The sequence below is a fragment of the Burkholderia sp. WSM2232 genome (assembly GCF_000472545.1).
Classification (GTDB): Bacteria; Pseudomonadota; Gammaproteobacteria; order Burkholderiales; family Burkholderiaceae; genus Paraburkholderia.
This window is the reverse complement of record NZ_AWZV01000003.1, coordinates 1-115,343: the sequence shown is the minus strand read 5'-3', so window position 1 is coordinate 115,343 and position 115,343 is coordinate 1. Positions and strand designations below refer to the sequence as shown.

General features: G+C 62.7%; 97 protein-coding genes and 2 pseudogenes (1 of these 99 running past the window's edge). 42 read left to right on the top strand and 57 right to left on the bottom strand.

What is annotated here, in order from left to right; all coding sequences use genetic code 11:
• Positions 1-1,494 carry the 5' portion of a M81 family metallopeptidase gene (locus F757_RS0100505; protein ID WP_027209645.1) on the bottom strand. The gene continues 18 nt to the left of window position 1, outside the view, so only the first 1,494 of its 1,512 coding nucleotides appear in the window; the start codon lies at positions 1,492-1,494; the stop codon falls past the left edge of the window.
• A 766-nt stretch (positions 1,495-2,260) separates the two neighbouring features.
• Between F757_RS0100505 and F757_RS0100495 the strand changes: the two genes are divergently transcribed.
• From F757_RS0100495 to F757_RS0100485, 3 genes are all read left to right on the top strand, one after another.
• Positions 2,261-2,848, top strand: coding sequence for a TetR/AcrR family transcriptional regulator (locus F757_RS0100495; RefSeq protein WP_027209644.1), 588 nt, complete (start codon positions 2,261-2,263; stop codon positions 2,846-2,848).
• A 403-nt stretch (positions 2,849-3,251) separates the two neighbouring features.
• A complete protein-coding gene (locus F757_RS0100490; protein WP_027209643.1) occupies positions 3,252-3,797 on the top strand; it encodes an RNA polymerase sigma factor in 546 nt (181 codons plus the stop codon).
• Positions 3,798-3,799: 2 nt separating this feature from the next.
• Positions 3,800-4,792 (top strand): anti-sigma factor family protein, encoded by a 993-nt coding sequence (locus F757_RS0100485; protein ID WP_027209642.1) that lies wholly within the window; start codon positions 3,800-3,802, stop codon positions 4,790-4,792.
• A 94-nt stretch (positions 4,793-4,886) separates the two neighbouring features.
• Here F757_RS0100485 and F757_RS36390 read toward each other — a convergent pair whose 3' ends face one another.
• Positions 4,887-5,561 (bottom strand): sensor histidine kinase, encoded by a 675-nt coding sequence (locus F757_RS36390; protein ID WP_232221313.1) that lies wholly within the window; start codon positions 5,559-5,561, stop codon positions 4,887-4,889.
• Between F757_RS36390 and F757_RS36385 the strand changes: the two genes are divergently transcribed.
• Complete coding sequence (locus F757_RS36385; RefSeq protein ID WP_232221312.1) at positions 5,529-6,017, top strand: hypothetical protein; 489 nt, start codon at positions 5,529-5,531, stop codon at positions 6,015-6,017. The two genes, F757_RS36390 and F757_RS36385, sit on opposite strands and share 33 nt — an antisense overlap.
• Positions 6,018-6,555: 538 nt before the next feature.
• Here F757_RS36385 and F757_RS34805 read toward each other — a convergent pair.
• From F757_RS34805 to F757_RS0100450, 6 genes are all read right to left on the bottom strand, one after another.
• Positions 6,556-7,014, bottom strand: coding sequence for a DUF3331 domain-containing protein (locus F757_RS34805; RefSeq protein WP_084530661.1), 459 nt, complete (start codon positions 7,012-7,014; stop codon positions 6,556-6,558).
• A 100-nt stretch (positions 7,015-7,114) separates the two neighbouring features.
• Positions 7,115-7,501, bottom strand: coding sequence for a BON domain-containing protein (locus F757_RS0100470; RefSeq protein WP_027209640.1), 387 nt, complete (start codon positions 7,499-7,501; stop codon positions 7,115-7,117).
• A 163-nt stretch (positions 7,502-7,664) separates the two neighbouring features.
• On the bottom strand, positions 7,665-8,705 hold the full coding sequence (locus F757_RS0100465; RefSeq protein ID WP_027209639.1) for a sensor histidine kinase: 1,041 nt from the start codon (positions 8,703-8,705) through the stop codon (positions 7,665-7,667).
• A gap of 219 nt (positions 8,706-8,924) precedes the next feature.
• Positions 8,925-10,304 carry a tripartite tricarboxylate transporter permease gene (locus F757_RS0100460; RefSeq protein WP_027209638.1) on the bottom strand — a complete coding sequence of 460 codons (1,380 nt, stop codon included), beginning with the start codon at positions 10,302-10,304 and terminating at the stop codon, positions 8,925-8,927.
• Position 10,305: 1 nt separating this feature from the next.
• Positions 10,306-10,800, bottom strand: coding sequence for a hypothetical protein (locus F757_RS0100455; protein ID WP_027209637.1), 495 nt, complete (start codon positions 10,798-10,800; stop codon positions 10,306-10,308).
• A gap of 375 nt (positions 10,801-11,175) precedes the next feature.
• On the bottom strand, positions 11,176-12,462 hold the full coding sequence (locus tag F757_RS0100450) for a hydroxymethylglutaryl-CoA reductase, degradative (protein ID WP_027209636.1): 1,287 nt from the start codon (positions 12,460-12,462) through the stop codon (positions 11,176-11,178).
• Between the two features lie 163 nt (positions 12,463-12,625).
• On the opposite strand from F757_RS0100450, the gene F757_RS0100445 reads away from it, so the two are divergent.
• Positions 12,626-14,014 carry an aminotransferase-like domain-containing protein gene (locus F757_RS0100445; protein ID WP_027209635.1) on the top strand — a complete coding sequence of 463 codons (1,389 nt, stop codon included), beginning with the start codon at positions 12,626-12,628 and terminating at the stop codon, positions 14,012-14,014.
• Between the two features lie 15 nt (positions 14,015-14,029).
• Here the strand turns inward: F757_RS0100445 and F757_RS0100440 are convergent, their stop codons facing one another.
• Together F757_RS0100440 and F757_RS0100435 are read right to left on the bottom strand one after the other, a co-directional pair.
• Entirely contained in the window at positions 14,030-15,199 is a 1,170-nt protein-coding gene (locus F757_RS0100440; protein ID WP_027209634.1) for an MFS transporter, read from the bottom strand.
• A 60-nt stretch (positions 15,200-15,259) separates the two neighbouring features.
• The gene (locus tag F757_RS0100435) at positions 15,260-16,144 is read right to left on the bottom strand and encodes an oxidoreductase (protein ID WP_027209633.1); all 885 of its coding nucleotides are present in this window, start codon (positions 16,142-16,144) and stop codon (positions 15,260-15,262) included.
• Between the two features lie 301 nt (positions 16,145-16,445).
• Between F757_RS0100435 and F757_RS36380 the strand changes: the two genes are divergently transcribed.
• The 7 genes from F757_RS36380 (at position 16,446) to F757_RS0100405 (ending at position 25,382) form a co-directional block, all read left to right on the top strand.
• On the top strand, positions 16,446-16,808 hold the full coding sequence (locus F757_RS36380; RefSeq protein WP_084530682.1) for a hypothetical protein: 363 nt from the start codon (positions 16,446-16,448) through the stop codon (positions 16,806-16,808).
• A 92-nt stretch (positions 16,809-16,900) separates the two neighbouring features.
• Entirely contained in the window at positions 16,901-18,226 is a 1,326-nt protein-coding gene (locus F757_RS0100430) for a TolC family protein (RefSeq protein ID WP_027209632.1), read from the top strand.
• 11 nt (positions 18,227-18,237) lie between these two features.
• Positions 18,238-19,797 carry an efflux RND transporter periplasmic adaptor subunit gene (locus F757_RS0100425; RefSeq protein WP_027209631.1) on the top strand — a complete coding sequence of 520 codons (1,560 nt, stop codon included), beginning with the start codon at positions 18,238-18,240 and terminating at the stop codon, positions 19,795-19,797.
• The gene (locus F757_RS0100420; RefSeq protein ID WP_027209630.1) at positions 19,794-23,000 is read left to right on the top strand and encodes an efflux RND transporter permease subunit; all 3,207 of its coding nucleotides are present in this window, start codon (positions 19,794-19,796) and stop codon (positions 22,998-23,000) included. The genes F757_RS0100425 and F757_RS0100420 overlap by 4 nt, the downstream gene beginning before the upstream one ends.
• Complete coding sequence (locus F757_RS0100415; protein ID WP_027209629.1) at positions 22,997-23,347, top strand: copper-binding protein; 351 nt, start codon at positions 22,997-22,999, stop codon at positions 23,345-23,347. Before F757_RS0100420 ends, F757_RS0100415 begins: the two co-directional genes overlap by 4 nt.
• Positions 23,348-23,599: 252 nt before the next feature.
• Positions 23,600-23,989: a DUF6232 family protein gene (locus tag F757_RS0100410; RefSeq protein ID WP_013341719.1), complete on the top strand. Its 390-nt coding sequence runs from the start codon at positions 23,600-23,602 to the stop codon at positions 23,987-23,989.
• 274 nt (positions 23,990-24,263) lie between these two features.
• On the top strand, positions 24,264-25,382 hold the full coding sequence (locus F757_RS0100405; RefSeq protein ID WP_027209628.1) for a hypothetical protein: 1,119 nt from the start codon (positions 24,264-24,266) through the stop codon (positions 25,380-25,382).
• Between the two features lie 115 nt (positions 25,383-25,497).
• On the opposite strand, the gene F757_RS0100400 is transcribed toward F757_RS0100405, so the two are convergent.
• A complete protein-coding gene (locus F757_RS0100400; protein ID WP_027209627.1) occupies positions 25,498-27,951 on the bottom strand; it encodes a glycogen/starch/alpha-glucan phosphorylase in 2,454 nt (817 codons plus the stop codon).
• A 774-nt stretch (positions 27,952-28,725) separates the two neighbouring features.
• Here F757_RS0100400 and F757_RS0100395 point away from each other — a divergent pair.
• A complete protein-coding gene (locus F757_RS0100395) occupies positions 28,726-30,093 on the top strand; it encodes an MFS transporter (protein WP_027209626.1) in 1,368 nt (455 codons plus the stop codon).
• 35 nt (positions 30,094-30,128) lie between these two features.
• Here F757_RS0100395 and ltaE read toward each other — a convergent pair whose 3' ends face one another.
• The 3 genes from ltaE to F757_RS0100380 form a co-directional block, all read right to left on the bottom strand.
• The gene (gene ltaE / locus F757_RS0100390) at positions 30,129-31,136 is read right to left on the bottom strand and encodes a low-specificity L-threonine aldolase (protein WP_027209625.1); all 1,008 of its coding nucleotides are present in this window, start codon (positions 31,134-31,136) and stop codon (positions 30,129-30,131) included.
• 371 nt (positions 31,137-31,507) lie between these two features.
• A complete protein-coding gene (locus F757_RS0100385) occupies positions 31,508-32,308 on the bottom strand; it encodes a peptidoglycan DD-metalloendopeptidase family protein (protein WP_027209624.1) in 801 nt (266 codons plus the stop codon).
• Between the two features lie 106 nt (positions 32,309-32,414).
• Complete coding sequence (locus tag F757_RS0100380; protein ID WP_027209623.1) at positions 32,415-32,726, bottom strand: cupin domain-containing protein; 312 nt, start codon at positions 32,724-32,726, stop codon at positions 32,415-32,417.
• Between the two features lie 255 nt (positions 32,727-32,981).
• On the opposite strand from F757_RS0100380, the gene F757_RS0100375 reads away from it, so the two are divergent.
• Together F757_RS0100375 and F757_RS0100370 are read left to right on the top strand one after the other, a co-directional pair.
• The gene (locus F757_RS0100375) at positions 32,982-33,299 is read left to right on the top strand and encodes a hypothetical protein (protein WP_027209622.1); all 318 of its coding nucleotides are present in this window, start codon (positions 32,982-32,984) and stop codon (positions 33,297-33,299) included.
• Between the two features lie 184 nt (positions 33,300-33,483).
• Positions 33,484-34,521, top strand: coding sequence for a DUF2968 domain-containing protein (locus tag F757_RS0100370; RefSeq protein WP_027209621.1), 1,038 nt, complete (start codon positions 33,484-33,486; stop codon positions 34,519-34,521).
• 329 nt (positions 34,522-34,850) lie between these two features.
• On the opposite strand, the gene F757_RS0100365 is transcribed toward F757_RS0100370, so the two are convergent.
• The 4 genes from F757_RS0100365 to F757_RS0100350 all read right to left on the bottom strand — a co-directional run bounded on the left by F757_RS0100365 (position 34,851) and on the right by F757_RS0100350 (position 38,579).
• Complete coding sequence (locus tag F757_RS0100365) at positions 34,851-35,177, bottom strand: DUF4148 domain-containing protein (RefSeq protein WP_027209620.1); 327 nt, start codon at positions 35,175-35,177, stop codon at positions 34,851-34,853.
• 268 nt (positions 35,178-35,445) lie between these two features.
• Entirely contained in the window at positions 35,446-36,855 is a 1,410-nt protein-coding gene (gndA, locus tag F757_RS0100360; protein WP_027209619.1) for an NADP-dependent phosphogluconate dehydrogenase, read from the bottom strand.
• A gap of 143 nt (positions 36,856-36,998) precedes the next feature.
• Positions 36,999-37,634, bottom strand: coding sequence for a DUF938 domain-containing protein (locus tag F757_RS0100355; RefSeq protein WP_027209618.1), 636 nt, complete (start codon positions 37,632-37,634; stop codon positions 36,999-37,001).
• Positions 37,635-37,700: 66 nt separating this feature from the next.
• Complete coding sequence (locus F757_RS0100350; RefSeq protein WP_027209617.1) at positions 37,701-38,579, bottom strand: NAD-dependent protein deacetylase; 879 nt, start codon at positions 38,577-38,579, stop codon at positions 37,701-37,703.
• Between F757_RS0100350 and F757_RS36960 the strand changes: the two are divergent.
• A pseudogene (locus F757_RS36960) lies at positions 38,558-38,797 on the top strand (hypothetical protein); the annotation flags it as partial. The gene F757_RS0100350 and the pseudogene F757_RS36960 sit on opposite strands and share 22 nt — an antisense overlap.
• A gap of 189 nt (positions 38,798-38,986) precedes the next feature.
• On the opposite strand, the pseudogene F757_RS36955 reads toward F757_RS36960, so the two are convergent.
• Both F757_RS36955 and F757_RS0100340 read right to left on the bottom strand, forming a co-directional pair.
• Positions 38,987-39,040 (bottom strand): annotated as a pseudogene (locus tag F757_RS36955) (oxidoreductase-like domain-containing protein); the annotation flags it as partial.
• Between the two features lie 162 nt (positions 39,041-39,202).
• The gene (locus tag F757_RS0100340) at positions 39,203-39,967 is read right to left on the bottom strand and encodes an SDR family oxidoreductase (RefSeq protein ID WP_027209616.1); all 765 of its coding nucleotides are present in this window, start codon (positions 39,965-39,967) and stop codon (positions 39,203-39,205) included.
• Between the two features lie 431 nt (positions 39,968-40,398).
• Between F757_RS0100340 and F757_RS0100335 the strand changes: the two genes are divergently transcribed.
• Positions 40,399-41,253 carry a polysaccharide deacetylase family protein gene (locus tag F757_RS0100335; protein ID WP_027209615.1) on the top strand — a complete coding sequence of 285 codons (855 nt, stop codon included), beginning with the start codon at positions 40,399-40,401 and terminating at the stop codon, positions 41,251-41,253.
• A 20-nt stretch (positions 41,254-41,273) separates the two neighbouring features.
• Here F757_RS0100335 and F757_RS0100330 read toward each other — a convergent pair whose 3' ends face one another.
• Positions 41,274-42,686, bottom strand: a complete 1,413-nt coding sequence (locus F757_RS0100330; RefSeq protein ID WP_027209614.1) for a DUF2252 domain-containing protein — start codon at positions 42,684-42,686, stop codon at positions 41,274-41,276.
• A gap of 302 nt (positions 42,687-42,988) precedes the next feature.
• Here F757_RS0100330 and motA point away from each other — a divergent pair, with 302 nt between their 5' ends.
• Together motA and motB are read left to right on the top strand one after the other, a co-directional pair.
• Complete coding sequence (motA, locus tag F757_RS0100325; protein WP_027209613.1) at positions 42,989-43,873, top strand: flagellar motor stator protein MotA; 885 nt, start codon at positions 42,989-42,991, stop codon at positions 43,871-43,873.
• Entirely contained in the window at positions 43,873-44,865 is a 993-nt protein-coding gene (gene motB, locus F757_RS0100320) for a flagellar motor protein MotB (protein WP_027209612.1), read from the top strand. Before motA ends, motB begins: the two co-directional genes overlap by 1 nt.
• A 4-nt stretch (positions 44,866-44,869) precedes the next feature.
• Here motB and F757_RS0100315 read toward each other — a convergent pair whose 3' ends face one another.
• The 3 genes from F757_RS0100315 to F757_RS0100305 form a co-directional block, all read right to left on the bottom strand.
• Positions 44,870-45,679, bottom strand: coding sequence for an exodeoxyribonuclease III (locus tag F757_RS0100315; RefSeq protein WP_027209611.1), 810 nt, complete (start codon positions 45,677-45,679; stop codon positions 44,870-44,872).
• A gap of 23 nt (positions 45,680-45,702) precedes the next feature.
• Positions 45,703-45,948 (bottom strand): hypothetical protein, encoded by a 246-nt coding sequence (locus tag F757_RS0100310; protein ID WP_027209610.1) that lies wholly within the window; start codon positions 45,946-45,948, stop codon positions 45,703-45,705.
• Positions 45,949-46,082: 134 nt separating this feature from the next.
• Positions 46,083-48,182, bottom strand: coding sequence for a D-(-)-3-hydroxybutyrate oligomer hydrolase (locus F757_RS0100305; protein WP_027209609.1), 2,100 nt, complete (start codon positions 48,180-48,182; stop codon positions 46,083-46,085).
• Between the two features lie 154 nt (positions 48,183-48,336).
• Between F757_RS0100305 and F757_RS0100300 the strand changes: the two genes are divergently transcribed.
• The 6 genes from F757_RS0100300 (at position 48,337) to F757_RS36015 (ending at position 54,281) form a co-directional block, all read left to right on the top strand.
• Positions 48,337-49,119: a 2Fe-2S iron-sulfur cluster-binding protein gene (locus F757_RS0100300; protein ID WP_027209608.1), complete on the top strand. Its 783-nt coding sequence runs from the start codon at positions 48,337-48,339 to the stop codon at positions 49,117-49,119.
• A gap of 10 nt (positions 49,120-49,129) precedes the next feature.
• Positions 49,130-50,131, top strand: coding sequence for an FAD binding domain-containing protein (locus F757_RS0100295; RefSeq protein ID WP_027209607.1), 1,002 nt, complete (start codon positions 49,130-49,132; stop codon positions 50,129-50,131).
• The gene (locus F757_RS0100290) at positions 50,128-52,350 is read left to right on the top strand and encodes a xanthine dehydrogenase family protein molybdopterin-binding subunit (RefSeq protein ID WP_027209606.1); all 2,223 of its coding nucleotides are present in this window, start codon (positions 50,128-50,130) and stop codon (positions 52,348-52,350) included. Before F757_RS0100295 ends, F757_RS0100290 begins: the two co-directional genes overlap by 4 nt.
• A gap of 87 nt (positions 52,351-52,437) precedes the next feature.
• A complete protein-coding gene (locus F757_RS0100285; RefSeq protein ID WP_027209605.1) occupies positions 52,438-53,025 on the top strand; it encodes a nucleotidyltransferase family protein in 588 nt (195 codons plus the stop codon).
• Positions 53,026-53,261: 236 nt separating this feature from the next.
• Positions 53,262-53,966, top strand: coding sequence for a PIG-L family deacetylase (locus tag F757_RS0100280; RefSeq protein WP_027209604.1), 705 nt, complete (start codon positions 53,262-53,264; stop codon positions 53,964-53,966).
• A 162-nt stretch (positions 53,967-54,128) separates the two neighbouring features.
• Positions 54,129-54,281 carry a hypothetical protein gene (locus F757_RS36015; protein ID WP_013341745.1) on the top strand — a complete coding sequence of 51 codons (153 nt, stop codon included), beginning with the start codon at positions 54,129-54,131 and terminating at the stop codon, positions 54,279-54,281.
• A 236-nt stretch (positions 54,282-54,517) separates the two neighbouring features.
• Here the strand turns inward: F757_RS36015 and F757_RS0100265 are convergent, their stop codons facing one another.
• The 3 genes from F757_RS0100265 to aepX are packed head-to-tail and all read right to left on the bottom strand — an operon-like array spanning position 54,518 to position 58,492.
• On the bottom strand, positions 54,518-55,585 hold the full coding sequence (locus F757_RS0100265) for a 2-aminoethylphosphonate aminotransferase (protein ID WP_027209603.1): 1,068 nt from the start codon (positions 55,583-55,585) through the stop codon (positions 54,518-54,520).
• A 22-nt stretch (positions 55,586-55,607) separates the two neighbouring features.
• Complete coding sequence (gene aepY, locus F757_RS0100260; RefSeq protein ID WP_027209602.1) at positions 55,608-56,771, bottom strand: phosphonopyruvate decarboxylase; 1,164 nt, start codon at positions 56,769-56,771, stop codon at positions 55,608-55,610.
• Positions 56,768-58,492 (bottom strand): phosphoenolpyruvate mutase, encoded by a 1,725-nt coding sequence (gene aepX / locus F757_RS0100255; protein WP_027209601.1) that lies wholly within the window; start codon positions 58,490-58,492, stop codon positions 56,768-56,770. Before aepX ends, aepY begins: the two co-directional genes overlap by 4 nt.
• A gap of 592 nt (positions 58,493-59,084) precedes the next feature.
• On the opposite strand from aepX, the gene F757_RS0100245 reads away from it, so the two are divergent.
• Together F757_RS0100245 and F757_RS0100240 are read left to right on the top strand one after the other, a co-directional pair.
• Positions 59,085-60,626, top strand: coding sequence for a methyl-accepting chemotaxis protein (locus F757_RS0100245; protein WP_027209599.1), 1,542 nt, complete (start codon positions 59,085-59,087; stop codon positions 60,624-60,626).
• 275 nt (positions 60,627-60,901) lie between these two features.
• A complete protein-coding gene (locus tag F757_RS0100240; RefSeq protein ID WP_027209598.1) occupies positions 60,902-62,623 on the top strand; it encodes a peptidoglycan D,D-transpeptidase FtsI family protein in 1,722 nt (573 codons plus the stop codon).
• A gap of 145 nt (positions 62,624-62,768) precedes the next feature.
• Here F757_RS0100240 and F757_RS0100235 read toward each other — a convergent pair whose 3' ends face one another.
• Positions 62,769-63,875, bottom strand: a complete 1,107-nt coding sequence (locus tag F757_RS0100235; RefSeq protein WP_027209597.1) for a GGDEF domain-containing protein — start codon at positions 63,873-63,875, stop codon at positions 62,769-62,771.
• Between the two features lie 279 nt (positions 63,876-64,154).
• Here F757_RS0100235 and F757_RS0100230 point away from each other — a divergent pair, with 279 nt between their 5' ends.
• Positions 64,155-64,412, top strand: coding sequence for a DUF2866 domain-containing protein (locus F757_RS0100230; RefSeq protein WP_027209596.1), 258 nt, complete (start codon positions 64,155-64,157; stop codon positions 64,410-64,412).
• On the opposite strand, the gene F757_RS0100225 is transcribed toward F757_RS0100230, so the two are convergent.
• Both F757_RS0100225 and F757_RS0100215 read right to left on the bottom strand, forming a co-directional pair.
• Entirely contained in the window at positions 64,394-65,026 is a 633-nt protein-coding gene (locus F757_RS0100225) for a 2-hydroxychromene-2-carboxylate isomerase (RefSeq protein WP_027209595.1), read from the bottom strand. The genes F757_RS0100230 and F757_RS0100225 overlap by 19 nt on opposite strands.
• Before the next feature lie 196 nt (positions 65,027-65,222).
• On the bottom strand, positions 65,223-65,849 hold the full coding sequence (locus F757_RS0100215) for a LysE family translocator (RefSeq protein WP_027209594.1): 627 nt from the start codon (positions 65,847-65,849) through the stop codon (positions 65,223-65,225).
• 161 nt (positions 65,850-66,010) lie between these two features.
• Here F757_RS0100215 and F757_RS0100210 point away from each other — a divergent pair, with 161 nt between their 5' ends.
• The 4 genes from F757_RS0100210 (at position 66,011) to F757_RS0100195 (ending at position 69,315) form a co-directional block, all read left to right on the top strand.
• On the top strand, positions 66,011-66,592 hold the full coding sequence (locus F757_RS0100210; RefSeq protein WP_027209593.1) for an IMPACT family protein: 582 nt from the start codon (positions 66,011-66,013) through the stop codon (positions 66,590-66,592).
• A gap of 222 nt (positions 66,593-66,814) precedes the next feature.
• Entirely contained in the window at positions 66,815-67,360 is a 546-nt protein-coding gene (locus F757_RS0100205; RefSeq protein WP_027209592.1) for a hypothetical protein, read from the top strand.
• 177 nt (positions 67,361-67,537) lie between these two features.
• Complete coding sequence (locus F757_RS0100200) at positions 67,538-68,158, top strand: LysE family translocator (protein WP_027209591.1); 621 nt, start codon at positions 67,538-67,540, stop codon at positions 68,156-68,158.
• 179 nt (positions 68,159-68,337) lie between these two features.
• The gene (locus F757_RS0100195) at positions 68,338-69,315 is read left to right on the top strand and encodes a 2-dehydropantoate 2-reductase (RefSeq protein WP_027209590.1); all 978 of its coding nucleotides are present in this window, start codon (positions 68,338-68,340) and stop codon (positions 69,313-69,315) included.
• Between the two features lie 106 nt (positions 69,316-69,421).
• On the opposite strand, the gene F757_RS0100190 is transcribed toward F757_RS0100195, so the two are convergent.
• From F757_RS0100190 to oxlT, 3 genes are all read right to left on the bottom strand, one after another.
• Positions 69,422-70,864 (bottom strand): aldehyde dehydrogenase family protein, encoded by a 1,443-nt coding sequence (locus tag F757_RS0100190; protein WP_156923480.1) that lies wholly within the window; start codon positions 70,862-70,864, stop codon positions 69,422-69,424.
• A gap of 87 nt (positions 70,865-70,951) precedes the next feature.
• Positions 70,952-71,983, bottom strand: a complete 1,032-nt coding sequence (locus F757_RS0100185; protein ID WP_027209588.1) for a LysR family transcriptional regulator — start codon at positions 71,981-71,983, stop codon at positions 70,952-70,954.
• A 34-nt stretch (positions 71,984-72,017) separates the two neighbouring features.
• On the bottom strand, positions 72,018-73,364 hold the full coding sequence (oxlT, locus tag F757_RS0100180) for an oxalate/formate MFS antiporter (RefSeq protein WP_027209587.1): 1,347 nt from the start codon (positions 73,362-73,364) through the stop codon (positions 72,018-72,020).
• Between the two features lie 358 nt (positions 73,365-73,722).
• On the opposite strand from oxlT, the gene F757_RS0100175 reads away from it, so the two are divergent.
• Positions 73,723-74,670: a LysR family transcriptional regulator gene (locus F757_RS0100175; protein WP_027209586.1), complete on the top strand. Its 948-nt coding sequence runs from the start codon at positions 73,723-73,725 to the stop codon at positions 74,668-74,670.
• A gap of 96 nt (positions 74,671-74,766) precedes the next feature.
• Positions 74,767-75,072 (top strand): hypothetical protein, encoded by a 306-nt coding sequence (locus F757_RS0100170; RefSeq protein ID WP_027209585.1) that lies wholly within the window; start codon positions 74,767-74,769, stop codon positions 75,070-75,072.
• A 122-nt stretch (positions 75,073-75,194) separates the two neighbouring features.
• On the opposite strand, the gene F757_RS0100165 is transcribed toward F757_RS0100170, so the two are convergent.
• From F757_RS0100165 to F757_RS34790, 7 genes are all read right to left on the bottom strand, one after another.
• Positions 75,195-76,115, bottom strand: a complete 921-nt coding sequence (locus tag F757_RS0100165; RefSeq protein WP_027209584.1) for an NAD(P)(+) transhydrogenase (Re/Si-specific) subunit beta — start codon at positions 76,113-76,115, stop codon at positions 75,195-75,197.
• A gap of 61 nt (positions 76,116-76,176) precedes the next feature.
• Positions 76,177-76,980 carry a fumarylacetoacetate hydrolase family protein gene (locus F757_RS0100160; RefSeq protein WP_027209583.1) on the bottom strand — a complete coding sequence of 268 codons (804 nt, stop codon included), beginning with the start codon at positions 76,978-76,980 and terminating at the stop codon, positions 76,177-76,179.
• Between the two features lie 131 nt (positions 76,981-77,111).
• On the bottom strand, positions 77,112-79,307 hold the full coding sequence (locus F757_RS0100150) for an acetate--CoA ligase family protein (protein WP_027209582.1): 2,196 nt from the start codon (positions 79,305-79,307) through the stop codon (positions 77,112-77,114).
• A gap of 110 nt (positions 79,308-79,417) precedes the next feature.
• The gene (gene frc / locus F757_RS0100145) at positions 79,418-80,665 is read right to left on the bottom strand and encodes a formyl-CoA transferase (RefSeq protein ID WP_027209581.1); all 1,248 of its coding nucleotides are present in this window, start codon (positions 80,663-80,665) and stop codon (positions 79,418-79,420) included.
• Positions 80,666-80,689: 24 nt separating this feature from the next.
• On the bottom strand, positions 80,690-82,453 hold the full coding sequence (locus F757_RS0100140; RefSeq protein ID WP_027209580.1) for a thiamine pyrophosphate-binding protein: 1,764 nt from the start codon (positions 82,451-82,453) through the stop codon (positions 80,690-80,692).
• Between the two features lie 500 nt (positions 82,454-82,953).
• Positions 82,954-83,673 (bottom strand): GntR family transcriptional regulator, encoded by a 720-nt coding sequence (locus F757_RS0100135; protein ID WP_027209579.1) that lies wholly within the window; start codon positions 83,671-83,673, stop codon positions 82,954-82,956.
• Positions 83,651-83,869, bottom strand: coding sequence for a hypothetical protein (locus F757_RS34790; RefSeq protein WP_084530659.1), 219 nt, complete (start codon positions 83,867-83,869; stop codon positions 83,651-83,653). Before F757_RS34790 ends, F757_RS0100135 begins: the two co-directional genes overlap by 23 nt.
• 390 nt (positions 83,870-84,259) lie before the next feature.
• Here F757_RS34790 and shiA point away from each other — a divergent pair, with 390 nt between their 5' ends.
• The 3 genes from shiA (at position 84,260) to F757_RS0100115 (ending at position 87,510) form a co-directional block, all read left to right on the top strand.
• Entirely contained in the window at positions 84,260-85,576 is a 1,317-nt protein-coding gene (shiA, locus tag F757_RS0100125) for a shikimate transporter (RefSeq protein WP_027209577.1), read from the top strand.
• 391 nt (positions 85,577-85,967) lie between these two features.
• Positions 85,968-87,371, top strand: coding sequence for an L-lactate MFS transporter (locus F757_RS0100120; RefSeq protein ID WP_027209576.1), 1,404 nt, complete (start codon positions 85,968-85,970; stop codon positions 87,369-87,371).
• Between the two features lie 10 nt (positions 87,372-87,381).
• A complete protein-coding gene (locus F757_RS0100115; protein ID WP_027209575.1) occupies positions 87,382-87,510 on the top strand; it encodes an MFS transporter small subunit in 129 nt (42 codons plus the stop codon).
• 70 nt (positions 87,511-87,580) lie between these two features.
• Here the strand turns inward: F757_RS0100115 and F757_RS0100110 are convergent, their stop codons facing one another.
• The 3 genes from F757_RS0100110 to F757_RS0100100 form a co-directional block, all read right to left on the bottom strand.
• Entirely contained in the window at positions 87,581-90,439 is a 2,859-nt protein-coding gene (locus tag F757_RS0100110; protein WP_027209574.1) for a YadA-like family protein, read from the bottom strand.
• Positions 90,440-90,809: 370 nt separating this feature from the next.
• Positions 90,810-91,235 (bottom strand): DUF3830 family protein, encoded by a 426-nt coding sequence (locus F757_RS0100105; protein WP_027209573.1) that lies wholly within the window; start codon positions 91,233-91,235, stop codon positions 90,810-90,812.
• Positions 91,236-91,890: 655 nt separating this feature from the next.
• A complete protein-coding gene (locus tag F757_RS0100100) occupies positions 91,891-92,814 on the bottom strand; it encodes an AraC family transcriptional regulator (protein ID WP_027209572.1) in 924 nt (307 codons plus the stop codon).
• Positions 92,815-92,989: 175 nt separating this feature from the next.
• Between F757_RS0100100 and F757_RS0100095 the strand changes: the two genes are divergently transcribed.
• The gene (locus tag F757_RS0100095; protein WP_027209571.1) at positions 92,990-93,988 is read left to right on the top strand and encodes a helix-turn-helix transcriptional regulator; all 999 of its coding nucleotides are present in this window, start codon (positions 92,990-92,992) and stop codon (positions 93,986-93,988) included.
• 82 nt (positions 93,989-94,070) lie between these two features.
• Here the strand turns inward: F757_RS0100095 and F757_RS0100090 are convergent, their stop codons facing one another.
• Positions 94,071-94,832, bottom strand: a complete 762-nt coding sequence (locus F757_RS0100090) for an ABC transporter permease (RefSeq protein ID WP_027209570.1) — start codon at positions 94,830-94,832, stop codon at positions 94,071-94,073.
• Complete coding sequence (locus F757_RS0100085; RefSeq protein ID WP_027209569.1) at positions 94,829-95,755, bottom strand: ABC transporter ATP-binding protein; 927 nt, start codon at positions 95,753-95,755, stop codon at positions 94,829-94,831. Before F757_RS0100085 ends, F757_RS0100090 begins: the two co-directional genes overlap by 4 nt.
• A 400-nt stretch (positions 95,756-96,155) precedes the next feature.
• Between F757_RS0100085 and F757_RS0100080 the strand changes: the two genes are divergently transcribed.
• Complete coding sequence (locus tag F757_RS0100080; protein WP_027209568.1) at positions 96,156-96,551, top strand: hypothetical protein; 396 nt, start codon at positions 96,156-96,158, stop codon at positions 96,549-96,551.
• A 247-nt stretch (positions 96,552-96,798) separates the two neighbouring features.
• On the opposite strand, the gene F757_RS0100075 is transcribed toward F757_RS0100080, so the two are convergent.
• Positions 96,799-98,427 (bottom strand): tannase/feruloyl esterase family alpha/beta hydrolase, encoded by a 1,629-nt coding sequence (locus F757_RS0100075; protein WP_051376637.1) that lies wholly within the window; start codon positions 98,425-98,427, stop codon positions 96,799-96,801.
• Between the two features lie 113 nt (positions 98,428-98,540).
• Positions 98,541-99,647, bottom strand: a complete 1,107-nt coding sequence (locus tag F757_RS0100070) for an OpgC domain-containing protein (protein WP_027209566.1) — start codon at positions 99,645-99,647, stop codon at positions 98,541-98,543.
• 548 nt (positions 99,648-100,195) lie between these two features.
• Here F757_RS0100070 and F757_RS0100065 point away from each other — a divergent pair.
• Entirely contained in the window at positions 100,196-101,401 is a 1,206-nt protein-coding gene (locus F757_RS0100065) for an acyltransferase family protein (protein WP_035466069.1), read from the top strand.
• A 93-nt stretch (positions 101,402-101,494) separates the two neighbouring features.
• Complete coding sequence (locus tag F757_RS34785) at positions 101,495-101,758, top strand: hypothetical protein (RefSeq protein WP_027209564.1); 264 nt, start codon at positions 101,495-101,497, stop codon at positions 101,756-101,758.
• A 50-nt stretch (positions 101,759-101,808) separates the two neighbouring features.
• Here the strand turns inward: F757_RS34785 and F757_RS0100055 are convergent, their stop codons facing one another.
• Positions 101,809-103,725, bottom strand: coding sequence for an AAA family ATPase (locus F757_RS0100055; RefSeq protein ID WP_027209563.1), 1,917 nt, complete (start codon positions 103,723-103,725; stop codon positions 101,809-101,811).
• Between the two features lie 555 nt (positions 103,726-104,280).
• Here F757_RS0100055 and F757_RS0100050 point away from each other — a divergent pair.
• A complete protein-coding gene (locus F757_RS0100050) occupies positions 104,281-104,904 on the top strand; it encodes an ABC transporter ATP-binding protein (RefSeq protein WP_027209562.1) in 624 nt (207 codons plus the stop codon).
• A gap of 43 nt (positions 104,905-104,947) precedes the next feature.
• On the opposite strand, the gene F757_RS0100045 is transcribed toward F757_RS0100050, so the two are convergent.
• The 9 genes from F757_RS0100045 to F757_RS36375 all read right to left on the bottom strand — a co-directional run.
• Entirely contained in the window at positions 104,948-105,955 is a 1,008-nt protein-coding gene (locus tag F757_RS0100045; protein ID WP_027209561.1) for a zinc-dependent alcohol dehydrogenase family protein, read from the bottom strand.
• A 232-nt stretch (positions 105,956-106,187) separates the two neighbouring features.
• On the bottom strand, positions 106,188-107,231 hold the full coding sequence (locus tag F757_RS0100040; RefSeq protein ID WP_027209560.1) for a T6SS immunity protein Tli4 family protein: 1,044 nt from the start codon (positions 107,229-107,231) through the stop codon (positions 106,188-106,190).
• A gap of 161 nt (positions 107,232-107,392) precedes the next feature.
• Positions 107,393-108,019, bottom strand: coding sequence for a hypothetical protein (locus F757_RS0100035; protein ID WP_027209559.1), 627 nt, complete (start codon positions 108,017-108,019; stop codon positions 107,393-107,395).
• A gap of 60 nt (positions 108,020-108,079) precedes the next feature.
• Positions 108,080-108,361 carry a hypothetical protein gene (locus F757_RS32825; RefSeq protein ID WP_027209558.1) on the bottom strand — a complete coding sequence of 94 codons (282 nt, stop codon included), beginning with the start codon at positions 108,359-108,361 and terminating at the stop codon, positions 108,080-108,082.
• Positions 108,362-108,571: 210 nt separating this feature from the next.
• Positions 108,572-109,108, bottom strand: coding sequence for a T6SS immunity protein Tli4 family protein (locus F757_RS36950; protein ID WP_442856615.1), 537 nt, complete (start codon positions 109,106-109,108; stop codon positions 108,572-108,574).
• Between the two features lie 847 nt (positions 109,109-109,955).
• Positions 109,956-111,020, bottom strand: coding sequence for a T6SS immunity protein Tli4 family protein (locus F757_RS0100020; protein ID WP_156923474.1), 1,065 nt, complete (start codon positions 111,018-111,020; stop codon positions 109,956-109,958).
• Between the two features lie 96 nt (positions 111,021-111,116).
• Positions 111,117-111,602 carry a T6SS immunity protein Tli4 family protein gene (locus tag F757_RS36945; protein ID WP_442856614.1) on the bottom strand — a complete coding sequence of 162 codons (486 nt, stop codon included), beginning with the start codon at positions 111,600-111,602 and terminating at the stop codon, positions 111,117-111,119.
• A 500-nt stretch (positions 111,603-112,102) separates the two neighbouring features.
• Positions 112,103-114,505: a phospholipase D-like domain-containing protein gene (locus F757_RS0100010; RefSeq protein ID WP_051376636.1), complete on the bottom strand. Its 2,403-nt coding sequence runs from the start codon at positions 114,503-114,505 to the stop codon at positions 112,103-112,105.
• On the bottom strand, positions 114,505-115,343 hold an 839-nt coding region (locus F757_RS36375; protein ID WP_035465984.1), incomplete at its 5' end, for a DUF2345 domain-containing protein. The genes F757_RS36375 and F757_RS0100010, both read right to left, overlap by 1 nt.

Sequence of the window (115,343 nt, the reverse complement as noted above, 5' to 3'; positions counted from 1 at the left end):
CCTCAATTCGCCAAACGGCATACCGAGGGGACGCACGCGCATCTCGGGGGCAAGCCGCTGCCATGGCAGATCGGCGGGATCGGCCGCCATCGGGCCGGGCGACTTTGCAACCAGAATGGCGTGAGCAATGGGCTGAAAATCCGCGCGAAAATGGACCGAACTTTTGTTGACGAGTATCTTCATTCGTTCCGGTTCGATGCCGGCCACACGGAACAGGTTGCGATCGAAGACCTGCATCTTGACGGTACTCACGGCAATCCGCACCCCTTCTATCCGCAGGCACGCAGTCGGCCCTAGCTCGCCGCGCATACCGTTGAGCATCGGGCCGTCGAAGCGGAACACGCCGTCCGACAACTGCTCCACCTCGAACTCGGCCGCGAGCGGCGAGTCGCCGGGCACGCCGGAGCGCCCGCCGAGCTCGATCGCGATGCGCGCTCCCACGCCCGCGCGATGCGCGGCGGCTGCGGCTTGTGCGTCCCAGATCACGCCTACCGCGGCTTCGCTCGCGCCATTGCGCAGCAGCGCGCGCACGAGGCCCATCGTGTTCGAGTCGCCGCCTACGCCTGGATTGTCTTGCGTGTCGGCGATAATGACAGGCTTGTCGGCTGCGGCGCTTAGACGGATTGCCTCCTGCGTGGCCTCGTCCGGCGTCAGGAAGGGCACGTCCCAGCGCGATTCGTCGCCGACGATCTTCGTCAACAATGCGTCGGCAGCTCGCTCGGCTGCGTCTTCGTCGAACGAGTACGCCCACACGGTGGGACCGCATTCCGGGAAATCCGCCGCTGGAAAACCCGGTGCGAATGAGGCGGACACAACCGGACGTGTCTCGATGTCCGCAAGCAAGCCGTAGGTTTCGCTCGCCGGCTCCACCAGCGTACACATGCCGTTGACCGGGATGAGGAAGGGCACGCGGCGTAGCGCGCCGTGCAACGGGCGCCGCTCCCACATGAGATCTTCGAGAATGCGCGCGGCCCGTTCGCCGGTTTCCGCCATATCGACGTGCGGGTACGTTCGGTAAGCGACCAGCGCGCTGGCATGCGCGAACATCCGCGCGGTGACGTTGGCATGAAGATCGAGTGAAACGACGACCGGCATGCTGTCTCCGACGATCCGGCGCACGCGCTCGAGCAGTTCTCCCTCGCCGTCGTCATACTGCTCTGTCACCATCGCGCCGTGAAGGTCCAGATAAATTGCGTCGAAGCCGCCGCGCTCGACGGCCGCGATGATCTCGCCGCCGATACGCTCGAACGCGTCGTTCGTGACATGGGCGGACGCGCTCGCACCCGCCCAGATTACCGGTTGCAGCTCGCGGCCGTTCGCCTCCATTGTCTTGATGAATCCGCCAATCGGCACGTTGACGTCACGCAGCCCAAGCACGTCGGCCCCGCGAACGAGCGGCGGAAACCCCTCACCCTGAACGAAACTCGAATATGACGCCCGCGTCGGCGCAAATGTGTTGGTTTCATGCTGGAAACCGGCAATCAGGATTTTCATGCGTTTCACCTTTTCTGGACCACACCGCAATGCGGCGCCTGAATGTTTCGGATACCTACTCTTTATGTCGACCCGCTCGGTGACGAATGCGCGCAGTTGCGCAGCCAGTTTGGGATGTGGATGCTTCGTCGTTGCGCGCTGGAACTGCCTTGTGCGTTGATCCGATAGTGGCAGGGCATAGCGCTACTAGCAAGAGCAACTAAGTTCACATGATGTTGCCCTGTGAGCAACGCTAGCGGGCGGGGCACTACGTGAATGCGAGCGAGCCTCCGGTGCGCGGCGTTCGGCGACACGGGCCGCCGCTTCGTCGGCGTTTGGAAATCGGTCACGCGGTCTCTGTGCTGATGACTGGGAGTTTGACGATCGGGCCCCTGAGTGTTCCGCAGGCGGCGGGAGATTTCATGACGTCGACCGGCAAGTTTGCCGCGCACCCTAAACTACGGTTCCGGTTGCGTATGCACTCCTCGAGAACGCCTGGGCTAGAGTGCCGGTCAAAGCTGATCGGCTGCTTACCGTGCGCCCGCTTAAGCTTCCCAGATGCGCTGCACAGACGAGCTGCACAAACGGATTGCCCAAACGGCTTCAGAAACGCATCCCCATGTTTGCCGCGCCTCAGCCACAGCAAGGTGCGCGGCGCAAGGCTTCGGAGCACAATGCTCATGACCGCAAGACGGGCGGCTAATAGATCGCTTCCTGGAACATTACGCCGGGCTGACAATATGGATAGAACAGTCCACAATCATCGGAATGCAATCAGGGTGGAAATATGGTGAGACCTCGTGAGTTCGATAGGGACGAGGCGTTGGATCGCGCAATGCGGGTGTTCTGGTCGAAAGGCTATGCCGGGACATCCACGGAAGATCTGCTCGCTGCCATGGAAATTGGCCGGCAGAGCCTTTACAACGCATTTGGCGACAAACGCAAGCTGTATCTGGAAGCGCTCGAGCGCTACCAGGAGCAGAGTATTGCGGGCCACATTGCGCGCCTCACTCGAGGTTCGTCCGCTGTGGCGGGTATAAAGGCCCTGTTGCTCGGCACGATTGCCGCAAGCGCCGACGAACGCGAGCGCGGCTGCATGGGTGTGAACAGCGCGGCGGAATTCGGCACTACCGATGTCGATGTCAACGCTATCCGCGTTGCAGGCGCCAGGCGGCTCAAGGAATCGCTCCTCGCCCGCGTCCGCGAGGCGCAGCGCAACGGCGAAATCGATGCAAACATGGACGCCGACGAAGTCGCGCTCTTTGTCGGAGCCACCATGCAAAGCCTGCAGTTGAATGCTCGCGCGGGCATGGCGCCGGCCGTGCTGCGGCGCCTCGTGCGGTTCGCTATCGAGCGGCTGGCGGTGTGCGCCTGATGCGCGGTCGTGCTGCTTCGTGTTTGCTGCACATAGGCGTTTTCTGCCAGTGCCCGGTGGTCAGCGCAAGTTCATGAATGGCACGTGGGAAATGATCCGGGGGGCGGTCGCGCGCGGTGACTACCAACGTGTTCGGCCTTTATTATCTGGCACCGCTTGCCGCGATGGAATAGATCACTCGCTGCGGGTGTTTAGCTTGATGTTGCATAGCCTGCGCCCTCCCGCATCGTTCCATGGAAACACACCAGCCATCGCAGCCGGCCACATGCGGCATGCATGAATCGAAATGCAGTGCGGCGCAGCCGCAACCGGCTGTGCGAAACAACGTCGCGTGCATGCCTGAGCCGACTGCGCAAGCGCGGGCGGACAGCGGCCGCAAAGTATCCGGCGATGGACGAGTTCGATGACCGCAGCAGATCTGTCCGCCCTCCTCCCGTCAATGCTTCCGCGCCTGTGGACATTCGCGCTGCGCATTTCGGGCGACCGGCACGACGCCGAGGACCTGGTGCAGCGCGCCTGCGTGCGGGCGCTCGAACGCGCGCATCAACTTCAGCAGGACACCGCGCCGCTCAGCTGGATGTTTTCGATCGTGCAGTCCACATGGATCAACGAGTTGCGTGCGCGCAGCGTGCGCAGTCGCTCGGGCATGGACTGGGACGATGAATTTCTCGAAACGGTCGCCGACCCAGCCGCGCGCACGCCTGAACAACACGCGATGGACGGACAGATCGTAGAAGCCGTGCAGCGGCTACCCGACGCACAGCGCGTAGTAATGCTGCTGGTAGCGGTCGAGGGCCTCAGCTATCAGGAGGCGGCACAAACGCTCGGCGTGCCGATCGGGACCATCATGAGCCGCCTGTCGCGGGCCCGTCAAACCATTGGGGCCCTGTTCAGCGAAAAACAAAAAAGCGCGGCCAGCGCGAGTAATGGCAGAGACCAAGGGGCTTGAATATGGACGACATCCTGCTCATGGCGTATGTCGACGGCAATTTACAGCCGCGCGAGCGCAAGGAAGTCGAACGCACAATCGTCGACTCGGCCGACGTCGCAGAACGCGTCGCGTTGCTCCGGGCGTCGGCGTTGCCGTATCGGCGCGCGTTCCAGCGGCAGCAACTGCCACCGGTTCCGGAAAGCCTTGCGCGCAATGTTGCGCAGCTTGTAGACGCGTACGCGGGCGCTTCTGGCAAAAGAACTGTCGGCAAAAAGGATCCAGTCGCGGCGTGGGCATCGCGGGCGAGCGGCCGTAGCCCGTGGTCCTCGTCTGGGCGCGCGCGCCCTTGGGCTTCGACCGGCGCGAGTGGTCTCGAATGCGCCCGCCCCGTGCGCGCGCGCATTCGCGCCTCGGCTCCGTGGGCCGCGCTCGCCTTCGTGGCTGGTGCGTTCTGTTGTGCGACCGCGCTGCGCTTGTCGGAGGGTAGCGCCCCCGCCGTTGTCGCGCAGACGCTCTTACCGCAGGCGAGGCCGGCGGGTCTATCGCCGTGGGTCGTCGCGGCAGTCAATTATCAGCGGCTCTATTCGCGGGAAACCGTTGCATCCGACTTGCCCATTGCCGGCCTTTCACAAATCGTCGAGGACATCCGCCGCGACGACGGACTGTCGATTCAAGTGCCCGACCTGCGTTCGCTCGGACTCACGCTCAAGCGCGTGCAACGTCTGCGCTTTAACAACAAGCCGCTGGTTCAGATCGTCTACCTGCCGGAGAAAGGCTCGCCGGTTTCTCTCTGCGTGATCACAGATAACAACCCTGACGGCACGCTCGCGCAGCAGCATGTCGACACAATGCAGGTCGTGACGTGGAGACAGGCAAAGCAGAGCTATGCGCTGATCGGCACGTCCGGCGACAGCGACCTCGCCGCAATCGGCAGATACATCGCTGAAAGCGGGAGCGGCGAGCTTCTCGGCCAGGTTCTCTCAACCCATCGGGCGGCCGGAAGCGAGTCATGACGGCCGACACTGTTTATGCCGCGCGGCGGCTGCCCGTCGCGGCGCGTCACGGCGCGTTCGCGTTCTGAACGGGCAGTGCACGGCAATCACGCGATCACGCGATCACGAGCGGCAGCGTGATCCGCACTTCGAGTCCGCCGGTACGGCGGTTCTTCAAGTGAAGCTCGCCACGCATGGCCGTTGTGAGGCGTCGTGCGATCGCGAGCGCAAGGCCCGAGCCCGGCACGCGTTCAGCCGCTTTCGGCGCCCGATACCAGGGCGCGAGTCCCGCCTCCATCTCTGAAGCGTCGATGCGGCGGCCCGAATACGACACCGCAAACATCGCGTGCCGTGCTTCCGCCTTCAGGCTCAGGCGTACGTCGCTGCCATGGTGCAACGCGTTGTCGATGAGATTGGCGAGCACGCGCCGCAGTGCATGTGGACAACTGACAACCGGCTGTCCGATTTCACCGTCGAGCGCGACGTAGCGGCCGGAGTCGCGGTAGTCGCTCAGCAGTTGACCGAGCAGGCCGTCTGCGTCCACGCAGCGTAGCTGTTCTGCGGCGCTGTATTGCATGCGCGTGCATGCAAGGCCTGCCGCAACCAGCTCGTTCATTGCGCGCAGATCGTGATTGAGCGCCTCGCGCGCGGCGGCATCGTACAGGGACTCGCAACGAATGCCCAGCCGTGCGAGCGGTGTGCGCAGATCGTGTAGAAAGGCGGCCTGCACGTCCAGCAATTCCGCCAGCCGTTCAGCATGGCGATGCTCGATCCGGTTTATCGCACGCATCAACCGCGCGACGACACCCGAGGCCGTGTCGGGCAGCGCTGCCTGAATACCTTCGGCATCCTGACGTTCGAGTTCGGCCGCGAGCTGCGCGAGGCTTGCACGCTGCTCGAACGCGTGCAACGCAATGACGGCAGCAAGCAACATCAGACACACGCCAACGGAAGCGGCACTCAGGAGCATCGCGTTGCCTCTCAGATGATCCGGCAAAAGCGCAAGCAAGGTGTCGCGACTTGCGCGGTGTACCTCGACGAGCAGCGCGCAGACCGCGATCGACAGCAGGATGGCATAGCGCCAGCGAGCGGCGAAAAGGCGCAGCCTCAGAAAGGGCGATCGCGCGCAATCCGTTCCGGCGCGGCGATTTACAACGGCTGCTTCATCGGCAGACTTCCCTGGCACAGTGGCGTGTGCGGTCATCGTCGTTCTCCTGTTGCCGTCGGCTGGAGTGCGCATGGATGACCTTGACTGTCCATCAATGCGCTTCAATGTGTTTGAGTTTCGATTTCCTGGCTATTGCCGGGCCGTTGGCCGAGCTTCGGCTTTCTGGTCGCGCACAACGGGCAAGGCGTCCGTAGCAACATGCCGTTTGCGGCCGGACTCCGTGGCTGGCTGCACGGCTGCACGGGTTCCAAGCTTACCTTCCGTTTCGCGGTGCGCAATCATATGTACGTATAAGCGAAGTAGCGCGCGCGAGCGAACGTACGTGCAATTCAGGCGCTACGCGAAGGTCTATGGTTGCCGATGGGTGTGTGACGGTGACGGGTAACCGCAGGCGGCGGACAGTACTGCGGGCACGCAACGCTTTCAGATGGTGGGGGGATGCGCCGTCAGAGCAGGCGGTGGGCGGTGGGCGGTGGGGTGGCATCGCTCTGGCCGGGCGGGCATTGTCATCACAAATGCCGTGTGTGAGTCGGATTGCGAGGTGTCGACGCGGGCGGCCGCTTTCGACGCCGCGCGGACCGTGTGCAGGCATGCATCCCGCCGCACGTGGTGCGGTTCAAAAAGACGCGGCGCTAGCGCCTTCTATTGGCACGTCTGTGTGATGTTCGATTGCTTCCGCGAGAATCACCTGAGCGCGATTGCCGGGAATCCGAACCTGACCTGCACGCGGGCGGAACACCCGGTCACCGCGCGTGATGGCGCGTCCGGTCAGCGCGCAGACGCAACTGACGCGCGCCAAACCGCTGCACCATATCTGCTCGGCGTACCGCCCTGTGCACGAGTCGCTCCATGAGACGCTAATGGTCGCAGACGACAACCATTCCACTACCGCAATCCGGGCAGACCGGCTCGCGCGATGGTGACATGCGTCGGTCATGGCCGAACGCGTACCTACACCGCACCGCTGGAGCGGCGTGTGACTCTTCCGCGCACAGGCGGCGAGTTGCTCCGCGGACGGATCGAGGACGTTCAGCAATGCGCGAACCACGATGTTGTCGTCGGATAGCACTCTCATCGACTGATCTCCAGAAGCCCGTGTGTTCGTGAGGTGGAACAGCAAAGCGGGGTACGTGGAAAAACACGGCGGGCGTCAACCCGCCCTGTTTCGCTGTCGTTCAACCCCCGCCTTGCTCGCGCAGCGTGAGTTTGCTGCTCACCGACGTGACGCCGCGCACCTGCTTCGCTGCCGCGACGGCGACGCCTTCCTGGTCTTCGCTGGAGATCTGCCCCGCCAGCGTCACCTGACCGGTTTTGGCATTGCCGAAGACCGCGATCGTGGTCTGGTCCAAGCCTTTGGTTTTTTGCAGCGACTTCTGCACCGTCCGCGAAAACGCACGGTTTGCTGCGCGCACGGACTTTTTGCTGGGCGCGGCCGGTGTTGCGGTGCTCACCGTTGCGTCGGGCGCGGCGGTCGCCGCTTCGGCGGCAAATGCCGGTGCATACGCGAAGGCCGATACAACGGCGGCAAGGCTGCCGCCGATCACCAGTTGTCGAAGGTTCATCGTTGAGTCCTTTATTCAGGTGGAGAGAAATTGAAAAAACGCACTGAACTGCATTCATCCGCGTTAGAGCGCTGCGAATCCGATGTATTAATTAGAACTGCGCAATGTATCGGCGGTGTTTCGGCCGCGTATCGAAATGTATCTGACGGGCAAGCCGAAGCGCCTACGCCGCGACGAGCGGCAAGGTGACGCGCGCCTCGAGTCCGCCTGCGCGGCGGTTTTCCAGTTGCAGATCGCCGCGCATGGCCACCGCGAGACGACGCGCGATGGCGAGCCCCAGTCCAGAGCCCGGCGCGCGCCCGGCAGTCTCCGGGGCGCGATACCAGGGAGCGAACACGGCGTCCATTTGAGCGGGAGCGATGCCCGGCCCGGAATCCACGACGGCGAGCACGAGACACCGTGCCTCCACGCGCACGCACACGCGCGCGTCGCCGCCATAGCGCAACGCGTTGTCAATCAGGTTCATCATGACGCGGCGTAGTGCATGCGGGCTGGTTACGACCGGACGGCCCACGCATCCATCCAGTTGCACATGACGGCCGGCGTCGCGGTAATCGCCGATCAGGGTGCGGAGCATCCCATCAACGTCGACGCGGCGCGAGGGCTCTTCGGCACTGCATTGCATCTTTGCGCACGACAGGCTCGCCTCGACGAGGTCGGCCATTTCGGCGAGATCGCGCTGCAGTGCCTCACGCAGCGAAGCGTCTTCCAGCAGTTCGCAGCGCATGCCCATGCGCGTCAACGGCGTGCGCTGATCGTGCGCGTACGCAGCAAGTATCTGCAGAAGTTCGGCCTGACGTCCGACGCGATGGCGCACCGAGCCGTTGATCGCGCGAGCAAGGCGTGCGATATCGGCAGGACCGTTCTCGCTCAGCACTGGCTCCTCGCCGTGTGTGCCGCCCTCTTCGATTGCAGCGGCCAACTGCTTCAGGTGGCTCGCGAGTTCGAACGCCTTGAGCGCCGTCACCACCGCAACGGTGGATGCCAGCGCCGCAAGCAGCATCAGCGGGAAGCCGACATGGACGAGGACCGGCCACGGAGCCATCTGGGACACATACGCGCAATAAACGCCCATGCCGGCCAACAGCGTGCAGACGACCCCGGTCGATACCGGGAAGCTTTGCAGCAACTGACCGGTGGATGCACGGACCTGTTCGGCAGGATTCAGCAACGTGTCTCGTGTATCCAGCGCATGCGCGATCATCATTGTTCTCCTGTCACTGCCATTGCGATTAGAAGTGGATGCGCGAATGATAGGCGGTTTGTACCCTTTTAGAAGGAACAGTTGAGAACTACAGACAAGCAACTGTACCCAGACCACTTTGCGCGTGTTGCAATGCATGAACGCTGGAATGGCACAGCGGCTTGCAACTGCCTGCCTTGAGAGGGGCTATGGCCGGGCAAATGCGCCCTTCTATCGCCGCTAGAAGAACTTGATGATTGCTGGCACGCTCAGAACAGCCGCGTAATAACCCATGAACTGGACCCCGGTGTTAAAGGCAAACAGACGCGCGAGAAGGCCGCCAAACAGACCGACAGTCAGGATCACAGCTAGACCGAGCAACTGTCCTTCCCACAAGCCAATAACCACGATCAGACCGGAAAACGTCGCGATGATCGCCTCGTGGCTAAGCTTTTTCGCAACGAACGAAGCCGCCCGGTGCGCGTAGTTCATGGCAAGCGGGTACGCGATCAGGGCCGCGAGCGCGACGGACAACAACCCGAAGATCAGGAATTGCGACGTCGACATCAACGTATGCAGATTGACGATGTGGCCGGTCGCGGCATCCACGGTAAAGCGCGGCGGCGCATTGAAAAGCGGCGCGGCCGGGCCGGCCGCGACCGGACTGAGCGGCAGACCGAAAGCGATCAGCGGAATCATGGCTTCCGCAATGTACGTGGATTCGGTCACACCATTTCTCACGGCGATCACTGTCGTGAGCCGCTGATAGGCGTGCTTTATTCGCGCGCCCACCACCTCTCCCATCAGAACGGTCATGGCAACCGGGCTGAACACGAAGGTTGCGCTCGACACGGCCGCCGTCGTTACTGTGCAGGCTATCTGTTGCCGGTCGAGCACTTTCAGCGGATTCGGGAAGTAGCCGCTCCAACGCTTGACGTCGGGCGCAAGCGCAAATTGGGACATGCCCTCGCGACGCATGCGCCGCCTTTCGACCGGCGAGAGAATGGAAAAAAGGTCAGCCACCAGCGGGCCAATCGCAATGCCGAGGAAGTAGCTTACGCTCAGGTTGACACCGTACTTGCGCGTGAGCGACTGCAAGCCCACGATCAGAAATACAAATGGAATCAGCAACAGGACAGAGGCCCAGCGGCCGGCGGAAAACCATGCGATGAAGACCGCGGCCACCAGAAACACCCACGGCGCAGCGCTTGCGATCAGTCCGCCGAACGGCGCAAGCATCAGCGCGAACAGCACCGCAAGCGGCAATGCGACGAACGCGGCCACCAGCGCGCCCGAGATCATCTTGCGCAACGCGATATGAGGCACGCCGAGCGCACGCAACATGGCCGCCTGTTGCAGAAGCGGCGCGGCCATCGTGTCGCCGGGAATGCCCAGTAACGCGGTCGGAATAGCATGCGTCATATGCTTGGCCACGGCGCCTGCGAGGAAAAACGTGAACACGCCAGCCGGCGGCACGCCAAGCAACGCGACCAGCAAGGTAAGCGGCGCAAGCGTGGTGGTTTCGTCAGTGCCTGACACGAGCCCTATCCCCGCGAACACGACAGCGCCGATCAAACCCATGACCATTGCGCTGGGCAACTGGTGGAGCAATTCGGTCATTTCAGTGTTCTCCTGCTCGCGTAGTTTTGGCGGAAACCTCGTACGAAGCGAACAGTTCGAACAGGCCCAGTTCTTTCAACTCTGATACTGCGCTCGGCGGAAGATCGGTGAGAGAACCGATACCGCCGCGCTCTTCAGCAAGGCGCTCGAGTACCCCCAGCCTGTCCGCTTCGTCGACCGCATGCTCCACCACGATCCGCTTCGGCCGGAACAGGACGGCACACAGCGCGCCCGCCGCGAGACAACCCCCTAGTCCAATCAACATCGCATAGGCCCGCGCGATAGCGGGATCGTTGACGAAGTGAGACAGCATGGCTTTGCCGCCCAGGAATGCGCCTACGCTAATGGCTACGCCGAGCACGATCGACCACGCCAGATGTGCAAGGTCCACTGTGTCGCCCCACACTTCCGCGAATGCCGGCGTCGTGCCGTCAATTGCATGGAAGCCTAAACCGTCTGCCGCGGCCGGTTCCGCCTTTGCACTGGACTGTTTCACTCGATTGCCTCCTGACCACTTGAATTTTATTGTGAGCCGCGTGAAAAGCACGGCCGATCAATTCGCCAACAACTGTTCGCTGTAAGTCTGCGTTCAGATGTCGGGAAAGAGCCAGCATGAGCGGCGATCGCAACGAGCTTGCCAGGCCTCATGCACGTGTTGCTTTGTTACTGTGCCGATGACAACGATGTTGCCGAAGCTGATGGGGCGATAGCTTTATAGATGCAGCCATGCGGCGATGGAGAAAAACGCACGCTATGTACGGCGAACCGTCCCGGCGAGGTGGTGAGCAACGCGGATTGTGTCCGTGCCGGCAACTGCGGGCCCTTCTTTGCGGACCACGGCTCGCCGCCCTGGACGGTTCGAACGCATAGGCTAACCTTCCCGCAATCCGGCTAGAAGCTCTAGCGCGAAGTCCATGCGAAAGTCAGCCGAAGTTATCATTTTATTGACTAACCAGTCAATATTGTCGCCCGTTGCCCCGGCGGCGACAGCGATATTGCGCGCATGCAGCGTCATGTGACCGCGCTGGATACCCTCGGTCGCCAACGCGCGCAGCGCTCCCATGTTTTGAGCAAGACCGACGGCAACCGCAATCTCGCCGAGTTCCTGAGCCGTGGTGACGCCCATCATTTGCAACGAGACCCGCGCAAGCGGATGAGTCTTTGTTGCGCCGCCCACGAGGCCGACGGGCATCGGCATTTCGATCGTGCCAACCAGGTCTCCATTGGCCGCTTTCTCCCACGTTGTCAGCGACGAATAGCGTCCGCCGCGCGCAGCATAGGCATGAGCGCCTGCCTCAACCGCGCGCCAGTCGTTGCCCGTTGCGACTATCACGGGGTCGATGCCGTTCATGACGCCCTTGTTATGGGTGGCCGCGCGGTACGGGTCGATGGCGGCAAACAGATAAGCGTCGATCACGCGGTCGATGACCTCCTCGCCCGAGTACTCCTTAGTCGCGAGCGTCGCGGCCGAATACCTCACGTGAGCGCGCGCAAGACGCAGATCCGCAAGATTGGAAAGAATGCGCAAACGCACGTTGCCGCCGGTTAACTCTTCGACGCGCCCGGCCACCGATTCCGCCATCGTGTTGACGGTGTTCGCGCCCATCGCATCGCGCACGTCGACGATCAGATGCGCGACGAGCATCGCGCCACGCGGCGTATCCGGAAACACATGCACTTCAATGTCGCGGCAACCGCCTCCGAGACGCAGCAGCACCTGGTCACGGCTGTTCGCGAGGCCGATCAGTTCGTCTTTGTGCGCGAGAATCGCGAGCCGCGCGCCATGTGGGTCGCTCACACCGACTATCTGCACCTGCGCACGCATTAACGGCCCGGTACTCGACGTGCGGAAACCGCCGCCTTCGCGCGCGAGCTTCGCCATGAACGAAGCGGCGGCCACGATCGACGGCTCTTCAACGGCCATCGGCACGATCACGTCTTTCCCGTTGATCTGAAAGTACCCGGCGACCGCGAGCGGCAACTGGAAAGTGCCGATCACGTTCTCGATCATGCCGTTAGCCGTTTCCAGCGGCAGCGCGCCGGGCTTTGCCAATTGCGCCCATTGCGTGTCGTCCAGATCCAGCGTGTTGCGAAGGTGCGAAAGTCGCTCGTACGGAGTGAGCGAGCGGAAGTTTGGAAGCGTCGAATCGGTGTCCATGAATCGCCTTTGTCGTGAGGCCGCCGCAGACAAGCAGTTTTGCTTGCGACCGTGATTGAATGGCTCAATAATAGGCATACCGTACCCATTTTAAAGGTACAGTTGGACGTAACAGTTGAATAACTGTACCCATAACGCTTTTGTGATTTGCGGAGCCGCGACAATGAACCTGCAAAAAACCGTCAGCCTGTCTAGCTCCATGGCGGACACGCTTGCCAGACAGATCGAAGAAGGCATTTTTCCAGCAGGAACCAAGCTGCCCTCTATTAGGGAATATGCCGAGGCGTCCGGTTGCTCGAAAAACACCGTGATCAGTGCTTTTGAAACGCTGACTGCAAACGGCCTGATCGAACCGCGCCGGGGCTCCGGTTTTTATGTCGCGCGCCAGGCGAAGTCCGCTGCGGAGCCCGAAGATGCGCGCGTACTGGACCGGGCGATGGACACCGTCTGGCTAATGCGCGAACAACTACAGGTAAAGCCTGGGGTCCTGAATCTCGGCGACGGTTTCCCGCCAATCGACTGGCTCGAAGGCACACGGCTTGACCAGTACCATCAGCGGGTGGTGCGCACCGGTGTCGCGTCGCTCTTCAGATACGGGAGCCGCTACGGCTATCTGCCGCTACGCCAGTCGCTGCAACAAAAGTTGTCCGGTTACGAAATCGACGCCCCGCCCTCGCAGATCGTGCTTACGCACGGCGCCAATCAGGCAATGGACCTGGTGCTGCGCTATTTCGTGCGGCCTGGAGACGCGGTGCTCGTCGACGATCCCGGCTACTATCCGCTGTTCGGCAAACTGAAGCTTAGCGGTGCCAATATCATTGGCGTGCCGCGCGAAGTGGACGGCCCCAATCTCGCGGAACTGGAGCGCTGCATGGTCGAGCACCGGCCGAAGCTCTTTTTCACTCAATCGGTAGGACATAACCCCACGGGTACGGATACGAGCGCGGCGAAGGCCTACCGTATTTTGCAACTCGCGGAGCACCACGACACAGTGATCGTGGAGAACGATGCATTTGCCGATCTGAGACCGCGCTCGCTCACGCGCATCGCCACGCTGGACCAGTTGCGCCGCACGATCTATATAGGCAGCTTCTCCAAGTCTGTATCCGCCGCATTACGCGTGGGCTTTCTTGCATGCAACGCAGCGCTCGCAAGCGACCTCGCCGACGTCAAAATGCTGATTCACGTAAGCAGTTCTGAATATAGCGAAAGAACGCTTGCCGCCATTGTGAGCGACGGCCATTTCATGCGGCATACCAACCAGCTACAGGAAAAGTTGCGGCGTGCCACCACAGCTGGGAAAAACGTGCTGAAAAAGGTGGGCGCGAGCATCTTCAAAGAGAGCGATCAGAGCATGTACTTGTGGGCTTCTCTGCCCGGCTGGCCTGATTCGATGAAGCTCGCCAAAGCAATGCTGAACCACGGCGTGATTCTGGCGCCGGGCGCCGTGTTTTCGCCGACATCGGACAAAGTGTCGCCGTATTGCCGCTTCAATGTGGGCTACCTGTCGGACGAACGGTTCCTCAGCGCGTTGCTTCTGGCCACACGATAAAAAAGCCGGGCGCCGTCATGCAGCGGAGAACGGCGCAACAGCGCGCCTGTCCCGCATGACCGCGACCAGAAGCGCGCCCACACCGCAGGCCGCCATCAGCGCGATCAAGGCGGGCGTGCCCATATGAACCAGCACCCAGCTTGCCACCGCCGGAAAACCGAACGTTCCGATGAAGTAGGCCACCACGAACCACGTGAGCGCCGGCTGGCGGTGCATGGCCGAGCAATCGTTCACGGCCTGCGCCTGAATGGTTGGATACACCAGCCCGTAGCCGATGCCGAGTAGTACTGCGCTTATCGAATGAAAAGCCGGCTGGTACGGCACGACGAACATGGCTGCCGTGCCGAGCACCATGATTGCCAGCAGCAGCTTGGTAGCGACACCGTGATACAGCCTGACCACGATGCGCGTGAGCAGCCCTCGGGCAAGCACCACAGTCACGGCGTAGAGGCTGAAGAACGTGCCGGCTTGCGCATGAGTGCCGCGAATGATGGACATCTGGAACGTCATCGACCCTGAAAACACGCACGCGCACAGCGAAATCATCACGATCGGATAAGCGGCGCGCGTGCGCCAGACAGCGCCTGACTCGCGTAGCCAGCCTCGTTGCACGGGCGCCTCCTGCCGGTGCGGCGATACGCGTCCGAACGCTTCGAGCATGAGCGCCGCGACCGCGCATAGTCCGCCCACCACATAGAACACGCTGGTAAGCGGCCAGTGCCAGGAACGGACCGCAATGGCGGCCACGGCGGGGCAGCCGCCAATACCCGCCATCTGGATCGTGCCGAAGCGCATGAACCAGGAACCCCGATCGGCGTCGTTCGTGCGCTCCGTCAGCGACATGGGCGCGGCGAGGCAAAAACCTCCCCAGCCGAACCCTACGAGGAAGCCGGGGACAACACCCATTGCGCTCATCCGGTCGAACGCGGCAAAACCGATCACACCCAGGCCGATGCACAGCGACGCGAGCGCGGTGGTCCGGGCACTGCCGATACGCCGCGCAAACCGGCCCACCACAAGCGCACCCACCAGCGTGCCGACCGTGGCTTCGGCAAGCGCGAGTCCGGTATCCAGGTCGTTGCCGCCGAGAGAGCGGAAATGCATCGACAGAAAAAACGTCGCCCCGTACCCACTCGCCGTGAGCAAGGTGCCGATGAGCACAAAGAAGGCGCTGAATGGGCGCATGGCCAAATAGGGATCAGGGATGAATCACAACGTTAAGGAGTCCCGCGGATAGCGGCTGCCTCAACCCGCGCCGCGGGCGTGCGGGTCTTGCGCGGCGTGCGGGGTGTCAGTGCTTGGGAACGCAACGGATTCGCTGACCTCGCGCCATTGGGCGTCCTCCTCGGCGCGGAACCTGGCGGCGTTGGCGGCCACCGCTACCGCGTCGCTGCCGACCAGCAGGCGCAACGGCGGCGCCGGCACTTCGGCAATGTCCAGGATCACCTGGGCAACCCGCGCGGGGTCGCCCGGCTGATTGCCGTCACTGCGGCGCAGGCGTTCCGCCACCGGACCGATGACTGCTTTGTAGGCTTCGCTGATCTCCGGAATGGTCATCGAGGAACCAGCCCAGTTCGTTCGCATGGATCCCGGCTCGACCACGGTAACCTTGATGCCGAAGTCGCGTACCTCTTTGGCAAGCACTTCGGAAAAACCGCCTACAGCCCACTTTGCCGCCTGATAGGCTGCGAGCCCCGGCCCGCCGACTCGTCCGCCGACGGACGAAATCTGCATGATGTGACCGGCGCGCTGCTTGCGCATCACGGGCAACGCCGCGCGGCTGAGATTGCAAACACCAAAGAAGTTGACGTCCATCTGTTCGCGCAACGCGTGGTCGGTCACGTCTTCGATGGATGCCAGGTCGGCGTAACCCGCGTTGTTCACCAGCACGTCCAGACGGCCGAACTGCTCGACCGCGAGACTGACCGCGTCGCGCGCGGCGACCGGGTCTGTCACGTCCAGTGCCAGTACGCGTACGCGCTCGCCGTAGGTGTCGACTAAACCCTGCAGGCGTTTCGTGTCCCTCGCAGTAGCGGTGAGCCGTTGACCGCTCGCGAGCACTGCTTCGGCTAGCGTGCGCCCCAACCCTGCGGAACAGCCGGTGATAAACCACACTTTGTCGCGAGTCATTTGCGCGCTTCCTGATGTCTGGAATTGATCTGTGGGTGTAGGCTGGACGGTGAAGAAACATCTTTGATGTTCGATCATGCGAGCGAGGAAACGCTCGCGTCCATGCCGTGCTGTGATTAAAAGCGCGCCATGTATCCCGCGTGTGTCGGCGAAGTATCAGAATGTATCGCGGCGGCGAACTGTCATCGCTATTGCAGAAGCACAGGCAGCACGCCCGGCGCGCGCAATTTGCTCAGGTAACTGACCCAAGACATTGCACGCACGGACGCACGCAAAAACTGGCGCCGCTATAATCCCTCTCATGAACCTCCTCCGGACCTTGCTCCTCTTGTTGCTGTGCGCTGCGCTGCCCCTCAGTGGGCTGGCGGCGAGCGGCTTGACTGGAGAATGTCCGATGCAGACGAGCGTAACTACAAGCGACGGCGGTGGAATGTCTTCGGACATGCCGGGTTGTGAGACCATGAATTCTTCACAACCAGAGAAAGCAAAAGGCTCATTCTGCAAAGCGACGGCACAATGCCAACTCGGCAGCCTGTATCACCCGGTCTCCACTCCAGAAGTGGCCCGTCCTGCCGGACTGTCCCGCCCGGTTGTTTTTCATTACGTCGACTCGCTGTCCGTCCGTGAACCGGCCGGTCCCTGGCGACCTCCTCGCGTCAACTGATCCCTATCTGACAGGTTCACCGCGTTTGCGGTGAGGTCGTCCTGCATCCAGGACGTGGATTCCCTATGGGAGTCCGCCGTTGGGGTTAGAACATGCCTTTCACTATTGGCACGCCGTCATGCCGGCGTGCACCACTGCGCGCGCACTCATTGTTCGCCGCGCTGATTCTCGCGAGCGTCATGAGCGCCACGAGCGTCACGACGCACGCTCAGGAAGCGCCCATCACGCTCGATGCGGCACTTCAGGCTGCAACCGACCGCTCGGCCGCGATGGGCGCGGCCCAGGCATCGGTGCGCGCCAGTTCGCAAGCTGCTGTCCGGGCCGCTCAGCTGCCCGACCCGGTGCTGAAGGCCGGCGTCGACAACCTGCCGGTAAGCGGGGAACAACGGTTCACCATCGGCCAGGACTTCATGACCATGCGCCGTATCGGCGTCGAACAGGAATGGGTGTCCGGCGACAAGCGACGGCTGCGCTCCGCGTTGGCAAACAATATGGTGGACCGGGAGCGCGCCGGCTTTCTTGCCCAGCTTGCGAATACGCGTCAGCAAACGGCTACGGCATGGCTGAACGCGGTCTATGCGAAGAAAGCGGTCTCGCTGCAGCAGGGACTGGTGAGCCAGATGGCCCACGAACTGGAGGCAACGAAAGCCTCCTATCGTGGCGCCAAAGCGACTGCCGCCGACGTGACGCAAGCTCAGGCCATGCTGGCACAAACGCAGGACCAGTTGCTCAAGGCGCAGCAGACATTTAAGACAGCGCTCATCAGTCTGTCGCGCTGGACGGCTGCGCCCGTCCCGGATGTGACAGGCGAAGCTCCTGCGCCGCAGTCGTATGTATCGTCGCTGCCCGTCGACGAGCTTCGTCAGGTGCAGCCGGTGCTGGTGGCTGCCTCCCGCGAGATCGAAGTCGCCGATGCGGACACCGCCGTCGCCAACAGTGACCGCAGTCCGAACTGGACGTGGGGAGTCGCTTACCAGCAGCGCGGCGGGCAGTATTCCAACATGGTGTCGGTTGGCGTCAGCATCCCATTGCCTGTCAACCGCAAGAATCGCCAGGACCGGGACGCGGCGGAGAAAGCGGAGCTCGGCACCAAGGCACGGCTGATGTATGAGGACGCGCAGCGCCAGGTGGAAGCCGACATCCGTACGCAGTCAGCCCTCCTCGCGAGCGGTCGCGAGCGTATCGCCAATCTCACTCGTTCTCTTCTGCCCGCAGCGGACCAGCGCGTCCAGCTCGCTGCGGCGGCGTACAGCGCAGGCACCGGTTCGCTCGCGGACACCTTCGCGGCCCGACGTGCGCAACTCGACGCCCGGCTTCAGGTGCTCGACCTGCAGCGCGACGTATCGCAAACCTGGGCCCAACTCGAATATCAGGTCGTGCCCGCCGCGATGTCCGCCTCGACGCCCGTCAGTCAGTGAAGGAGAACACCATGCAGAAGAAACAACTGGCACGCGCGGCCCTTATGGTTTTGGCGGCCGCGGCATTGCTCGGTGCGGGTTACGTTGCAGGTAACAGGCATGCTCCGGCGAGCGTCCCGACCGCCACCGCCACGACAGACGCCACGACAGCCGCCACCGGCGACAAAACCGCCTCCGGGAGCGGTCGCAAGGTGCTGTACTGGCACGACCCGATGGTACCGAACCAGCATTTCGACAAGCCGGGCAAGTCGCCTTTCATGGACATGCAGCTCGAGCCGGTCTACGCCGATGAAGGCGGTTCAAACGGCATCAGGATCGACCCGGGGTTGCAGCAGAACCTCGGTATCCGCTATGCAACCGTACGCAGGCAGGACACGACAGAGGGCTTCGACGCGGTAGCGACAACGCAGTTCGACGAGTCGAAAGCCGACGTCGTGCAGTCGCGGGTCACCGGCTACATTGACCACCTGTACGCCAGTGCGCCGATGCAACGTGTCGCGAAAGGCGCTCCCATTGCATCGCTGTTCGTTCCGGACTGGCTTGCGCCGCAGGAAGAGTATCTCGCGTTAAAGCGGGCTGGCATGGATAACGACATGCTGGCGGCCTCGCGCGCGCGGATGCAAGCGATGTCGATTCCGGACGGGCTGATTGCCAGCCTCGAGCGCACAGGCAAGGCGCAGACCCACGTCACACTGTTTGCGCCGCGAACCGGCGTGCTGACCGAACTCAACGTCCGCGATGGTGCGATGGTGTCGCCCGGTCAGACGCTGGCGAAGGTTTCCGGCCTCGACAAGCTCTGGCTCCTGGTCGAGGTGCCCGAAGCGCTGGCCCTCCAGGTGCGTCCGGGCATGATTGTGGACGCCGTGTTTGCGGGAGACCCGTCGCAGCATTTCACGGGGCACATCCGGGAGATCCTGCCGGGCATCAGCGCGAGCAGTCGTACGCTGCAGGCGCGCCTCGACATCGACAACGCAGACTTGCGCTTGACGCCGGGCATGCTGATGCGGGCGCGCATCGGCGCCGCGAAAAAAATATCGCGGTTGCTGGTTCCTTCCGAGGCCGTTATCACGACTGGCAAGCGGTCACTCGTCATCGTCAGGAATGCCGACGGCAGGCTGCAGCCCGTTCAGGTCACAGTCGGCAACGATGCCGGCGACGATACCGAGGTGAGCAGCGGCCTCACAGAAGGCCAGCAGGTCGTCGCGTCTGGCCAGTTCCTGATCGACTCGGAAGCCAGCCTGAAATCTGTTCTGCCATGGCTTGAAGGCAGCAACGGCGCTGTTCCCGGTGCAGCAGCATCTGCACCGGCAACCGCATCAGCATCGTCTTCGGCTGCGTCTCAAACCTACGAGACGACTGGCAAGGTCGAGAACGTCACGGCCGGCGACATTACCTTCTCTCATCAACCCGTTCCGGCCCTCGGCTGGGGCGCGATGACGATGTCGTTCGGCAAACCTTCGCCTACAGCATTTCCCGACGTAAAGCCTGGCGAGACCGTGCATTTTGCCTTCCGGCAAACCGACGACGGCTACCAGTTGACGAAAGTCGAACCGGCCGGAGGCGACAAATGATTGCACGGCTTATAAGGTGGTCCATCCATCACCGGTTTCTGGTGCTACTGGCGACCGTGCTCGTCACGGCGTGGGGTGTCTATTCGGTCGCGCAGACACCGCTCGATGCGTTGCCCGATTTGTCCGATACGCAGGTCATCATCAAGGCGTCGTATCCGGGCAAGGCGCCGCAGGTGATCGAAGACCAGGTCACGTATCCGCTCACCACCACCCTGCTCGGCGTGCCTGGGGCTAAGACCATCCGGGCGTATTCGTCGTTCGGCGACGCGTTCGTCTACGTGCTGTTCGACGACAAGACCGACGCGTACTGGGCGCGTTCACGCGTGCTCGAATATCTGAACCAGGTGCAGAGCCGTCTGCCGCCGGGTGCCACGGTATCGCTCGGACCCGATGCAACCGGTGTGGGCTGGGTTTACGAATATGCGTTGGTCGACAGGACCGGACAGCATGACCTCGGACAACTGCGCGCACTGAACGACTGGTTCCTCAAGTTCGAGTTGAAGTCCGTGCCGGACGTTTCCGAAGTTGCGTCCATCGGTGGCATGGTGCGTCAGTATCAGGTCGTGCTCGACCCGGATAAACTGCGCGCCTACGGCATCACCCAGGCGATGGTCGCCGATGCGCTCGGCAAGGCTAACCAGGCGTCGGGCGGTTCGGTGGTGGAGATGGCCGAGTCCGAATACATGGTGCGCTCTTCCGGATACCTGCGCTCGCTCGACGACTTCCGCAACGTCGTGCTGCGTACGAACGAGGCGGGCACACCGGTGCTGCTCGGCGATGTTGCACGCGTTCAGATCGGACCGGAGACGCGCCGCGGCGTCGCCGAGCTGAACGGCCAGGGTGAAGTGGCTGGCGGTGTCATCGTCATGCGTTCCGGCAAGAATGCGTTGACGACCATTGACGCGGTCAAGGCGAAACTCGCCAGCCTGAAGCGTTCGCTGCCGGCCGGCGTCGAAGTGGTGACAACCTACGACCGCTCGCAACTCATCGAGCGCGCGGTGGACAACCTGAAAGACAAGCTCGTCGAAGAATTCATCATTGTCGGGCTCGTTTGTGCGGTGTTCCTGTTCCATCTGCGCAGTGCGTTCGTGGCCATTCTGTCGTTGCCACTCGGTGTGCTGGCTGCGTTCATCGTCATGCGCTATCAGGGAGTGAACGCGAACCTGATGTCACTGGGCGGCATCGCGATTGCCATCGGGGCGATGATCGACGCGGCCATCGTGATGATCGAGAACGCGCACAAGCATCTCGAAGCGTACGACCATGACCACCCGGGCACGCCGATCACCACGGCCCAGCGTTGGGAGCTTATCGCCACATCGGCAGCCGAGGTGGGACCGGCGCTGTTCTTCTCGCTGCTCATCATCACGCTGTCGTTCATTCCGGTGTTCTCGCTCGAGGGGCAGGAGGGGAAACTGTTCTCCCCGCTCGCCTTCACCAAGACCTACACGATTGCCGCCGCGGCCGGATTATCGGTGACGCTGGTGCCTGTGCTGATGGGTTATCTGATTCGAGGCCGCATTCCGCATGAGGACGCCAACCCCATCAACCGCGGCTTGATACGGCTATACCGGCCGTTGCTCGAAGCGACGCTGCGTCGACCGTGGCTTGCCATTGGCCTCGCGGTGCTCGCGCTGGCCGCGTCGGCCATTCCGCTGTCCCGCCTGGGTGGCGAGTTCATGCCACCGCTCGACGAGGGTGACCTGCTGTACATGCCGACCGCGCTGCCCGGCATTTCGGCCGCGAAGGCCGGCGAACTGCTGCAGCAGACCGACCGGCTCATCAAGACGGTTCCCGAGGTGGAGACCGTCTTCGGCAAATCGGGCCGGGCCGACACGGCCACTGACCCCGCGCCGCTGGAGATGTTCGAGACCACGATCCAGTTCAAGCCGCGCAGCCAGTGGCGGCCCGGCATGACGCCGGAGAAGCTCATCGACGAACTGGACCGCACGGTCAAGGTGCCGGGGCTGTCGAACGTCTGGGTGCCGCCTATCCGCAATCGCCTCGACATGCTGTCGACAGGGATCAAGACGCCGGTCGGCGTCAAGATTTCCGGCGGCGAGCTCTCCCAAATCGACAGAGTCGCGGCGCAGGTCGAGGCGGCGGTCAAGGACGTGCCCGGTGTGACATCCGCACTGGCCGAGCGGCTGAATGGCGGTCGATATATCGATGTCGACATCGACCGGCTGGCGGCAGCACGTTACGGCCTTGCGGTCGCAGATATCCAGGCAGTCGTGTCCTCCGCCGTGGGCGGTGACAACGTCGGCGAGGTGATTGCTGGCCGTGAGCGGTTCCCTATCAACATCCGGTATCCGCGCGAAATTCGCGATTCGCTCGACAAGCTGCGTCAGTTGCCCGTCGTGACCGGGCGCGGCGCGCAGATACAGCTTGGCGACGTCGCCCACATCGCGATTGCCGATGGTCCACCGATGATTCGCAGCGAAAACGCCCGGCTCTCAGGCTACGTCTACGTCGATATCCGCAATACGGACCTGCAGTCCGCCGTGCAGGCGATGCAGCGTGCAGTTGCGCAAAAGGTCGTATTGCCGCCGGGTTATTCGATTGCGTGGTCGGGGCAATTCGAGTACCTGGAGCGCGCGGCGGCGAAGTTGCGCACGGTCATTCCGGTGACGCTCGTCGTCATCTTCGTGCTGCTGTTCCTCACGTTCAACTCGGCGGCTGATGCGCTGCTGCTGATGTCCACGGTGCCATTCGCCCTGGTCGGCGGCTTCTGGCTCATCTGGATGCTTGGCCATGCGGTGTCGGTCGCAACGGCAGTCGGATTCATTGCACTCGCCGGAGTGGCGGCGGAGTTCGGCGTGGTGATGCTGCTGTACTTGAAGGAAGCGCTGAATCGCAGGCTCAGAGCCGGCGAGCCGCTGACCGAGGCACTTCTGTTCGATGCGATTCGCGAAGGCGCCGTGTTGCGCGTGAGGCCGAAGGCGATGACTGTGGCCGTCGTACTCGCCGGTCTGATTCCCATCATGGTGGGTCACGGAGCGGGCTCGGAAGTCATGCAGCGCATTGCCGCGCCCATGGTCGGCGGCATGGTGACCGCGCCCCTTCTCTCAATGTTCGTTATCCCCGCAGCCTGGTTCGTGCTTCAGCGCCGCCGAGCGAGAAGACTTGACCCTGCGCAATTGCACCACGCAGTACCTTCCGGCATGCATGTGCCATCTACTCAAACTGGAGAAATTCAATGAAGAAGCTGATTGTTGCGGCTGTTGCTCTCGGCGCTATCGTTGCCGCACCCGCGTTCGCTGGCGACGACATGGCCGGCATGGACATGTCCATGAAGCCGTCGGCGTCGAAGACCTCGTCGAGCGCGGCGCTCACCGATGCAGAAGTCAGAAAGGTGGACACAGAGACCGGCATGGTTACGCTCAAGCACGGCGCGCTGGAGAACGTTGGCATGCCGCCCATGACCATGGCATTCAAGGCGAAGAATGCCGCGATGGTCAAACAGATTCATCAGGGCGACAAGGTCAGGGTGCGTGTTGAAAACGTCGATGGGACGCTCACTATCGTGAAACTCGAAAAGCAAGGTTGACAAGGTAAGTGAACGGCATTTGCAGGCTCGCCGTGCGGGTCGAGTCTATTCCGGGCAGGAGGATAAGACACGTCATCCAAAGTGACCGGCGGCGCAGGGAATATGAACGACCGTGCTTCCCGGGGTGAATGCAGTGACTCGTCTTGTCTGAGGCAGCGCAAACTGCAAGGACGGCATTCACCCTAACATTGGCGCCAGTCTCCTCAAACTCTGCTACGCTGCGCCCTTTGCAACAGCTTTGCTTTCGACTCGATGGAAACCCCTTTCAACGATCGCGGCGTGTCGGTCACCCGCAATGCGCTTTCATCCGCCGGCCAGGTCTTTCCGCTGCGCGACATCGCCGGCGTTCAGGTCGTCACGGTGCAGAAGAACAAGATATTGCCAATCACGATCTCGCTGGTGGGCCTTGTCGGCGCGATTGTCGGCGGCGTGCTCAGTGCTCCTGCGGGTCTCGTGTGCGGCGTGATGCTCGTGGTCGTCGGCTGGCTCACGTGGGCCACGCAGGACATCACGCACCGTCTGATGGTGCAAACCGCCAGCGGGGAACGCGAGGCGCTCTCGAGCGTCGACCGTGAATTCGTCGAGCGTGTCGGCGCGGCCGTGAACGAAGCCAAGGCCGCAGCAACATCACCTGCGCAGTAAGTTCAGGTAAGCGAAGCGGAGCCCGCGCCCGCGGGCTTCCGTAACCGCCCAACGCGCGTGCGTGTGCCCCACATCGCCCACGCAGAATTTCCACGCCGCCACTGCGCGGCTCAGCCCTTCACACATCTTTGCAAGTGCGACCTCGCGCGCGGTTAGAGTCGCCGCTCCTGTTATCGCGCGTTCCCTTTCGCAGGCCTCGCGATGCGTCGCATCTCCGGCATCGCAGCCCAATGCATCGCCTTCGCAAGGGACGGCATTTTTGCGAGCGTGCCTCATGCCCCTGCTTTCTGTCACTGGTTATGCCGTCCGCCGGCATCTGCGTCGTCGTTGGTGTCATCTTTGGCGTCGTCTCGCCGCCGCCGCGCTCGTCGCGATCCCCACGCTCGGCACACTCGCCACGCTGAGCGGCTGTGCGGTCACGTTCCCCGCGCCCACGCCGCCGGCACCCAGCGTTTCGCTGATCAACGGCGGCAAGGACGGCGTGGCGATCCCGCTGCACGTCGAACGTGCCGATGAAGACCATGCGCGTCTCGGCCTGCCGGTTGTTCTCGACGGCAAGCCGGTCTACCTGGTGCTCGATACCGGCACGCAAGGCGTGCGCGTGCTGAAGTCGGTGTTGCCGGGTTCGGGCTATGCAAGTGCGGCACCGTCGAGCACGCTGCTGCTCGCAAACGGCGCGCAGGTTTCCGGCGCCTCCGTCAAATTGCCGATGACCGTCGCCGGATCGAAACCCGTGACCATCGACGCACAAACGGTGGACACCGTCAGTTGCCAACCCACGTCGAAGCGTTGCGTCGCGATGGACGGCTACACCGGCGAATTCGGCTGGGCGTTCTCGGGGCTCTTCGGCGTGGGCGCCGCGCAACCGGACGACACCTGCTGCACGCAGCCGCTGCGCGCACTCGCCGGCCATATTGGCGAACGCTACGCGGTGCACGCAAACTTCGACCGGCCCTATCTGCTGCTGAGCCCCTCGGGCGCCATCACGAAGGACTACACGATGGTGCCGATGACCGTTGCGCAGGACGGCACGGTGCAATGGCCGCGCGGCTGTATCAACGTGGGCGACAAGATGACGTTCTGCGCGCCGCTCGTGTTTGCGACCGCGACCACCGGCATGATCCGCGTAGAGATCGACACCGCGCCGAACTGGACCGGCGACGACGGCGTCGGCAAGGTCCTGGTGCAAGGCAACTACAACGCGGCCATCGGCTCGGGCAACTGGGTGCACCGCTACGACGACGCGCAGGTGACGATCGTCAAGGCCAGGCCGGGCGCGAACCGCATCGTGGTCGGTCTGATGGGCATGCAGAATATCGACGTGCTGTTCGACTTTCCGCGCGCGCAGTTGGGCCTGCGTGCGAGCCAGCCTATCGAGAAACTATCGCCTTGAGCGCACGCATTAAATGAAAAGGCCGTGCGTCGCACGATAAGACGCACGGCCTCTTTCCGCGATTTGCGCGCGACGATCACACGATGTCACGCGCCGAGGCAAATCACCCAAACGCTCAACTCACGCTGAGCGGATTCACGCGCCAGATCTCGCGGGCATAGTCGGCAATGGTTCGGTCAGAAGAGAACTGCCCCATGCCCGCCACATTCTCAATCGCGCTTTCGGCCCATGCGCGCTTGTCGAGGAAGCGTGCGTCCACTTCGTTCTGCGCCTTCGCAAACGCGGCGAAATCGGCGAGCACCATGTAGTGATCGCCCCAATCCACCAGCGTGTGGAAAATATCCGAGAAGCGCAGCGGATCGTCCGGCGAAAAGTAGCCGCCGCGAATCTGGTCGAGCGCCATGCGCAGTTCGGCGTTCTCCTCGTACACTTGCCGCGGCCTGTAGCCGGTAGCGCGCAGGTTGTCCACTTCGTCCGCGGTGTGACCGAAGATGAAGATGTTTTCGCGCCCCACCGCGTCGCAGATTTCAATGTTCGCGCCGTCCATCGTGCCGATGGTCAACGCACCGTTGAGCGCGAGCTTCATGTTGCCGGTGCCGGACGCTTCGGTGCCGGCCATCGAAATCTGTTCGGACAGATCGGCAGCAGGAATGATCAACTCCGCCACACTCACGCCGTAGTTCGGCACGAACACCACTTTCAGACGGTCGCCGATCAGCGGGTCGTGGTTGACCTTCTGGCTCACGTCGCCAATCAGCCGAATGATGGTCTTGGCCATCCGGTAAGCGGAGGCGGCCTTGCCGGCGAACATCACGACGCGCGGCACCCAGTCGCGCTCGGGGTTCGCGCGAATCTGGTTGTAGCGCACGATCACATGCAGCACGTTCAGCAACTGCCGCTTGTATTCGTGAATGCGCTTCACCTGCAGGTCGAACAGTGCATCGGGACTGAAGTGCAGCTTGGTGTGCTGCGCGAGCCGCTGCACGAGCCGCACCTTGTTGTGGCGCTTCGCTTCGCGGAATGCCTCGACGAAATCGCTGTCGCCGCGCAGTTCGCGCAACTGCTCGAGCTCGAACAGATTGCTGCGCCAATGCGTGCCGATACGCTGATCGATTAGCGACGACAGCGACGGGCTCGCCTGCGAGAGCCAGCGTCGCGGCGTGATGCCGTTCGTCACGTTGGTGAAGCGGTCGGGGTAGATGCGCGCGAAGTCCGCGAAGATGTCACGCGTCATGAGTTGCGAATGCAACTTGGACACGCCGTTCACCTTGTGGCTCGCGACAATCGCCAGATAGGCCATGCGTACGCGCCGCTGCCCATATTCGTCGACCAGCGAAATGCGCCGGATCATCTCGCCGTCGTGGCCCGACTGCTCGCTCACATGCTTGAGAAAGCCCGCGTTGATCTCGAAGATGATCTCCAGATGCCGCGGCAACAGTCGCGACAGCATTTCCACGTCCCACGTTTCGAGCGCTTCGGGCATCAGCGTGTGGTTCGTGTACGAGAAGATCTGCGTGACGTGTTTCCATGCCTTGTCCCACGGCAGATGATGCACGTCCACGAGCAAACGCATGAGCTCGGGAATGGCCAGCACCGGGTGCGTATCGTTCAGATGCACCGCGACCTTTTCGGAGAAGCGCCCAAACGTGCTGTGCGTGCGCTGATAGCGGCGAATCAGATCCTGCATGGTCGCCGAAACGAAGAAGTACTCCTGGCGCAGACGCAGTTCACGGCCGGCCGGCGTGGAGTCGTCGGGATACAGCAGCCGCGACACGTTCTCGGACATGTTCTTCGTGTCCACAGCGTTGCGATAGTCGCCGCGGTTGAATGCGCCCAGGTCGAGTTCGTCGGTGGCGCGCGCGGACCACAGGCGCAACGTGTTGGTCGCGTCGGTCGCATAGCCGGGAATCACCGTGTCGTACGCGGTGGCGTTCACATGCTCGGTGTCGATCCATTCGACCTGGTCGCCGCGCTGCACGGTGCGTCCGCCGAAATGCACGGTGTACTTGATCTCGGGCCGCGGAAACTCCCACGGATTGCCCGCGCGCAGCCAGTAATCCGGCGCCTCGACCTGCTCACCGTTGACGATCTCCTGCCGGAACATGCCGTACTCATAGCGGATACCGTAACCGAAGCCGGGAATGCCGAGCGTGGCCATCGAGTCGAGAAAGCAGGCGGCCAGCCTGCCGAGGCCCCCGTTGCCGAGTGCGGCGTCGGGCTCGATGTCGATCAGCGCGTCCATGTCCACGCCGAGACTCGCCAGCGCTTCCTTCATCTGATCGTGAATGCCGAGCGCGAGCAATGCATTCGTGAAGGTCCGGCCGATCAGGAATTCCATCGACAGGTAGTAGACGCGCTTGACGTCCTGTTCGTATTGCAGGCGCGTGGTTTTCATCCAGCGCGCGACGAGCCGGTCGCGCACGGCAAGCGCCGCGGCATGCAGCCAGTCATGCGGATGCGCAGTGACGGCATCTTTGCCGACGCCGTACATCATGCGATTGGAAATTGAGCGCCGTAGCGCGTCGACGGTACTGTTGAGCTGGTCGAATTCCAGATCGACGGCTGTCATCGAGGCCTCCGGGAAAAAACGCTGCGACATGCGCGAACCGCACAGATGACGGACGGGAGGCGCGTGCCGGTCAGGCGGGTTAAGAAAACAGAGTAGGACATTTTACGGCTCCCGGATATCGTCGAGAGCGGGTGCACCTCACGCACGTGCCATGCCCGGCAGTGTCTTCGCTCACAGGCGACGGGGGCGGCTAAAGCGCACGGGCGTGGTGCAAGACGTGCGCGGGCGGGCACTGCGCTCGTGCATCGGACTGTCATCGCGGCGGATGCCAAAGTGTGAAGACGGCCACCGTAGGCGTGACATGATGCGACGGGAATCATGTGACATCGCGATTATTTTTTCGGCCGGTGACGCGCGGATGACCTACTGATCTGATCGAATCGACGGCTTCATCTGCTGAACGTTCGACGCTTCCAGCGAGCGCGGGCGGACGGGTTGCACTGTGCGCCGCTGCGTGAGCGATCACGCTCCGTACTCGGGCACGCGTGGCGGGGCTGACAGTTAGTTGCGTCTGCATGCGTTTTTCATCCTGCTTACAGTTGGGCTGTTGCTCTGCACGATCCCGGCGTCTCTGTAACAATGGCTTCATTCGCCGCGCGCGGTGGCCTTGGGCGCTCGTCCGGGCGGCCCGCGCGCCCGCAGTTGACCCACGCTTGCCGCTCGCGCCCCGCATCGCCTACGATCCTGCGGCGCGTCGCTATGCACATACCGACGAGCCACGCCTTGTCCGAACGACTCAGTCCCGCCGCGCCGCCCTTTCCCGCGGATGTCCCCATGTCCGCCGCCAACCGCCGCGCAATGGTGGCGATCATGCTCGCGGTCGCGCTCGCCACGCTCGACACCGCGATCGCCAATACCGCGCTGCCGGCAATCGCGGCCGATCTGCACGCGGCGCCCGCGGCCTCCGTGTGGATCATCAACGCGTACCAGCTGGCGATGGTCGCCACGCTGCTGCCGCTCGCGGCGCTCGGCGATATCGTCGGGCATCGGCGTATCTATATCGGCGGGATCGCGCTGTTCACGCTGGCGTCGCTCGCGTGCGCGATCGCTCCCACTCTGCCGATGCTTGCCGGCGCACGCGTGCTGCAAGGGCTCGGGGCGAGCGCGATCATGAGCGTGAACACCGCGCTGATCCGCTTTCTGTATCCGCCGCACCGGCTCGGGCGCGGGCTGGGCACGAATGCGCTGATCGTCGGCGTGTCGTTCGCGGTAGGACCGACGGTGGCGTCGCTGATTCTGTCGGTCGCGACATGGCCGTGGCTGTTTGCGGTCAACGTGCCGCTCGGCGTGCTCGCGCTGAGCTTCGCGTGGCCGGCGCTGCCGCACACCGAGCGCGGCAGACACAACTTCGATCCGGTCGCGGCGCTCCTGAACGTGGTGACGTTCGCCGCGCTTATTTTTGCGCTCGGCGAAGCTGCGCAGCGAGCGTCGACTCAACTGGTGCTGGGCGCCGCGGCGCTCGCCGTAGTCTTCGGCGTGCTGCTGATTCGCCGCGAGGCCGGCCACCCCGCGCCGATGCTGCCCGTCGATCTGTTCAAGCGGCCGGTGTTCGCGCTCTCCGCACTGACGGCGGTCTGTTCGTTCGCCGCGCAAGGGCTTGCCTTCGTGTCGCTGCCGTTCTATTTCGAGGATGTGCTGCATCGCAGCCAGGTCGAAACCGGCTTTCTGATGACGCCTTGGCCGGTGGTGGTCGCGTTGGCGGCGCCGCTTGCGGGCAGTCTGTCGGACCGCTATCCGCCGGGTTTGCTCGGCGCGGTGGGGCTTGCGGTGATGTCGGCGGGCATGGCGTCGCTCGCGCTGCTGCCGGTGCATCCGCATGTGCTGGATATCGGCATCCGCATGGCGATATGCGGCGCGGGTTTCGGCTTTTTCCAGTCGCCGAATCTGAAAGCGCTGATGGCAAGCGCGCCGCCGGAGCGCAGCGGCGGCGCGAGCGGCATTATCGCGACTGCACGGCTGCTCGGGCAGACCACGGGCGCGGCCCTGGTCGCGTTGAGCTTTGGGATTGCGGGCCGGCATGGGCCGACGCTCGCGCTCGGCGCCGGCGCTTTCTTTGCCGGCGCGGCGAGTCTGGCGAGCGGATTGCGGCTTCTCGCGCCGTCGCATCGCGCGGGCGTGCACGCGAAAGCGTCCGCGAAATAGAAAGCGCGCGGTTGCGCAACGCGCGCTGCGCCCCGTCATTGGGCGGCGAAGTACCCCTTCACCGCCGCGACGAACGTGTCGATGTCAGCGCGCGACACGTCCTTATGCGTGACGAAGCGCGAGGCGTACAGCATCTGCGTGAGAATGCCGCGCTCCTTGAGCCACGCTTCCAGCGGCGCGCAATGCTGCTGCGGGAACTGCGCGAACACCATGTTGGTCGCGACGGACTGCACCTTCACCTGATCGATGGATTCGAGCCCCGCGGCCAGATGCGCGGCGTTCGCGTGGTCGTCGGCGAGACGCTCCACATTGTGCTCGAGCGCATACAGGCAAGCCGCCGCCAGCACGCCCGCCTGCCGCATGCCGCCGCCGAGCACCTTACGCCAGCGGTGCGCGAGGTCGATCAACGCGCGGCTGCCCACCAGCACCGAGCCGACCGGCGCGCCCAGCCCTTTCGAAAAGCAGATGGAAACCGAATCGAACGGCTCGCACAGCGCCGCGACCGGCTTGCCCGACGCCACCGCCGCATTGAAGACGCGCGCGCCGTCGAGGTGTGCCGACAGGCCGCGCTCGCGCGCGAGCTGAACGGCCTGAGCAACATAACCCTCCGGCAACACCTTTCCGCCGATGGTGTTCTCCAGCGCCAGCAGCCGCGTGCGCGCGAAGTGGTTGTCGATGGGCTTGATCGCGGCCGCGATCTTGTCGAGCGGGATAGAACCGTCCGGCGCGTTTTCGAGCGGCTGCGGCTGAATGCTGCCGAGCACCGCCGCGCCGCCGCCTTCGTACTTGTAGGTGTGGGCGAGCTGGCCGACGATGTATTCGTCGCCGCGCGCGCAATGAGCCATCAAGGCCGCGAGGTTGCTCTGGGTGCCGCTCGGGAAGAACAGGCCGGCCTCCTTGCCGGTGCGCTCGGCGAGCGTGGCTTGCAGACGCAGCACGGTGGGGTCGTCGCCCCAGACGTCGTCGCCGGTTTCGGCGGCCGACATGGCCGCGAGCATGGCGGCGGTCGGACGGGTTACGGTGTCGCTGCGCAAATCGATCATTGTGTGTGTCCCAGTGCGTTTTTCGAGTGAGAAGCCGTGACAGCCGGCCAATGCGCCGCTTGTCGCTTGCCGCTTGCCTGGGCGAGGGCAACGCAGCGGGCGCCAGCCGTGAGCCACACAGTGTATTCAATTTGCGCCACGCCCGCCGGGGCGTGCGGCGGATTGGATGCAACCAGCGGGGCTTGATACCCGGCGGGAGCGCGCCTGGGAGCAGGCCTCGCTCGCCGCCGCGGCTTGCATATGCCCGATGAGTCGGCTTCGAGCGCCGGCGCGAGCCTGCTCTGGAACGATCCGGGTCGGCGCCTCGCGCGCGATGGCTTTGGAACAACGTCGTTCAATCACCCGGCGTGAGCGCGCCTCGCAACCTCGCATTAACCGCCAGGCCGCGGAAGCCACGCCAGTGGATCGACCGGCTGGCCGTTCTGCCGCACCTCGAACTGAATGGAGCCGACGCCGCGACCGTCCACGCCGACTTCGCCGATGGTCTGCCCTTGCGCGACCGCATCGCCTTCCTTCACGAGCAGCGTGCTGTTCTGCCCGTATGCGGTGATGAGCGAGTCATCGTGTTTGATGATGATGAGCGGCCCATACGCCTCGATGCCCGAACCCGCGTAGACCACGCGGCCGGTGGCGGCGGCCTTGACCGGATCGCCGGGACGCCCGCCTATCACAATGCCGTTCGAGCGGCCCGCCGCGAACGTCTTCAGGACGGGCCCGCGCAACGGCCATTGCAGCACACCTTGTTGCGGCACCGCCGACGCTGCCGGCGCGGGCGGTGCCGTCGGTCCGCGGGTTGGGGCGCCTGCGTTGGGCGCCACGCTGGCGGGCGGCGTCACGATACTGCCCGAGGCCATTGGCGGAGCCACGCGCAGCACCTGGCCGGGGGCGACGGCGGCATTTACCGGCAGGCCATTCCATGCGGCGAGGTCCTGCGGCCCACGGCCGTAGGCGGATGCAATGCCGGCAAGCGTATCGCCCGGATTGACGCGGTAGAAGCCGGCCGGCACCGGCACCGTGCCGAGCGTGGTGGGCCGTGCTTGCGTGTTGCCGTAGAACGGTGTGCTGTCCCACGGCATGCTGGTGCAGCCGTTCAGTAGCACGGCCAGACCGCCGGCCGCTAGCAGACGGGTTGCAACCGATGGAGTCCCCGCCCATTGCCATGGTCTCGTCATGTGATGTCCCTCGACATTTTTTGATTCAATCTTGTGATTCGATCGACTTCAATCGATGCCTTAGCATTTGCCGTGCCGCTGCCGGCCGCAACAGCAGGCGCCGCACTCAGACGCTGCCCTCGGCCTCGACCACCAGAACCCGCGCCGCGCCCAGCGGATGCGCGACATGCTCGGTGCCCACCGACGCATAGAACACATCGCCGGTTTCCAGAATCGTCGCCTGCTCGACACCGTCTTCGCGATAACGCATCTCGACGCGGCCATCCAGCACGGCAAAGACTTCTTCGCCGTCGTTGACATGCCACTTGTACGGTTGATCGGTCCAATGCAGCCGCGTGGTGATGCCGCCCATATTGGCGATGTCGAGCGCGCCCCAGGCGCGCGTGGCGGTGAAGCCCTTACTGCGTATGATCTTCATGGTTCCCCAAGGCACTCGCTAAAGACCGCGCCGTGCGGCGCGGGCCGCTGTCCGAACCTGACATGGCCGCCGCCGCAAGCCGCGGGCGCCACAGTTGAGAACGCCATTATAAGTCGCGCGGCACGTGCGCCTCGCGCAGGAAGGCGCGTCCCGGAAATGGTGTGACCATTGAATCCTCGTGCCCCTCACCTATACTCAACCTTGCTGCGCCCAGGCGGCGCGGACCAAACTACCGGATCCCGCAAGGAGTTGACGATGAACAAAGCCACCTTTCTGGCCGTGCAACTCAACGTCGACGACGTCGCCGGGTCGCCGGGACTTGTCGAACTGCTGAACAACCATCTGGTTTTCGCAGCCGACGTCGCCGAGGCTGCGGACGCGCTCGTGCAACTGGCGAGCATCGTCGGACTGGCGAGCGGGGTGGAAGCACGCGTGGAAATTCCCGTGCTTGCCGTCGAGCGGCTGCGCGAGGCGCTCGACAACCTGAGCGGCTACGACGAATCCTGGCTGCTTGCGCTAGAACCGAGCCGCGCGCTATTCGACGACATAGCCCGGCAACGCACGCTGCACTGAGGCTGCGCTCGCGGACGACATCCGCGTCGCTGCGCAGCCGGGCGTGGCCCGTGGAGCCGTCGCTCCGCCCGCCCGCGCCATTGACTCTTCGCTTTTCGCTCACCGCCCAAGCCACCAGTTTGCCGGAATGCCTGATTGCCGGCGCCGTCTGGTTCCGTCGGGCGAGTCAACTGGAGGAACCGCCGTGAAAAGTCTCCTGAACCGCCGTAGCGTGCTGACCGGTCCATCCCATATCGTGCGGATGGCGCAGAATCCTGCCGCCGCGTCGGCTTCTTCCCCGGAAGGGAACGCGGACGCGGACGACGTGTCGCGCGGCCGTGCGTCCGGGGCCGCATCGAGCCCAGCGTCCAAGCACGGGACGAACGCCGGCGCGGACGTTGGGGCGAACGTTGGGGCGAACGTTGGGGCGAACGTTGGGGCGAACGTTGAGGCGGACGCCAGGACGGACGGTGGTGCCGACTTCAGGGCCGATTTCAGGGCCGACTTGAGAGCCGATTTCAGGGCCGACGTGAGGGCCGACTTCGGGGCCGACCTTGACGGGACTCCCGGATCGGGCGCCGGGGCCGATGGCGCTTCCGGTGCGGCTTCCAATGCCACGAGGGCCGCGAGCGCTGCGGGCGCCGCCGTCGCGCGTCACGGCCCGCGCCCGGTGCTGACCTTGCGGCCCGTGCAGGCGGTGCCGTCCCAGGTCAGCGCGCGCGGCGTGCAGATCGCCAATACCGCCGAAGTCGAATGGCTGGCCGAAGAAGAAGCGCTCACGCCGTTTCGCGTGTTCCGCAGCTTTGCCTACTCGGTCAGCCTGCTGTTTCATGCGAAGGAGCTGGCGTATTACGTCGCGCTGTATCAGGAAGGCGCTTTATGGCGCGCGTTGAAAGCCGCCGACCTCGAAGCCGCCGAAGCCGCTTTCCGTCATTTCGAAGACCAGGCGACGCGCCTGTCGGACTGCGAAACGCGCCGCGCGCAACTCGAGGCGCAGAACGAGCAGTTGGCGCGCATGATCGCGCGCTCGGAGGCCGAAGCGGAGCGGCTGCGCAGCGACCTGCAGCGACGCAGCGCGCAGGAGCAGGCGGCCTCGAACCGGCAGCATCAGGTGCGCAAGGAGGTGTCGCAACTGGAGGCGCAACGCATCGCCGCGCAGGCGCACCTGAACAAGGCGCACCGGCAGATGCAACAACTGAAGATGACCAGCAACGAGGCCATTCCGCACTTGCCGGGTCGTTGATTGCCTGAAGCGCGCGGCGCCAAGGGTGGGCGTGCCGCGTGGATGTGGGCGGAACGGGTGCCTCACGCTCTGGACTTTGTGTCCGGCACTTTGCACCTGGGGCTGGGCTGGGGCTTGGGGCTTGGGGCTTCGGGCTTCGGGCTTCGGGCTTCGGGCTGAGCGCTCGCGCCTCGCTCAAGCCTCAACCCGCGCCCCGCGGAACGCCCCAGTCGTCGCCCCGGCAAACAACAAAACGCCGCCATGGCGACAAACCATGGCGGCGTTCTTTACAACAGCACTTACCTGTCTGCGAGCCAGCGCTTCATCTACTCCAGCTGGCCAGTGACCAATTAGTTGCCGAAATAAACCGAGCTACGGTCGGTCGTGACTGCGCGGCCGGCTTGCGAGCTGCCAGTGATCGGTGCGCCGTAGCCGCTGTCCGCTACCTGAGCGGAAGCCTGGGCCGTGCCGTTTTCAGCGTTGACACGCGCTTGAGCGGCTTGCAGGTTGGCCGGGTAGTCGGTACGGTCGCTCGCCGGGTTGTAGCCCGCCTTTTCGAGCTGGACCAGTTCGGCGCGCACTTGAGCGCGCGTAACCGGCTGGTTCGATTGAGCAAAAGAAGCAACCGGAGCGATCAGAGCAGCGGCGACGACAGCAGCGGAAATAAGAGTCTTCATGATGTATAACCTCCAGAACTTGTTGTGATTTGCTTCGGGCCTTGCTTGTCCCTAGCGCTTGAAAACAAGTTTAGGAGCGAGAGCATCTAGGGGAAACCCCTAAAACGACGAAACTCTATTCCGAAAATTGCAATAGTTGGCCACCAAACCAGAGTCGCCCCTATCGTGCCGATAGCTGTCGGCAATAATCCGACCGTCGCCACTGAATCGCCCCACCGCCGCGCGCGCCGCGCTGCATGCGCGCGGCGGCCGACGCGGCTCGAGCGCTTCAGCTCCAGTTCGCGTGGAAGCTGCCAGGCTTGTCGATACGTTCGAAAGTATGCGCGCCGAAGAAGTCGCGCTGCGCCTGGACGAGGTTGGCGGGCAGTCGCTCCGAGCGGTAAGCGTCGAAATAAGCCACTGCGGATGCAAAAGCGGGCACCGGCACGCCCGCGTTGATCGCCGCCACCACCACTTCACGCAACGCAGTCTGATAGTTGCTCGCGATGTCGCGGAAATACGGGTCGAGCAGCAGATTGGCGATCGCCTTGTCCTTCGTGTATGCGTCCGTGATTTTCTGCAGGAAGCGGGCGCGGATGATACAGCCGGCGCGGAAGATCTTCGCAATCGTGCCGAAGTCCAGATCCCACTTGTACTCTTCCGACGCAGCGCGCAGTTGCGCAAAACCTTGCGCGTACGAAATGACCTTGCTGAAGTACAGCGCGCGACGCACCGATTCGATGAAGGCGTCGCGCCCGGCGCCGAGCGGCTTCGCCGTCGGTCCTTCGAGCACCTTGCTCGCGGCCACGCGCTGATCCTTCAGCGACGACAGCACGCGTGCGAACACGGCTTCGGTAATGAGCGGCAGCGGCGCGCCGAGGTCGAGCGCATTCTGGCTCGTCCACTTGCCGGTGCCCTTCTGCGCCGCGCGGTCGAGAATCACGTCGACGAGATCCTTGCCGGTTTCCTCGTCTTTCTTGCTGAAAATTTTCGATGTGATTTCAATCAGGTAACTGTCGAGCTCGCCCTGATTCCACTCCGTGTAGACCTTGCCCAGTTCTTCATTCGACAGGCCCGCCACCTGCTTGAGCACCGCATAGCTTTCGGCGATCAACTGCATGTCGCCATATTCGATGCCGTTGTGCACCATCTTCACGAAGTGACCCGCGCCGTCCGGACCCATGTAGGCAACGCACGGCTCGCCGTCCGGCGCTTTCGCGGCGATTTCGGTGAGAATCGGCGCAACCAGGTCGTAAGCGTCGCGCTGGCCGCCCGGCATGATGGACGGCCCTTTCAACGCGCCTTCCTCGCCGCCCGACACGCCGGTGCCGATGAAATGCAGCCCGGCCTTTGCCAGTTCCTGATTGCGGCGAATGGTGTCGGTGAAATGCGTGTTGCCGCCGTCGATGAGAATATCGCCCTTTTCCAGCAGCGGCTTGAGCGATGCAATGGTGGCGTCCGTCGCCTCGCCCGCCTTCACCATGAGCAGAATGCGGCGCGGTTTTTCGAGCGATTCCACGAACTCTTCCAGCGAGAACGCCGGCACCAGCTTCCTGTCCGGATATTCGGCGATGAGTTCGTCGGTCTTTTCGCGGCTACGGTTGTAGACCGACACCGCGTGGCCGCGGCTCTCGATGTTGAGCGCCAGATTGCGGCCCATGACCGCTAGCCCCACCACGCCGATTGCCTGTTTGCCCATGTGAATTCTCCAGTGTCCAAAAGTGTCGTGACGCCGCGCCGCAAGCAAACGGGGCCGGACGTCGAGGGTGAAAGCATAAAAGAAATGCCGGTTTGCCGCTTGTTATCGGGCAAGCCAGGCCGCTTTCGCTATGTGGGGCGCCGTCACCGCGCGTCACCCGCGTGCGCGTGCTTCCTGAATACAAGGCTGAAATTGTTGGCCGGCATCGCGACCGGCTCGTCGCACACGAATCCCGCCGACGCCGCGAGCGCCACGACCTCTTCCATGTCGCGCACTCCCCACGACGGATCGCGGCTGCGCAATTGCTCGTCGAATGCCGCGTTGCTCGGCGCCGTGTGCGCGCCGCCGCGCTTGTACGGCCCGTAGAGGAACAGTACACCGCCGTCGCGCAGATGTCGGCTCGCCCCGGCGAACAACGCCTGCGCTGCACTCCACGGCGCAATGTGAATCATGTTGATGCACACCACCGCGTCGATCGTGCCGACCTGCCAGTCCGGCTGACGCACGTCGAGCGCAAGCGGGGCGCGCACGTTCGGCGGGCTGTCGTGCTCGATCCATGCGGCTACCGATTCGCGCGCCTGCAAGTCGGCGTCACTCGGCTGCCAGTCGAGACCGGGCAGCGCTGCAGCAAAGCAGACCGCATGTTGCCCTGTGCCGCTGGCAATTTCGAGTACGCGGCCAGTCGTGGGCAATACGGTGCGCAACACGGCAAGGATCGGCTCGCGGTTGCGTTCGGCAGAGGGCGAGCGTTGCCGCATCGACGGGACAGGTTCGGTCATGATGATGTGTGAGCGTTCAATTGTGTTAGCCGCGTGGGATGCATTGGATCGGGAGGCGCTCGCCGCTCAATCTAGCGCGAGACGGCCGGCAAGAGCGGTCAGCATATCGGCGCATGGCGCCGCGATTTTCAGCGCGAGAAGCGGGTCCGCACGCGTGCGTCCCAGGTTGATCGCGGCGACCGGCTTACGCTGCTTTTGCGCCCATACGCAGAAGCGGTAGCCCGAGTAGACCATTAGCGAAGAACCGACCACGAGCACGGCGTCTGCGGCGTCGAGCGCATGGGAAGCCGCCTCCACCCGTTCGCGCGGCACGCTTTCGCCGAAGAACACCACCGCCGGTTTAAGCAGGCCGCCGCAATTCGCGCACGCTGGCACTCGGAACGTTTCGAGTGCGTGCCATTCGAGATGCGCGTCGCCATCGGCGGCGGTTTCGGCGGTGACGTTCAGGAGCGCAGGGTTCTCAGCTTCGAGCGTCTGCTGGATCGCCGCGCGCGAATGCTGCGTTCCGCAATCGAGGCAGATCACGCCGTCGATACCGCCGTGCAATTCGATCACATCGCGGCTGCCCGCGCGCTGATGCAAACCGTCGACATTTTGCGTAACGAGCGTCGGAACGTGACCCGCTGACTGAAGACGCGCCAGCGCGACATGCGCCGCGTTCGGCTGCGCCAGCGCGACGACGGGCCAGCCGACCATGCTGCGCGCCCAGTAGCGCCGACGCATCGCATCGGTGCCAAGGAACTCCTGCAGCGTGATGGGCGGCGAGCGCTTCCATTCGCCGTTGTCGTCGCGATAGCCGGGAATGCCGGAGTCCGTGCTGATGCCCGCGCCTGTCAGCACGAAAAGCCGGGGATAGCGCTGCACGAAGTCATGCAGGTCGTCGAGCGTGTGCGATTCGTTCAACGGCGCAACGGAGTCGACAGATGCGGGCGGATGGTCGGTCATGGCGGATAAGTGATGGCTGCGGCATGGACTATGAACGCGCGATGGCGGGTTCAGCGACGCTTGCGGGCGTGAAGTTGGGCCGGTGGTTTTTTTCGGGCAGCGGTATTTTGGGGCGTGTCTGGTTGGGGCGTGTCTGGTTGGGGCGTGTCTGGTTGGAGCGTGTCTGGTTGGAGCGTGTCTGGTTGGAGCGTGCCCGGTTGCGGCGTGCCCGGTTGCGGCGTGTCCGGTTGCGGCGTGCCCGGTTGCGGCGTGTTCGCTTCCGACCGGTTCGGGTTGCGCGCGCTCCGCTCGCCTTTCACCTGCCGCGACCGCCCTGCTTGCCCTGCCTGCCCCGTCTGCCGCTCCTGCCGCGCCTGCCATTGCGCCACAGCGATCTCATAGCGCTCGAGCGCTTCGTCGTAAAGATCGAACACGCACGGACTGCAACCGCTATGGCAACAATCGTCGAGATCGGGCTGCACGGGCGGCTGCGGCTTGGGGTCGCTGGTGGATACGGCACGGGGCACGGCGAATGACGTCACCTGAATTCGCGGAAACGGATAGCCAGGCGCGAAGCGCAAACAACGGGCTGTACAGCGCCCAGTATAAGTGGATCGCCCGCGCCGCGCTGCGTGCCGCCGCGCTCAGCCGCGTCCCACGAACGGCATTTTGCTCGCCATGATCGTCATGAACTGAACGTTCGCCGACAGCGGCAATTGCGCCATATGCAGCACGGCGTCCGCGACATGGCGGACGTCCATCAACGGTTCGACCGCGATCTCGCCGTTCGCCTGGGGCACGCCACGTGCCATGCGCTCGGCCATGTCGGTGGCAGCGTTGCCGATGTCGATCTGCCCGCACACGATGTCGTATTTACGGCCGTCCAGCGACACGGCCTTGGTGAGCCCGGTAATCGCGTGCTTGGTAGCCGTGTACGCCGCGCTGTTCGGACGCGGCGCGTGCGCCGAGATCGAACCGTTATTGATGATGCGTCCGCCGCGCGGATTCTGCGTTTTCATGAGGCCGAATGCGGCGCGCGTGCAGAGAAATGTCCCCGTGAGGTTGATGTCGACCACGGAGCGCCATTCGTCGATGTCCAGTTCGTCGATGTCAACCGGCGAGCCGTTGCGTCCTGCGTTGTTGAAGAGCACGTCGAGTCGCCCGTAGCGTTCGCGGATCGTATCGAACAGGCCGCCGACGCTCGCCGCGTCCGCCACGTCGCACGGCGCGGCCAGCGCCTCGCCGCCGAGCGCGCGAGCCTCTTCGGCAACCGCCTCCAATGCGCCAAGGCGGCGGCCGGCGAGCACGACGCTATAGCCATGTTCCGCGAGCCGCAACGCACAGGCTCGACCAATGCCGCTGCCCGCGCCCGTAACCAATGCCACTTTTCTGATTCCCGTCACTGTCACCGCGTGTCTCCCTGTTTGCCGGCCCGCATGGGCCCGTGCCTTGCACCTTACCGCAGCGCCGGGCTCATCACAAATGCGCACGCCACGCGCTTCCCGCGCCGAAAGCCGACGGCCGAACGCTGAGGGCTGAGGGCCGAGGGCTGAGGGCTGAGGGCTGAGGGCTGAGGGCTGAGGGCTGAGGGCTGAAGGCTGAGGGCTGAGGGCTGAAGGCTGAGGGCTGAGGGCTGAAGGCTGAAGGCTGAAGGCTGCGGGCTGAAGGCTGAAGGCTGCGCGCTATCGTTGCCATTCCTGTCCGCCGGCGCGGCGGCTCGCGCATCAATGGTATCGTTCGAGGTTGCGTCGGCGCGTCGCGCCCCACGCATTGCGCACGTTGCCTTCGTGGCGCCCGCCCGATCCGCGCAAGCATCGAAAGCAGGTTGAATACACGTTTTATGAACCCACTGTCCACACCCGACCACGCCCGCCCGGCACCGCTGCGCCGCTGGCCGCAAACCGGCTATCCCGCCATGCTGACCGCCACCGCCGCGTGGCACGTCCTCGTGCTGGGTGCGTGGCTCGTCGCACCACGAGCATGGCCGTGGTGGCTCGCGGCAATCTTCGCGAATCATGCGGTTTTCACGGTGGCCGGCCTCCTGCCGCGCACCTCGCTGCTCGGTCCTAACTGGACGCGCCTGCCCGCCGGCTCGCGCAATGCGGACGCGATTGCGCTGACCATCGACGACGGTCCCGATCCCGTCGTCACGCCGCAAGTGCTCGATCTGCTCGACGCGCTAGGCGTACGCGCAACCTTCTTCTGCATTGGCGAGAAGGCGCGGCGTTATCCGCATCTCGTTCGTGAGATCGTTGCGCGCGGTCATGCGCTGGAAAATCATTCGCAGGTCCATGTGCATACATTTTCTGTCACGTTGCCACATGCGCTGCGGCGTGAGATCGATGCCGCGCAACGCACGTTCGAAGAGCTGAGCGGCGAGCGGCCCATGTTCTTTCGCGCGCCGGCCGGCCTGCGCAACATTTTTCTCGAACCGGTGCTGCGCAAGCTGGACCTGCGGCTCGCCGCGTGGACGCGGCGCGGCTACGACACGCGCGAGCGCGACCCTGAGATCGTCGCGGGCCGCCTGCTCGACGGTCTCGCGGCGCGGGACATTCTGCTGCTGCACGACGGCAACGCCGCGCTCACCGCCGACGGCAAACCGCTGATTCTTGCCGTGCTGCCGCGTATCGTCGAAGCAGCTCGGCGGCACAAGCTGCGTTTCGTGACGCTGCGCGAAGCACGCGTCGACGCTTGATAGCGAGCCCGCCGCAAGATTCAGACACGGAAGTCCGCCGCCATGTCCTCGTCTGAACGCGCTTGCAGCACGCCGCTGCGGCATGCCTTGACGAAGGCGTCGTAGTCGCGCTCAACCTGATCCGCGTAACTCGCCGCGTAGGCGGCGAGCGCTTCGGCGAATTGATCGCCGCGTCCGATATAGGCGCTCACTTCCACCGCCTGGCCGCTTGCCTTTGCATGGGCCCGCGCCATTACCCAGCCGCACAGTTGCGCATAGCCGGTCAGCAGGTCGGTATCGAATAGCTCGATGTTGGCCGACAGCTTCATGTCGCGCAATTGACGGAAGTAGTAATGCCGCCCAAGTGGACTCGTGGTCCAGCCGAGAAAAATGTCGCTCGCGGCCTGCAGCATGCGCTGCCCCTGCACGACACGCTCCCCCTGATGTTTGACCGGTGGGGTCTTGCAGTAACGCGCGATGACCGACGGCCTCGCTTCCTTCATCTGCAGAAAGAGCGGCTTGCCCATGTGATCGACGAGCAGCACGGCCATGCAGCGTGTGCCGACGCTGCCCACGCCCACCACTTTGAACACGATGTCCTGCACCCCGAAGTGCGCGATCAATTCGCGGCGATCGTGCGAGATCGTCTTGACGTAATCGCTCCACATGCTGTCCAGCATCTTGTGTCCGTGCGCGCCCTTCAGCACTTCGGTCTCCTCCTCCGTAAAGAGCGTGTTCGCGCCGAGCACGTGAAAGAGCGCGGGCGGCGCATCGCGAATCACCCAGCGATGACCGTCATGCTCGGCCATTTTCTCGAACAGACTTTCGTGCGTGCGGCTCGCCGCCTTTTCCATGCCGCGACGGACAGCGCGGCGCCGCTCAGGCGTGAGCGCGGTGTCGGCCATGCGGTCGAACGTGATGCGTTCGTACCAGAGTTCGAGTGCGCCACACTGAGCGTATTGCGCCATGCGGTTGCGATATTCGCCAATGGCGGTCATCACCAGATCTTCCGCGCTGCCACGGCTCAGGCGCATATGCCGCGCGGCAATCACGAGACTCGCGGCGAGGCGTTTCAGGTCCCATTCGAAGGGGCCGACCGACACTTCGTCGAAATCGTTGAGGTCGAACACGAGTTGCCGCTCGGGCGTCGCAAAGCCGCCGAAATTCATCAGATGCCCGTCTCCGCAAATTGGCATGACAAGGCCGGTATCGTGCACCTTGCTCAGGTCATGCGCCTGCAGGATGGCGGTGCCGCGAAAGAATGTGAACGGCGACACGGCCATGCGCCCATAGCGCAGCGGTACGAGGTTCTGCACGCGGCCCTCGCTGCTCTCCTTGAGCAACGGCAGCGGATCGCGCTGCAGTTCGCCGACCGTCCGGTGGCTCGAGCGCTTCGACTTTTCGCGCGCGGCACGGCCACGGGCTTCGCGCTCGGCAATGGTGCTGGCTTTCATGCTCATCTCCGTTCTTCTTGTGAGGTTCACTATCCGTTCGAGAGACCTGATGCCCGGTCGCATTGCATGCTAGCAGAGCGATCGGTAAAAAGGTGCGGGCATCTTTTACCGATGCCGCGCGCATTCATTCTCCGCATCCGTGCAAGCCCGCAAATTTCCGCTTTCGGTGTTGCCACCACTTCAGCATTTTCCTTTCGAGCCGTTTACCAGTACATGCGGAAATTCAGTGACGCACGCCGAAGCCCTGTGAGAAAGGCTTCTCTCGACGCATGACGTGCGGCGCGCCAGATATCGGAGAAATTATGTTTGTCGCAATTGGCTGGCTGTTGGTGATCGGCTCCGTCATAGGGAGCTTCATTGGTGTGGGCGGCCATTTGCCGGCCCTGATACAACCGTTCGAATTGCTATGCATTTTTGGCGCAGCGATTGGCGCGTTCGTCGTCAGCAATCCGACCTCGACCTTGAAGAAGACGCTGAAGGCGATTCCTTCCTGCTTCAAGGGCGGCGGCTATACGAAGGAAAAATATCTCGAGTTGATCGCGCTGCTTTACGAGCTGCTCCAGAAGGCACGCAAGGAAGGCATGATGTCGCTCGAAGCCGATGTATTCGCCCCTGAAGAAAGCGTGATTTTCCAGAAGTACCCGCACGTCCTTGCCGATCACCATCTGCTCGATTTCATCGTCGACTATCTGCGCATGATGTCGGGCGGCAACGTCAATGTGCTCGAAGTACAGGACCTGATGGACGAAGAGCTGGCCACGCATCATGCCGAGGCGTCGGTGGCGGCCAACGCGATCCAGAAAATGGCGGACGGCCTGCCCGCCTTCGGCATTGTCGCGGCCGTGATGGGCGTGGTTCATACGATGGGCTCCGTGGGTGCGCCGCCTGCCGTGCTCGGCGAGATGATCGCGGGTGCGCTGGTCGGAACCTTCCTCGGCATTCTGCTCGCGTATGGATTCATCGGTCCGCTCGCCGATCTGCTGAATGCGAAGGGCCGCGCCGAAGCCAAGCCGTTCCAATGCGTGAAGGCGGTGCTGCTTGCGTCGTTGTCCGGCTATGCGCCGCCCATTGCCGTGGAGTTCGGCCGCAAGGTGCTGTTCACCGCGGACCGTCCGAGCTTCCAGGAACTCGACGACGCCGTGCGCGCCACCAAGTCGCCTAAGCCTGCCGCAAGCGGAGCCGCGTAATGACGCAAAGACGTTCACGCGGCTCGCAGGATCAGGAAGCGGCGCCGCCGCCGATCATCGTGCGTCGCTCGAAAAAGGGCGACGACCACGGCGGCCATCACGGCGGCGCATGGAAAATTGCCTACGCCGACTTCGTCACCGCGATGATGGCCTTCTTCCTGCTGATGTGGCTGCTCGGCTCCACGTCGAAGTTCGACAAGCAGGGCATCGAGGACTACTTCAACACGCCGCTGTCGAGCCTGCTCGGCGGCAGCCAGGGCACGGCCTCCGCGCGCCCGAACGTGATAGAAGGCGGCGGCCGCGACATTTCCGACACACGTCCCGGCGACGGCAAGAAGACGCAGATCGAGCCGGCCACGCCAGTGAACGTGGTGCCGACGGTGGCGCCGGCCGACGCGGCCCGCTTGCAGCAACTGAAGGAAAAGCTCATTTCGCTGATCGAGCAAACCCCTGCGCTGAAAGCGTTCAAGGACCAGATCCGCATCTCCATCACGAATGAAGGTTTGCGTATCGAGATTGTCGATTCGCAGAATCGCCCGATGTTCGCGTCGGGCAGCCCGCGGCTGCAAACTTATGCGGTTGCGATACTGACGCAGATCGGCGCGGCACTGAACGACGTGGAGAACCGCATTTCGATTGCAGGCCACACGGACGCGGTGCCCTACACCGGCGGACCTGTTGGCTATTCGAACTGGGAGCTGTCGTCCGAGCGCGCGAACGCCGCGCGCCGCGCGCTGGTTGCCGGCGGCATGCATGGCGAGAAGCTGCTGCAGGTTCGCGGCCTCGCGGACGTGCTGCCCCTGAACAGCAATATCGTCGATGAACCGACCAACCGGCGCATCAGTATTCTGGTGATGAACAAAGCCGCGGAGCAGGCGTTCTTCCACGATGGCGGCCGTACCTCGATCGACGAAAGCTCGCCGGCCAGTGCGGCGATCCCCGCGGTCGCGGCGCGTGTCCGTCCGGCTCCAGGCGCGACGATCGTCCGCTAACGTTTTAGCCGCGCGTCTTGCGGCGCCTTGCGCTCATGTCGAGCTCCACCCATGTCGGCGCGTGGTCGCTGGCGTGCGCTTCGCCGCGCACCCAGCGGTCCACGCCCGCGTCGCGCAAACGCGGCGCGAGGTCCGGACTCAGCAGGATGTGATCGATGCGCAAGCCCGAATTCGTGTCCCAATGGCGGCGGAAATAATCCCAGAAGGTGTAGACGCGCTCATCCCCGAAGTGCTTGCGCAGCGAGTCTGTCCAGCCTTGCGCGAGCAGGCGCTGGTAGCGTTCGCGGCTTTCGGGCTGCAGCAACGCGTCTTTCAGCCATGAGCGCGGGTTGTAAATGTCTTCGTCGGTGGGTACGACGTTGAAGTCGCCGGCCAGCACGACCGGATGTCCGCTCTTGAGCAGATTCGCCGCGTGCTCGATCAGATGGTCGAACCACTTCAGCTTGTATTCGAACTTGGGGCCGGGCTGCGGATTGCCGTTCGGCAGATAAAGACAGCACACGAGCAAACCGCCCACGGCCGCTTCCAGATAGCGGCTATGCGTGTCGGCTTCGAAGCCCGGCAAGCCGCGGCGGCTCTCCAGCGGCGCCTCGCCCTTCGACAGGATCGCCACGCCGTTCCATGCGCTCTGGCCATGCCAGATGGCGTGATAGCCGGCGTCGCGCAATGCGTCGGCGGGAAATGCGCTGTCCGCCGCCTTCAATTCCTGCAGGCAGACAATGTCCGGCGCCTCGCGCTCGAGCCATTGCACGAGCGCCGCCTGGCGCGAACGAACTCCGTTGATGTTGAATGTCGCAATGCGCAGCGTCGCCACGGCAACTCCTCCCTACAGCCAGCTTATTTCGACGACGCCTCGCTCGACAACTGCGAAGCCGCTTCATCGCACCACTCTATCGCCCACGATCGCGCGCAGGAAATTGCATCGGCTTCGTTCGGGAAGGCGTCGATGTCGCCGGAATCGTGCGAGCGGAAATGCTCGTTTTTCTGCGGTATGCGAGTGATCCGGGCACGCGCGTAGTAGACGCCTTCGTCCGCGTGGCGTGCCCGGCAATCGATATGAAAATGCCTGTAGTCGAACTGCATCGGTTGTCCTCTGCAACGCGCTTGTTGCCGTTCAGCGGTAGCATCGTTCATACCCGCGGCCCGATTGCCGAGGGAACGACGCGCGCAACGCAACCGCCCTGCGCGTGTGGTCCGCCACCGTCAGCCAGCGTGCCTCAGTTCGGCACGTTCACCGCCCCGTTTGCGACCGTGATCGCATTGCCGCCAGGGGTCGCCACAATGGCCGGCAGGTTCGCGGTGGTCAAGGCGGGCGCGGCGCCGGGCGTACCGCCGCGCGGCACCGTATGAACGACCTGCGACGGCGGCAGCGGCGTGCCGTTTTTCAGGTGACTCCACATCAGGTTGAGCGCCTGAATGTTGTAGTAGTGCAGCGGCACGAAGCGCGTGTCGAAGCCGGCCACGCCAAGAAACGCGTCGAAGTGCTGACCGTTGGTGATTTCGTAGAACGACAGCCTGCTCGCCCCGCCCTCCACCAGTTGATTGGTCGCCAGGTAGGGCCGCGACGCATGGTTGATCGGCACGAGAGCGTCCGCGCGGCCTTGCACGATGATGGTCGGCTTGCCATGCAGATTCGCGTTCACCTTGATAGGTTCCACGTTCGCGGTAAGCGTGCCGTTGGTCCATAGCGTGCGCAGACAGGCCGCGCCTACGTAGCTCGCATCGACCGTGGCGAGACGGTGATCGAACGCGCCCACCGTGCCCGCGTTGTAGACCAGGCCGATACCGTTGGTAGGTGGCACACCGTTGCCGTTGCCGAACACGGTGAGCATCGGCGAAACGGCGGGCGTCACGCCGGCCGCGCCGGTCGAACTGGTGGTGCCGAAGCTGAAGTTGCACAGGTTGTCGGTCACGCTCGCTTTTGCATAGGCGTTCGCGTAAGTCACTGCTACGGCCGGCACCGCTTGCGAGTCCCACATCGGCGCGTGCAGCAGATCGGAATCGGTCTGATAGCCGTTCTGATGCAGCAGTGCCAGCGCATTGGTCGCCTGGGTTGCGGTGTCGCCGCCCGCAATCACGCCGTTGGTCGCGAGCGTCGTGCAACGCGCGGTGCGAATCGCGGTCGTGGTGGCGAGCGGCAGGGTCGTCAGATAAGGCGCGCCGGTCGCCGCGGGCGCCAGTGCCGCGCATGGTTCGAGCAGGTTGGCGAGCGTCATGTAGTCGGCAAGCGGTTTGCCGAACGCGCCGACGGGCACGCCGCCCTGCAGGACCGACACTTGTGAAGGCACACGCACGTTGATTTGCGGTTCGCCCACCACGACTGCGTTGATGAGGCCGGACGTGTCCTGTTCGGCCGCCGCAAGCGCAGCGCCGCCGCCGTTGCTGACCGATGCCGCGATGGTCAGAATGCTGCCGGGTTTATAGCGCACAGTGCGGGTCGAGCCGTTCAACGTGCCATATGAATCATTGAGCGCCCAATACGCGAACTGGATTGCCTGCAAGGTGTTCTTGCCCCAGTCCTGTTCGGGGTTCTGCTGCGAGTGTGCGTGTTTGAACGCGTAGCGGTTCGGGAACTGACTGTTAAAGGTGGCGAGATCGGTGTTGCCGAGGTTCGCCGTGAAGAGGCTCGCCTTGCCCGCGGCGCTCGCGTCCTGCAAGGTGCCGTCGATCAGCGTGACGCGATTCGTCGACAATTCATGCGCGCCGCTGCCCGAGCCCTTGTCGGTGTACGCGACCGCGCAGCCGCGCTTGAGGCCCCACTCGCCCGCCGCGGAAATCGCGCCGTACACGCCGCGCGAACCCGACGACGTGGCGGTGACAATGCACGGTTGATCCGCATTGAAGCTCGCCGGAATCTGCACAAGCACGCTGACATTCTGCTTACCGCTGCCGTTATCCGCGAAAGCCAGGTACTCCTTGCCTGCAATCTTGCCTTCGCCCAACGTGTCGTTGCCGTTCAGGTCGACATTGGGGCCCCAGAAGCGCCCATAGCCGCCGTTGCTCGTCATGTCGACGAGCGCGCGATAGTTCGACCAGATCGCGAGGCGCCGCAGTTCGGCGGCCGTGGGTTGCGCGGCGTTGGCAATGGCCGGCGCAGTCGCGGCTGCGAGGCCGGTTTTACCGAGTCCGGCCGTCAGCAGGTCGTCACTATTGCCGTCATACGACTGCGTTCTGACCGTGCCGACGATGAAGTCCGGCAACGCGTTCGCTTGTGGCGGCGGTGGACCGTCGTCGTGCCCCCCGTGGCATGCGCTCACACCGAGCGCGACGACGATTGCAATCGACAGCGCGGAGCTGCTTCGAAGGGCTGATGTCATCTGTGCTTGTCTCCATTATCTGCAATACCGTTTTGCGTGACTGTGCACACGCAGCGGCGCCGGGTTTGCTAACCTGAATTGTTCTCGCACGACACTTCGTATACCGACGCATCGCCAGCCTGCATTGACCTTTCAGCGGAGTCAATAGAACGTTATGGCAAGAGACAACGAATGTGTAAATTCGGGCGACGAAGTCGCCTTGCATCAACCTTCGCGGCGCCGTTTTCTACAATCGGCCGCGGCGGCGGCCACCGTCGGTGCGGCACCGCACCTTCGCGCGCAAAGCCAGGTGCCCGCCATGCCGGCCGCTCAGGCGCCCGTTGCGCAGCCAGTACCGGCGAGACCCGTCGAGCTCAACGTGAATGGCCGCACCTATTCGTTGCAACTCGAACCGCGCGTGACCCTGCTCGATGCGCTGCGCGAGTACGCCGGACTGATGGGCACGAAGAAAGGCTGCGACCGCGGACAATGCGGCGCATGCACGGTGATCGCAAACGGACGCCGCATCAACTCGTGCCTGACGCTTGCTGTCATGCACGAAGGGGACACCATCACCACTGTGGAAGGGCTCGCAAGCAACGGTGTATTGAGTCCGCTACAGCGCACGTTCATCGAGCATGACGCATTTCAGTGCGGCTACTGCACACCGGGGCAGCTATGCTCGGCGACAGCGTTGCTGGAGGAGTTTCGCAACGGCGCGGCGAGCGTCGCGACTGCCGATGTGCGCAGACGTCCCAGCCAACTTTCCGACGACGAGATTCGCGAGCGCATGAGCGGCAATATTTGCCGTTGCGGCGCCTATGCGAACATCGTGGCCGCGATACGCGCCGCGCATGAAGGCAATGGCGCCAATGCGAGCGCGGCCAGCGCGGCCGGCGCCGAACCTCACGTCGATCGCGGGCAACACGATCGATCCGACAACCCCGAGCACGCGTGAGGCCGAGCGAATGGATGCGATTTCCTACGAACGCGCCGCCGATATTGCAGGTGCAGTGCGAGCGGCACAGCAGCCGGGCACGGTCTTCATCGGCGGCGGCACGAATCTGCTCGATCTGATGAAGGGCGGTGTCGAACGCCCCATGCGGCTCGTCGACATCACGCATATCAGCGGACTCGACGACATCGCGACGCTGCCCGGCGGCGGCGTTCGCATCGGCGCGCTCGTGCGCAACAGCGACGCCGCTAATCATGCACTGGTGCGCGAACAGTATCCACTGCTGTCGCAGGCGTTTCTGTCCGGCGCGTCGGCGCAACTACGCAATATGGCGACCGTTGGCGGCAATCTGCTGCAACGTACCCGTTGCGCTTACTTTTACGACACCGCGTTTTTACAGTGCAACAAGCGCCTGCCGGGCAGCGGCTGTGCGGCGCTACAAGGCCACAACCGCATGCACGCGATTCTCGGCGCGAGTTCGCAGTGCGTGGCGGTGAATCCATCGGACATGAGCGTCGCGCTCGCGGCGCTCGACGCCGTGGTGCGCGTAAGCGGGCCGGCCGGCGAGCGAAGCATTCCATTCGCCGAGTTTCACCGGCTGCCCGGCGACAGGCCCGACCTGGATACCACGCTGCGTCCCGGCGAACTGATCACGGCGGTCGATCTTCCGCCGCCGCTTTTCAGCGCGCATTCGCATTATCTGAAAGTGCGTGACCGCGCCAGTTACGCATTCGCGCTGGTGTCGGTGGCCGCCGCGTTGCAGATGGACGGCGAGCGCGTGCAGACAGCGCGCATCGCCTTGGGCGGCGTCGCGCACAAACCGTGGCGGGCGAGCGCCGCCGAGCAAACGCTCAACGGCCAGCCGCTCACGCAAGCCACGCTGACCCGCGCGGCGGCGGCAGCGTTAAGCGACGCGAGGCCGCTCGCCGGCAACCGCTTCAAGGTGCAGCTCGCGCAACGCGCCATTGTGCGCGCGGTGAACGAGGCCGCCGGCCGCCAGGGAGGTGTCGCATGAATCTGATCGGTCAACCGTTGGACCGCACCGACGGTCTGCTCAAAGTGACCGGCGAAGCGCGTTATGCGGCGGAGTTTCCGGAAGCGCGTCTGGCGCATGCAGTGCTCGTCACGAGTACGATTGCGCGCGGCACCATCGCGTCGATCGATATCAGCCGCGCCCAGGCAATGCCAGGCGTGCTGCTCGTCATGACACATGAGAACGCGCCGCGTCTGCCGAACGGCGGCAAGGCGCAATTGGCGCCGCCGGCCGGGCGCCGTCTGTCGCTGCTGCAGGACAACGAAGTGCATTACAACAACGAGCCCGTCGCGGTGGTCGTCGCGGATACGCTCGAACATGCGACCGATGCCGCGCGCCAGTTGCGCATTACCTATCGGGCCGCTGCGGCTACGCTCGACTTCGCGCAGGCGAAGGCCAACGCGCATGCCCCCGACAAACCACAAGGACGCCAGACCGATACGCAGCGCGGCAATTTCGAGGACGGCCGGCAAAGCGGCGCCGTGCATATCGACGCGACGTACACGACACCCATCGAGCATCACAACCCTATGGAGCCGCATGCGACGATGGCGCGCTGGGACGGCCCGCAACTCACGCTCTACGATTCGACGCAAGGCGTGAGCGGCGAGGTGCAGGCAGTCGCAAAGACGCTCGGCATTTCCCCCGCGGACGTGCGCGTGATTTCGCCGTTCGTCGGCGGCGGCTTTGGTTGCAAAGGCTCGTCGTGGTCGCATGTGTCGTTATGCGCGATGGCTGCGAAACAGACCGGGCGTCCCGTGCGGCTCGTGCTCGAACGGCCGCAGATGTTCGGGCCGGTCGGCGCGCGCCCGCGCACCGAACAGCGCCTCGTGCTGGCCGCGCGGCGCGACGGCACGCTCACCGCCATGCGCCACGACAGCGTCTCGAGCACGTCGATGATCGAAGACTGGACCGAGACCTGTTGCATGGTCACGCGCATGCTCTACGCGGTGCCGAACCAGCAGACCACGCACCGGCTCGTGCCGCTCAACGTGGGCACGCCGACTTTTATGCGCGCGCCGGGCGAAACCACCGGCTCGTTCGCGCTCGAGTCGGCGATGGACGAACTGGCGGTGGCGCTCAGAATGGACCCGCTCGCCTTGCGCCTGAAAAATTACGCGGAGGTCGATCCGCAGGAAAACAAGCCGTGGTCGGGCAAGTCGCTGCGCGAGTGCTATCAGGTCGGCGCCGAAAAATTCGGCTGGTCGCGGCGCAATCCCACACCGCGTTCCATGCGTGACGGCAACACGTTGATCGGCATGGGCATGGCGACCGCTACTTATCCGGCCAATCGCAGCGAGGCTGGCGCGTCGGCGCGGATTCTGCCCGACGGCACAGCAATGGTAGCCTCGGGCACTCAGGACATCGGCACCGGCACCTATACGGTGATGACCCAGGTCGCCGCCGACGCGCTCGGCTTCGCGCCGGAGAACATCCGCTTCGCGCTTGGCGACTCGTCGCTGCCGAAGGCGCCGGTGTCGGGCGGCTCGCAATCCGCGGCGAGCGTGGCGCCGGCCGTGCGCGAGGCGGCGAACGCGGCGCGTGCGCAACTGATCGCGCTCGCGCTGGCCGACCCCGCGTCGCCGGTACACGGTCTCGCGCTCGACGACATCACCGTGGAGAACGGCTGGGTGACGAGCCGCTCACAACCGGCGCGGCGCGATCCGGCCGCGGCGATCATTGCGCGCTCGGGCGGCAAGCCCATTGAGGCCACGTCTACCGTGAAGCCCGGCGACGAGAAGCAGAAGTACTCGTTTCACTCGTTCGGCGCGGTATTCGTCGAAGTACGGGTGGACGCGGAGCTCGGCACGATCCGCGTGCCGCGCGTGGTCGGGGTATATGACGTGGGGCGCGTGCTCAACGCGAAGACCGCACGCAGCCAGATGCTCGGCGGCATTGTGTGGGGCGTGGGCGCGGCGTTGCAGGAAGAGTCGCGGCTGGATACGCGCTATGGGCGCTTTACCAACGCGAATCTCGCGGAGTACCACGTGCCGGTGAATGCGGACATCGGTTCGCTTGACATTACGTTTCTCGACCGGCCTGATCCGCATATCAATTCGCTCGGTGTGCGCGGCATCGGCGAGATCGGCATTACCGGCGTGTGCGCGGCGCTGGCCAATGCGGTGTATCACGCAACCGGCGTGCGCGTGCGGGATCTGCCGGTCACGCTCGACAAGGTCTTGCAGACGGCACGGGTCTGAACGACGCGGATCTGAACCACGCGGGCCGCTTGCCTCGCCGTGCGTTGCGCCGCACAATCGGAAGCATTTCATTGACCGGTGCTTCCCATGGCTTATGCGTCGCTTGCCACTGGCCTGTTGCTTGCCGCCGGCGTCGGCTCGCGTTTCGATCCGCACGGCGTGCAGAACAAGCTGCTCGCGCGCCTGCCCGACGGCACGCCCGTGGCTGCGGAAGCCGCGCGGCGGCTGTTGCTCGCCGTGCCCCACGTGCTGGCGGTGGTGCGGCCGGGCGCCGAAGCGCTTGCGCGTCTTCTGAACGATGCGGGCTGCGACGTAGCGTTCGCGCCCGCCGCCCAACGCGGCATGGGAGCAAGCCTCGCCGCCGGCGTTCAGGCGAGCGAGGACGCCGAAGGCTGGATCGTCGCGCTTGCAGACATGCCGCGCATTGAGCCTTCGACAATCGGCGCGGTCGCGCGCGCGCTCGACGGCGGCGCCTGCCTCGTCGCGCCGTTTTATGCGGGGCAGCGCGGGCATCCGGTGGGGTTCGGCGCTGTGCATCGCGAAGCGTTGCTTTCGCTCGACGGCGACAGCGGCGCGCGGTCGCTGCTGGCTTCGGAACGGCTGATGCGGCTCGATGTCGACGATGCGGGCATTCTGCGGGATGTGGATACGCCGGAGGATTTGCGGGGGATTTGAGCGCTGCGGCGCGTGCCATGTTGGCGGCGTTCCAAAAACAGCCGCACGCCCCTTCTAGGCACACGCCTTGCGCAGGACCGGGCACTCACAGCCATCGCCACCAGAACTACACGCGGACTGTGAATCAACCGCGCAACTCGCTGCAATTCCGCCTAAGCTGATGTGACGCCGCCATTATCACGCCCCATTCCGCCAACCTTCACGCGGCGCATGGTTTTCGAAACCACCGACTGCCCATGAGCGAAACCAGCCCGCGCCTTTTCATCGTGTCACCGCATTTCGACGACGCCGTCTTCAGTTGCGGCGCATTGCTCGCCGCCCATCCCGACGCTGCGGTCTGCACCGTGTTCGCCGCGCCGCCCGAGCACACGATGCACACCGAATGGGATGAGAAGTCGGGCTTCGGCAACGCGCACGAAGCGATCCACGAGCGCACGTTCGAAGACAACCGCGCGCTTGAAGTGCTCGACGCTATCCCGCTGCGCATGCCGTTTCGCGAGAGCCAGTACGCCGATTCGCCGTCGATCAGCAAAATGGCGGCGCAACTGGAGGAAACCATTTATCGAACCACGGCCAACACGTTGCTGATGCCGCTCGGCTTGCATCACGACGACCATGTGCGTGTGTTCGAAGCCTGCTGCGAGATTCTGCCGCGCCTGTCGCATCTCGCCTGGTTCGGCTACGAAGAAGCGATTCACCGCTGTACGCCGGGCGTCGTGCAGGCGCGTCTGGCGGATCTCGCACAGCGCGGCATCGTGGCGACGCCTGCCAATCCCAGCGCGGGCCACACGATCGACACCCAGCGCCGTGCAGAACTCAAGCGCGAGGCCGTGCATGCGTATCAGAGCCAGTTGCGCGCCTTCGGCCCGGGTAATTACGACGACGTGTTCGCAGCCGAGCGCTACTGGCAACTCAGCGTCGGCCGTCGTGTGAAAAAATAAGCGGCACGGCAGTGCAAGATGAGGAGAGATGAGCGGACAGAAACGCGCCAACGCAATGGCACGGCGCACAGTTCACGCGCGCCGGAAACCCCAGGAAAAACCGTCTACGCTTGAAGTGAACGGCACGCGCCGCCCCGCACAGTTTTCAACACAGGTGATGCAATGAGCTTCGACATGCATACGAGCCCGATTCCCGACCCCAACGCCGACCCCACGCGCGATCCGGAAGGCGATCCGCTGACGCCGCCGTCGCCCGGCCATCACACCGAGGAGCCGCAGCGCCCCGAAGGGCCGCCGGACAAAGATCCGGTGTGAACGGCCGGCCGCACGACGCCGCTACGTCAACCGTTGCAAGCGAAGCGGCAAACGCTAGCAGGCAATAGCTACATCAGCCGCATCAGTTGCATCAGCTACTAGCCGCACGGGAGACATCCGCCGTGCAACGCGCATCGAGTGCATGCAAGTTCGCGCCGGTGCGAACCGTGCCGGCGCGATCGCGGGCGCAATGATTAGCGCCCGCCGGTCGCATCAAGCGGAGGCCAGCGCCGCAATCAGCTCGTGAGTTCGGCGAAGCCCTGCAACAGGCGGTCGATGTCGGCGGCGTGAATGTTGCCCATCGTCGAGATACGGAACAGTTGCGCCGATAGTCCGCCCTGCCCCGCATAGATGACGAAGCCGCGCGCTTTCAGCGCATCGTGCAATTGCGGGTAGCTGACGCCGTTCGGCAGCCGGTACGCGCGCAGCACGACCGACGACTCCTGCGGCGCCAGCACGCTGCCGATGCCGCGCTCGGCCAACCCCGCGCGCACCTGTTCGGCGAGCGCGGCATAGCGGGCGTGGCGCGCGCGCCAGCCGCCTTCGTCGGCGATTTCGCGCAGTGCCTCGACGAGCGCGTAGTACGCATGCACCGACGGCGTGAACGGCGTATTGCGCTGATCCTGCAGACGGGCGAGCCTGCCCAGGTCCAGGTAGTAAGTGCGGCTCGCCGCCTGGGCTAGCGCCGCGCGGCGCACCAGCACGAACGATGCGCCAGGCACGCCGTGCAGACACTTGTTGGCGGTCGCGGCCACGGCATCGAGACTCGTGTCGGCGAAGTCGATTGCTTCGGCACCGAAGCTGCTCACGCCGTCCACCAGCAGGCGCAGGCCGCGCGCGCGGCACAACGCACCGAGCGCTGCAAGGTCGTTCAGACGCCCCGTGGTCGTTTCGTGATGAATCACCGCAACGTGCGTGAACGCCTTGTCCGCGTCGAGGCGTTCCGCGATCTTCGCGAGATCCGGCGCCTGCATCCACTCATGCTTGAGCGTTTCGTGCGCGATGCCGTATTGCGCGGCGATCTGCGCAATGCGCTCGCCATACACGCCGTTTTCCACCACCAGCAATTTGCCGTTCTGCGGCACCAGCGCGGCCGTCATGCTTTCCACGGCGGCCGTGCCCGAGCCTGTCATCAGTACGGCCTGCCACTCGCTGGCGTCGAGACCGTACAGATCGACGAGACGCGTGCGCGCCTCTTCCTGCAGATCGAAGAACTCGCTTTCGCGGTGGCACAGGTCGGTCTGCAACAGGCTATTGCGGACGCGTTCGGTGAGCGTCACCGGGCCGGGATTGAGCAGCAGCATGAGGCGCTTCCTTTGTGTGGCTTCAGCCGGCGCCAATGTGGCGCATCAGGCGCGCTTTCACATCGGGCGGAGTGATGGTGGGACGCGGCAAGCCGTCCGGCGTGCCACGACGAATCGCAAGGCGCGCGAAGCGTGGGCCTTCCAGCGGCGCGGATTCGAACAGTTGGTCGAGCACGGCCGGATCGTCGCTTTCCACCGCGGACGCATAGCCGCACGCCGCCGCCACGCCCGCGAACGAGACTTGCGGCGACACCGTCGCCTGGCCGCCCGTGGAGTCGTGCGCGCCGTTGTCGAGCAGCACGTGCGTGAGGTTCGACGGACCATAAGCGCCGAGCGTCGCAAACGCGCCCATGCGCATGAGCGCGGCGCCGTCGCCGTCGAGCGCCACCACATGCAGGTCCGGACGCGCGAGCGCGAGGCCGAGCGCGAACGGCGTCACGCAGCCCATCGAGCCGACCATGTAGAGCTGGTTCGGACGGTCGTCGATAGCGTAAAGCTCGCGGCCGCAAAAACCGGTCGACGCAAGCACCACGGTCGACTCGAGCGGCGTATGCGCAATCACTTTTTTCAGCGCGTCGTGACGCGACGCCAGATCGCTCGCGGCCACGCTGCCGAACTGTGAACGCGCGGCCGCCGGCACGCGCCGCGCGCCGGCGGGGCTCGCCTTCAGTTCGTACGGCGCGACGCTGCCCTTTTGCATGACGAGCGCATACGGACGACCGGTTTTGTCCATATGGGCGATGGCGCGATCCAATGCCGGGCCGACCGCCTCGGCTTGCGTCGGAAAGGTCTCCCAGGGAATTTCCATCGTGTCGAGCATGGTGGGCGTAACGGGGCCCATCAGCGCGTGCTGCGGTTCGTCGGCGACGCCCGGCTGACCGCGCCACGTGACGATCAGCAGTTGCGGCAGACGGAAAGTCCACGTGAGCGAGGTGAGCGGGCTCACCGCGTTGCCGAGCCCGGAGTTTTGCATCATGGTGATGCCGCGGCGCCCATTACGGGCGCCGAGCGCGACGCCCGCGATCAGCGCGACGGCGTCGCCTTCATTGGCCGCCGACACGTAATGCAGCGACTCGTCCTGCAGCACATAGTTGATGAACGGCGTCAGGTACGAGCACGGCACGCCGGCATACCAGTCGAAGCCGCGTTCGCGCGCCGCCTCGACAAACTGTGCTGCTTCGATCATTGCGCCGCTCCGTTCGCTGCGTCAGCGGCCGCACCGCCGACGGACGCCGCGAGCGGCGTCTGCCCGTGCGCGAAGTCTCCCGCACGGCGGAAGTCTTCCAGATCGTTGACGCCGCGCCAGTGGCCGTGCACGTACTGCACCTCGATGGACTCACCGGCTTCGATCAGCGCATTCAGCAGCGCAGGCATGTCGAGCGACGCGAAATCGGCGCGCGCCTGCAGCTCGCGCATCACGGTTTGCAGACGCTCGCGGCCTGCGCCGCGCACGTTCAGAAGACCGACCCAGCGGCCATGCGGCGTTTGTGCAGCAATCGCCGACGACGCCTCGTGCCCGCTCGATACATGACGCAGCACGACCTTGTTGCCGAAGAGACCTCGGTCGTCGGCGGCCGAGCACCACGCGAAGTCGCGCACGCTCGCGTTTTCCGCATCGGTCAGCGAAGAATCCACCACCACGCTGAACGCCGCTTCGCTCTCCACCAGATCGCGCAGAATGTAGCTGCGGAACAGCAGATCGCCGTAGGAAATCACGGTGTCGCCCGAGAGCTTGTCGAGCGCGCACGCGAGCGACGCGAGTTCGCCCGTCTCCGCATGCCTGTCGTTGACGACCAGCTTGATGCCGGCCGTGTCGATCGCATCGGCGCGATAACCGCCCACCACCGTGATGTCATTGACGCCCTGCTTCTTGAATGCGTCGACGAGCCAGCGCAACAGCGGCTTGCCGGCCACCGGCAGCATGACTTTCGGGCGGTCTTGCGTGACGGCCTCGAGGCCCTTGCCGCGGCTCGCCGCGAGCACGACGGCGGCGCCCGCCGCCCGGCCGCTCGACAGATAGCGGTCTTCGGCTTCCGAATATTCGTCGGCGTCCTGCAAGCGGAAAATTTCGTTGACGGCCGCGATGCGGTCTTCGACGTTCACGAGCGTTTCGCTCGTGTGGATCTCGCGCGCCACCGCCTGCATGGCAGAGGTCGCCGCGCGAATCAGATGGTTCGCCCAGATCACGGTGCTGATGCCGGCTTCGCGAAACACTTCTGTCGGCGTGCTGTAGTACTTGGTCGGCACGATGACGAGCGGCGCGCGGCCGGCCCATTCGCGCGCGAACTCCAGAATTTCGTCGGGGCGCGAGAGCTTGCTGTGAATCAGGATGGCGTCCGCACCGGCGCGGCGGTAGGCTTCCGCGCGGCGCAACGCCTCTTCCATGCCCCAGCCCGCGATCAGCGCTTCCACGCGCGCGACAATCGAAAAATTCTCGTCCGACTGCGAATCTTTGCCGGCCTTGATCTTGCCGCAGAATTCGTCGATGTCGGCAAGCGGCTGCGCCTCGCCGTTGATGAAGCTATTGGTTTTCGGAAACTGCTTGTCTTCGATGCACACGCCGGCAATGCCGCGCTGCTCGAGCTTGCGCACCAGACGGCGCACGTTGTTGAAGTTGCCGTAGCCGGTGTCGCCGTCGAGCAGGATCGGCAGGTCGCTCGCGTCGGCCATGAATTCGAGGTTGTCGACCACCTGGGTCCAGCTCGCTTCGTTGTTGTCGCGCACGCCGAATTGCGCGGAGATCGCGAGCCCCGAGCCCCAGATTGCCTTGAAGCCGGCCTCGCGGACGATGCGCGCGGAAAGGCCGTTATGGGCTTCCATCATGAATTCGAGTTCGTTGCTGACGAGCATCTGGCGCAGGCGTGCGCTGCGTGAAGCGGAAACAAAAGCGGGTTCGCGGGCGTTCATTTTATGCACTCCTGGTGGCGGCCTACTGCGGGCTACTTGGCGCTCTTTTTGCCCGATTGGCGTCTGGAAAATGGCGACTATAGCGGAATTTTCATTTATTCGTCATTGGCAGCGGTAGGCTTTTTCTGGCGTGCGATTAAGTGGAGAAATGTGTCATTTTTTGCAGAAAGACGCGCCGCAGGTCATCTGGAACCGGTTGGCGCTTTGCAGACTTCTTACCGAGTCGCCAATGCGATATCGGCTGGCGGTCAGGCGGGCGCCGAGCGCCCGCTCGAACACGGATGAGGCCGACTGACCGCCCTGATCGTTTTCGGTTTAGGCCAAAGCGCGTTTAACGAAACTCACCACACAAAATCGCCATTCGATTTCACCTCCGGGAAACAAAAGAAATAAATCCCGTCAATTCCCACGTCGAATCAACGCGATTAATCGCGCGTGCTCAACGGAGAGCCGCGCAGTGTCGTTTTAGTCAGACGAAACCCGTGCCAGCAGGGGTTTCCCCTGCCTCAGGAACCACCTGAAAGCTGCCGTTAAACAAGTCAGCAGCACCGGCCCATCCGATAGACCTTTTTGCCAAGCACGACCCCTTGCCATGACTCTGAACAAAAAACTGGCCTCAATGATCGCTGTTCTCTGGTTTGGCCTGATCCTGATCGGCGGCTTCGGCGCGTGGCAAAGCCGTGCGTCGATGATCGCCGACCGGCGCGACCAGCTCACCGCGCTGATCGACCAGGCGAATCACGTCGTCGGCCGTTACTACGCGTTGGCGCAACAGCACGCCCTCACGGAAGACGAAGCGAAGAAGCAGGCGCTCGCCACGCTCGAATCAATGCGCTACGGCAAGGACGGCTACATCTCCGTGAACGACTCGCAGCCCGTCATGCTGATGCATCCGTTCAAGAAAGAGCTGCTCGGCAAGAACATGGGGCAGTTCACGGACCCCGCGGGCAACCATCTGTTCACCGACATCGTGACAGCGGGCAAGCGCGAAGGCGGCGGCTTTGTCGACTATCTGTGGGCCAAGCCCGGCAGCGACAAACCCGTGGCCAAGACCAGCTATTCGCTGCACTTCCAGCCGTGGGACTGGTATGTCGTCACCGGCATGTACATGGACGACGTGCAGCGCGCGTTCTACGCGAGCCTGTCGCGCTGGCTCGCCATCACCGTTGCGCTCGGTGCGATTGCCACGGCCATCATGGTGCTGGTGCTGCGCAGCGTGCGCCGCTCGCTCGGCGGCGACCTGGAAGTAGCCGTCGAGCACGCGCAACTGATGGCGCGCGGCAATCTCGCAGTACGCGTGCCGGTGAAGGAAAACGACGCCGGCAGCCTGCTGCATGCGTTGCAGAGCATGCAGGCTGGTCTGGTCGACACCGTTTCGCGAGTGCGCATGGGGACGGAGAACATCAACATCGGGGCAAGCGAAATTGCCGCCGGCAATACCGATCTGTCGCAACGCACGGAGGAACAGGCCGCCGCACTGGTTCAGACAGCATCGAGCATGGATCAGATGACGGTCAACGTGAAGCAGAACGCGGACAGCGCGCAACAGGCGGCGCAACTCGCGGGTCAGGCCGCCGACGTCGCCACGCGCGGCAGCCGCGTCGTGGACGACGTGGTGCGCACGATGGGCGAGATCACGACGAGCTCGCGGCAGATCGGCGACATCATCGGCGTAATCGACGGCATTGCCTTCCAGACCAACATCCTCGCGCTGAACGCGGCGGTGGAAGCAGCCCGCGCGGGCGAACAGGGACGCGGCTTCGCCGTGGTCGCCGCCGAAGTGCGCAGCCTCGCGCAACGCTCGGCCACGGCCGCGAAGGAAATCAAGGCGCTGATCGAAACCTCCACCAGCACCGTGGAAGCCGGCGCGTCGCTGGTTTCGAACGCGGGCTCCACGATGGGCGAAATCGTGCAGTCGGTGCGTCGCGTGAATGAAATTCTCGAGGAAATCAGCAACGCGTCGCGCGAGCAGAGCGCAGGCATCGAGCAGGTGAATCGCGCGGTCGGCGAAATGGATCAGGTCACCCAGCAGAACGCCGCGCTCGTCGAGCAGGCGGCCGCCGCCGCGCATTCGCTGAAGGACCAGGTGGGTGTGTTGCGCGAAGCGATCTCGAGCTTCGCGCTGCCTGCGTGAAGTGGTACGTGCGAAGTCGTATGCGTGAAGCCGTACGGCCGAAGCTCTACCAGTGAAGGCCCACGAATAAAAAGCGCTCGACAGGCGGTGAGCGTCCCTTGAAAATCCCGCGTCAAAATCGACGCATCGATGAAGCAAAACGAGCCGCGCGGACGTAAAAGTCCGCGCGGCTTTTTTGCGCCTGTCGCGCGAGTTGGCTTGCAGTAATCTCGCATACAGATTACGTTCTCATTACAATGAGCCGTGCCGCAAGCTAACCCGCAGTTTATTCATCCATGATCCAGAAGAAAAAATCCCAGCCACGCGATCCTTACGCGCCGGTCGCGAAGAACCAGTTGCTGGTCGCGCGCCTGCCGATGTGGCGCTCCAGGCTCATCGTAGTGCTGGTGTTCGCCGCCTTTGCCGCGCTTGCCGGGCGTGCGTTCTGGGTTCAGGTGTTCAATCGCGACTTCTACGTGGACCAGGGGCAAAAGCGCTACCAGCGCACCATCGAGCTCGACGCAACGCGCGGGCGCATTGTCGACCGCAATGGTTCGATGCTCGCCGTGAGCCTCGCGACCTACGAGATCTGGGCTTCGCCAAAGCTGCTCGACGAAGCCGCGTTGCCGCCGCTGTCGAAGCTGCTGGACTTGCCGCTCGCGGAACTGCGCCGCCGTCTGAATGGCGACAAGACCTTCGTGCTGCTCAAGCGTCAGGTGGATGCGGAGACGGCCGGGCATCTGTCGAAACTCGGACTTGCGGGCATCACGCAGATCGCCGATTCGAAGCGCTTTTATCCGGAAGGCGAGTCGGCGGCTCACGTCGTCGGATTCACCGACATCGAGGACAACGGTCAGGAAGGCGTCGAACTCGCCGCGAACGAACAGTTGCTAGGCGTGCCCGGCCATCGCGAAGTGATTCGTGACAGGCTGGGCCGCGTGGTATCGGAAACGCGGCCGCTCGTGCCCGCGCAGAACGGCGAAACGATTCATTTGACGATCGACCGGCGCATCCAGCAGCTCGCGTATGGGCAATTGAAGGAAGCAATCGCGAAGCACCGCGCAGAAGCGGGCAGCGTGGTGGTGCTCGACGCGCGCAACGGCGAAATTCTCGCGCTCGCCAACTATCCGAGCTTCGACCCGAACGATCGCGCGCGCCTGACCGGCCGGCAGTTGCGCAATCGCGCGGTGGTCGACACCTTCGAGCCGGGTTCGACGATCAAGCCGGTAGTCGTCGCGCTTTCCATCGACGAGGGCAAGGTGCGGCCGCAAAGCGCGATCGACACCGCGCCGGGCTGGTACAAGATCGGCCCCGCGGTGATCCACGACACCTCGAATCATGGCGTCATGACGGTTGCCGAGGCCGTGCAGAAGTCGAGCAATATCGCGCTCGCCAAGCTGGCGCTGAATCTGCCGGCTGAAAAAATCTGGGCCAAATATCAGGAATACGGCCTTGGCGTGCGGCCCGAGCTGACCTTTCCGGGTGTGGCATCCGGCAAGATGCGCCCGTACAAACGCTGGCGTCCCATCGAGCAGGCGACGATGGCTTACGGCTACGGCCTCTCGGCATCGCTGTTGCAGATCGCGCAGATCTACACCGCGTATGCCGGCGACGGCACGATGCACCCTGTGCGCCTCGTGCGCGAGGACCCCAATGCGGCGGCCGTCGCGCAGGGCCGGCACGCGGTCACCACGCCGGCCACCGCACGCGCGATCCGCTCTATGCTGGAAATGGCCACCGGCGACGGCGGCACAGGGCGTGCGGCGGCGGTGGAAGGCTATCGCGTCGGCGGCAAGACCGGCACCGCGCGCAAGCAGGTTGGCACGAGCTACGCGAAAAACCGCTACCGCGCGCTGTTCGTCGGCATGGCGCCGATGAGCGATCCACGCCTGATCGTCGCCGTGATGATCGACGACCCCGCCGGCAAGGCGTTTTACGGCGGCACAGTGGCCGGACCAGTTTTCAGCGCGGTGACCGGCGGCGCCCTGCAATTGCTGGGCGTGCCGCCGGATGCGTGAGGGAAAGCGTGTGCGCTGCTGACGCGCGACCTGCCGGTGCTGTCACAACGCGCATCTTGCAGCCTTCCGGCGTGCCGCCGCGCCTGCGGTCATGCGTGCTCACGCGGGCGGCCCGGCCCATCCACACGCCACGCTCAGCACACCATCAACCGCGCGCCGTCTCGCCGAGCAGCGCCTCCACGCGGTTGCGCCCGTTGTGCTTGGCCTGATACATCGCGCGGTCGGCCTCGTCGATCATGCCGCGGCCCAGCGCCACCGCTTCGGCCGGCGAGCCGCTCACCGTACGGGCCGCCACGCCGATCGACACGGTCAACGCAATGCGTTCGCCGTCGTCGTCGAGCAGATGCAGTTTTTCGACCGCCAGACGAACCCGCTCGGCTACCGTCTGCGCGTCCGCACGGTCGCCTTGCACCAGTGCGGCGAACTCTTCGCCGCCATAGCGCGCCACCGTGTCGCCGAGCCGCACCTGCTGTCGCACGCACGCCGCCACCGCGGCCAGCGCGCGGTCGCCTGTCTGATGTCCGTAGGTGTCGTTGATCCGCTTGAAACTGTCGACGTCGATAAAAAGACAGGCGAGCGGCACGCCATAACGCGCCGCACGCATCAGTTCTTCGCGCAGACGCTCGTCGAAATAGCGGCGGTTGGACAGTCCCGTTAGCGGGTCGGTCATGCCCAACTGCTTGAGCCGTTCGCGATGCGAGACGTTGTCGAGGCTCGCGGTCACGATGCTCGCAAAACGCTCGAGAATGTCGGTCGCCATGCCTTGCGCGAAACGGTTTGCGTCGTCGCTGCCAAGGCACAGATAACCGCTCACGGTATGACCGGCGGCAAGCGGCAGGAGAATCGCGCTCGCCGGAACTTGCGCGTCGCCGAAAAATGCCCGGCGCGACGCCTCGTCCAGTTCGCGTGGCCGGCCAAGCCACGGTTGCCCGCCTTCGCATAGGCACTGTGCAACCATGCGTGCTTCGCGCGAGGTCTTCAGATTCGGACGGTCCATGGCGCGCAGTGCGGCGGGCTCGAGCAGTTCCAGCAGCATGGGCGCGCGTTCGTCGAGCCATAGCGAGACCGCCGACAGCGAGAACTCGCGCGGCAAGTGGCCGAACAACGTGTCGAGAAACGACACGAAGTCCTGCGCGCCGATCAAGCGCAGTTCGACGTCCTGAAAGCGGCGCAGCGTGCGTTCGTTGTGCTGCACGGTATCGACGAGCGAGCGCAGACGCTCGGAAAGCGGCGTTGGGGCAGGATAGATCACGTTATCGGCAGTATTCAGCGGTGCGGGCTCGTGGCCCGGAACTCGAACGAGGTCGGTGACTTTTATAACGGCCCTTTTAGCGGCGTCTTGAGGAAAACGCACAGCAAGCGGCCACGCAAAGATTTGGCGGCTCTTAAGTCTCGCTTAATTCTTTGCTGTAACCATGCGGTTCAACATCCCCTGTTGAGCCGCCAGATCATCGGCGGCGTTTTTTTCAGCGGTGTTTGCCGATGCGTCAAGAGACAGGCTGCATGCCTGCGGAAAGAAGGAGGTCAAATCATGGTTGAGAACGCGGTATTCGAACATCTGCGCGCCATGCCCGACAACGACTGGGTGCGGCAGATTCACTCATGCAAGGTCTCGGACCCGTTGCAGCCGCCTTGGGGACGTTCGTACCGGCTCGTCGAATGGACCATGAAGCACACGCCGGAAGCCAGCCGCCGCGTGGTGCCCGCGGAGAGCACGCCGTTGCAGATCGCGCAGGCCGTCGTCTCGCATGTGCCTGGCCGGCGCTTCTGTCAGCGGGGCGACGAATAGCAGAAGTCGAGCGCGTCGTCGAGGCGGTCGTTGCCCCAGAACATTTCGTTGCCGACAAAGAACGTAGGCGCGCCGAAAATACCTTTTGCCGCAGCAGTTTCTGTCTGTTGCCGCAGACGCAGCTTGTTCGCGTCGGTCTGCGCCTCGGCAATGATCTGCTGCGCGGGCAAACCGAGTTTCGCAAGCGCTTCGCTCACCACTTCCACTGAACCGATATCGCGGTCATGCACGAAATTCTGCTGCATGATCTCGCGGCAATACGCGGCGATCCACTCACGCTGCGCGCCGAGCAACGCCACGCGCAACGCAAGTAACGCGGCGCGCGGAAAAACGCTCGGGCGCGTCAACGCAAGGCCGTACTTGCGGCACTGGCGTTCCATATCCTTCCAGACGTAAGCGCCCTTCTCCTTCTGCAGCACAAACGGAGAGTTCTCGTAGCCGAGCGCGCGAAAAATCGGCCCGAGCAGAAACGGCCGCCACAGAACGCGCACGCCTCGCGCCGCGGCCTCGGCCTCGATCCGCATCACGCTCAGGTAGCTGTAATTGCTGCCGAAGTCGAACCAGAACTCCATGTCGCGCGCGGGCGCAACCGGCGAAGCGGTGGCGTCATTCATCTCTTCTCTCTTGCAATGTCTGACAGTCGAACAGCAAAACCTTGCCTATGATAAGAGTCTTTGCGGCCCCAACCCAGATGGAAGCATGATGCGTTACCCGTACGACCTGCTTGTCGCCGCGTGTCTTGCCATCATGGTCATGGCGGCCTCGATCGGCCTCGCGCTGAACTGAACTACATACAGGCAGGCCGAGGGTTCAGCGCGTTTGCGTCGCTACGCGCAGCCCGAGCGAGATAAACAGCACGCCAATAATCTTGTTCTGCCACCGGCGAAGCCACGTGAGGCGCTTGACGAGTCTGCCGAGCGGGCGGATCGTCAACACGATCAAAGTGGTGTAAAGCGCGCTCATGCCGACGAAAATCAGCCCGAGCACCGTGAACTGGAGAAACGTCGAACCGTGCTCGGGGTGCACGAACTGCGGCAGAAAGGCGAGAAAGAAGAGCGCTGTTTTGGGGTTGAGCACTTCGGCGGGAATGGCCTGAAAGAAGGCTTTGGACGCGGACACCGGCGCGCTCGCGGGCATATCGCCGCTCGCCGGTTTTTCGCGTAATGCCCGAATGCCGAGATAGACGAGATACAGCGCGCCGATCCACTTGACCGCGTTGAATGCGAGCGCCGAAGTCATCAGCAATGCTGAGAGGCCGACTGCCGCGCCGAGCGTGTGAACGAAGTCGCCGACGGCAATGCCCAGCCCCGTGAAAATGCCGGCTTTGCGTCCGCCATGCACCGTGCGCGTCAAAACCAGCAGCACGGCAGGCCCCGGAATCAGAAAAAGGCCGAGCACGACGGCAACGAAGGTGCCTAAAGTGGATAACTCGAGCATGCTGTCCATGGTGTCTCCGATTATCTGGCGGTCGTCCGTTTATGGTCTGCAAAGTGTACCTCGCTTATAGAAGAGACCACGTGGCAAACTCGCTATGATTCGGGGCGGCGCCCGAACAGGGCGGCGAACTCTTTCATGCCAGGCTAGCGAGCGGAATTCAAGTGACTTACACGTTGTCGACGCGGCACACTCACGAACTCGAGGTTCGCAAGAGCCGGTTCATTGCGTATGCGATACCCGTGGAGGATCGCGACGCCGCGATGGACGAACTGCGCCGCCTGCGCGACGAGCATCCGGCCGCGACGCACGTGTGCTGGGCGCTGCTGGCAGGCGGCCAATCGGGCATGTCCGACGACGGCGAGCCCTCCGGCACGGCCGGCCGGCCGATTCTGGAAGTGCTGCGGCATCACGACCTGGACGGCGTGCTGGCCGCCGTGGTGCGCTATTACGGCGGCGTGAAGCTCGGCGCGGGCGGCCTCGTGCGCGCGTACACCGACGCCATCGCCTCCGCGCTGCTGGACGCCCCGCGCGTCGAACGGATTGCCCAGGGCTCGCTCGTCGTCGAAGTCGGCTACGCGGACGAAGCAAAAGTGCGGCGCTGGATCGAAGCGCAAGGCTACGCGCTCGCCGATACCACGCATGGCATGCTCGTGACAATGACGATCCGTCTGCCGGTCAATATGCTCGACGACGCACGGCGCGCATTGGTCGATATGACGCAAGGCAAAGCGGGCTTTCTTTGATGTCGTCGGTCTGATATCCATTTAGGAGATGGGTTGCGGGTGGGCACTGTTACCATGCTGTTCTCCTTGGCATGTATCACCATTTAAAGGGCCACTCCTCTGATCTCGACCGCCGCTTGTTCCCGCGTAGCGCCCGAATCGGCGCCGCACGGTTCGCATCTGTCGCATCTGTCGCAACTGGCGCCCGAAGCCGCGCGCACAGCGGCGTCCCGAAAAAATACGGTGCTCAAGGGCTGCAGCGTGATCGCGTTGCCGTTGCTGCTGTCCGCCTGCTCCTGGTCATGGTTCGGGCTGAACAGCAGCAGTTCGCCGCGCGCCGCAGGGGTGCCCGCGGGCTCGCTGAGCGTCGCGCCCGCCCGCGAGTTCGCGTACATGCCGGCGCTCGACGGGCGCGTGTCGCCGAACCGCATCGAAAACACGGCCATGACCGGCGTGGTGCTGAAAACCGAGGTCAGGGACGCAGTGCGCGAAAGCGTGGCGAACCGCCTCAAGGTGGTGGGCCTTCACCTCGACGATAAGCGCAAGGTGCTGAGCGGCCGCATTGAAAAATTCAGCGTAGACGACGTTCGCTCGCCGGCCCTCTGGACCCTGCAGATACGCTACGTAGTCACAGACGCGTCCACGCAACAGGTCGTGTTCTCGACCACCAAGACCGTGAAACGCAAGTCGCCGAAATTCACCAGCAACACCATTGCCATCGAGGACACTGTGAAACTGAGCGTCGACGCACTGGTGCAGGACGCCGGATTCATCAAGGCAGTGAATTAGGCAACGCAAGGCGCCGCGCTCTCGCGCGGATACCCGCCGAGGCACGGCCACCGTTTCGCTACAATCGGCAGCAGCGCATCGCCCTGCTGCCTGTCGCTGCGGCCCGTCGCTGCTGTTTTTTCGCGTGCGCGCCCCGCCCACGCCGGCGCCCATCAACGCACACCCCGCGAGGCACCCATGTCCACGACCGCCTGGCTCTTCTTTCTCCCCGCCTGCTTTGCCATCAATCTCGCACCTGGGCCGAACAATCTCCTGTCGATCAACGTGGCCGCGCGGCACGGCTTCACGACTGCGTTCCTCGGCGGCAGCGGGCGGCTCGTTGCGTTCGCCGCGATGATCGTGCTGGCGGCGACGGGCCTCGCGGTCGTGCTCCACGCGTCCGAGTGGTTCTTTCTGACCATCAAACTCGCCGGCGCCGCTTACCTGATCTGGCTCGCCATTCAATTGTGGCGCAGCGACGCGCCCGCCATCGACACCATGCACGAAGAGTCGGCATCGCTCGCGAGGATAGCGCGGCAGGAGTTTCTCGTCGCCGCCGGCAACCCAAAGGCGATCCTGGTATTCACGGCATTTCTGCCGCAGTTCGTCGACGTTTCGCGGCCCATGCTGCCGCAATTCGCTGCGCTCGGAGCCAGCTTTCTGGCGCTCGAATGTGTGGCCATTGCGCTGTATTCGTGGGCCGGCATGCATCTGGGCAAATGGCTTGTGCGCGCTCACGTGAGACGCTGGTTCAATCGCTGCTGCGGCGCGTTTCTCGCGGCCATCGGCGTCAGCTTTCTGCTGGTGCGGCGGACGTAAATGCGTGGCGCTCAAAGAGGCGCTTCGGTCACGTCCATAAGCAATCGCTAATGCACTCCCCGAGAAACTTTAACTATCGCTATAGACGCGGCGCCCCTATGCTCGATCAATGACCCGCCGCCGTGCTCGGCGACACGCGGTATGGGCAAGCGACTTCTCATAGTCACAGGAGCGGCATCATGAAGATCTGCATCTTCGGAGCGGGAGCGATAGGCGGTTTGATGGGCGTGCAACTGGCACGCGCCGGCGCCGACGTAAGTTTCATCGCGCGCGGCGCGCATCTGGCGGCCATGCGAGAGCATGGCGCCCGTCTGATCATGGACGGCGAGACGCTTAGCGCTCCGGTGCGCTGCACGTCGGACCCGAGCGAGCTTGGCGTGCAGGACCTCGTGATCATCACGTTGAAGGCGCACTCGCTGCCTGGCGTGGTCGACTCCATGCAACCGCTGCTCGGCAAGCACACGGCCATCGTGACCGGCGTGAACGGCATTCCTTATTGGTACTTCTACCAGCACGGCGGGAAGTTCGCCGGCACGCGGCTCGCAAGCGTCGACCCGGACGGCAGTCAATGGACGAAGCTCGGCCCCGAGCGCGCAATTGGCTGCGTGCTTTATCCTGCGGCCGAAATCGTTGAGCCTGGCGTCATCAAGCACGTGTACGGCAAGAAGTTTCCGATCGGCGAGCCAAGCGGCGAACGCACGCCACGCATCCAGCAATTTCACGACATCATGCAGGCGGCAGGTTTCGAGGCGCCGATTCGCGACAACATCCGCGACGAGATCTGGCTGAAGCTGTGGGGCAATCTGTGCTTCAACCCGATTAGCGCGCTCACGCACGCCACGCTCGACGTGCTCACGAGCGATCCGGGCACGCGCGCCGTATCACGCACGATGATGCTCGAAGCCAAGCGCATCGCCGATCAGTTCGGCGTGCATTTCCGTGTCGATGTCGAAAAGCGCATCGACGGCGCCGGTGCGGTCGGCGCACATAAAACGTCGACGCTGGTGGACCTGGAAAACCGCCGGCCGATGGAAATCGACCCGCTTCTGACCGTCGTGCAGGAGATGGGGCGTCTTGTCAACGAGCCGACGCCGACCATCGACGTGGTGCTCGCGCTCGTCAAGCTGCGCGAGCGCATGGCCCTGCAGGGCGCCTGAACGGGATCGCGTTCAGGACACGAGCCGCGGTATGAATGAAAAAGGATCGGACGACGTCCGATCCTTTTTCATTTGCGCGGATACCGCACTGTCATTGGTCGCACGATCATTGGTCGATCGCGAGCCAGACCGCCTTCGGCTCCGTGAAGTTTTCAATCGCCACATCGCCGTGTTCGCGGCCAAAACCGGAATCGCCGGAACCGCCCCACGGCAGGCGCACGTCCGTATAGCCGTAGGTATTGATCCAGACGGTGCCCGCCCGAAGGTCTCGCGCCACGCGATGTACGCGGCCAATGTCCGCGCTCCACACGCCGGCCGCGAGGCTATACAGCGTGCCGTTGGCAATGCGTATTGCGTCGGCTTCGTCGTTGAAACGGATCACGCTTGCAACCGGTCCGAAGATTTCCTCCTGCGAAATACGCATTTCGTGTTCGACGTTGGCAAACACCGTAGGCTCGACGAAGAAGCCGCGCTCGCCGACGCGCGCGCCGCCCGCGACCAGAGACGCGCCTTCCGAGCGGCCCGCCTCGACATAACCCAGCACGGTTTTCATCTGCGCGGCGGAGATGAGCGGCCCCATCGACGTTTCGCGCAGCGACGGGTCGCCCACCTTGATCGACTTGGCACGCGCGGCAAGCCGCTCCACCACTTCGTCGTAGACATCGCGATGCGCGAGAATGCGCGAGCCCGCCGAGCACACCTGCCCCGTGTTGAAAAAGATGCCCGACGCTGCGGCTCGCACTGCGTTGTCGAGGTTCGCATCGGGGAAAATCAGGTTCGCCGATTTGCCGCCCAGCTCCAGCGTTACGCGCTTGAAGTTGCCCGCCGCGCCTTGCAAAATGCCGCGCCCCACCGAAGGAGAGCCGGTAAACGTGACCTTGTCCACGCCGGGATGCGCGACGAGCGCGTCGCCCACCACGCGCCCCTTGCCGGTGACGATATTCAGGACTCCCGGCGGCAGGCCCGCTTCGAGCGCGAGTTCGCCGATCCTCAATGCGGTGAGCGGCGTGATCTCCGCGGGCTTGACGATCAGCGTGCAGCCGCACGCGAGCGCCGGCGCGATTTTCCACATGCCGATCATCAACGGGAAATTCCACGGCACGATGGCTGCGACCACGCCGACCGGTTCGCGGATCGTGTAAGTCAACGCGTCGGGGCGAACCGGCACCACCTGGCCGTTGATCTTGTCGCACCAGCCCGCGTAGTACTCGAGCGTGTCGATCGCAGCCGGAATGTCCTGGCGCATGACAGCGGCAATTGGCTTGCCTGCATCCAGACTTTCAAGCGCAGCTAGCTCCTCGATATTCGCACGCATGAGGCCGGCAAGTCGAGCCAGGATGCGGCCGCGCTCGGCCGCCTTGATGCCGTTCCACACTTTCAGCGCTGCGCGCGCAGCGCGCACGGCCGTGTCGACGTCGGCGGCGCTGCCCTGCGCAACACGGGCAACCGGTTCTTCGGTGGCGGGATTGATGTCGACGGAATACTCGCCTGTGCCCGGCGGCAAGCGCTTGCCGTCGATCAACAGGTCATGGCTCACGAGGTCGGTCATCATGAATCTCCTTGCATGGGATGTTGCGTGGGCTGATTGCGGCAAGCCGGCCTGGGGAAGGCCGGCGCGGGCAAGGGCTGTGCGCCGCTAGGGCTCGTGAAGCGCCGCGCCGCTGCGCGCGAGCACCGGACGTGAGGATTCGCGGGACACTGCATTCGACGCGACGTCCGCAGCGAGCTTTGGACCTGCGGCCGGCTCCAGGTCAACGCTCGCACCACCACTCGAAGACGCTCCAGTGTGCTCCGCAAACTGCGCCCATGCAGCCGCGGCATTCGGCCTGAGCGAGCGGTTGCGGCGATGCACGAGCAGCGTGGCCAGGGTCACCTCGGGCACAAGCGGCCGGCTCACGAGCGATTCGCCGACAGTAGGCCAATGCGAGTCCACAGGCAGCACGCCGACACCGAGCCCGAGTTCGACCATGCGCAGCACCGCCGCGACGTGCCCAAACTCCTGCACCGGCCGACGTTTCAAACCGTTCACACTGAAGGCGCGTTCGAGTGCCGCGCGCACGCCGGCGTCGGCGTTCAGGGTGACGAGCGACCAGTCGTGCAACGCGTCCCACGCGACGCTCGCGTGGCGGGCAAGCGGGTGCGTCGACGGCATGACCGCGTGCAGAGGCGTGGTGAAAACCAGTTGCGCATGCAACTGATCATTGGCAAGAGGCTCGGCCAGCGAGACCACGCCGAAATCCACCTCGCCGTGCTCGACGCTCGCCAGCACGCCGCTTTGCGCCTGGTCCTCCACGCTGACGAGCAGTTCCGGAAAAGCGCAGGCGCAACGCGCGAGCCCCTGCGCAACCCAACTCGACGAGAGCACGGGATTGCTCGCCAGCACCACCACGCCGCGGTGCCCTTCATACGCGGCCCGCTCTTCACGCAAGGTCAGATCGATTTCATCGAGCAGGCGGCCAATTCTTCTTTCGAGGCTCGCGCCCGCATGCGTCAGTTCAACCTGGCGCGTCGTGCGGTCGAACAGCTTCAGTTCGACCGCATCTTCCAGCTCGCGCACGCAGCGGCTCACTGCGGACTGCGTCAGATCGAGCTCGCGCGCCGCACGCGTGAAGCTGCGTTCACGCGCTACGGCGACAAACACCTTGAGTTGCTGCAGCGAAACGTTCATGACGTCATGGCCGGGGTGCGAGCGGCTTGCCGGCCTACTCGCCGGTTTGCTCGGGCCAGTGGCTCAGGCGCGAGGCCTTGCCATTGCCGGCGACGGCCAGCACGCCCGCTTGCGGCTCGTCCTGAGAGTGAATCCAACGGGAGCGCATCGGCGCGAGAATGAACTTCGCTGACACGCCGGCGGCAATCGTGATTACCGCGGACACGGTGAACACGAGGCTCCATCCGCCGGTCGCCGACAGCACCGATGCAATCGGGACCAGCAGCGAGGCCGTGCCCTTCGCGGTGTACAGCGTGCCCGCGTTCGCCGCCGCATACTTGCTGCCGAACGTGTCCGCGCAGATCGCCGGGAAGATCGAGAAAATCTCGCCCCAGAAGAGGAAGATCAATGCGGCGAACGTCATGAACGCATACGGGTTCGTGCCGTATTCCATCATGCCGAGCAACGCGAGTCCTTCGCCGATGAAGATCAGGAACATCGTGTTCTCACGGCCGATCTTGTCGGAGATGAAACCGCACAGCGGACGTGTGAAGCCGTTGCAGACGTTGTCGATGGAGAGCGTGGCGGTGAGCAGCGGCAGCGTGACACCGAAGATCGTCATGGGAATGCGCGCGAGGCCCCAGTCTTTGGCAATCGGCCCGATCTGCGCGGTGGCCATGAGACCACCCGCTGCCACCGCGACGAACGACACGTAGATCACCCAGAACACCGGTGTCTTGATCATCTGGCCAGGCGTGAGGTCGACCTTCGACACGGAGAACTTCTTCTTTGCCGGCGTATGCTGACGCAAAACTGGTTTGACGAGCAGCATGGCGAGCAGCAGAATCGCGACGCCTTGCAGGACGCCGAAAAAGAAGAACGTGTGCTCATAGCCGGAGCGCGTAATCATGTTTGCAATGGGAATCACAGTGACCGCCGCACCCGCGCCGAAGCCGGCGGCCGTGAGGCCCGCTGCGAGACCGCGCCGGTCCGGAAACCATTTCAGCGCATTGCCGACGCACGTGCCGTACACGCCGCCCGCTCCAATGCCTGCGATCACCGCGGAAACGTAAAGCATGGGCAAGGTGGTCGCGTACGAGTTCATCACCCACGCGACACCCGCGCACACTGCGCCGCCCGCCACCACCGGCCGTGGACCGAACTTGTCGACGAGCCAGCCTTCCAGCGGCACGAGCCACGTTTCGGTGAGGATAAAAATGGCAAACGCCAGTTGAATCGAGGCCTGGCCCCAGTGATGCCGCGCGTCCATCGGCGCGACGAACAACGTCCATGCGTACTGCAGGTTCGCCACCAACGCCATGCACACCATGCCGATGACGAGCTGCCACCAACGGTTCGCCCAGAATACGCGGGCCGTGGTCTGTTGAGTGATATCGTCCATGTGCCTTGTCTCCGCAATTATTTAGTGCAGCCGGCCAACCGGCCGTGCTGTATGCGTCCCACCTTATCGTTATGACCCGGAAGGCCTTGTCAATCCGGGAATGTTTAATAGCTTTTAAAGCGCTTCCTTTAAAGGCATTTATTCAACGCCTTTGGAAGTTCTTAATTCCGACTAATCCGCTTTTCTTCTTCTTTTTCCGCCAGCCTGCCCCTCAGTCCCGCCACGCCTTGATCCAAGCGTTAACCCGAGTGTTGCGCCAGCTTTTCTTTGGTTGACCAACTCATGCTAGGGTCATTGCTGAATTACTAATAATTAAAGTTTGTTATTATGTTGATTCACATTTGCTTATACATCGGCCATGACGATGCGCAATGCCACGCTGCGTCAGTTGAAGGTGTTCGAGACTGTGGCGCGCCACCTGAGCTTTTCGCGCGCCGCCGAAGAGCTGCATCTCACCCAGCCCGCGGTCTCCACCCAGGTGCGTCAGCTCGAGGAGCACGCCGGCCTGCCGCTGTTCGAACAACTCGGCAAGAAGATCTACCTCACGCCGGCCGGCACTGAAATGCTGCACTACAGCCGCTCGATCATTCAGCAGTTCCACGAAGTGGACGAAGCGATGAGCCAGTTGAAGGGCGTGTCCGGCGGCAAGCTGAATGTCGCGGTGATCAGCGCCGGCGACTACTTCTTTCCGCGGCTGCTGGCCGAATTCACGCGGCGCTATGCGGGCGTCGTGCTGAACCTTGCAGTGCACAATCGCGAAGAACTTCTGCATCAGCTCGCGACCAACCAGACAGACCTTGCGGTCATGGTGCGTCCGCCGCACGAAATGGACGCCACGAACGAGCCGTTCGCGCCGCACCCTTACGTGATCGTGGCAGCGCCCACGCATCCTCTCGCCAACAAGCGCAACATCCGGTTCAGCCAGTTGGCAAACGAAGCCTTTATCGTCCGTGAGCGCGGCTCCGACACTTGGAATTCGATGGAAGAAGGCTTCGCCGGCCGCATTTCCAATCTGAAGATTGCAATGGAGATCAAAAGCACCGAGACCATCAAGCAGGCGGTGATTGCAGGCATGGGCATCGCCTTCCTGTCTGCACATACGATCAGCCTCGAGTTGCAACTCGGCCACCTCGTCGTGCTCGACGTCGAGAGCTTTCCCGTCATGCTCAACTGGTACGTGGTTCATCGCAAGAACAAGCGCCTGCCGCCAGTTGCCGTGGCCTTCAAGCGTTTCCTGATGGAAGAAGGCGCGAGCCTCATCGAAAAGATCACTCGTGTGAAGGAATTGAGCGTCTATAAGCGATAGGCTATGGAGATCCAATAAAACTTTAACTATTGCAAATCGTTCAGTACTTCTATGCTGCAAGCGAGTTCCATCACTTGTCAGCCCAGGAGGCCGATCATGAACCACGCTTCGGTTGCGACTCATGTCAGCGCGCGCACGGCACGCGTTGGCGCCGACCATTCCAACGATCCGCACCTGAGCGCCTATAACGCGGCGTTCAGCGATCTTGGCCTGCGCTTTCGCTGGGACCACGCGACGCTCGACGTCCTCAGCGAGTTCAATAGCGAGTCTGCCCGCATCACCGCTTACATCGAGCGGTTCCACGCGCATCTTCATCGCGCTTACGACCCGAACTTCCTCGCCCAGCTGATTCTGCAGAAGAAGGCACAGTACTTCAGCGAGTTCGCCGCGTTGGGCGAGTGAGCGGCGCGGCGGGAACATGTTCCCGCCTCTCCTGCGAGCGGCCGCTGCCGTTTCTCTCCGTGCGGCACGACAGGCCGGCGCGCGGCGCGCGCTGATGGTCGGGTCTTGCTTCATGTCTGGCTTCATGGATGCCGGCCCACAGCTGCACGATTGGAAAGGCGACGCGGCGCGCATACGCAAATGCTCCGTTGCCTGATCCCCTTGTTATGCCAGCGCGGGCCGTGACGGTATGCTGCCGCGCGCACCATGCCGGGCACAGTCGCGCTCCGGGTTTCGTCGTCTCGCCAGGCTATTGCCATGCCGCCTGCCGCTCCGCGGTTCGTGCCGTGCGAATGCCGCGGCCGTCTTTTATGTGCCCTCGAATAGGCGCGGCTCAGCATCACATGCACGCCTATCGACGACGCGAGCGCACTCATCCCGAGCAAGGCGGCGAGCCCGAACGGCTGCGCCGCTTCGGTAACAAAGCCATAGCCCAACCACACGCATAACAGCAGCGCGAGTACATTGACCGCGTCGTGTCCGCAGCGTGCCGTCACGCGCAGCGGCAACAGGCCACGCAGTTTGCAGAAGGCGACCGCCGAGGTCGCGAACATCAACGCACCGACGAAAACCGCGGCGTAGAGCTCGATTCGTTCAAACATCGCGAGATTCGCCTGATTGCCCGGCGACACATAGCGCGCCACGCCCACCGCTACGATCGATAAACCCATGCCGCTCGCCAGCAGCGCAACGAGCGCGGCCTGTCGCGTGAAATTGCGCCGGCGCACGAGCAAGGCACCAGCAGCGGCACCGGCCACCGTCGCGAAGACAAGGCTTTCGCTGGCCCCCAGGCCCGTCGCGAGTACGCCGGCAAGCCCAGCCGCGAGCGCCGCGGCGTGCCAGGAGGGGCGCTCGCGCCGCGCGGCACCCGAGCGCGGCCACAGCGGCCGTTGCCCCTGCGCGGCAAACACGGAACCCAGCGCGCAGGCCAGCAACGCGGCACATGCCGCGCTCAACGCGACGAATGCTCCCAGCCACACGGCACTTCCAGACGCTTGCGGCACGCGTACTCCTTTCCGTGTTGTGGCGTCCGCGCGAGCTTGTGGCTCGCGAGCCGGCCACCGTTCAAACGGGTCCCGGCGCTTCGGCTGCAACCGCTAGCGCGGCACTCAACGTGTTGCTCAGCGTGCCGATTCCCTCGATGGAGACCGACACTGTTGCGCCGTCCTTGATCGACCCGACGCCCACTGACGTGCCGCATGCGATCACATCGCCGGGTTCCAGCGTGAGGTCCTGCGAGATGAGGCTCACCTGCTCGGCCGGCGAAAACACCATGTCCGAGAGCGGATAGTTTTGCCGCTCGACGCCGTCAAGCACGGTCACGAGATGCGCGCTTTGCCAATCGAATCCGGAGACGATCGCCGGTCCGATGCAACAGAACGTATCGAAACCCTTTGCGCGGCACCATTGCGGAAAGTGCGGATTCTCGTTGAGCAGATCCGCCGCGGTTACGTCGTTGACGAGTGTGTAACCGAAGATCGCGTCGGCAGCTTCTTCGACGCTTGCATCGCGGCAACCCCGGCCAATCACGATGCCGAGTTCACCCTCATAGACAATCTTGCCTGCGTAGCTCGCGGGGCGCCGTATCGCTTCGCCTGAGCCGATCACCGAACCTGCCGGTTTCAGGAGAAAGAGCGGATGTGTCGGCACCGGCTTGTCGAGCTTTGCGGCCAGCGCGTGAAAGTTGTTCCAGAGCGCGACGATCTTGCCAGGCGCACAAGGTGCGAGCGGCGTAAGCGCACGCGTGGACAACACCGCGCCAGTCGGCACTGGCTGATCCAGGCTTTCATACTCGTGCAGATAAGCCCCTTCGACGCGGCCGAACACCACGCCGCCGTCGTTGGACATGAAACGCATCCACGTATCCATACGCCGCTCCTTGAGCGCTTCGGCACGGTCCTCTGCGGCTCGCAATTGGCGATGCAAAATTGCTGGTGCTACAGCATCGCCATTGCAATCAATACGCGCGAAGAAAACCGTGCCGCCTTCCGTTTGAGGCGTTAGATGAGGCCCGCGCCGCGTGCCCACTGATACTTCGCACCGAGCACCGCGACCGGAATTTCCGTCGAATACGCGTACGCAGGCACGCCATGCGCGTACAGGTACTCGGCCGCCTCTTCGACCTGAACGTCGCCCGCGAGCGACGCGACAATCGGCTTTTCGATGCCACGCGCCTTCATCTCTTCCTTGACTTCGACGACAAGACGCGCGAATACCATCGGCGGCGTGATGATGGTGTGCCAGTAGCCGAGAATGATCGCGTGAATGCGCGGGTCCTCGAGACCGAGACGGATCGTGTTCTGATACGTCGAGGGCGGCTCGCCACCGGTAATGTCGACGGGATTGCCCGCTGCGCCGAACGGCGGAATGAACTTGCGGAAGGCCGCGTCGAGATCGGCGGGCATGGTCATCAGCGACAGGCGGTTGTCAACGCAAGCATCCGACAACAGCACGCCGGAGCCACCCGCGCCGGTAATGATCACCACGTTCTCGCCCTTCGGCGTCGGCAGCTTGGGAATGCCGCGCGCGAACTCGAGCAGATCGCGCAGCGAGCGGGCGCGAATCACGCCGCATTGCCTGAACACGTCTTCGTAAATGCGATCGTTGCCGGCGAGCGCGCCCGTGTGCGAACTCGCCGCGCGCGCGCCGAGGCTCGTGCGGCCAGCCTTCAGCACCACCACGGGTTTCTTCTTCGACACGCGCGCCGCCGCTTCCGCAAAGGCACGGCCATCTTTCAGGTCTTCGCAATGCTGCGCGATGATGTCCGTGTTGTCGTCCTGCTCGAAGAAGGTCAGCAAATCGTCTTCGTCGATGTCGGACTTGTTGCCAAGGCCGACGATAGCGGACACACCCATCTTCGCGGAACGCGAGAAGCCGATGATCGCCATGCCGATACCGCCTGATTGCGACGACAACGCCGCCTTACCCTGCACATCGTACGGTGTGCAAAACGTTGCACAAAGATTCTTCGGCGTGTAGTAGAAGCCGTAGATGTTCGGCCCCATCAGGCGGATGTCGTATTCGCGCGCAATGGCCACGATTTCCTGCTGTCCTTCTACATTGCCCGTTTCGGCAAAGCCCGATGGAATCAGCACCGCGCCGGGAATATGCTTCTTGCCCACTTCCGTCAATGCGCCGGCAACGAACTTGGCAGGAATCGCAAACACGGCAACGTCGATCTCGCCCGGCACGTCCAGCACGCTCTTGTAGGCCTTGTGACCCATGATCTCGTCGGCCTTGGGGTGGATCGGATAGATCTCGCCCTGATAGCCGCCGTTGATCAGGTTCTTCATCACCGAGTTGCCGATCTTGCCGTCTTCCGCCGACGCACCGATCACCGCGACGCGGTCCGGCTTCATGATGCGGTTCATTTGCCGCACGATGTCTTCCTGACTCGGACGATAGCGCTCCACCGGCGGCGAGAAGTCCAGCACGATGCGCACGTCGGCGGCAATCGCGCCGCGCTTGCTGGCAAAGACGGGGTTCAGGTCCATCTCGGAGATTTCCGGGAAGTCCGAAACGAGCCGCGACACGTTTTCGATCAAACCGGCAAGCGCCTCGCGGTCGACCGGTTCGCCGCCGCGCACGCCCTTGAGCATGTCGGCAGCCGCAATGCCGTCTAGCATCGAGCGGGCATCGTCGCGCGTGGCCGGGGCAAGGCGGAACGTGATGTCCTTGAGCACTTCGACAAGCACACCGCCAAGACCGAATGCCACCAGCTTGCCGAACGACGGGTCCGTCACCGCGCCGACAATCACTTCCTGACCGCCGCCGATCATCTGCTGCACCTGCACGCCGAGCAGGTTGGCCTGCGCGTTATAGCGCTTCGCGTTGTCCATGATCGTGGCGAATCCTTCCGCTACGTCCGCGGCGTTCTTCACGCCGACGAGCACGCCGCCCGCTTCGGTCTTGTGAAGGATTTCCGGCGAAACGATCTTCAGCACCACCGGAAAGCCGATCTCCGTCGCGAATTGCGCGGCTTCTGCGGCGGTCGTCGCAAGCGCTTCTTTCGGCACTGCGATGCCGTAGACATCGCATACCAGCTTGCCTTCGGGCGCAGTCAGCGAGTTGCGGCCTTCCGCTTTGGCGTGATCGAGAATGTGCCGCACGACGTCCTTATTGGCGACCTGAACGCGGTCGTCCGGCGTATGAGCGGTGCCGCGTTCCTTCAATGAGAGCGTGTCTTCGTATGCCATGTCCTGCCGTCTCCAATGCGGGTTCGAAAGGCGCCGCCCGGCACCGCGCCTGCCAGAATGGCAAGCGGCGGGCGGCCTTGCACTACGGTTGGTCTGTGGTTTGCGCGCGCCTAAATGGCGCCGGCGGTACGCAATGCACTGATCTGCTCGGGCGAGTAACCCAGTTCCGCCATGACTTCGTCGGTATGTTCGCCAAGCAGCGGCGAGCGCCTGACTTCCGTTGGACTGTCGGACAGTTTGATAGGATTGCCAACTGTCAGATACTTCCCGCGCGTCGGATGATCGACTTCGACAATCGTGCCGGTCTTGCGCAGCGAGGGTTCTTCGGCAATCTCCTTCATCGAGAGAATCGGCCCGCAGGGAATGTCGTACTTGTTGAGAATCTGCATGGCCTCGAACTTGGTCTTGGTCATCGTCCAGCGTTCGATTTCCGCGAAAATCTCCTTCAGGCGCGGCAGACGCGCGACGGGCGTCGCGTAGTCGGGGTCAGTGGCCCACTCCTCCTTGCCGATCACGTTGCAGATCTTGGCCCACACCGGCGCCTGCGTGATGAAGTAGATGTAGGCGTTCGGATCGGTCTCCCAGCCCTTGCATTTGAGAATCCAGCCCGGCTGCCCGCCGCCCGATGCATTGCCCGCGCGCGGCACCGCTTCGCCGAACTTGCCATTCGGGTATTGCGGATACTCCTTCATCACGCCGGTGCGTTCCAGCCGCTGCTGATCGCGCAGCTTCACGCGGCACAGATTGAGCACGCCGTCCTGCATCGCGGCGAGCACGCGCTGGCCGCGGCCCGTTTGCGTGCGCTGATACAGCGCGGTGACAATGCCAAGCGCCAGATGCAGGCCGGTGCCGCTGTCGCCGATCTGCGCGCCGGACACGACCGGGGGGCCGTCGTCGAAGCCCGTCGTCGAGGCCGCGCCGCCCGCGCATTGCGCGACGTTCTCGTAGACCTTGCAGTCCTCGTAGGGACCCGGGCCAAAGCCTTTGACCGACGCAACGATCATGCGCGGATTCAGCTCCTGGATGCGCTCCCACGTGAAGCCCATGCGATCCAGCGCGCCCGGCGCGAAGTTCTCGACCAGCACGTCGCATTTCTGGATCAGCGCCTCGAGCACCTGCTTGCCTTCCGGGTGCTTGGTGTCGATCGTGACCGAACGCTTGTTATGGTTGAGCATCGTGAAGTACAAGCTGTCCACGTCGGGAATGTCGCGCAGTTGCTCGCGCGTGATGTCGCCGGCGCCGGCCCGCTCCACCTTGATCACGTCCGCGCCGAACCACGCCAGCAATTGCGTGCAGGTCGGGCCCGATTGCACATGCGTGAAATCGAGAATGCGCACGCCGTCGAGTGCTTTGCCCATGTCGTGTCTCCTAAGGTATCCGTATTACTTGTACATGGTCTGATTCTTGGTGCCCGGCGCATATTCGCGCGGATCGACCCAGATGTTGACGACCGCAGAGCGCCCGGTCCGATGAATCGCTTCGCGCGCACGCTGCAATGCGCTCGCGATCTGCGCGGGGTCGCGCACTTCCTCGCCGTAACCGCCCAGCATTTCGGCAAACTTGCTGAACGGCACGTCGCTCAGCAGATTGCCGACGTTGCCGCGCTCGTCGCCGTATTTGGCGAGTTGGCCGTAGCGGATCTGGTTCATCGCAGAGTTATTGCCGATCACCGCGAGGTACGGCGCGCCGAAACGGTTGGCCGTCTCCATGTCGAACGCGGTCATGCCGAACGAGCCGTCGCCGTAGTAGCAGAGCACTTCCTTGTGCGGGTGCGCGACCTTGGCGGCAAGCGCGAAGCCCGTGCCGACGCCGAGCGAGCCGAGCGCGCCTGGGTCCATCCACTGCCCCGGGCGACGCGGGCGCACGGCTTGTGCGGAAATCGTCACCACGTCGCCGCCGTCACCGATATAGATCGTGTCGTCGGAGAGGAACTCGTTGAGCTCGTAGGCGACGCGGTACGGGTGAATCGGCGTGTTGTTCGACTTGAAAAGCGGCATCAGTTTTTCAGTCGCGGTTGCTTCGGCGTCCTGAAGCTGCGCCATCCATTTGCGGCGCGCCTGGCGCTTGTCGTCTTTCAGGCGACCACTCGCGGCTTGCAGCACAGCCGCGAGAATCGCGCCTGGATCGCCGACCAGACCGAGGTCGATATCGCGGTTTTTGCCGACCGTGCGGTAGTCCATGTCGATCTGCACGAGCGTCAGTTCCTTGCTGATGCGCTTGCCGTAGCCCATGCGGAAATCGAACGGCGTACCCACTACGATCAGCACGTCCGCATTGGCGAAAGCCTGCGAGCGCGTGCGGTCGAAGTGATGCGGGTCGCCCGGCGGCAGCAGGCCGCGGCTCGCGCCGTTGAAGTAGCCCGGAATGTCGAGTCCGCGCAGCAGCGCGATCGCTTCTTCATGGCCGCGTGCGGTCCACACCTGCTGCCCGTACAGAATCGCGGGACGCTCGGAGTTCACGAGAATGTCGGCAAGCTTCTCAATGTCGCGCGGGTCGCCAATCGACCTGGTCGACGCGCGATAGTGGCCCGGCTGCGGCACGACCGCACGCGTCAGTTCCACTTCGCGGTCCAGCACGTCACGCGGAATTTCCAGGTAGGCCGGACCCGGCGCGCCGTTGAAACACTCGCGCGCGGCCATAGAGATCATGTCCGCCACGCGCTCCGTGCTCGACACGCTTGCGGCGAACTTGGTGATGGGCGCCATCATGTCGACGTGCGGCAGGTCTTGCAGCGAACCCATCTTGTGCTGCGTGAGCGCGCCTTGGCCGCCGATATGCAGTACCGGACTTTCCGAGCGGAACGCCGTCGCAATGCCGGTCACCGCGTTCGTGCAGCCGGGGCCGGCCGTCGTCACCACGCAGCCGAGCTTGCCCGTTTGGCGTGCATAGCCGTCGGCTGCGTGCGCCGCGACCTGCTCGTGGCGCACGTCGATAATGCGAATCCCTTCGTCCACGCAACCATCGTAGATGTCGATGATGTGTCCGCCGCATAGCGTGAAGATCGTATCGACGCCTTCGTTCTTCAGCGCCTTCGCGACCAGGTGGCCGCCGGAAACGACGCCGGCGTTGCGCGTCTTCTGCTTGAGCGTGTCTTCCGCCGTGGTGCTGCCCGTAACCGGGTTCAGGGATGAAACAACTGCGGACATGGTCGTCTCCTGTGTATGTCGACCGGCGCGGGCGCTTCAGCCGTTACGCCGGTTCCATGCTTAAGCATTGATGGGAGTTCGCGCTCGTGCGCTTACCCCGCGTCCCAAGAATCTGCTGCTTGTCGATTGTTTGAACACATTCCCAGACCACGCTGCCGGCTCTGTTCACATACGGTATGTGATATATCAGTTTCAGGCAAGGACGATTTCGCGGAAGGGCCAAGCGTGCTGTTTGCGCTGCAACCCTTGGCGGACGGGCAAGACGGTGATTCTTGGAAGCTGACTGATTCCGGCCGCAAGGGAAAACACTGAGCGCAGTCCCTAAACGCTCACTGTTGATATATCACATACCACATTTCAGACGGCGTCAAGCACGGTGTTTCCCTGAGCGGCGGCGGCACGAATAAAAAAGCCCGCGGTGCGTGAACACCGCGGGCTTTCGCCTGCGTCCTTCTCCGATGCGGTGCGCGCCTGAACCGGCGGCCCGCCCTACTCAGCGGTCAATCCAGGAAATCGCAGTTTTTCTCCACGAAGGCCGCCAGATCCAGTGAATGCTGGCGCGTGAGCCGCTCCGCAAGTTCGGTATCGCGCTTCTCGAGCGCCTCGATAATGCGCAGATGGTCGACAATCGAGCGCGACGCGCGATCGCTTTGCGAGATCGTCATGCGCCTGATGGCCCGCACGTGGATAAAGATGTTCTTGATGGTGTCCAGAATGATCTGGGACTTCGCCAGTTCGACGATAGCCTGATGAAACGCGATGTTCGCGTCGGAATACTCGGCGATGTGCTCAGCAGGGGTGGCGTCGCGGAAATTGTCGAACATATGCCGCAGACGGGCGATTTCCTCGTCTGTAGCGCGCTGCGTGGCGAGCCGGGCGGCCATACTTTCCAGCGCGGCCCACATGTGAATCATTTCGACGATTTCGCGTTTGCTCTTGCGCACGATGTAGATGCCGCGGCGCGGCACCATGCGCAGAAAGCCCTCCTGCTCAAGCAGCGTCATCGCCTCGCGTACAGGCGTGCGGCTTACGCCAAGCGTCTCGCTCAGCACGCGCTCGTCCAGACGGATTTCTTCGCGCGTCTGGTAAATGTCCGCGTCTGCGATAGCCTGGCGCAGCATGGCATAAGCCTGATCGCGCAAGCTCGCGCTTGCGCCGATAGGCTGCAACGACAACGTCAAAGGTGTGGCCACCGCTTCAGTTTGAAGTTCCGACGACATTCATCGCCTCAGATTGAACATGCATACGATAAGGCGCCACCGCGGCCCCGCGCTGCTGGTCAAGTCCGACAAAGCGGCCATGTTGCGCTGCAAGTTGCGCGACAGACTGCGGAATCGAGCGAGCCAGGAAAACCGTGGCGGCACTACCCAGGCCAACAACAGCAACGGCCAGCAGCGAGAGAGGAACAAATTCCATTTGTAGCTCCAAACGATTGAGTGAACGAATGACTCAATCATATGCTGCATCGCCGCAAAAATCAATATTCGGTATGTAGTATATCAGTCACTGTTGTTTTCCGATCATATCCTTACGGTAGCATGCGCCGCGTCATCGCGCGTGTCCCTCAAGTCGACTTGCATCGCGCTCGGTGTAAACGCTAGAAACGCGCGGAATGCGCGCAAAAGCGTTCGCATATCGCGCAGCCGACCCTCTGTGCTAATTGTGGGATGACGCCCACACCATTAACCTTCCGCACATCCTGCGATTGTTAGCCATGCCCCCATTCGCCAGACGCACGCGCGTCGGGCCAAGGCTCACGCGGCTAACCACACACAGCGTTCCCAGAATTCCAAGGAGACACCCGTCATGAGCACTACCGTTTCGCCGGCCGCAGCCATCGACCCTCGCACGGCACGCAGCCGCGCTCGCAAGGCGGCGCTGGGCAGTTTCGTCGGCGCAGTTGTCGACTGGTACGACTTTTTGCTGTACGGCATTGTCGCGGCACTGGTCTTCAATTCAGAGTTTTTCCCGAAAGTGAGCCCCGCCATGGGCACGCTCGCGGCCTTTGCGACGTTCGGCGTCGGCTTCCTGTTCAGGCCGCTGGGCGGCTTCGTGTTCGGCCATTTCGGCGACCGGCTCGGGCGCAAACGCATGCTGGTGCTAACGGTGATGATGATGGGCCTGTCCACCGCCGCTATCGGCCTGTTGCCGTCGTTCGCGACCATCGGCTGGCTCGCGCCCGTGTTGCTCGTCACGCTGCGCGCGATTCAGGGCTTCGCGGTCGGCGGCGAATGGGGCGGCGCGGCGCTGATGGCGGTAGAAAGCGCACCGGAAAAGAAAAAGGCGTTCTACAGCAGCGGCGTGCAGGTCGGCTACGGTGTCGGCCTCGTGCTGGCAACCGGGCTCGTCGCGTTGATCAGCCGCTCGATGGACAACGCGTCGTTCATGAGCTGGGGCTGGCGCCTGCCGTTCCTCTTCAGCGTGGTGCTGGTGCTGATTGCCATGTGGATCCGCTCGAGTATGGAAGAGTCGCAGGAGTTCGTGGAAAAGGTCGGCGCGCACGGCGAACGCCGCGTTCGGCTGCCGATCGTGGAAGCCCTGCTGCGCCACCCGAAAGCGTTCCTGCTCATCATCGCGCTGCGCCTTGCGGAACTGTTCACGATGTATATCGTGACCGCCTTTGCGCTCAACTATTCGACGGCGAATCTGCATATGCCGCGCGAGTTCTTCCTGAGCATCGGTCTGCTGGTCGGCGCCGTGAGCTGCGTGACGATTCCCCTCTTCGCGATGCTCGCCGACCGCTTTGGCCGCCGCCGCGTGTACATCGTCGGCGCACTGGTCGGCATGTTCAGCGCGGTGCCGTTTTTCCTGGCCCTCGAAGCTCGTTCGACGGTGTGGATCGTGGTCTTCGCGGTGATGCTCGCGAACATCGCCCACGACATGGTGGTGAGCGTGCAGCAGCCGATGTTCACCGAACTTTTCGGCACCGAATATCGCTACAGCGGCGCGGGCGTCGGTTATCAGGTGGCGAGCGTGGTGGGGGGCGGATTCACGCCGTTCATTGCGGTCGCGCTGGTCAGTTTTGCTGGAGGTTCATGGCACCCGGTGGCGGGCTATCTCGCGGTCGGCTGTCTGATCTCGGTGCTGGTCGCCGCGAAAATGAAGACGGGGCGCACGGTCTGACGGAATGCGCAGCCAGGAAAGGCCGGCGTGGCGATGCTGCCACCGCCGGACTTTCTGCTTTTGCGCTCGGCTCAGCGAGAGACACCGCGCGCGCGTAACGGACGTTTCATGCCTCGCCCTACCCGCCATTTGGGATTTGTGGACGCCATCCGACAGATCCGCGTCGCATTCCCTCGGGCAATGCCTTATGCATTGCTATCTCATATTGCCAACCTAGGCTCACCGCCCTATCGTTCGCACAAGCAAGTTCCCCACAGAATTTGCGCGCGTTCATATGAAGCCCAGCCGCATATATGAACGCGGCATCGTTCTGCAATTTTCACGCCGAAAAGACTCAAGCATTCGGTCTGATGCGCCGATAACAAAGACTTCGCTTCCCGGGAGACCGACCATGAGCAGTATTACCGAGCCACAGCACAATCGAGGCTCCGCACCATTCTTTTCCAAAGAAGCCACCATTGCGAAACCGGGGTTTTCCCGTTGGATGGTTCCGCCCGCAGCACTCGCCGTTCATCTCTGTATCGGCCAGGCGTATGCGTTCTCCGTGTTCAACGGCCCGTTGACCAAGGTCATCGGCATCACGCAATCGGCGGCTGACGACTGGTCGCTCACGTCGCTCGGCTGGATCTTTTCGCTGGCCATCGTGTTTCTCGGTTTGTCGGCGGCCTTCGCCGGCAAGTGGCTGGAGCACGTCGGCCCGCGCCGCACCATGTTCACCGCAGCCTGCTGTTTCGGCGGCGGCTTTCTGATTTCCGCACTGGGCGTGTACCTGCACCAGATTGTCCTGCTGTATCTCGGCTACGGCGTGATTGGCGGCATCGGGCTCGGCCTCGGCTATGTGTCGCCTGTCTCGACGCTGATCCGCTGGTTCCCCGACCGCCGCGGCATGGCGACCGGCATGGCGATCATGGGCTTTGGCGGCGGCGCGATGATCGCGGCGCCGCTCTCCGTCGCGCTGATGAATCACTTCAAGAGCGCCACCAGTATTGGCGTGGCTGAAACCTTCATCGTGCTCGGCGTTGTCTATTTCATCTCCATGTCGATCGGCGCGCTGGCCATTCGCGTGCCGCCAGCCGACTGGAAACCGGCAGGCTGGACCCCGCCTGCCACGTCGACGCAGAAGATGATCACGCGCAACCACGTGCACATCGACGAGGCGCTGAAGACGCCGCAGTTCTATCTGATCTGGCTGGTGCTGTTCCTGAACGTGACCGCCGGCATCGGCATTCTCGGCCAGGCGTCGGTGATGATTCAGGAGAGTTTCAAGGGCACCGTGACGGCCGCCGCCGCTGCCGGCTTCGTCGGCCTGCTCTCGCTGTTCAACATGGGCGGCCGCTTCGTGTGGGCGTCGGCTTCGGACTGGATTGGCCGCAAGAACACCTACTTCATCTTTTTCGCGCTGGGCGCGGTGCTGTATTTCCTCGTGCCGAGCTTTGCCGCATCCGGCCATATGGCGCTGTTCGTGCTGTCGTACTGCGTGATTCTGACCATGTACGGCGGCGGCTTTTCGACCGTGCCGGCGTATCTCGCGGACATGTTCGGCACAGCGTTCGTGGGCGGCATTCACGGACGCCTGCTGACCGCGTGGGCCGCAGCCGGCGTGGCCGGCCCCGTGCTGGTCAACTACATCCGCGCATACGAAGTCGCGCACGGCGTCGCGAAAGCCGACGCCTACACGATGACGGTTCACATCATGGCCGTGCTGCTGGTGGTCGGCTTCATCTGCAATCTGTTGGTCAAGCGTGTGGACGACAAGCATCACATGACCGACGCACAAGTCGCCAAAGGCGCATAAGGAGATTCGCATGTCGACCGTTGAACCCGTGCACCCGACCAACAAGGTCATGATCGCCGTCTTCTGGCTGTATGTGATGGTTCCGTTGGCGTGGGGTGTCTACAACACGCTCTCGCAAGCGATGAAGCTGTTCCAGTAAGCCAGTGCGCCCCGCCTTCACGGCGGGGCGCCTTCCCTGCGCCGCCGGCAGTTCCCGCCGGCCGGCTCCCCTACCACTGATATGCGGCACCGGCGCCCACCGCGGTGGTCACCGAACTGATGCCCGCGCTCAACTTCACCTTGAAGTTTTGCGCGACGCGCGCCGACAGCCCCACCGCCACAGCCTGATAACCCATGTAGCCGGCCGTGCCCACGCCGATTGCGAGGTTCTTGGTCGCATCGACCTCCGGGACCATGTTCATGGCCATTGCCGACGCCGCGCCGGCATACGCGCGCCGCGCCAGATCGCCCATGCCGCTTTGGAACTGCTGCACGTTGACAGCGTCGCCCGGCGCGCGCCCGGCGGCGAGGTTCGTAATGCGGCGCTCGTTGCCGCTCGAGCCGACGGAAACCGTATTCGGCTGATCGGCCACCGAGCCCTCGCCGAGCGCGACACTATTGGCTGCCGACGCCTTCGCGCCACCGCCAAGCGCGAGAGAACCGTTGCCGCTCGCCTGCGGCGCGCTAGCCGAACTGTTCGCGGCCACATAGCCGTTGCCGGTGGTCGCGTAGTTTTTCACGGTCTGGTCGATGCTACTGATCTGCTGGTTGGTCTGCCACAGTTGCGCGCCGGTTACCGCATCGCTGCTCGTGGCCGACACTTCGCCGTTCTTCAGATTGGTCAGTTGCACCGCTGGCCCATTCGCAGTGGTGCCGCCGAGGGTCACCTTGTCGTGCGCGGAGCCGTCGTACTGAACCGCATTGACCACCGTCCCGTTGATACGGCCAACGGTGCTCTGCAAACCCGCAATGTCGCTACTGTTCTGCGTGACGCGGCCGTCCAGATTGCCTAGCGCATCGCCGACGCTGTTGACCACCTGCCCGCCCACCTTAAAAGCGGGCGCGCTCACCGAACCGTCCGCATTCACCGTCGACCCGCCGCCAAGCGCCGTCGCCGTGCTCGCGGCCTGCGCGAACAGTTGTGAGCCGTTGACCGCGTCGGTACTGGTTGCGTTCAGCGAGCCGCGCCCGACACCCGTGACCACGCGATTGCCCTGCGTGCCCGCCACGTTGACCGAGCGGCCGTCTGTGGTCGCGCCAATCTTGATTACGCGTGAAGCCGGGTCTTGCGTAACGACGCCGATGCCGCCTTTCTCGACGTTCTGCTGCAACGTCGTGAGCCCGTTGTCGAGCGAGTCGAGCGCGTCGCCGACGTTGTTTTGCGTGCCGCGTTGCACGTGGTATGTCGGGCCGGTGACCGTGCCGTCGGTGTTGATCTGCGCACCGCCGCCAAGCGCGGCCACCACCGGGCTGAACTGCGCAAAATTGATCGCGGCGCTGTCCGTCACACCTGCCGCGACGCCGGTCAATTGACGCGCGCCGCCGGTCCCGGCCAGATCGACGCGCCCGCCGTCCGTGCCCTGCCCGATGCTGATCACACGCGAGGTCATGTCCTGCTGAACGAGGCCGATCTCACCGTTCGTGATCTGCTTCGCGACGTTCGTCAGATTGCCCTCGAGCGCTGTGGTGCGCGTGTCGAGGCCGGCGATCTTCGTCGTGTTGACACTCGTGCGCTGATCGAGGTCCGCAATGTCGGCCGCGCTGCTGGTGACGCGGCGGTCCAGGTTCGCGATGCTGTCGCTGTTCTGCGCGACGATCTGATTGGTGGCGAACAACTGACCGCCGTTCACTGCGTCCACGCTGTCGCTCGTGAGATTCGCGGCGCGCACGTTGGTCACTCGGACCGGCGCGCCGGCGTTGCCAAGCGTCAAGAGATCCCGCGTGGACGAATCGTATTGAACCGAATTGGCCGTGGCCGCTGCAATTGTCGACGCGCTCGCGGCCGCACTCGCCGCAGTGCTGGTTGCCACGCTGGTATTGACGGCCGCGGCGAGCGCCGACCCGACGTCGTTATAGGTGCTGCCGCCAATGGTGTAAGCCGGCGCTTTAGGCGTGCCGTCCGCAGTCACGGCGGAGCCGCCGCCGAGCGCCGCCGCCACGGTCGCGGCGTTGCGGTAAAGCTGGGCGCCGTTGACCGCATCGGTGCTCGACTCGCCGATCGCGCCGCGTGCGAGGCCCGTCAGCGTGCGGTTGCCGTTCAGTCCGGCAACGTTCACGCGAATCCCCGGTGACGACGTTGCGAGCAGAATGTCGCGGCTGTCGGGATCCTGCCGCACGAGCCCGATGCTGCCGGACACGACCTGAGACTTCAGCGCCGCGATGCCGGTGTCGAGCGAGGTCAATGCGCTGCCGACCGTAGTTTGCGTGCCCGATTGCAGGTAGTACTTCGGACCGACGGTCGAGCCGTTCGCGCTCACCGACGCGCCGCCTCCGAGTGTCGACACGACCTGCCTGAGCTGCGCAACGTTGACCGCCGACTGCGCAGTCGTCCCCGCCGCGACGCCGAGCAGTTCGCGCGGCCCGCCGGTTCCGGTGAAGTCGACGGAGTTGCCGTCCGTGCCCCGCCCGACGGTTAGAGCACGTGTGTCCGGGTCCTGCTGAACGAGCCCTATCTGGCCGCTTGCGATGTTGCCCGCGAGATCCGAGATGCTAGCGGCATTCTGCGACACCGCGTCGTTGGTGGCGCGCAGTTGCGCGCCGTTTACCGCGTCGGTGCTGTAAGGGTTCAATGCGCCCGCCGCGACGTTCGTCACCCTGACCGGCGTGCCCGGATTGCCGAGCGTCACAATGTCGTGCGCGCCGCTATCGTAGAACAGCTCATTGGTGATATCCGGACAGCCTGCCGATGTGCAGTCCTGGGCGGCAGCCGGCTGCACCAGCGCCAGCGCCCCGAACAGGCCCGCCGACGCAGCAGCAAGCGCCCGGCATATCGAAGCGCATTTCGCGCCCCCGCTTCTCGTTACCTCCGATGCCGCTATATACACGCGCTTCGCTTCATTCCATACCGCTTTATAAGTCTTGTTCAACATTCCTCCCACTCTTTATCCACGATCTCTTGCCGGGATTTTTCTTATGCCATCCTAAGTATTTAACGGACAGGTCGGACTCAGGACGCACCGCTTCTGCCCGGCAAACAGGGCTCAAGCGGCGAGTGTGCAGGCACGTCCGCAGTTCGCGAATACGATTAATCCGAAAAGCGATTTTTTAGCGTGAATTAGCTAAATGGCATAGGGCGAATAAGACGAAAAGCAGCCAAACATCGTAATCGGACATGCGCACGATTAAGAGCTTTTAGTCGAATACTGAAGGCGGCCGAGAACCGGCGTTGAAGAAATGCGAGCAAGGCAATGCTGGCCCGCACCACTAGAGAGCCGCCGAGCGGCGAAATGCGCGGGGAGCTCAGATCTTTTCAAACAACACGTCTTGCGCGCCTTCCCACAGCACCTTGACGCCCACTTCACGCAGCTTTTCCTTGCCTTCGACGATAGTCAGGAAGTGATTGCCGGCGAGTTGTCCCATCTTGCTTGCGAAGCAGCACGAGCCATAGGCGATCAGAATCTCCGTTTCGCTGTAGCCGCCCGGATAAAACAGAATGTCGCCGACCGACGGATGACTCGTGTGGTTTTCGAAGCCGACCGCCACGCCGTCGTTCTCCAGTTTGAACTCGCCAAGCGGCACCCAGCACCCCTCGCCGCTCCAGCGCACGTGAATGATCTTCTGGCGGTACGGCAGCAGCTTGAGGAAGGCGTTCACGGTTTGCGGCGCGTCCGGGTTGGTTTCGGCGATAAAGACATGGCCGCAGCAGGTGATTCGAAGTCGGGTCATTGCAGGTATCCGGTATGACGGTGAATGATGGAGGAGGTGGTCGACAAAAAACGGCCGGCAGGCAGCCGCAAGCAAGAAGCGCAAAGCAAGAAGCGCAAAGCAAGCAGCGGTCAGCAAGCAGCGATCAGCAAAAACCGCCCGGCGAGGCGCGGTCAACCGGAAGCGGCCGGGGCGGGCCGTGGGCTGGTCATTCTGTCGTGCCGTGCAAGGGTTCGACAGATACAGTTCGCATCGGGCCGGTCAGGCCAGTTCGGCCACCCGCCACGCAACGCTCGCCGCGGCTCAAGCGAACGGAAACACGACCCCATGCCAGGTCGAGCCACTGGCGCGCCACGAAAGTTCGTAGTTTGCAAGCCGCGCAATGCACAGCACACTTCGAAAGGTGCGTGATTCCTACAGACGGCTTCCGGCTTCCCCCTCCGCTTGTCAGGCGTGACCGGGCTGACCGTCAAAACCAAAGCCCAATAAGAGGCGCAGCGCCGCCATGCATCGGAGGGGACCGCTCGCAGCGTCGCGCGCGGGCACCGTCCATCACCGGCTGTTGCCAAAATCCCGCCCGCGGCTGCACCGGCCATCTTGCCGGCCGGTTAGTGGTCTGTTGTCGGCCAGGTTCATCGGTCACTGGCTGTCGACCGCCGCCGCGCAGGTCCGCGACTCAACCGCGCAACCGGTAGACAAGCGGCGTCACGCCGTAGTCACGCTTGAACTGCACGGAGAAATGACTGGCATTCTCGTAACCTACCGCAAGGGCAATGTGCTGCACGCTCTGATCGGTGGAGAGCAGCAGCTTTGCCGCTACCTCGAGGCGCATGCGGGTCACGTATTGATGCGGCGTTTCGCCAGTCTCACGGCGAAATACGCGGGCAAAGTGGAAGCTGCTCAGACCGGCCTGCGCGGCCAGTTCGCCGATTGAAAGATCGGCGCCCAGGTTCGTGCGAATGTAATCGGTTACACGCCGGATGCGGCGCGGCACCAGGCGTTCTGGCTGCGCCGGCTGTGCCGTTCCTGCTTGCCGGCCGTGCGAATAATGTTGAAGAAGATGCGCGGCAAGCGCATGAACCAGCGCATCGACATAAAGACGCGAGTCGGCGGGGTCGGCGGCGGCGCGGTGCAATGCGGAAAGCATCGCGGCCACCAGTGGATCGTGAAACCGCATCGCGTCGCCGAGCGACAGTTCGCGGCGCGATGCGCCGAGCTCCATCTGATCTGCCACGCTGTCGATCAGACTGCGCTCGATATGTAAATGGACGGTCGACAGCGGCTCATCGCTGATCGAACGCCAGCGCCAGGAGATTGGCGCGGGCGGCACGTACCAGACGTCGCCCACTCGCAGCTCGGCGCTTTCCCAGCGCCCGTTCAGATTGCGCTCAAGATGCTCGGCGCCGCTTGCCAGCGTCATCAGCGTAAGGTCCTGCAGGCCGGGCGCTTCCAGCAGTTCCTGCTCGTCCGGCTCGAGATAGGAGCGCAACACCAGGTGACGCCACGGGCGATCCACGCTCGACACCAGTTTCTGGCCCGCCAGGTAGCGGTCGTAGGCAAGCGTCGTTGTCAGCTTTGGAATTCGTGTCTTCACGTCCATTCCCAAGGAGGTGCCGTATGCAAATAGAGAAACCTGTCGAACCCGCGTCGCCGGTCGGCTGTCAGCGCAAGAATTCAAAAATGATAGCAAGGAACCGGCTACCGTAATTTCTGGAAATAGCTAATCATTCAGGTTGTCGTCTTTCACGCGTTTCGAACGCCGGAGCTACCGTTTCATGGAACACGAATGCGATACGCTGCCGCATTGGCTGACCGGTTCGCCGCAAGGCGAAGCGGGCCATGCGTCGGCAGCATACAACCCAGCGCTCACCGCACAACCGGCCTACCCGGCCGGCACGCGGCAGGCCGCGAAGACAGCCCACGCGGCTGAAGCATCGATCGTATCTGGCCGCGCGGCAACAGGCGCGGCGCCCGCAGGTTTTCTCACGCTCTTTACCGAGGAAGAGATCGGCACGCCCTCGCCGGCCGCGCGCCGCGCGCCGCTCATCAGTCCGCTGGTGCGTTTTGGCAGCGCGCAGGACCGCATTGAATTTGTGCGGCAGCGCATCAGGCAATTGGGCTTCAACTCGTTCAGCTATACGGCCACGCGCACGTCCGCGCATCGCAAGACCATGTTCGTGCTGACGAGCTATGAGTCGCAGAGCTGGCTCACACGCTATTTTCGCGAGCGTTATTTCGAGCTCGATCCGCGCGTGGCGCTGGCTTCGCCGACAGGCATGCCGTTCCTCTGGAATACGGTGGACATGCGCGCCGACCTGCCGCGTGCGCAAATGCGCAGCGAGCGGCTTGGCGGCCTGATCGACATGCTGGAGGAGACCGGTCGCAAGAGCGGCATTCTCACGCAGATGCCGCTGCCCGAGCCGGACTTGAGCGCGAGCCTGTGCTTCAACTCGGAGATCGGCAACCCGCGCTGGATGACGGAATCGATCGTGGCCGAAACGCTGATGTTCGCGCACACGATTCATGAGTTCATCTGGACGCACGCAAAGAGCGTGATCGGCATGACGCCCGCGCAGCAGCACCGCGTGACGTTGAGCGAGTTGCAGCACGCGGTGCTCAAGGCGGTGGTTCAAGGGCAACGCGACAAGGAAATCGCGTATTTCCTCGGGCTCTCGCCGCACAATGTCGACTACCACTTGCGGCGTTTGCGGCAGTTGTTCAACGTGCGCAACCGCGTGCAGTTGATCAACGTCGCGAAGGCGTACGTCTCGTAGAAGTGTCGCGCATGGGTGAGCGCCGAAAAAACGGCGTGGCGGCAGTTGTCGCCACGCCGTTTTTCTTATGGCAGCGCGCCGCTCAGCTCTTCAGGCGGTAGCCCGTCTTGAAGATCCACGCGACAATCGCGAGAAACACGGCCAGGAAAAGCGCCGTCATGCCGAGACTGATTTCGACGTTCACATCCGCGAGGCCGTAAAAGCTCCAGCGGAATCCGCTCACCAGATAAACAATCGGATTGAAGAGCGTCACCACCTTCCAGAACGGCGGCAGCATGTTGACCGCGTAGAAGCTCCCGCCGAGGAACGTGAGCGGCGTGATGATCAGCAGCGGCACCAGTTGCAGCTTCTCGAAGCTGTCCGCCCAGATGCCGATGATGAACCCGAGCAGACTGAACGTGACCGCGGTCAACACGAGAAACAGGATCATCCAGAACGGATGCTGGACTTGCAGCGGCACAAAAAGGCCCGCGGTGGCGAGAATGATGAGGCCGAGCAGGATCGACTTGGTGGCGGCCGCGCCCACGTAGCTCACCACGATCTCCAGATACGAGACCGGCGCCGACAGCAACTCGTAGATCGTGCCGGTGAAGCGCGGAAAGTAGATGCCGAACGACGCATTGGAAATGCTCTGCGACAGCAGCGAGAGCATGATCAGCCCCGGCACGATGAACGCGCCGTAGCTGATGCCGTCCACTTCCTTGATGCGCGAGCCAATGGCCGCGCCGAACACGACGAAGTAAAGCGACGTGGAGATCACCGGCGCGATGATGCTTTGCATCAGCGTGCGCCAGGTGCGCGCCATTTCGAACTTGTAGATTGCGCGAATCGCGTAGATGTTCATTGGTTACCTCGAAGCAGACTCACGAAGATGTCTTCAAGCGAACTCTGCGTGGTGTGCAGGTCCTTGAAACGGATGCTGGCGTCGTCGAGTGCTTTTAGCAGCGCAATGATGTCGGTACGTCCGCCGTCGCCTTCGTAGGTGTAGATCAGCTCGTTGCCGCCCTTCGCCACGTCGAGCCCGTAGCCAGCGAGCGACGGCGGCAACGCGTCGAGCGGACTCTCGAGCTGCAGCGTCAACTGCTTCTTGCCCAGCTTGCGCATGAGTTCGGTTTTCTCTTCGACCAGCATGATCTCGCCGCCGTTGATTACGCCTATGCGGTCCGCCATTTCCTCCGCTTCGTCGATGTAATGCGTGGTCAGGATGATCGTCACGCCGCTTGCCGCGAGCGAGCGCACCAGTTTCCACATGTCGCGGCGCAATTCGACGTCCACGCCCGCCGTGGGTTCATCGAGAAACAGCACGCGCGGTTCGTGCGATAACGCCTTCGCGATCAGCACGCGGCGCTTCATGCCGCCCGACAGCGTGATGATCTTGCTGTTGCGCTTCTCCCACAACGACAGGTCACGCAGCACTTTCTCGATGTAGGCCGGGTTTTTGGGCTTGCCGAACAGGCCGCGGCTGAACGACACCGTGGCCCACACGGTCTCGAAAGAGTCGGTGGTGAGTTCCTGCGGCACGAGGCCGATCAACGAGCGCGCGCCGCGATAGTCGGCGGCAATGTCGCGGCCGTCCACCATCACGCTGCCTTCGCTCGCGTTGACAATGCCGCAGATGATGCTGATGAGCGTGGTCTTGCCCGCCCCGTTTGGCCCGAGCAGGGCAAAGATTTCTCCGCGGTTGATTCCGAGGTTGATGTTTTTTAGCGCCTGAAAACCGCTTGCATAGGTTTTCGACACATTCGTGACTGAGACGATTGGCTGCATGGATTCGACGATGGCAGACACCGTTGCAAAAGTGGATGAAATGACGCGCAAGCGCGACCGCACCCGCAATGTAATGGAAACCGCGAAAGCCTGCAGCGCAGACCGTCGAAGCCTACGGAAAGTCGCGCACTGCCGTATCGGGCTGCCAACACGTCGTTGCAGCGCACGATAGTTCGGCTTCCATAGCGATATGGCGCAAATGGCGGCGGCCTCATGGGGCGCCCGTCCACGTCGCGCGAGGCCGGCGAGGCGCCGCGCCGGGAACGCGCCATGCTCGATTGTCGCCGTGCTACTGCACCCGTGCGCCGGGCGCCGGCACCAAGGCACAGTGTTTGCGGCAGTGTTTTCATGTGAGTGCGAGGCGCTCGCGTGACCTCAATCGACTCTATGGAGATGAATCATGAAACGCCTTACCAAGACGATCTTTGCTTCAGCGCTCGTAATGGCACTCTCGGGCGGAGCCTACGCACAAGCCGGCGGCGGTGCCGGCGGGGGCGGGGGTGCGGGCGGCGGCGCCGCGGCCGGTGCGGGCGGCGGTAACGGAGTGGGCGCGGGCGGCGGAACCGCTGGCGGCGCGGGCGGCACGCTCACTCCCGGCATGGGCCCCGGCACGATGAAGCACCCCGGCGATTCCGGCTATGGCTCGCCGGGCGTGACGGGCACCGGCGGGGGCATGGGCACGGGCACCGGCGCTTCGCCGGACAGCGCGACCACGAAGCGCCCGAACAACGGCATGAGCAACGGTACGCGCAGCGGCACCAGCGGCGCTAACGGAACCATGCAGAACGGGCAGTAAGTCAGGGCCCGGTTCCGTCTCAAGCCTCGGGCCTCGGGCCTCAAGCAGTAGCTGAATCTCGAGGCGGTGAAAGCGCTGGGACACAGCGACGGCGGCGCCGCATGGCGTCGCCGTCCTTTTATTGAGCTGACAGCCCCTCACGCCGATGGTGGATTTTGCAACGGTTTCAATGTAAAGAAGACGCGCCTCGCGACAGAGCAGGACCCTCGCTCGCAATCGCGGTTCGTCATGACGGCTTTCTGGTCAGTCACGGCTCCTTGCAAACAAAGCTGCTCGCAAGATTGACATTCCCCTTGCCCGTATAGCGCGGAAACAATGGATAGCGGCACAACGGTCGCGAGCGTCCGTTGGTTGCCGCGGCGATGTCGGTGGCGATCAGCGTTTCCGGCGACGCGCCGCGCGTGACCCAGTTATCGAGCGCGCCCAGCAGATCGACCGACGGCACGAACGCGCCGCTGCCATGCTGAAAACCCGGCACCATGTACAAACGCATGAAACGATTAACCTCATCCACGCCATAACGCTCGACTAGCGCCTGGCGGTATGCAATGGTCTGGTTCGGGCTGATGACTTCGTCGGCGAGACCCTGCAGCGTGATGAGCTTGCCGCCGCGCGCCATGTAGCGCCCAAGGTCGGGGTTCATCGCGCCGATGGTTTGCGAAAGCGCGATCAGCTGCGCGCGATACTTGCCCGGATGCAGCGGATCGAAGCGCAGAGAGTCGAAGTCCGCATCGCGCACAACGAAGTAGCGCACATAGCCGTCGCCTTGCGCGTACAGGTAACCGTTGGCAAAAAATTTCGGCTCCGCGAGCCGTTGGCCCTGATGCCCGAGGCCAAGCGAACCCGTCAGCTGCGTGCCCTGGAAAACGTTGTAACCGCGATAACCGCTGACGTCCCACGCGAGCTTATAAGGCAGCGACAAGCCATCGCGCAGCACCATCAACGTGGCCAGTTGCGTTTCGGTGAGGCAGGTGTCGCGCGGCTCGTCGGGCGAGAACGTGCGCCCCGCGCAGCGTAATGACTCGACGATTTCCGCTTCATGCGTGCGGCAGGCGGCGACGTCGCTGACAATGCCGTCGGCCGCGCCGTCGAGCCCGTCGCATACGGCAAGCGTGCGCTGATAGACGTGCTGCAGCATGAGCGGCGGCACGAACCCGCCCGGCGTCGCATATTCCGCCTGCCCTACTTTCACGCCGATCAGTCGCACGCCCGAAAAATTGAGCGCAGGCGAATTGGCGATCACGCCATCATAGTCGTCGGGAAAGCGCTGCATCACGGTGTAGCCTTCGCGGCCGCCCGTGGAGCCGCCGGCGAAATACATGCGCTGCGGCGGCCGGCCATACGCGCGCGCGATGAGTGCGAGCGCGGCGTCGTGCGTCTTCTTCAGATGCGCATAGCCGAAGTTGGTCACGGCTTCGTCGACAAGGCCGAACACCGCGAGCGAGGAATCGCCCACGTGCCCCGAATCGTCGCCGAAGGTCGCATAGCCTTGTGCAAGCGGCGCGCGGTCCGGCGAAAACGGCATCACGCCGGTGCCGCTCACCACGACGCCGTTATACCCGCCGCCGCCCACTTGCAGCGCGCGCCCGTTCCAGTGACGCGGCAGATTCAGGTCGAAGCGGATGTCCGGCGTGGTCGCCTTGAGCGCCTTGATGCGCCCCGTGATGCGGCAATACTCACCGCCCTGCTGATTGCCGGGCGCGGTGGCGCCGATCATCGTGGCGCTTTCGATCTGCGCGCCGGCTGTGGGCAGCGCGATAACTTCTGCCGGCAATACGGCGCCCGCGAATTCGGCGCAACGCATGGAAAGCGATGCTTCCTTCTGTGCGCCGAGAGCCGTGTGCATGCCCAGCGCGGGGCATGCCATCGCGAGCATGGCCCTAAGCATGGCCCCCAGCAGGCCCTCGAACATGGGCCCGAGCGTGGGCCCTTCGGCGCTGGCGCGCCCGCGCCGGGTCCACGCTATGTCTATGCCGCGCGTTCGCGCCATCATCCGCAACGCGCCCCGCTTGCAGCCGCGCGTGGCTGCTGTCCTCGCCATCCGTGCCAGGCGCGCGCAAGCATCAGCAACGCGCCAATCGCGACGAAGTCGCCGGCAAGCCCCATCAGCACGCCTCGAAAGCCATGAAACGTATGGGGCGTGGCCGTATCAACGATCAGCGACACCAGCGTACCGCCGACAAAACACACGAGCCCGGTACGGCCCACCGTAACGACCGCCGGCAGCCGCTGCGCGAGCCGCGCGATACTGCCCACCCGCACAAGTCGCGCCGGGAGCCAGGCTATGACGATAAAGTTGATCACGCGGTCCACGGAAAGATTCTGTTTGAGGGTGCCGGGCAAAGGCTGCGTCAGCACGACAAGTTTAACGGCGGCAAACGCGAGCACGGCGGCAATCGCGACGCGCGTGAACCAGCGCGCCGCATTGCCCGCATGAAAGCGCTCGCTGATCGGCGCGAGCCGGCATACGATGCCAAGCACGAACATCAATTGCCATGCGAAAGGATTAAAAGCCCAGTCGGCCACGTCGTCAATGCTCAATAGCGCGGCGAGCGGACGTGCGAGACACCATATGGCCGCGCTCAACGCAAGGGCCGCCACACGAGAGCGCAGGGCGAGCGGCACGACGGCGGGCACCAGCAGCGCGTAGAACATGTACATAGGCAACACGCTCGACAGATACGGCTGCCGGCGCAGCACTGCAATGTTCAACGCCTGCTGCAGCGGCTCGGCGGCAAAAGGCAACCAGCCCGTGAGTTCGACCATCGGGCGATTCAAGTGCAGCAACGCGAGCGCTCCGCCCGAGAGCAGCGTGAACAGCGCGGTCAGCAGATACGCCCGGTAAATCTCCCAGCAGCGCCGCACGAAACGCAGCCGGGCGGCCTTTTCGCCGCGCGCCGTCATGACCGCCGTATACGCCGCCGCCGACGCGTAGCCTCCGAGAAACACAAACACTTCCGCCGAATCGCACAGCGCGTACGCGTGCAGCATCACATGAGAAAGCGTGCTGCCGGGCATGTGATCCAGCACGATGACGATCAACACGACCCCGCGAAAGAAGTCCACTTCGACGGAGCGTCCGCGGCGAATGTCCATGCATGTTCTCGCAGGAAAGTTATCCAGCAACGCGCCACCATATAACGTTTCGGCAGATGCCGCGCAATGAAGTCATGGACGCTGACAGGCAGCCTTTCGTTCACAGCGATTCGCTGGCTAACTGAAATGCCGCTGTCGGCATGCGGTAATCGCGAAAACCGGAGTATTTCATTGGCGGCAAGTTTTGCGGCTTTCACGCACATTCGCCAATACATCCGGTAAATGCCGCCGAAAATAATCAACAGATCGCGGTATGCGATTTTTTTTGTTTTTTTTCATCGTACGATGAATTCATGCATGACCGTCGGAGCTCGTGCACCGCACGCGAACAACGCTCCGCACGGCGGCCACTCATGTGGACCGGACACGCTCGCACCACGACTGCAATCAGTGCGCGCGTTGCGCGTCGTTGCGACGCCTTCCTTGTGCCGCTGCCCGCGCTTGCACCGCTTGCACGACGGGCTGTTGGATTCACGCGGCACCGGTCCTTCCATTACCGACCCGAACGGTTGCGCACGCGCACCGCCCTCGCATTGGAAGACGCTCACATGAACAACAGGATTGCCGGCTTCGACGGACTGCGCGCCATTGCAGTCCTGATGGTGTTTCTCCAGCACCGGCTATTCGGCGACATCGGCGAGATAGGCCATCTCGGCGTATGGATCTTCTTTGCGTTGAGCGGCTTCCTGATTATGGGCATTCTCTCGGCGCAACGGCTGCGCATCGAGCAAAGCGGCAGCGGCTTTGTCGTTGAACTCAAGCGCTTCCTGTTTCGCCGCACTCTGCGCATTTTCCCGATCTATTACCTGATGCTGACGGTCATGTCAGTGCTCATGCTATTCGGCCTCGCAAGTCCGCAGCTCGCGAGCGGTATGCCATTTCATTTCGCTTATCTGTCGAACTTCTGGATCGGCTCGGTGCTGCATTACTGGCCGGGGCGCTACTCGCACTTGTGGAGTCTTGCCATCGAGGAGCAGTTCTACCTGGTGTTCGCGCCGCTGCTGTTGCTGCTCGCTACCCGGCGGCATCTTGCCGTGTGCGCGTCGACGGTCGCAGTGGGACTGGTGTCGCTATGGCTCATGCGCGCCGCGCATTGGCAGGAGATCACCATCTACACGCATCCGCTGAGCAACTTCTGGTTATTGGCGCTCGGCGGGATGGGAGGGCTTGCGGTTGTCCATCACGCGGGCCGTCTGCGCGCCTCGCTCGGGCATGGCGCAACGCTGTTTGGTTTAAGCCTTTGTCTGGTGGGTTTTTGTGCGAGCGAGCCGGCCTGGAGCGAGGTTCGGAATCCGGCGCTGTTCACTTGTATCGACGCCGCGTATGGCGTATGTATCGCGGCGCTGGTGTGTTCGATTGCGTGCTGCCGCAATGCGGTCGTCATGGCTCTGCTCGAAGCGCGCTGGCTCGTGGGGCTCGGGCGCATCAGCTACGGCTTTTATCTGTATCACAACCTGATTCCCGATCTCACGCGCAATCACCACGCACGGGCCCTGTTTGGCGGTGTGGTGCCGCTATGGGCACACGCGGTGGGAATTGCGGCGTCGTTTGGGATCTCGCTCGGGCTCGCGCTGCTGTCGTGGCGCCTGATCGAGGAGCCCATTCTGCGCTTGAAGACGAGGCGTGCGCCCAAAGACAACGCAAGTTCGACATCGACGCCAAAGACGGGGTTTGCGCCAACGCCAACGTCGGCGCATCACGAGTGCGGCTCGCGCGCGTTGACCGACAAAGGCGCTGCCTCGGATGCTGCCTGATACGGATGAGGCTGCCTGTTTCGCTGGCGATCACGGGCATGGCACAGGCATTGCTGCATTGATCGACATACCTGTTACCACTGGAGACGCGCCGTGGCCACTCAGCCGAATAGCCCGAACGAGCACGACCAGAACCCGCACGGAGACACAGACCCAGGCGGCCCGCCCACCGAAGTCTCGAAGCCGGTCGGCGATGCAATTCCGACGCCCGTCGAACCGGGGCTCGACCAGCCGCTGCCCGAAAAAGGCTCAACCGCGCCAGCGGAGGACGATGACGCCGAGGCGAAACGCGAGCCGTTGGGCGAAACAGAGACGCCTCCAGGGGTGCCTCCACCCGGGCCGTCGGACTTTGCCTAGCGTGGGTTTCGAAGAAGCGCGCGCGCCGCGCTCACGCTCGGGTTGCGGCCTTACGCAGCCTCAGGCTCGGGCTCCTGCTCATGCACGATCTTGAGCGTGCTCTTGTGTTCCTTGATCAGCCGATACACCGTCTCGCCCGGCACGGTTTCCTGTTCGAGCAGTTCATCGGCGATAGCGCGCAGCACGGGCTCGTAGGCATGCAGCAGGTTGTAGCATTGCTCGTTCAATTCCTTGAGCAGCACATTCGCCTGTTCTATTGCGCTCTTCATCTGAAGCCCCGCGTACTGCGAAGGCAATGCAGCGAGGCTGAACAGATTGCCGTCACTGTTAAAGCCGAACTTCGACACCATGTCGAGACTGATACGCGACGCTTCCTGCAAATCGGACGCCGCACCGCTCGATGCTTCGGAGAACGCGAGAATTTCCGCGTTGCGGCCGCCGAGCAGCACCTTGACCTCGTTGCGGATCTCAGTCTCGCGGTACAAATGCTTGTCCTGCGCCTTGGTGATCAGCGCCACGCCGAGCGCGCCGCCTCGCGGCAGAATCGTGACCTCTTCGAGCACACCCGTGCCGAGCAGCGCGGCAACCAGGCCGTGGCCCGCCTCATGCACCGCTATGCGCGTGCGTTCGTCCTCGGTCAACGCGCGTTCCGCGCCGCTTACGTCGCCAATGCGGGCGATCTTGATTGCCTCGATGAAATGCTTCGCCGCGATTTCCGTGTCGCCGGCCTTGCGCGCGACGAGTCCCGCCTGGTTCACGACCATCGCGACCGTCGCGGGCGAGAGGCCCGTGGTCAGACGCGCGAGCTGATCGTAGTCGATGTCCGGTGCCTTCGCTTTCAGCTTTTCTGCATAGAAACGGAAAATTTCCGCGCGATCCTCGCGATCCGGCAGGCGAACCTGCACCGTGCGATCGAACCGGCCGGGCCGGCGCAATGCCTCGTCGAGATTGTCCGGGTGATTGGTGGCCGCGACGATGATCACCCCTTCATTAGAAGCGAAGCCGTCCATTTCCGCTAGCAACTGATTGATGATGCGGTTGCTCTCGGCTTCGACAGGACCGCCGCCTGTGTCGGTACGTTTCGCAAGGCCGTCGGCTTCGTCGATGAAGATCACGGTCGGCGCATTCTTGCGTGCCATTTCGAACAGATGCTTGACCTTCTGAATGCCGACACCGTAATACTTCGCGCTGAAATAGCTGCCGGTGATCGAAATGAAGTTCGCGCCGCATTCGCCGGCGAGCGCCTGGGCAAGCCGCGTCTTGCCGACGCCGGGACCGCCCACCATCAGGATGCCGCACGGCGCGCGCACGCCCATCGACGTAAATTGCTTCGGGTCGGACAGGTAGCCGCGGATGTCCGCGAGCGCAGCCTTGGCTTCACCGGCGCCGATCACGTCGTCGAAACGCAGCGTGGGTGCCTTGCTGAGCAAGGTCGCGCCGCCGCGCATTTCGCGGCGCATGAACCACACCATGCCGCCAATCAGCAACAACGGCAGCAGCAGGCTGATCACGTCGCGCGTCTGGTCGAACACCTGGAGCCAGCGCGAGCCGCCCGTGCGGATATCCGCATCGGGCAACCACACCAGCTGATATGAAGCGCCCTCGCCCGAGCGGGTCTCGCCGAGCAGGAGCGCATGCGAGAAGGTCGCGTTGTGGTCGGTGACGAAATAGCGTGAACCGTCGCGCTTCGACACGAGAATAGCGTTGGGACTGACGCCGATCGCGGAGACCTTCGCTTCCCGAATATCGCGCAGCATTTGCGATGCGTCTTTCTCTTCGCGCGTCCAGGCGGACGTATCGTGGCGCATCTGACTCGCGACGCCGGTCAATGCCGGGGCGAGCTGTGCCACGCGCTGCTGGTGATGCCAAAAGCTGAACGCAAGTACCACCGCAATGAGCACTGCGCCAGCCGCAATGGCGACTTTGCGCGCCCGTGTTTTCCCAAGCGAATTCTTTCCCGGCTTCATGAGTCACTTCCAAAAACGGGCTCACGGGAGCCCCAAAACGTATCGAATCAGAGGATGAGCGGTTGGAAGAGGAATCGGCTATTGCGATGCCATGCCTGCAAATGCCTTCAAGGAACAAGGACACCCAACCATGCGTCCCTTTTAACCAGTCGCGTAGAGCCAGTATGCTCTGCGGCTGCTTTTTCCAAATCGCAGAAAAGGCCTGTTTCTACCGCTTATCCCGCCGTTTGAGGAGTCGGAATATAAGGGCACGAGCGGCCCATGAAATACGGTAGAAAACTGCTCCGCCGCACAGTGTAGCAGCGTAAAAAAGGCGGTGTATTCTGTAGACCTATCATTTGCACCCTGCCCTATTTTTGTATTCTTGTAGCCGGCCCATTGCGTTGCCATTTTCCCTCGCATGCCGCGGCGCGGCGGCGTGGGCCGTTAACCGGTCGCGTGCCCGCGACAGCATTCGAAGCGCCGCGCGTTTTTTGCTAGGCTCCGCTATTCTCGCCAGCCTTCGACGGCAAGCGTCGCTGTTGCGCGGGGCAAACACTCGACTTTCCCCGACTTATGCTTCGATTCGAAAACCTCAGCAAGCGTTATGGCGACCGCGTCGTCTTTCAGGGACTGCGCCACCACTTCGCGGCCGGCTGCATTGCGCTCAATGACGAGTCGGGTAGCGGTAAATCCACCCTGCTCGGCATTCTCGCCGGCGCCATTGCAGCCGACGGGGGCGACGTGTGGGTCGGCGGCCATTCGCTGAAGGCATCGCCGGCAGCGGCGAAGTTGCTGCTGACGTACGTGCCCGAGGATTGCATGCCTTCGCCCGATTGCGCCGGCCGCGACTATCTGCAGAGTGTGGCCGCCTCCCGCAACGCCACGGTAAGCGACGCCGTGCTGGCGCTCGCGGATCGCTTCGGGCTCACGCCGCATCTGGAAAAACGCTTCGAGCAGATGTCCTTCGGCACGCGCAAGAAGTTCTTTCTGACCTCGGCGGCGCTAGGCGAAACGCGAGTGTTGATTGCAGACGAGCCCGTAGGCGGGCTCGACGCCGCCGCGCGCGCCGTGCTGGTCGACCTCTTCAGGACGCTTGGACAAACTCGCACGGTGTTTTTCTCGAGCTATGACGAAGCCTTCACCGAAGCATGCGGGGCCACACGCCTGAGCTTCGCGGACCTCGCGCAGCGCGGCTGAATGCACGTACGCGCGGGGCGCAGGCGCCGCCCCCGCGCCACGCTCAGATCGACACGCAAATCTTGCCGAAGTGGGCGCCCGACGCCTCATGTCTGAAGGCATCCGCGAGGCGCGCGAGTTCGAACGTGCTGTCGATCACCGGCTTGATACCGGTCGCCTCCAGCGCGCGAACCATCTCGCGCTGGTCCTGCCGGCTGCCGACAATCAGGCCTTGCAGCCGCTGTTGGCGCGCCATCAGCGCGGCGGTCGGCACCGGTCCGGCGCGTCCGGTCAGCACGCCGATCAACGCGATATGGCCGCCAATCCGGCACGCCGTGATCGACTGCGGCAAGGTACCGGGGCCGCCCACTTCGATCACGTGGTCGACGCCGCGCCCGCCGGTCAGCGAGCGCACTTCCTTGCCCCATTCGGGATTGTCGCGGTAGTTGATCGTATGAGCCGCGCCCAGCGCGCGGAGCTTCTCGAGCTTTGCGTCCGATGAGGAAGTGGCGATCACCGTCGCGCCCATCGCCCTCGCCAGCTGCAGGCCGAACACCGACACGCCGCCCGTGCCGAGCACGAGCACCGTGGCGCCCGCTTTCAACTGACCGTCGACAACCAGTGCCCGCCAGGCCGTGAGTCCTGCCGTGGTGAGCGTGGCGGCCTCGGCGTGGCTATAGCCGCGCGGCGCGTGCGTGAAATAGTGGCTTGGGAGCACGACGACTTCGCGCGCGTAGCCGTCGACGCCGTCGCCGGGCGTAGTTTTGAAGTCGCCGATAGGAGGTGGGCCGTTTTCCCAGAACGGGAAAAAGCATGACACCACGTGATCGCCGACCTTGAATTCGTCGACGCCCTCGCCGACCGCCTCGACCACGCCTGCACCGTCGGCCATTGGAATGCGCCCCGCTTCGGCGGGCAATACGCCGCTTACGACGCCGTAGTCATGGAAGTTGAGCGAGCTCGCGTGAATGCGAACTCGAAGCTGGCCCGCGCGGGGCTCTCCTGGGTCGTCGATATCGACGACCTGAAGAGAGTCGACACTCGCGGGCGATCCAATTTTGACGGCTTTCATGGGGTGACTCCTTTGGGGTTTGCCGGGGGCGGTTGAGGTGGGGGCGGTTGGCCTGAGGATATAGCAAGCGGGGGTTGTCTGTCGGCGAGTGCGGCCGGTGAGGAAGACCTGGCCCAAGGATTTCTTCCTTCGATTTGTGCCGGCGCTATTGGTGCAGAGAAAACAACTTCAGCTACTCGATTGATAAAGATATCAAACGGACCGGAACATGACAGTGTTCCGGTTTTTGATTCTATTGAACTGGTCTTCGTTTAACGGAAGCTGCAACGGCCTTCGCGATCCGCTCGAGCTCGTCTCCGGAGACCGGCGGAACGCCTTTGGCGGCATACCTTGCGGTCCGCTGAACGAGTAACTCGAGATCGGGCGTATCGACCGTCGCGTTGGGATCTCCCTGCACCGTGACAAGATACGCATAGTCCGTTGCGCCATCGTAGCCCGTGACGGTGGCAAAACTCGCCGTGCCCCAGCGTCCCGCCATCATGGTGGGGCGGTAACGTAGCGGTCCGTGTAGGTGGATGACTCTGCCAATGGCGTCGGAAGTCCAGACGAACTCGTTTCTCTGTTGCGAAGTCATTTTTGAGAGATCGCCTGCTGAGCGATCGGCGAGGAAGATCGTCACGTCCGGGTGTTCTTTTAAGCGGAAGGTCACGCCAACATTGCTAACATTGACTGCTCTGCTCTGCGAAACAAAAATTCCCGGAAGACAAGCTCCTTCCTCAACTGGAACTTGATATGGTTGACGCACATGAAGATTCATAAACGTGTCCCTCGCGCGCTGCCTGACTAGCGCCCGGCCGCCATCGTATGAAACTGCTTTAAAACCTATGAAACGCCCATCTTTGTAAACGTTGAATTCGGACACACCATCTCCAGATATCGCGAACGAATTCGACGCATCAACTTCTCGCGGGAAAAAGCCCTGATCTTCTATTATCTTTTCCGCGTTTAATTTGACAAAATGTCGCTTTTTCTTCAAATACCCTTCAACCCATCCTGCTGGCGGATTCTGAACTACGATGAACGACCCATTGAACCCAAAGGAGGAATACATTGCGGGCTGCCCATCGGCAAATTGGGTAGGATTCCGTATAAATTCGCCATCCAATATCTGCGGTGTCGTCGTAGCAACGTCGACCGGTCCCGGGAGCGCGAGCGCGTAACGCCCGACGCACTCGTTATAGCCGTTTGCCATTGCATTAGAAGTCAGCAAAAACGGCAGATACACATATGGCGCTAGTCGAATCGCCTTCTGCAATAACGCAATATAATCCATCATTCCAAGTTCTCCCGAAATTTTCTCGCTTGTGATTGATGCTTGCAGGGCATCTATCGCCGGCACCGCCTCGTTGGAACAGAGTCGTTTTTCGCAACTGGCGACGTCGCAAAACCGAGACTGTTATCTAAAACTCTTCCAGACATATCGTAACCTTAAGTTTTCTAATTACTTGGCATGGACTTGTATTTCTTAAAAATAGATTCGACAACCTTTCTGTCTTGGATGTCTAACCTCAGCTTTGTGTAGTCAGCCTCAATAAAAGGCCGCAAGATATCGATTTCCGCAGTGCGGCCGTCATGCTTTTTTATATTTTCTGCGTTTTGCGCTTCCATCCGCATGAAGTAAGCAAAAATGCTGGCATATTTTTCACTTTCCTGCCGGATTTTTTTGTAGTCACCTGAAAAATCTATGCCGTCGGCACAGATACCATCAACCTCGATTTTTCCAATGCGGATACGAGACGGATAAATATATGCACCGGCTAGCCTTCCAGAAACAGAATCCAAATCAGCGTCGATTATTTCGTTATGGACGGAATCAAGCTGACCTTCATAAAAATTGGGTTTCGTTTTTAGACTAAGTGTGGCTTTTGCAAAGCAATCAGATGCCATACCCGCTCCTCGAGGTATAGCTCCTCCAGCTACAATCAGCGTTTTATTTTTACCAGCGTCGATCAATATGGCGTCACCGTGCGCCCCCGAGTAGATGTTTAACGCGGTTCCGGACATTGCGTGGGTGGCGTGAACCAGAACAATAGAGAACAAGAACAGCCTAATAATCGCTTTCATTTTTCAATTCATCCTGGGCTTTTGGTTTTTCCGACATGTATCGCGCTACGCCCCTGCTTGTTAGGCAGCCGAAGAGTGGATAAATCTGATGATCTGGCCGTGGGCGTTGGTTTTTCCACGCTCTGCATAAATGGCATTGATCAATGCTTCACCATAACCGCGGGTCTCCGGGACCTGCATATCTAGATCTTTTAACGCCGACGTAACAAAATCGGTGGTTGGGCCATGTTGAACTGCAGTAGACCATACGACATCGTTTATTGCATGTGAGTGATATCGGAGGTTCACGTCGGCCCTTGCTATCACGGTATTGATCTGCACGTCGAAATCGGTTCTTTTCATAAACTCATGTTCGACATGATATAAATCGATCAAAATTGTTTTGTACGACTTCTTTCCATTTCCTTGATTGCAGGATTTCCGGAAATGTGCGCACGCGCCCCGGACCGTTTAGATGACATTCCGGTTCGTCGGGCGAACCGACCGACGATAACGGCCTCTGTAAAAGAGGCCACAGCGACTTGTGCTATAGCAGAGTTTCGGTGTCCAGTTCTATTGACCTGGCCTTCGTTTAACGGAAGCTGCAACGGCCTTCGCGATCCGCTCGAGCTCGTCTCCGGAGACCGGCGGAACGCCTTTGGCGGCATACTTCGCGGTCCGCTGAACGAGTAACTCGAGATCGGGCGTATCGACCGCCGCGTTCGGGTTCCCCTGCACNGTGACAAGATACGCATAGTCCGTTGCGCCATCGTAACGGGTGACGGTGGCAAAACTCGCCGTGCCCAAGCGTCCCGCCATCATGGTAGGGCGGTAACGTAGCGGTCCGTGTAAATGGATGACTTTGCCGATGGCATCTGAAGTCCAGATCAACTCGCTCATCTGCACAGAAGTCAAACTTGATAGATCACCTGCCGAGCGATCAGCCAGAAAGATGGTCACGTCAGGATGATCCGCCAGTCGAAAAGTAACTCCGATATTGCTAATGTCATCTGCACCTGTGGATGACACGAATATTCCTGGAAGACAGGCACCTTTTTCATTTGGGACCTCATAGAGCTGGCGCCAACGGAAATTCCGCAACGTTTTCATCATCCGTCGTTGCGTTACGGCAGGGCTATCCTCATAAGAAGTGGCTTTGAATATTGCCAATCGTCCACTCTTATAAACATCAAACTGCGAGAGCATCGTCCCAGACACCGAAAACGAATCCGGCTGACCCGTCGGTACTTCCGAAAATCTCCTATCTATATTCGATTCGTTCCTGCTTTCAGCAGCGAAGCTACGCATTTCAGTCAACAGCCTAGCTGTCCATTCTTGGGAGACGCCCTCGAAAATTTCAAATTCCCCATTGAAGACAAATGAGGAGTACATGGTCGACTGGCCGTCGAGAAACCGGATGGGATATTTTATAAATTTTCCATCGAACACGGCGGGAGTAGTTGTGGCCACGTCTACCTGACCAGGAAGAGCTAGCTCGTATCGCCCTACGCACTCGCGGTAGCCACCGGCTGAGGCGTGATCTGCAAACACGAATGAACACAGAAGGTATGCGGCGCGCCGATACCAGTTGCATCGGGCGCGTAAGTCCTTTATCAAGCTAGGTCTTCCTGTACGTTGGGATTTTCTACTGACGCCCGAAACGCCTTTTCCGGCGCAGCGGGTCTCTATCGACAAGTCAGCCTGTGATTTTCCGTTAAACGGTATCGAAATCATGCCGCCGAAGCCATCTGGGACCGCCATCCATGTCGGCCAAATCGGCGGTCGATCGGATTCTGTTCGTCCGCTTAGCGTGATTTCAGGATTCCGGGGAAATGCGCACCCGCCCCCGGACCGTTTAGATGACACTCCGGTTTGCCGGTCGAACCGACCGGCGATAACGGCCTCTGTAAAAGACGCCGCAGCAGCTTGCGCTATAGCAAAGTTTCGGCGTCCAGTTCTATTGAACTGGCCTTCGTTTAACGGAGGCTGCAACGGCTTTCGCGATCCGTTCAAGCTCCTCCCCGGAGACCGGCGAAACACCTTTGACGGCATACTTTGCGGTACGCTGAACAAGTAACTCGAGATCGGGCGTATCGACCGTCGCGTTGGGATCTCCCTGCACCGTGACGAGATACGCATAGTCCGTTGCGCCATCGTATCGGGTGACGGTGGCAAAACTCGCTGCGCCCGAGCGCCCGGCCATCATGGTGGGGCGGTAACGTAGCGGTCCGTGTAGATGGATGACTCTGCCAATGGCGTCGGAAGTCCAGACGAACTCGTTTCTCTGTCGCGAAGTCATTTTTGAGAGATCGCCTGCTGAGCGATCGGCGAGGAAGATTGTCACGTCCGGGTGTTCTTTTAAGCGGAAGGTCACCCCAATGTTACTAAAGTCATTCGCTGCTTTCGACGCAACGAAAATCCCAGGAAGGCAAGCTCCGGCCTGACGAGGAATCTCATACGGTTCGCGCGCACGAAGACTAGCCAGGGTGTTCATCATGCGCTTTCTGGTTACCTCTGGGCTGTCCTCGAACGACGTAGCTGTATAAACGATCATTTGACCGTTCATATAGCGGTCGAACTCTGAAACCCTCGTTCCCGACAATGCAACCGAATTCGGTTGTCCCGTCGAAACTTCGATGAACTGTTGGTCCGCGGTTGGCTCACGTTTGCTGGCAATCACGAAGTCTTTGCTTTTCTGCAGAAAAGCCTTGGCCCACGCATCCGAAATCCCCCGGACAATTTGGAATTTTCCATTGAACCCGAACGAGGAATACATGGTCTGCTGGCCATCCGGAAATTGAATAGGATACAGTATATGTTTATCAGGGTTGCGAATTACGGCGTCATCAAATACAAGAGATGTCGTTGTTGCGACGTCCACCTCTCCGGGCAAGGAAAGTTCGTAACGACCGACACATTCGTGATAGTTGGCGGCTACAGCGTTGTGAACGAACAGCGAGAGTCCGCATAGACATGCAACCAGCCCAATATGTAATGACCGCAAAACAAGACGACCCCTCACCTTGATTTTCCTCGCATATTCTCATTGCTCGTCCATGCCCGGAGAGCGGTCTCAGACAGGACCCGGCTATTTGATGATGCATTGAGTTTCCAGACTCTATTGAACTGGCCTTCGTCTAACGGAAGCCGCAACGGCTTTCGCGATCCGCTCAAGCTCGTCTCCGGAGACCGGCGGAATTCCTTTGGCGGCATGCTTTGCGGTCCGCTGAACGAGTAACTCGAGATCGGGCGTATCGACCGCCGCNCGGGTGACGGTGGCAAAACTCGCCGTGCCCAAGCGTCCCGCCATCATGGTAGGGCGGTAACGTAGCGGCCCCTGTAGATGGATGACTCTGCCAATGGCATCGGAAGTCCAGACGAACTCATTTCTCTGCTGCGAAGTCATTTTTGATAGATCGCCTGCAGATCGATCGGCGAAGAAGATCGTAACATCCGGGTGTTCTTTCATGCGAAAGGTGACTCCGATATCACTGACATCATCCATACCTGTTGACGCAATGAATAGTCCAGGAAGACAGGCGCCTCTTTCGTTCGGAACCTCATAAGCGTTGCGCAAACGAAAGTTGCGCAAAGTATTGATCATGCGCTGTTTGATCACCTGCGGGCTCTCGTTGTACGACACCGCCGTAAATCTTGTTAATTGTCCATTTTGGTACACATTGAACTCAGAAAGCATCGTGCCAGACATCGCAAATGAATCCGGCAGACCAGTCGCTACCTCGGAAAACCTCTTATCTTCGTTGGATTCGTCTTTGCTTCGAGCAGTGAAAGTGCGCATCTTGGTCAAGAATCGACCGGCCCAATCTTTTGAGACGCCCTGGAAAATCTCGAATTCGCCATTGAAACCAAATGCCGAATACATGGTCGACTCTCCGTCGGAGAACCGAATGGGATAATTTATAAACTGTCCATCGAATACTGCAGGAATAGTTGTGGCCACATCCACCTGACTAGGAAGCGCTAGCTCATATCGCCCTACGCACTCGCGGTACTCACCGGCTGAAGCACAATCCGCAAACACGAAGCAACAAAGGACCGATGCTGCGCGGCGATACAATCTGGATAGAAAGTGAAAGTGCTGCATCACCCTATTTCTCTTATCGAATTGTGACTCTCTATTGATGCCCGAAGCGCCTCATTCGGTGACACTTTTTCGGACGATGTCTTGCTGTCTGCAACCAGCGACGTAGCAAAACCCAGATTGTTGCTTTCGCCGTTCGTCCAGCCAATTGGCAGAGAAGTAATGAAGCCTTTCACGAGTCTGAGATTGACGGCAGCTGGTCTGTGCTGAAAAGTTAGCCAAAAACTCTCGTTAAATGGCATGGGGATCATGCTGACCGTGGTCGTCTGCCTATGCCGATTCCACGTCGGCCATATAGATGCCGGTTTCAATTCTTCTGATCCGTCCAAGGCAACTGCGTGATTTCTCGGAATAAAATCAAACGCCGCCTCATAAAGCGCTGTATTTGCATCCGCCACCGCCTGAATCTCCTTCCAGTTCGCCGGATTTGCAGGTTGATCGATAGCTGCTTGAAGCGACGACGCCGGCCGGACGTTCCCCGTGATTCCAAAAATCTTTTTCCAGACAGCCTGTCGAAGCTGACGGGCAAACTTGCGAGTTGACTTGAGATGCCCGCTGCCATCCAGGTCGTGCTTTTCGATCTCCGAATCGACTATCAACGCCGCGATTTCCGAATCGCGTGACCCCAACATACTGCGGTCATTGATATTAGCGCTCCCGACAATCGCATACAAATCATCCACGATCATCATCTTGTTATGGATATAAATCTGCTCCGTCACGTACCGGTCGCCAAGTTTCGCCCAATTACGCAGATTGAGTAACGTAACGTACTCGCGACAGTTTTCAATGGGCAACTCCTCATAACGACGATCATCAACATCGGTCAATACCTTCCTCCAGTCTCCCGCTTTCTTGTCCCAAAGCTCTCTCGCCTTCAGATATCGACGAACCCGATTGAGCAGACTGAACGATCCGAATACCAGCGACTGCATGGTCCAATGCACCTGGTTCATGACACTCGCGTCATTCAAATTGCCTTCTGGATGAACGGGCAATGTGATGATGACGTGAAAGTTCTCCTTCACGCCGGACATGATGGCGCGCCCGATCCGTTGCCCGAGCCGTTCGCAAATAAAGTTCTTCGGCGCTTCGTCGGGATGCGATGAAACACCCCAAAGACGGGTTGCAAGTTGGTTGAATCCCCTTCCCTTGACAAGCTGCGCTGGCCCGGAAAGGTTCCTCTGCGAACTAATGTCCGATGCCTGCTTGTCAGGATGAGTCTGTTCGCTCACGAAGCCTGACACGAAGAACTGATTCTCAATGTAGATAAACGATGTCGCCCTACTGATCAGGTTGCCCATCGCTGCCGCGATTTCTCGCTGGCTCCCCGTCGGAACGGGCCGAAGCGACTTCTCGCGGCTGCTCAGATTGTTGTACTCGCCCTTGCGCATCCTCGCAGAGGCGCTGCGCAAGATCTGCACGCCACATCCACCGGTTTGGTCCGCCGGCGTTGACGGCAAGGGGAGTTTGCTCTTGCCTCCTTCACTGTTCCAGCGCAATACGAAGTTCAGAGCAACATCGGTTGCGGAGGGACCATCGATGCGCACATGGGAATCCTGCCACGGCATGCGTGGCTGCCGAAGTTCGTCTAGGGTACTGACATCACTACCGATCGTCTGAAACGCACCCGCCTGAATCCTGGCAAGTGTTTCGGGACGCCTGGAGACGACGTAATGGTCATCTGAGAATCTCGTCAGAAGATCTGGATCGACACACTTATCGGGTGATATTTTCCCAACGTGCGGTATGCAGGTGTTATAGCGATTTGACGCTTGACGGCCCGCCGCGTCGGCCCTGAGATCATAGTGCTCATCGTCAAACCGTCCATAACAAACGTCCATGCCGCCAACAAAGGCCGTTTGTTCATCGATCACCACGAACTTCTGGTGATGGCTAAAAAATAGGGAATCGTCGTCTGCCAGCGATTTCGCCTGCGTTACCCAGACACAGGTACGCCCCGTCAGGTCGTTGATTGCCTCAAGCACTGATTTGGTCTGCGCGTCGTAGGTTTGTACAGGGTCAGCGTGCTTCCACGGCATGACATAAACGTTCAGACCGCGGTTCTTCGTCACCGCCTTTAGTAAAACATCAAAAAGCCGGCCGCCTAGCCCCGGCGTAAGCTGTGCGTCCCAGTTCACCTGCCAGCCGGCCATGTAAACCGTCTTCGTAGCCCCTTCGATTGCCTGCACCAGGTTGGCGAAATAGGCTACACCTGTAGTGAACGGCGTGACCTTGTTTCCCCACTTGGGCACGGCGAACGGTTGACCGGCAAGCTGCCAGATATTTTCCGTCCCGTATGCCTTGTATGGTTCGCCTCCCTTGTCGACAATCTGCCGCAAAGACGGGACCATGAAATCAAATGAATCTCCTGTCGGTGGCACTTTCGCCATCACGTCGAGCATCAATTACTCCCCCGAAGTTTGCGCAGAATCGCCGCGCCGCTATTGACCTGCAACTCCTGTTTTGCTAGCGGCAAAAAGCTGTGATCAACATCTCCAAGCTGCGCCGTGTACACCTGATCGCTGTAACCCATGGCGTCCAGCGCTGCATAAAGGCGACGTCCGTCGTCCCAACTCTTCTGTTCCCGTTGAAGGTGAAGCTGACGGATCTGCCCCGCGTACACTAGCCACGTTTGAGCGGGCGCCTCGTTGTATGCCTCGTGCAATTGTTTTTGCTCTGCATCTGTCAACGAGACCTTGCCGTCAGCATCGCTCCTGCCGGCCAGAATGATTTCGGAAGACATTAAGGCTTCTTCGGGACTCAGTGCCTGGACCACCCGCCAGGCAGTACCGGAATGTGCCGTCCCAGTTGGGCCGGGTATGTCGGACAGCAGCATGTTGAACTTCAATGGACCCTGCTGGGGCTGCGCTGGTAACGGTCCAAGCTTTGGATACTGGGACGCCGCCCCCTTCTTCTGGATCGTGATCACCTTGAAGAACAGATCAGCCGGACCGCCGAGCGTGATGTTCCCGTCTTTAAGCTGGATAAATGCGCCGCCGCATTCGAGAGTCAATTCCTTCGCAGCCGCAATCGTGACCTTTCCGTTCACACTCGCCACCGACACATCCTGATCCGCAAACAGTGACATCGCATCGCTCTGAGCCTGAATCTCGACGGGGCCTTTCGCTGCAAATATCCTGATGCCGAGCTTCTGGGCAAACAGCGAGATCTTCTCGCCCGCGGCGACCGTGAAGCGTTTGACCACGCTCCAGTCGGCGTTCTTCCCCGCAACCGCCGAAA

What these genes read in the sequence shown, in the direction of transcription:
- F757_RS0100225 (WP_027209595.1), bottom strand. Translation starts at nt 65,026, where the DNA reads ATGAATGACGCCACCGCTTCGCCGGTTGCGCCCGCGCGCGACATGGAG.
- F757_RS0100425 (WP_027209631.1), top strand. Translation starts at nt 18,238, where the DNA reads ATGCAGAAGAAACAACTGGCACGCGCGGCCCTTATGGTTTTGGCGGCC.
- F757_RS0100110 (WP_027209574.1), bottom strand. Translation starts at nt 90,439, where the DNA reads ATGTTGAACAAGACTTATAAAGCGGTATGGAATGAAGCGAAGCGCGTG.
- F757_RS0100160 (WP_027209583.1), bottom strand. Translation starts at nt 76,980, where the DNA reads ATGGATACGTGGATGCGTTTCATGTCCAACGACGGCGGCGTGGTGTTC.
- oxlT (WP_027209587.1), bottom strand. Translation starts at nt 73,364, where the DNA reads ATGGACGATATCACTCAACAGACCACGGCCCGCGTATTCTGGGCGAAC.
- shiA (WP_027209577.1), top strand. Translation starts at nt 84,260, where the DNA reads ATGAGCACTACCGTTTCGCCGGCCGCAGCCATCGACCCTCGCACGGCA.
- F757_RS0100430 (WP_027209632.1), top strand. Translation starts at nt 16,901, where the DNA reads ATGCCTTTCACTATTGGCACGCCGTCATGCCGGCGTGCACCACTGCGC.
- F757_RS0100440 (WP_027209634.1), bottom strand. Translation starts at nt 15,199, where the DNA reads ATGCGCCCATTCAGCGCCTTCTTTGTGCTCATCGGCACCTTGCTCACG.
- F757_RS0100420 (WP_027209630.1), top strand. Translation starts at nt 19,794, where the DNA reads ATGATTGCACGGCTTATAAGGTGGTCCATCCATCACCGGTTTCTGGTG.
- F757_RS0100245 (WP_027209599.1), top strand. Translation starts at nt 59,085, where the DNA reads ATGACTCTGAACAAAAAACTGGCCTCAATGATCGCTGTTCTCTGGTTT.
- F757_RS0100230 (WP_027209596.1), top strand. Translation starts at nt 64,155, where the DNA reads ATGGTTGAGAACGCGGTATTCGAACATCTGCGCGCCATGCCCGACAAC.
- F757_RS36380 (WP_084530682.1), top strand. Translation starts at nt 16,446, where the DNA reads ATGAACCTCCTCCGGACCTTGCTCCTCTTGTTGCTGTGCGCTGCGCTG.
- F757_RS0100495 (WP_027209644.1), top strand. Translation starts at nt 2,261, where the DNA reads ATGGTGAGACCTCGTGAGTTCGATAGGGACGAGGCGTTGGATCGCGCA.
- F757_RS0100460 (WP_027209638.1), bottom strand. Translation starts at nt 10,304, where the DNA reads ATGACCGAATTGCTCCACCAGTTGCCCAGCGCAATGGTCATGGGTTTG.
- F757_RS0100385 (WP_027209624.1), bottom strand. Translation starts at nt 32,308, where the DNA reads ATGACGAGACCATGGCAATGGGCGGGGACTCCATCGGTTGCAACCCGT.
- F757_RS0100305 (WP_027209609.1), bottom strand. Translation starts at nt 48,182, where the DNA reads ATGACATCAGCCCTTCGAAGCAGCTCCGCGCTGTCGATTGCAATCGTC.
- F757_RS0100395 (WP_027209626.1), top strand. Translation starts at nt 28,726, where the DNA reads ATGTCCGCCGCCAACCGCCGCGCAATGGTGGCGATCATGCTCGCGGTC.
- F757_RS0100410 (WP_013341719.1), top strand. Translation starts at nt 23,600, where the DNA reads ATGGAAACCCCTTTCAACGATCGCGGCGTGTCGGTCACCCGCAATGCG.
- F757_RS0100150 (WP_027209582.1), bottom strand. Translation starts at nt 79,307, where the DNA reads ATGGCATACGAAGACACGCTCTCATTGAAGGAACGCGGCACCGCTCAT.
- F757_RS0100490 (WP_027209643.1), top strand. Translation starts at nt 3,252, where the DNA reads ATGACCGCAGCAGATCTGTCCGCCCTCCTCCCGTCAATGCTTCCGCGC.
- F757_RS0100310 (WP_027209610.1), bottom strand. Translation starts at nt 45,948, where the DNA reads ATGCAGTTCGACTACAGGCATTTTCATATCGATTGCCGGGCACGCCAC.
- F757_RS0100175 (WP_027209586.1), top strand. Translation starts at nt 73,723, where the DNA reads ATGACGATGCGCAATGCCACGCTGCGTCAGTTGAAGGTGTTCGAGACT.
- F757_RS0100045 (WP_027209561.1), bottom strand. Translation starts at nt 105,955, where the DNA reads ATGAAAGCCGTCAAAATTGGATCGCCCGCGAGTGTCGACTCTCTTCAG.
- F757_RS0100170 (WP_027209585.1), top strand. Translation starts at nt 74,767, where the DNA reads ATGAACCACGCTTCGGTTGCGACTCATGTCAGCGCGCGCACGGCACGC.
- F757_RS0100295 (WP_027209607.1), top strand. Translation starts at nt 49,130, where the DNA reads ATGGATGCGATTTCCTACGAACGCGCCGCCGATATTGCAGGTGCAGTG.
- F757_RS0100190 (WP_156923480.1), bottom strand. Translation starts at nt 70,864, where the DNA reads ATGACCGACCTCGTGAGCCATGACCTGTTGATCGACGGCAAGCGCTTG.
- gndA (WP_027209619.1), bottom strand. Translation starts at nt 36,855, where the DNA reads ATGGGCAAACAGGCAATCGGCGTGGTGGGGCTAGCGGTCATGGGCCGC.
- F757_RS0100415 (WP_027209629.1), top strand. Translation starts at nt 22,997, where the DNA reads ATGAAGAAGCTGATTGTTGCGGCTGTTGCTCTCGGCGCTATCGTTGCC.
- F757_RS34790 (WP_084530659.1), bottom strand. Translation starts at nt 83,869, where the DNA reads ATGGAATTTGTTCCTCTCTCGCTGCTGGCCGTTGCTGTTGTTGGCCTG.
- F757_RS0100090 (WP_027209570.1), bottom strand. Translation starts at nt 94,832, where the DNA reads ATGAACATCTACGCGATTCGCGCAATCTACAAGTTCGAAATGGCGCGC.
- F757_RS0100265 (WP_027209603.1), bottom strand. Translation starts at nt 55,585, where the DNA reads ATGCTGCTGCTCAATCCCGGCCCGGTGACGCTCACCGAACGCGTCCGC.
- F757_RS0100285 (WP_027209605.1), top strand. Translation starts at nt 52,438, where the DNA reads ATGGCTTATGCGTCGCTTGCCACTGGCCTGTTGCTTGCCGCCGGCGTC.
- F757_RS0100085 (WP_027209569.1), bottom strand. Translation starts at nt 95,755, where the DNA reads ATGCAGCCAATCGTCTCAGTCACGAATGTGTCGAAAACCTATGCAAGC.
- F757_RS0100380 (WP_027209623.1), bottom strand. Translation starts at nt 32,726, where the DNA reads ATGAAGATCATACGCAGTAAGGGCTTCACCGCCACGCGCGCCTGGGGC.
- F757_RS0100375 (WP_027209622.1), top strand. Translation starts at nt 32,982, where the DNA reads ATGAACAAAGCCACCTTTCTGGCCGTGCAACTCAACGTCGACGACGTC.
- F757_RS0100240 (WP_027209598.1), top strand. Translation starts at nt 60,902, where the DNA reads ATGATCCAGAAGAAAAAATCCCAGCCACGCGATCCTTACGCGCCGGTC.
- F757_RS0100115 (WP_027209575.1), top strand. Translation starts at nt 87,382, where the DNA reads ATGTCGACCGTTGAACCCGTGCACCCGACCAACAAGGTCATGATCGCC.
- F757_RS0100070 (WP_027209566.1), bottom strand. Translation starts at nt 99,647, where the DNA reads ATGGACATTCGCCGCGGACGCTCCGTCGAAGTGGACTTCTTTCGCGGG.
- F757_RS0100350 (WP_027209617.1), bottom strand. Translation starts at nt 38,579, where the DNA reads ATGACCGACCATCCGCCCGCATCTGTCGACTCCGTTGCGCCGTTGAAC.
- F757_RS0100200 (WP_027209591.1), top strand. Translation starts at nt 67,538, where the DNA reads ATGTCCACGACCGCCTGGCTCTTCTTTCTCCCCGCCTGCTTTGCCATC.
- F757_RS0100100 (WP_027209572.1), bottom strand. Translation starts at nt 92,814, where the DNA reads ATGGACGTGAAGACACGAATTCCAAAGCTGACAACGACGCTTGCCTAC.
- F757_RS0100105 (WP_027209573.1), bottom strand. Translation starts at nt 91,235, where the DNA reads ATGACCCGACTTCGAATCACCTGCTGCGGCCATGTCTTTATCGCCGAA.
- F757_RS0100290 (WP_027209606.1), top strand. Translation starts at nt 50,128, where the DNA reads ATGAATCTGATCGGTCAACCGTTGGACCGCACCGACGGTCTGCTCAAA.
- motB (WP_027209612.1), top strand. Translation starts at nt 43,873, where the DNA reads ATGACGCAAAGACGTTCACGCGGCTCGCAGGATCAGGAAGCGGCGCCG.
- F757_RS0100470 (WP_027209640.1), bottom strand. Translation starts at nt 7,501, where the DNA reads ATGAACCTTCGACAACTGGTGATCGGCGGCAGCCTTGCCGCCGTTGTA.
- F757_RS0100140 (WP_027209580.1), bottom strand. Translation starts at nt 82,453, where the DNA reads ATGTCCGCAGTTGTTTCATCCCTGAACCCGGTTACGGGCAGCACCACG.
- F757_RS34805 (WP_084530661.1), bottom strand. Translation starts at nt 7,014, where the DNA reads ATGAGAGTGCTATCCGACGACAACATCGTGGTTCGCGCATTGCTGAAC.
- F757_RS32825 (WP_027209558.1), bottom strand. Translation starts at nt 108,361, where the DNA reads ATGAAAAGAACCGATTTCGACGTGCAGATCAATACCGTGATAGCAAGG.
- F757_RS0100050 (WP_027209562.1), top strand. Translation starts at nt 104,281, where the DNA reads ATGCTTCGATTCGAAAACCTCAGCAAGCGTTATGGCGACCGCGTCGTC.
- F757_RS0100215 (WP_027209594.1), bottom strand. Translation starts at nt 65,849, where the DNA reads ATGCTCGAGTTATCCACTTTAGGCACCTTCGTTGCCGTCGTGCTCGGC.
- F757_RS0100400 (WP_027209627.1), bottom strand. Translation starts at nt 27,951, where the DNA reads ATGACAGCCGTCGATCTGGAATTCGACCAGCTCAACAGTACCGTCGAC.
- F757_RS0100055 (WP_027209563.1), bottom strand. Translation starts at nt 103,725, where the DNA reads ATGAAGCCGGGAAAGAATTCGCTTGGGAAAACACGGGCGCGCAAAGTC.
- motA (WP_027209613.1), top strand. Translation starts at nt 42,989, where the DNA reads ATGTTTGTCGCAATTGGCTGGCTGTTGGTGATCGGCTCCGTCATAGGG.
- aepY (WP_027209602.1), bottom strand. Translation starts at nt 56,771, where the DNA reads ATGATCGAAGCAGCACAGTTTGTCGAGGCGGCGCGCGAACGCGGCTTC.
- F757_RS36390 (WP_232221313.1), bottom strand. Translation starts at nt 5,561, where the DNA reads ATGCGTGCGATAAACCGGATCGAGCATCGCCATGCTGAACGGCTGGCG.
- F757_RS0100405 (WP_027209628.1), top strand. Translation starts at nt 24,264, where the DNA reads ATGCCCCTGCTTTCTGTCACTGGTTATGCCGTCCGCCGGCATCTGCGT.
- F757_RS0100010 (WP_051376636.1), bottom strand. Translation starts at nt 114,505, where the DNA reads ATGCTCGACGTGATGGCGAAAGTGCCACCGACAGGAGATTCATTTGAT.
- F757_RS0100435 (WP_027209633.1), bottom strand. Translation starts at nt 16,144, where the DNA reads ATGACTCGCGACAAAGTGTGGTTTATCACCGGCTGTTCCGCAGGGTTG.
- F757_RS0100450 (WP_027209636.1), bottom strand. Translation starts at nt 12,462, where the DNA reads ATGGACACCGATTCGACGCTTCCAAACTTCCGCTCGCTCACTCCGTAC.
- F757_RS36015 (WP_013341745.1), top strand. Translation starts at nt 54,129, where the DNA reads ATGAGCTTCGACATGCATACGAGCCCGATTCCCGACCCCAACGCCGAC.
- F757_RS0100075 (WP_051376637.1), bottom strand. Translation starts at nt 98,427, where the DNA reads ATGCTCGCGATGGCATGCCCCGCGCTGGGCATGCACACGGCTCTCGGC.
- F757_RS0100195 (WP_027209590.1), top strand. Translation starts at nt 68,338, where the DNA reads ATGAAGATCTGCATCTTCGGAGCGGGAGCGATAGGCGGTTTGATGGGC.
- ltaE (WP_027209625.1), bottom strand. Translation starts at nt 31,136, where the DNA reads ATGATCGATTTGCGCAGCGACACCGTAACCCGTCCGACCGCCGCCATG.
- F757_RS0100185 (WP_027209588.1), bottom strand. Translation starts at nt 71,983, where the DNA reads ATGAACGTTTCGCTGCAGCAACTCAAGGTGTTTGTCGCCGTAGCGCGT.
- F757_RS36385 (WP_232221312.1), top strand. Translation starts at nt 5,529, where the DNA reads ATGGCGATGCTCGATCCGGTTTATCGCACGCATCAACCGCGCGACGAC.
- F757_RS0100095 (WP_027209571.1), top strand. Translation starts at nt 92,990, where the DNA reads ATGGAACACGAATGCGATACGCTGCCGCATTGGCTGACCGGTTCGCCG.
- aepX (WP_027209601.1), bottom strand. Translation starts at nt 58,492, where the DNA reads ATGAACGCCCGCGAACCCGCTTTTGTTTCCGCTTCACGCAGCGCACGC.
- F757_RS0100330 (WP_027209614.1), bottom strand. Translation starts at nt 42,686, where the DNA reads ATGAAAGCCAGCACCATTGCCGAGCGCGAAGCCCGTGGCCGTGCCGCG.
- frc (WP_027209581.1), bottom strand. Translation starts at nt 80,665, where the DNA reads ATGGGCAAAGCACTCGACGGCGTGCGCATTCTCGATTTCACGCATGTG.
- F757_RS0100135 (WP_027209579.1), bottom strand. Translation starts at nt 83,673, where the DNA reads ATGTCGTCGGAACTTCAAACTGAAGCGGTGGCCACACCTTTGACGTTG.
- F757_RS0100040 (WP_027209560.1), bottom strand. Translation starts at nt 107,231, where the DNA reads ATGATGGATTATATTGCGTTATTGCAGAAGGCGATTCGACTAGCGCCA.
- F757_RS0100120 (WP_027209576.1), top strand. Translation starts at nt 85,968, where the DNA reads ATGAGCAGTATTACCGAGCCACAGCACAATCGAGGCTCCGCACCATTC.
- F757_RS0100080 (WP_027209568.1), top strand. Translation starts at nt 96,156, where the DNA reads ATGAAACGCCTTACCAAGACGATCTTTGCTTCAGCGCTCGTAATGGCA.
- F757_RS0100365 (WP_027209620.1), bottom strand. Translation starts at nt 35,177, where the DNA reads ATGAAGACTCTTATTTCCGCTGCTGTCGTCGCCGCTGCTCTGATCGCT.
- F757_RS0100465 (WP_027209639.1), bottom strand. Translation starts at nt 8,705, where the DNA reads ATGATCGCGCATGCGCTGGATACACGAGACACGTTGCTGAATCCTGCC.
- F757_RS0100065 (WP_035466069.1), top strand. Translation starts at nt 100,196, where the DNA reads ATGAACAACAGGATTGCCGGCTTCGACGGACTGCGCGCCATTGCAGTC.
- F757_RS0100445 (WP_027209635.1), top strand. Translation starts at nt 12,626, where the DNA reads ATGAACCTGCAAAAAACCGTCAGCCTGTCTAGCTCCATGGCGGACACG.
- F757_RS0100035 (WP_027209559.1), bottom strand. Translation starts at nt 108,019, where the DNA reads ATGAAAGCGATTATTAGGCTGTTCTTGTTCTCTATTGTTCTGGTTCAC.
- F757_RS0100355 (WP_027209618.1), bottom strand. Translation starts at nt 37,634, where the DNA reads ATGACCGAACCTGTCCCGTCGATGCGGCAACGCTCGCCCTCTGCCGAA.
- F757_RS0100280 (WP_027209604.1), top strand. Translation starts at nt 53,262, where the DNA reads ATGAGCGAAACCAGCCCGCGCCTTTTCATCGTGTCACCGCATTTCGAC.
- F757_RS0100485 (WP_027209642.1), top strand. Translation starts at nt 3,800, where the DNA reads ATGGACGACATCCTGCTCATGGCGTATGTCGACGGCAATTTACAGCCG.
- F757_RS0100335 (WP_027209615.1), top strand. Translation starts at nt 40,399, where the DNA reads ATGAACCCACTGTCCACACCCGACCACGCCCGCCCGGCACCGCTGCGC.
- F757_RS0100300 (WP_027209608.1), top strand. Translation starts at nt 48,337, where the DNA reads ATGGCAAGAGACAACGAATGTGTAAATTCGGGCGACGAAGTCGCCTTG.